General features: G+C 74.3%; 101 protein-coding genes, 1 tRNA gene and 3 pseudogenes. 38 read left to right on the forward strand and 67 right to left on the reverse strand.

The annotated features are described in order from the left end of the window. The 5 genes from AB2L27_RS06170 to AB2L27_RS06190 form a co-directional block, all read left to right on the forward strand. Window positions 1–1,348 (forward strand): ABC transporter substrate-binding protein (locus AB2L27_RS06170; RefSeq protein WP_370440603.1); only part of this gene is annotated, 1,348 nt, incomplete at its 5' end. A 5-nt stretch (window positions 1,349–1,353) separates the two neighbouring features. After that, window positions 1,354–2,292, forward strand: coding sequence for a carbohydrate ABC transporter permease (locus tag AB2L27_RS06175; RefSeq protein WP_370440604.1), 939 nt, complete (start codon window positions 1,354–1,356; stop codon window positions 2,290–2,292). Then, window positions 2,289–3,194: a carbohydrate ABC transporter permease gene (locus AB2L27_RS06180; RefSeq protein WP_370440605.1), complete on the forward strand. Its 906-nt coding sequence runs from the start codon at window positions 2,289–2,291 to the stop codon at window positions 3,192–3,194. The genes AB2L27_RS06175 and AB2L27_RS06180 overlap by 4 nt, the downstream gene beginning before the upstream one ends. 50 nt (window positions 3,195–3,244) lie before the next feature. After that, window positions 3,245–5,410 carry a beta-galactosidase gene (locus tag AB2L27_RS06185; RefSeq protein ID WP_370440606.1) on the forward strand — a complete coding sequence of 722 codons (2,166 nt, stop codon included), beginning with the start codon at window positions 3,245–3,247 and terminating at the stop codon, window positions 5,408–5,410. Window positions 5,411–5,441: 31 nt separating this feature from the next. Then, entirely contained in the window at window positions 5,442–6,806 is a 1,365-nt protein-coding gene (locus AB2L27_RS06190) for a glycoside hydrolase family 15 (RefSeq protein WP_370440607.1), read from the forward strand. 6 nt (window positions 6,807–6,812) lie between these two features. Here AB2L27_RS06190 and AB2L27_RS06195 read toward each other — a convergent pair whose 3' ends face one another. From AB2L27_RS06195 to AB2L27_RS06210, 4 genes are all read right to left on the reverse strand, one after another. Beyond that, window positions 6,813–7,961 (reverse strand): acyltransferase family protein, encoded by a 1,149-nt coding sequence (locus AB2L27_RS06195; RefSeq protein WP_370440608.1) that lies wholly within the window; start codon window positions 7,959–7,961, stop codon window positions 6,813–6,815. A 91-nt stretch (window positions 7,962–8,052) separates the two neighbouring features. Beyond that, window positions 8,053–8,673 (reverse strand): GerMN domain-containing protein, encoded by a 621-nt coding sequence (locus tag AB2L27_RS06200; RefSeq protein ID WP_370440609.1) that lies wholly within the window; start codon window positions 8,671–8,673, stop codon window positions 8,053–8,055. Next, complete coding sequence (locus AB2L27_RS06205) at window positions 8,670–10,022, reverse strand: HAMP domain-containing sensor histidine kinase (protein WP_370440610.1); 1,353 nt, start codon at window positions 10,020–10,022, stop codon at window positions 8,670–8,672. The genes AB2L27_RS06200 and AB2L27_RS06205 overlap by 4 nt, the downstream gene beginning before the upstream one ends. Continuing rightward, window positions 10,019–10,753: a winged helix-turn-helix domain-containing protein gene (locus tag AB2L27_RS06210; RefSeq protein WP_370440611.1), complete on the reverse strand. Its 735-nt coding sequence runs from the start codon at window positions 10,751–10,753 to the stop codon at window positions 10,019–10,021. The genes AB2L27_RS06205 and AB2L27_RS06210 overlap by 4 nt, the downstream gene beginning before the upstream one ends. A gap of 188 nt (window positions 10,754–10,941) precedes the next feature. Here AB2L27_RS06210 and AB2L27_RS06215 point away from each other — a divergent pair, with 188 nt between their 5' ends. Both AB2L27_RS06215 and AB2L27_RS06220 read left to right on the forward strand, forming a co-directional pair. Continuing rightward, a complete protein-coding gene (locus tag AB2L27_RS06215) occupies window positions 10,942–11,295 on the forward strand; it encodes an STAS domain-containing protein (RefSeq protein ID WP_370440612.1) in 354 nt (117 codons plus the stop codon). 14 nt (window positions 11,296–11,309) lie between these two features. Then, window positions 11,310–11,537 (forward strand): hypothetical protein, encoded by a 228-nt coding sequence (locus AB2L27_RS06220; protein ID WP_370440613.1) that lies wholly within the window; start codon window positions 11,310–11,312, stop codon window positions 11,535–11,537. A 27-nt stretch (window positions 11,538–11,564) separates the two neighbouring features. Here the strand turns inward: AB2L27_RS06220 and AB2L27_RS06225 are convergent, their stop codons facing one another. Then, complete coding sequence (locus AB2L27_RS06225; RefSeq protein ID WP_370440614.1) at window positions 11,565–12,575, reverse strand: helix-turn-helix transcriptional regulator; 1,011 nt, start codon at window positions 12,573–12,575, stop codon at window positions 11,565–11,567. Between the two features lie 236 nt (window positions 12,576–12,811). Between AB2L27_RS06225 and AB2L27_RS06230 the strand changes: the two genes are divergently transcribed. The 4 genes from AB2L27_RS06230 to AB2L27_RS06245 are packed head-to-tail and all read left to right on the forward strand — an operon-like array spanning window position 12,812 to window position 18,108. Continuing rightward, the gene (locus tag AB2L27_RS06230) at window positions 12,812–13,816 is read left to right on the forward strand and encodes a sugar ABC transporter substrate-binding protein (RefSeq protein ID WP_370440615.1); all 1,005 of its coding nucleotides are present in this window, start codon (window positions 12,812–12,814) and stop codon (window positions 13,814–13,816) included. Between the two features lies 1 nt (window position 13,817). Then, window positions 13,818–15,320: a sugar ABC transporter ATP-binding protein gene (locus AB2L27_RS06235; RefSeq protein ID WP_370440616.1), complete on the forward strand. Its 1,503-nt coding sequence runs from the start codon at window positions 13,818–13,820 to the stop codon at window positions 15,318–15,320. Then, window positions 15,317–16,393, forward strand: coding sequence for an ABC transporter permease (locus AB2L27_RS06240; RefSeq protein WP_370440617.1), 1,077 nt, complete (start codon window positions 15,317–15,319; stop codon window positions 16,391–16,393). Before AB2L27_RS06235 ends, AB2L27_RS06240 begins: the two co-directional genes overlap by 4 nt. Beyond that, complete coding sequence (locus AB2L27_RS06245) at window positions 16,390–18,108, forward strand: amidohydrolase (protein ID WP_370440618.1); 1,719 nt, start codon at window positions 16,390–16,392, stop codon at window positions 18,106–18,108. The genes AB2L27_RS06240 and AB2L27_RS06245 overlap by 4 nt, the downstream gene beginning before the upstream one ends. Before the next feature lie 71 nt (window positions 18,109–18,179). On the opposite strand, the pseudogene AB2L27_RS06250 reads toward AB2L27_RS06245, so the two are convergent. Continuing rightward, a pseudogene (locus AB2L27_RS06250) lies at window positions 18,180–19,396 on the reverse strand (globin domain-containing protein). Between the two features lie 252 nt (window positions 19,397–19,648). Between AB2L27_RS06250 and adhP the strand changes: the two are divergent. Then, on the forward strand, window positions 19,649–20,683 hold the full coding sequence (gene adhP / locus AB2L27_RS06255; protein ID WP_370440619.1) for an alcohol dehydrogenase AdhP: 1,035 nt from the start codon (window positions 19,649–19,651) through the stop codon (window positions 20,681–20,683). Here adhP and AB2L27_RS06260 read toward each other — a convergent pair. The 12 genes from AB2L27_RS06260 to AB2L27_RS06315 all read right to left on the reverse strand — a co-directional run bounded on the left by AB2L27_RS06260 (window position 20,672) and on the right by AB2L27_RS06315 (window position 35,597). Next, on the reverse strand, window positions 20,672–22,477 hold the full coding sequence (locus tag AB2L27_RS06260; RefSeq protein ID WP_370440620.1) for a GAF domain-containing sensor histidine kinase: 1,806 nt from the start codon (window positions 22,475–22,477) through the stop codon (window positions 20,672–20,674). The two genes, adhP and AB2L27_RS06260, sit on opposite strands and share 12 nt — an antisense overlap. Window positions 22,478–22,571: 94 nt before the next feature. Continuing rightward, window positions 22,572–23,603 carry a cytochrome d ubiquinol oxidase subunit II gene (gene cydB, locus AB2L27_RS06265; RefSeq protein WP_370440621.1) on the reverse strand — a complete coding sequence of 344 codons (1,032 nt, stop codon included), beginning with the start codon at window positions 23,601–23,603 and terminating at the stop codon, window positions 22,572–22,574. 23 nt (window positions 23,604–23,626) lie between these two features. Beyond that, window positions 23,627–25,066 (reverse strand): cytochrome ubiquinol oxidase subunit I, encoded by a 1,440-nt coding sequence (locus AB2L27_RS06270; RefSeq protein WP_370440622.1) that lies wholly within the window; start codon window positions 25,064–25,066, stop codon window positions 23,627–23,629. Between the two features lie 92 nt (window positions 25,067–25,158). After that, window positions 25,159–27,546, reverse strand: coding sequence for a phosphoketolase family protein (locus AB2L27_RS06275; protein ID WP_370440792.1), 2,388 nt, complete (start codon window positions 27,544–27,546; stop codon window positions 25,159–25,161). Between the two features lie 157 nt (window positions 27,547–27,703). Further along, a complete protein-coding gene (locus AB2L27_RS06280; protein WP_370440623.1) occupies window positions 27,704–28,342 on the reverse strand; it encodes a response regulator in 639 nt (212 codons plus the stop codon). A 30-nt stretch (window positions 28,343–28,372) separates the two neighbouring features. Beyond that, complete coding sequence (locus tag AB2L27_RS06285; protein WP_370440624.1) at window positions 28,373–29,362, reverse strand: universal stress protein; 990 nt, start codon at window positions 29,360–29,362, stop codon at window positions 28,373–28,375. Window positions 29,363–29,480: 118 nt separating this feature from the next. Beyond that, entirely contained in the window at window positions 29,481–29,933 is a 453-nt protein-coding gene (locus AB2L27_RS06290; RefSeq protein WP_370440625.1) for a pyridoxamine 5'-phosphate oxidase family protein, read from the reverse strand. Beyond that, window positions 29,930–30,352, reverse strand: a complete 423-nt coding sequence (locus tag AB2L27_RS06295) for a pyridoxamine 5'-phosphate oxidase family protein (protein ID WP_370440626.1) — start codon at window positions 30,350–30,352, stop codon at window positions 29,930–29,932. The genes AB2L27_RS06290 and AB2L27_RS06295 overlap by 4 nt, the downstream gene beginning before the upstream one ends. A 128-nt stretch (window positions 30,353–30,480) precedes the next feature. Beyond that, the gene (locus AB2L27_RS06300) at window positions 30,481–32,361 is read right to left on the reverse strand and encodes an amidohydrolase (RefSeq protein ID WP_370440627.1); all 1,881 of its coding nucleotides are present in this window, start codon (window positions 32,359–32,361) and stop codon (window positions 30,481–30,483) included. Window positions 32,362–32,474: 113 nt separating this feature from the next. After that, on the reverse strand, window positions 32,475–32,984 hold the full coding sequence (locus AB2L27_RS06305; protein ID WP_370440628.1) for a hypothetical protein: 510 nt from the start codon (window positions 32,982–32,984) through the stop codon (window positions 32,475–32,477). 12 nt (window positions 32,985–32,996) lie between these two features. Then, the gene (locus tag AB2L27_RS06310; RefSeq protein ID WP_370440629.1) at window positions 32,997–34,901 is read right to left on the reverse strand and encodes a primary-amine oxidase; all 1,905 of its coding nucleotides are present in this window, start codon (window positions 34,899–34,901) and stop codon (window positions 32,997–32,999) included. 105 nt (window positions 34,902–35,006) lie between these two features. After that, on the reverse strand, window positions 35,007–35,597 hold the full coding sequence (locus AB2L27_RS06315) for a TetR/AcrR family transcriptional regulator (protein WP_370440630.1): 591 nt from the start codon (window positions 35,595–35,597) through the stop codon (window positions 35,007–35,009). Window positions 35,598–35,744: 147 nt separating this feature from the next. On the opposite strand from AB2L27_RS06315, the gene AB2L27_RS06320 reads away from it, so the two are divergent. Together AB2L27_RS06320 and AB2L27_RS06325 are read left to right on the forward strand one after the other, a co-directional pair. Continuing rightward, window positions 35,745–37,271: a catalase gene (locus AB2L27_RS06320; protein ID WP_370440793.1), complete on the forward strand. Its 1,527-nt coding sequence runs from the start codon at window positions 35,745–35,747 to the stop codon at window positions 37,269–37,271. Between the two features lie 379 nt (window positions 37,272–37,650). After that, window positions 37,651–38,808, forward strand: a complete 1,158-nt coding sequence (locus tag AB2L27_RS06325) for a serine hydrolase domain-containing protein (protein WP_370440631.1) — start codon at window positions 37,651–37,653, stop codon at window positions 38,806–38,808. Between the two features lie 102 nt (window positions 38,809–38,910). On the opposite strand, the pseudogene AB2L27_RS06330 reads toward AB2L27_RS06325, so the two are convergent. The 3 genes and pseudogenes from AB2L27_RS06330 to AB2L27_RS06340 form a co-directional block, all read right to left on the reverse strand. After that, a pseudogene (locus tag AB2L27_RS06330) lies at window positions 38,911–39,797 on the reverse strand (4-hydroxy-2-oxovalerate aldolase). Continuing rightward, window positions 39,794–40,757: pseudogene (locus tag AB2L27_RS06335) on the reverse strand (acetaldehyde dehydrogenase (acetylating)). Before AB2L27_RS06335 ends, AB2L27_RS06330 begins: the two co-directional pseudogenes overlap by 4 nt. After that, window positions 40,754–41,338, reverse strand: a complete 585-nt coding sequence (locus AB2L27_RS06340) for a 2-keto-4-pentenoate hydratase (RefSeq protein WP_370440632.1) — start codon at window positions 41,336–41,338, stop codon at window positions 40,754–40,756. The pseudogene AB2L27_RS06335 and the gene AB2L27_RS06340 overlap by 4 nt, the downstream one beginning before the upstream one ends. 30 nt (window positions 41,339–41,368) lie before the next feature. Between AB2L27_RS06340 and AB2L27_RS06345 the strand changes: the two genes are divergently transcribed. Further along, complete coding sequence (locus tag AB2L27_RS06345) at window positions 41,369–41,740, forward strand: hypothetical protein (protein WP_370440633.1); 372 nt, start codon at window positions 41,369–41,371, stop codon at window positions 41,738–41,740. A gap of 24 nt (window positions 41,741–41,764) precedes the next feature. On the opposite strand, the gene AB2L27_RS06350 is transcribed toward AB2L27_RS06345, so the two are convergent. The 8 genes from AB2L27_RS06350 to AB2L27_RS06385 form a co-directional block, all read right to left on the reverse strand. Beyond that, the gene (locus AB2L27_RS06350) at window positions 41,765–43,165 is read right to left on the reverse strand and encodes a sulfatase family protein (RefSeq protein WP_370440794.1); all 1,401 of its coding nucleotides are present in this window, start codon (window positions 43,163–43,165) and stop codon (window positions 41,765–41,767) included. 82 nt (window positions 43,166–43,247) lie between these two features. Next, window positions 43,248–43,907 (reverse strand): PadR family transcriptional regulator, encoded by a 660-nt coding sequence (locus AB2L27_RS06355; protein WP_370440634.1) that lies wholly within the window; start codon window positions 43,905–43,907, stop codon window positions 43,248–43,250. A 50-nt stretch (window positions 43,908–43,957) separates the two neighbouring features. Then, complete coding sequence (locus AB2L27_RS06360) at window positions 43,958–45,331, reverse strand: sulfatase family protein (protein ID WP_370440635.1); 1,374 nt, start codon at window positions 45,329–45,331, stop codon at window positions 43,958–43,960. A 4-nt stretch (window positions 45,332–45,335) separates the two neighbouring features. Continuing rightward, on the reverse strand, window positions 45,336–46,877 hold the full coding sequence (locus AB2L27_RS06365) for a sulfatase family protein (RefSeq protein ID WP_370440636.1): 1,542 nt from the start codon (window positions 46,875–46,877) through the stop codon (window positions 45,336–45,338). A 26-nt stretch (window positions 46,878–46,903) separates the two neighbouring features. Continuing rightward, window positions 46,904–47,746: an ATP-binding cassette domain-containing protein gene (locus AB2L27_RS06370; RefSeq protein WP_370440637.1), complete on the reverse strand. Its 843-nt coding sequence runs from the start codon at window positions 47,744–47,746 to the stop codon at window positions 46,904–46,906. Then, entirely contained in the window at window positions 47,746–49,620 is a 1,875-nt protein-coding gene (locus tag AB2L27_RS06375; protein WP_370440638.1) for a dipeptide/oligopeptide/nickel ABC transporter permease/ATP-binding protein, read from the reverse strand. Before AB2L27_RS06375 ends, AB2L27_RS06370 begins: the two co-directional genes overlap by 1 nt. Next, a complete protein-coding gene (locus tag AB2L27_RS06380) occupies window positions 49,617–50,561 on the reverse strand; it encodes an ABC transporter permease (protein ID WP_370440639.1) in 945 nt (314 codons plus the stop codon). Before AB2L27_RS06380 ends, AB2L27_RS06375 begins: the two co-directional genes overlap by 4 nt. A 44-nt stretch (window positions 50,562–50,605) precedes the next feature. Then, the gene (locus AB2L27_RS06385) at window positions 50,606–52,111 is read right to left on the reverse strand and encodes an ABC transporter substrate-binding protein (protein WP_370440640.1); all 1,506 of its coding nucleotides are present in this window, start codon (window positions 52,109–52,111) and stop codon (window positions 50,606–50,608) included. 204 nt (window positions 52,112–52,315) lie between these two features. Between AB2L27_RS06385 and AB2L27_RS06390 the strand changes: the two genes are divergently transcribed. Then, on the forward strand, window positions 52,316–54,025 hold the full coding sequence (locus tag AB2L27_RS06390; protein WP_370440641.1) for a sulfatase family protein: 1,710 nt from the start codon (window positions 52,316–52,318) through the stop codon (window positions 54,023–54,025). Here the strand turns inward: AB2L27_RS06390 and AB2L27_RS06395 are convergent. The 3 genes from AB2L27_RS06395 to AB2L27_RS06405 form a co-directional block, all read right to left on the reverse strand. Continuing rightward, a complete protein-coding gene (locus tag AB2L27_RS06395; RefSeq protein ID WP_370440642.1) occupies window positions 53,992–55,680 on the reverse strand; it encodes a sulfatase family protein in 1,689 nt (562 codons plus the stop codon). The genes AB2L27_RS06390 and AB2L27_RS06395 overlap by 34 nt on opposite strands. Beyond that, window positions 55,677–57,455, reverse strand: a complete 1,779-nt coding sequence (locus AB2L27_RS06400) for a sulfatase (RefSeq protein ID WP_370440643.1) — start codon at window positions 57,453–57,455, stop codon at window positions 55,677–55,679. Before AB2L27_RS06400 ends, AB2L27_RS06395 begins: the two co-directional genes overlap by 4 nt. A gap of 62 nt (window positions 57,456–57,517) precedes the next feature. Beyond that, window positions 57,518–58,123, reverse strand: a complete 606-nt coding sequence (locus AB2L27_RS06405; protein ID WP_370440644.1) for a PadR family transcriptional regulator — start codon at window positions 58,121–58,123, stop codon at window positions 57,518–57,520. Window positions 58,124–58,317: 194 nt separating this feature from the next. Here AB2L27_RS06405 and AB2L27_RS06410 point away from each other — a divergent pair, with 194 nt between their 5' ends. The 3 genes from AB2L27_RS06410 to AB2L27_RS06420 are packed head-to-tail and all read left to right on the forward strand — an operon-like array spanning window position 58,318 to window position 60,064. Beyond that, on the forward strand, window positions 58,318–59,325 hold the full coding sequence (locus AB2L27_RS06410) for a formylglycine-generating enzyme family protein (protein WP_370440645.1): 1,008 nt from the start codon (window positions 58,318–58,320) through the stop codon (window positions 59,323–59,325). Next, on the forward strand, window positions 59,322–59,699 hold the full coding sequence (locus AB2L27_RS06415; protein ID WP_370440646.1) for a YidH family protein: 378 nt from the start codon (window positions 59,322–59,324) through the stop codon (window positions 59,697–59,699). The genes AB2L27_RS06410 and AB2L27_RS06415 overlap by 4 nt, the downstream gene beginning before the upstream one ends. Next, window positions 59,696–60,064: a DUF202 domain-containing protein gene (locus tag AB2L27_RS06420; protein WP_370440647.1), complete on the forward strand. Its 369-nt coding sequence runs from the start codon at window positions 59,696–59,698 to the stop codon at window positions 60,062–60,064. Before AB2L27_RS06415 ends, AB2L27_RS06420 begins: the two co-directional genes overlap by 4 nt. 249 nt (window positions 60,065–60,313) lie before the next feature. Here AB2L27_RS06420 and AB2L27_RS06425 read toward each other — a convergent pair whose 3' ends face one another. The 3 genes from AB2L27_RS06425 to AB2L27_RS06435 all read right to left on the reverse strand — a co-directional run bounded on the left by AB2L27_RS06425 (window position 60,314) and on the right by AB2L27_RS06435 (window position 61,992). Continuing rightward, a complete protein-coding gene (locus AB2L27_RS06425) occupies window positions 60,314–60,874 on the reverse strand; it encodes a PIN domain-containing protein (RefSeq protein WP_370440795.1) in 561 nt (186 codons plus the stop codon). Further along, window positions 60,871–61,326: an excisionase family DNA-binding protein gene (locus AB2L27_RS06430; RefSeq protein WP_370440796.1), complete on the reverse strand. Its 456-nt coding sequence runs from the start codon at window positions 61,324–61,326 to the stop codon at window positions 60,871–60,873. The genes AB2L27_RS06425 and AB2L27_RS06430 overlap by 4 nt, the downstream gene beginning before the upstream one ends. Window positions 61,327–61,919: 593 nt before the next feature. Further along, window positions 61,920–61,992: transfer RNA gene (locus AB2L27_RS06435), tRNA-Lys, on the reverse strand. 70 nt (window positions 61,993–62,062) lie between these two features. Between AB2L27_RS06435 and AB2L27_RS06440 the strand changes: the two genes are divergently transcribed. Together AB2L27_RS06440 and AB2L27_RS06445 are read left to right on the forward strand one after the other, a co-directional pair. After that, entirely contained in the window at window positions 62,063–62,806 is a 744-nt protein-coding gene (locus AB2L27_RS06440) for a class I SAM-dependent methyltransferase (protein ID WP_370440648.1), read from the forward strand. Between the two features lie 16 nt (window positions 62,807–62,822). Further along, window positions 62,823–63,461, forward strand: a complete 639-nt coding sequence (locus AB2L27_RS06445) for a trimeric intracellular cation channel family protein (RefSeq protein WP_370440649.1) — start codon at window positions 62,823–62,825, stop codon at window positions 63,459–63,461. Window positions 63,462–63,476: 15 nt separating this feature from the next. Here the strand turns inward: AB2L27_RS06445 and AB2L27_RS06450 are convergent, their stop codons facing one another. Next, a complete protein-coding gene (locus tag AB2L27_RS06450) occupies window positions 63,477–64,199 on the reverse strand; it encodes an ANTAR domain-containing protein (RefSeq protein WP_370440650.1) in 723 nt (240 codons plus the stop codon). Window positions 64,200–64,353: 154 nt separating this feature from the next. Between AB2L27_RS06450 and AB2L27_RS06455 the strand changes: the two genes are divergently transcribed. Continuing rightward, entirely contained in the window at window positions 64,354–65,457 is a 1,104-nt protein-coding gene (locus AB2L27_RS06455) for an NAD(P)/FAD-dependent oxidoreductase (protein WP_370440651.1), read from the forward strand. 13 nt (window positions 65,458–65,470) lie between these two features. Here the strand turns inward: AB2L27_RS06455 and AB2L27_RS06460 are convergent, their stop codons facing one another. The 5 genes from AB2L27_RS06460 to nrdH are packed head-to-tail and all read right to left on the reverse strand — an operon-like array spanning window position 65,471 to window position 70,380. After that, window positions 65,471–66,487: an ABC transporter substrate-binding protein gene (locus AB2L27_RS06460; protein WP_370440652.1), complete on the reverse strand. Its 1,017-nt coding sequence runs from the start codon at window positions 66,485–66,487 to the stop codon at window positions 65,471–65,473. A gap of 43 nt (window positions 66,488–66,530) precedes the next feature. Continuing rightward, the gene (gene nrdF / locus AB2L27_RS06465; protein ID WP_370440653.1) at window positions 66,531–67,502 is read right to left on the reverse strand and encodes a class 1b ribonucleoside-diphosphate reductase subunit beta; all 972 of its coding nucleotides are present in this window, start codon (window positions 67,500–67,502) and stop codon (window positions 66,531–66,533) included. Window positions 67,503–67,534: 32 nt separating this feature from the next. After that, on the reverse strand, window positions 67,535–69,694 hold the full coding sequence (nrdE, locus tag AB2L27_RS06470; RefSeq protein ID WP_370440654.1) for a class 1b ribonucleoside-diphosphate reductase subunit alpha: 2,160 nt from the start codon (window positions 69,692–69,694) through the stop codon (window positions 67,535–67,537). Continuing rightward, window positions 69,691–70,089: a class Ib ribonucleoside-diphosphate reductase assembly flavoprotein NrdI gene (gene nrdI, locus AB2L27_RS06475; protein WP_370440655.1), complete on the reverse strand. Its 399-nt coding sequence runs from the start codon at window positions 70,087–70,089 to the stop codon at window positions 69,691–69,693. The genes nrdE and nrdI overlap by 4 nt, the downstream gene beginning before the upstream one ends. A gap of 51 nt (window positions 70,090–70,140) precedes the next feature. Continuing rightward, on the reverse strand, window positions 70,141–70,380 hold the full coding sequence (gene nrdH, locus AB2L27_RS06480; RefSeq protein WP_370440656.1) for a glutaredoxin-like protein NrdH: 240 nt from the start codon (window positions 70,378–70,380) through the stop codon (window positions 70,141–70,143). 698 nt (window positions 70,381–71,078) lie between these two features. Between nrdH and AB2L27_RS06485 the strand changes: the two genes are divergently transcribed. Beyond that, on the forward strand, window positions 71,079–74,498 hold the full coding sequence (locus AB2L27_RS06485) for a pyruvate carboxylase (protein WP_370440657.1): 3,420 nt from the start codon (window positions 71,079–71,081) through the stop codon (window positions 74,496–74,498). A gap of 33 nt (window positions 74,499–74,531) precedes the next feature. Here the strand turns inward: AB2L27_RS06485 and AB2L27_RS06490 are convergent, their stop codons facing one another. Genes AB2L27_RS06490 through AB2L27_RS06500 form a run of 3 tightly spaced genes read right to left on the reverse strand, consistent with a single transcriptional unit; the run spans window position 74,532 to window position 76,383 of the window. Continuing rightward, a complete protein-coding gene (locus AB2L27_RS06490) occupies window positions 74,532–74,954 on the reverse strand; it encodes a Dabb family protein (RefSeq protein ID WP_370440658.1) in 423 nt (140 codons plus the stop codon). 36 nt (window positions 74,955–74,990) lie between these two features. Further along, entirely contained in the window at window positions 74,991–75,995 is a 1,005-nt protein-coding gene (locus AB2L27_RS06495; RefSeq protein WP_370440659.1) for a LacI family DNA-binding transcriptional regulator, read from the reverse strand. 34 nt (window positions 75,996–76,029) lie between these two features. Next, window positions 76,030–76,383: an L-rhamnose mutarotase gene (locus tag AB2L27_RS06500; RefSeq protein WP_370440660.1), complete on the reverse strand. Its 354-nt coding sequence runs from the start codon at window positions 76,381–76,383 to the stop codon at window positions 76,030–76,032. Window positions 76,384–76,500: 117 nt separating this feature from the next. Between AB2L27_RS06500 and AB2L27_RS06505 the strand changes: the two genes are divergently transcribed. Both AB2L27_RS06505 and AB2L27_RS06510 read left to right on the forward strand, forming a co-directional pair. Beyond that, the gene (locus AB2L27_RS06505; RefSeq protein ID WP_370440661.1) at window positions 76,501–77,427 is read left to right on the forward strand and encodes an exopolyphosphatase; all 927 of its coding nucleotides are present in this window, start codon (window positions 76,501–76,503) and stop codon (window positions 77,425–77,427) included. A gap of 63 nt (window positions 77,428–77,490) precedes the next feature. Next, window positions 77,491–78,300 (forward strand): IclR family transcriptional regulator, encoded by an 810-nt coding sequence (locus AB2L27_RS06510; protein ID WP_370440662.1) that lies wholly within the window; start codon window positions 77,491–77,493, stop codon window positions 78,298–78,300. Between the two features lie 20 nt (window positions 78,301–78,320). Here AB2L27_RS06510 and AB2L27_RS06515 read toward each other — a convergent pair whose 3' ends face one another. From AB2L27_RS06515 to AB2L27_RS06530, 4 genes are all read right to left on the reverse strand, one after another. Next, window positions 78,321–79,271: a zinc metalloprotease gene (locus AB2L27_RS06515; RefSeq protein ID WP_370440663.1), complete on the reverse strand. Its 951-nt coding sequence runs from the start codon at window positions 79,269–79,271 to the stop codon at window positions 78,321–78,323. Window positions 79,272–79,336: 65 nt separating this feature from the next. Continuing rightward, complete coding sequence (locus AB2L27_RS06520) at window positions 79,337–80,509, reverse strand: MFS transporter (RefSeq protein ID WP_370440664.1); 1,173 nt, start codon at window positions 80,507–80,509, stop codon at window positions 79,337–79,339. A gap of 18 nt (window positions 80,510–80,527) precedes the next feature. Next, window positions 80,528–81,058, reverse strand: coding sequence for a hypothetical protein (locus AB2L27_RS06525; RefSeq protein ID WP_370440665.1), 531 nt, complete (start codon window positions 81,056–81,058; stop codon window positions 80,528–80,530). Between the two features lie 120 nt (window positions 81,059–81,178). Further along, the gene (locus AB2L27_RS06530; protein ID WP_370440666.1) at window positions 81,179–81,931 is read right to left on the reverse strand and encodes an SDR family NAD(P)-dependent oxidoreductase; all 753 of its coding nucleotides are present in this window, start codon (window positions 81,929–81,931) and stop codon (window positions 81,179–81,181) included. Window positions 81,932–82,006: 75 nt separating this feature from the next. On the opposite strand from AB2L27_RS06530, the gene AB2L27_RS06535 reads away from it, so the two are divergent. From AB2L27_RS06535 to AB2L27_RS06555, 5 genes are all read left to right on the forward strand, one after another. Beyond that, window positions 82,007–82,714 (forward strand): SDR family oxidoreductase, encoded by a 708-nt coding sequence (locus AB2L27_RS06535; protein WP_370440667.1) that lies wholly within the window; start codon window positions 82,007–82,009, stop codon window positions 82,712–82,714. After that, window positions 82,711–83,355, forward strand: coding sequence for a FadR/GntR family transcriptional regulator (locus tag AB2L27_RS06540; protein ID WP_370440668.1), 645 nt, complete (start codon window positions 82,711–82,713; stop codon window positions 83,353–83,355). Before AB2L27_RS06535 ends, AB2L27_RS06540 begins: the two co-directional genes overlap by 4 nt. Before the next feature lie 45 nt (window positions 83,356–83,400). Then, window positions 83,401–83,790 (forward strand): RidA family protein, encoded by a 390-nt coding sequence (locus tag AB2L27_RS06545; RefSeq protein ID WP_370440669.1) that lies wholly within the window; start codon window positions 83,401–83,403, stop codon window positions 83,788–83,790. Between the two features lie 215 nt (window positions 83,791–84,005). Beyond that, on the forward strand, window positions 84,006–84,161 hold the full coding sequence (locus AB2L27_RS06550) for a hypothetical protein (protein ID WP_370440670.1): 156 nt from the start codon (window positions 84,006–84,008) through the stop codon (window positions 84,159–84,161). Then, window positions 84,158–86,200, forward strand: coding sequence for a SpoIIE family protein phosphatase (locus AB2L27_RS06555; protein ID WP_370440671.1), 2,043 nt, complete (start codon window positions 84,158–84,160; stop codon window positions 86,198–86,200). Before AB2L27_RS06550 ends, AB2L27_RS06555 begins: the two co-directional genes overlap by 4 nt. 33 nt (window positions 86,201–86,233) lie before the next feature. On the opposite strand, the gene AB2L27_RS06560 is transcribed toward AB2L27_RS06555, so the two are convergent. Continuing rightward, on the reverse strand, window positions 86,234–86,959 hold the full coding sequence (locus tag AB2L27_RS06560; protein ID WP_370440672.1) for a GAF and ANTAR domain-containing protein: 726 nt from the start codon (window positions 86,957–86,959) through the stop codon (window positions 86,234–86,236). 620 nt (window positions 86,960–87,579) lie between these two features. Between AB2L27_RS06560 and AB2L27_RS06565 the strand changes: the two genes are divergently transcribed. The 3 genes from AB2L27_RS06565 to AB2L27_RS06575 all read left to right on the forward strand — a co-directional run bounded on the left by AB2L27_RS06565 (window position 87,580) and on the right by AB2L27_RS06575 (window position 89,549). Further along, complete coding sequence (locus tag AB2L27_RS06565) at window positions 87,580–87,702, forward strand: hypothetical protein (protein ID WP_370440673.1); 123 nt, start codon at window positions 87,580–87,582, stop codon at window positions 87,700–87,702. Window positions 87,703–87,782: 80 nt separating this feature from the next. Beyond that, window positions 87,783–88,946, forward strand: a complete 1,164-nt coding sequence (gene chrA, locus AB2L27_RS06570; protein ID WP_370440797.1) for a chromate efflux transporter — start codon at window positions 87,783–87,785, stop codon at window positions 88,944–88,946. Window positions 88,947–89,048: 102 nt separating this feature from the next. After that, window positions 89,049–89,549 (forward strand): nucleoside deaminase, encoded by a 501-nt coding sequence (locus AB2L27_RS06575; protein ID WP_370440674.1) that lies wholly within the window; start codon window positions 89,049–89,051, stop codon window positions 89,547–89,549. A gap of 16 nt (window positions 89,550–89,565) precedes the next feature. Here the strand turns inward: AB2L27_RS06575 and AB2L27_RS06580 are convergent, their stop codons facing one another. Then, window positions 89,566–90,780 carry an MFS transporter gene (locus tag AB2L27_RS06580; protein WP_370440675.1) on the reverse strand — a complete coding sequence of 405 codons (1,215 nt, stop codon included), beginning with the start codon at window positions 90,778–90,780 and terminating at the stop codon, window positions 89,566–89,568. 89 nt (window positions 90,781–90,869) lie between these two features. On the opposite strand from AB2L27_RS06580, the gene AB2L27_RS06585 reads away from it, so the two are divergent. Together AB2L27_RS06585 and AB2L27_RS06590 are read left to right on the forward strand one after the other, a co-directional pair. After that, window positions 90,870–91,403, forward strand: coding sequence for a sugar O-acetyltransferase (locus AB2L27_RS06585; protein WP_370440798.1), 534 nt, complete (start codon window positions 90,870–90,872; stop codon window positions 91,401–91,403). Then, entirely contained in the window at window positions 91,400–91,960 is a 561-nt protein-coding gene (locus AB2L27_RS06590) for a TetR/AcrR family transcriptional regulator (protein ID WP_370440676.1), read from the forward strand. The genes AB2L27_RS06585 and AB2L27_RS06590 overlap by 4 nt, the downstream gene beginning before the upstream one ends. A 227-nt stretch (window positions 91,961–92,187) precedes the next feature. Here AB2L27_RS06590 and AB2L27_RS06595 read toward each other — a convergent pair whose 3' ends face one another. Continuing rightward, the gene (locus tag AB2L27_RS06595; protein WP_370440799.1) at window positions 92,188–93,534 is read right to left on the reverse strand and encodes an MFS transporter; all 1,347 of its coding nucleotides are present in this window, start codon (window positions 93,532–93,534) and stop codon (window positions 92,188–92,190) included. Window positions 93,535–93,668: 134 nt separating this feature from the next. Further along, a complete protein-coding gene (locus AB2L27_RS06600) occupies window positions 93,669–94,526 on the reverse strand; it encodes a helix-turn-helix transcriptional regulator (RefSeq protein WP_370440677.1) in 858 nt (285 codons plus the stop codon). Between the two features lie 101 nt (window positions 94,527–94,627). Between AB2L27_RS06600 and AB2L27_RS06605 the strand changes: the two genes are divergently transcribed. Beyond that, on the forward strand, window positions 94,628–95,344 hold the full coding sequence (locus AB2L27_RS06605) for an SDR family NAD(P)-dependent oxidoreductase (protein WP_370440678.1): 717 nt from the start codon (window positions 94,628–94,630) through the stop codon (window positions 95,342–95,344). Here AB2L27_RS06605 and AB2L27_RS06610 read toward each other — a convergent pair. The 11 genes from AB2L27_RS06610 to AB2L27_RS06660 all read right to left on the reverse strand — a co-directional run bounded on the left by AB2L27_RS06610 (window position 95,322) and on the right by AB2L27_RS06660 (window position 108,916). Next, window positions 95,322–96,185: a hypothetical protein gene (locus tag AB2L27_RS06610; RefSeq protein ID WP_370440679.1), complete on the reverse strand. Its 864-nt coding sequence runs from the start codon at window positions 96,183–96,185 to the stop codon at window positions 95,322–95,324. The two genes, AB2L27_RS06605 and AB2L27_RS06610, sit on opposite strands and share 23 nt — an antisense overlap. Window positions 96,186–96,271: 86 nt before the next feature. Beyond that, window positions 96,272–97,162 carry an ABC transporter permease gene (locus AB2L27_RS06615; RefSeq protein ID WP_370440680.1) on the reverse strand — a complete coding sequence of 297 codons (891 nt, stop codon included), beginning with the start codon at window positions 97,160–97,162 and terminating at the stop codon, window positions 96,272–96,274. Next, window positions 97,159–98,043, reverse strand: coding sequence for an ABC transporter permease (locus AB2L27_RS06620; protein ID WP_370440681.1), 885 nt, complete (start codon window positions 98,041–98,043; stop codon window positions 97,159–97,161). The genes AB2L27_RS06615 and AB2L27_RS06620 overlap by 4 nt, the downstream gene beginning before the upstream one ends. Continuing rightward, window positions 98,040–99,215 carry a polyamine ABC transporter substrate-binding protein gene (locus tag AB2L27_RS06625; RefSeq protein WP_370440682.1) on the reverse strand — a complete coding sequence of 392 codons (1,176 nt, stop codon included), beginning with the start codon at window positions 99,213–99,215 and terminating at the stop codon, window positions 98,040–98,042. Before AB2L27_RS06625 ends, AB2L27_RS06620 begins: the two co-directional genes overlap by 4 nt. Further along, window positions 99,212–100,357 carry an ABC transporter ATP-binding protein gene (locus AB2L27_RS06630; RefSeq protein ID WP_370440683.1) on the reverse strand — a complete coding sequence of 382 codons (1,146 nt, stop codon included), beginning with the start codon at window positions 100,355–100,357 and terminating at the stop codon, window positions 99,212–99,214. Before AB2L27_RS06630 ends, AB2L27_RS06625 begins: the two co-directional genes overlap by 4 nt. Continuing rightward, the gene (locus AB2L27_RS06635; protein WP_370440684.1) at window positions 100,354–102,039 is read right to left on the reverse strand and encodes an amidohydrolase; all 1,686 of its coding nucleotides are present in this window, start codon (window positions 102,037–102,039) and stop codon (window positions 100,354–100,356) included. Before AB2L27_RS06635 ends, AB2L27_RS06630 begins: the two co-directional genes overlap by 4 nt. 81 nt (window positions 102,040–102,120) lie before the next feature. Next, window positions 102,121–103,476 (reverse strand): NAD(P)/FAD-dependent oxidoreductase, encoded by a 1,356-nt coding sequence (locus AB2L27_RS06640; RefSeq protein ID WP_370440685.1) that lies wholly within the window; start codon window positions 103,474–103,476, stop codon window positions 102,121–102,123. Then, a complete protein-coding gene (locus AB2L27_RS06645; RefSeq protein ID WP_370440686.1) occupies window positions 103,473–104,867 on the reverse strand; it encodes an aspartate aminotransferase family protein in 1,395 nt (464 codons plus the stop codon). The genes AB2L27_RS06640 and AB2L27_RS06645 overlap by 4 nt, the downstream gene beginning before the upstream one ends. 74 nt (window positions 104,868–104,941) lie before the next feature. Further along, window positions 104,942–105,409, reverse strand: a complete 468-nt coding sequence (locus AB2L27_RS06650) for an Lrp/AsnC family transcriptional regulator (protein WP_370440687.1) — start codon at window positions 105,407–105,409, stop codon at window positions 104,942–104,944. A gap of 118 nt (window positions 105,410–105,527) precedes the next feature. Continuing rightward, entirely contained in the window at window positions 105,528–106,964 is a 1,437-nt protein-coding gene (locus AB2L27_RS06655) for a gamma-aminobutyraldehyde dehydrogenase (RefSeq protein WP_370440688.1), read from the reverse strand. Next, window positions 106,964–108,916 (reverse strand): primary-amine oxidase, encoded by a 1,953-nt coding sequence (locus AB2L27_RS06660; RefSeq protein WP_370440689.1) that lies wholly within the window; start codon window positions 108,914–108,916, stop codon window positions 106,964–106,966. Before AB2L27_RS06660 ends, AB2L27_RS06655 begins: the two co-directional genes overlap by 1 nt. Window positions 108,917–109,107: 191 nt before the next feature. On the opposite strand from AB2L27_RS06660, the gene AB2L27_RS06665 reads away from it, so the two are divergent. Continuing rightward, window positions 109,108–110,652, forward strand: a complete 1,545-nt coding sequence (locus AB2L27_RS06665) for an APC family permease (protein WP_370440690.1) — start codon at window positions 109,108–109,110, stop codon at window positions 110,650–110,652. Window positions 110,653–110,757: 105 nt separating this feature from the next. Here the strand turns inward: AB2L27_RS06665 and nagA are convergent, their stop codons facing one another. Next, complete coding sequence (gene nagA, locus AB2L27_RS06670; protein ID WP_370440691.1) at window positions 110,758–111,879, reverse strand: N-acetylglucosamine-6-phosphate deacetylase; 1,122 nt, start codon at window positions 111,877–111,879, stop codon at window positions 110,758–110,760. Continuing rightward, entirely contained in the window at window positions 111,876–112,916 is a 1,041-nt protein-coding gene (locus AB2L27_RS06675) for an SIS domain-containing protein (protein WP_370440692.1), read from the reverse strand. Before AB2L27_RS06675 ends, nagA begins: the two co-directional genes overlap by 4 nt. A 95-nt stretch (window positions 112,917–113,011) precedes the next feature. Here AB2L27_RS06675 and AB2L27_RS06680 point away from each other — a divergent pair, with 95 nt between their 5' ends. Continuing rightward, window positions 113,012–113,905, forward strand: a complete 894-nt coding sequence (locus tag AB2L27_RS06680) for a MurR/RpiR family transcriptional regulator (protein WP_370440693.1) — start codon at window positions 113,012–113,014, stop codon at window positions 113,903–113,905. A gap of 33 nt (window positions 113,906–113,938) precedes the next feature. Here the strand turns inward: AB2L27_RS06680 and AB2L27_RS06685 are convergent, their stop codons facing one another. Next, a complete protein-coding gene (locus tag AB2L27_RS06685; RefSeq protein WP_370440694.1) occupies window positions 113,939–114,967 on the reverse strand; it encodes a zinc-dependent alcohol dehydrogenase family protein in 1,029 nt (342 codons plus the stop codon). 66 nt (window positions 114,968–115,033) lie between these two features. Then, complete coding sequence (locus AB2L27_RS06690) at window positions 115,034–115,183, reverse strand: GNAT family N-acetyltransferase (RefSeq protein WP_370440695.1); 150 nt, start codon at window positions 115,181–115,183, stop codon at window positions 115,034–115,036. Between the last annotated feature and the right edge of the window lie 160 nt (window positions 115,184–115,343).

Raw genomic sequence — 115,343 nt, forward strand, 5'->3', positions numbered from 1 at the left:
CCACTCCCCCCGCCCGCCCTCCGTGCCCTCCCGTGGATCCCTCTCACGACGGTCCCTGCTGAGCGCCGCCGGCGGTGCCGGCGCCGTGGCCCTGCTGTCCGCGTGCGGTTCCGGCCCCGCCGCGCCCGTCACCTCCGGGGCGGTGGACCTGGCGCTGTGGACCCACGACCAGGGCTACCAGGACTTCTTCGCGGACGGTGTCCCCGTCGCGGACGCGGCCACCGACTTCACCTACGACCTGACCGTCACCCGCGCCGGGGCCCAGGACCTGGTCACCAAGCTGCTGGCCCAGGCCGTCGCCGGCAGGGGAACCCCCGACGTGATGGGTTTCGAGATCGGCAACTTCGCCCGCATGATGCGCGGCGACCTCGCCGAACGGCTGCTGGTGGACTGGGACGAACGGGTCGCCGACCTCGGCGACGACCTCATCCCCGCCCGCCGCGCGCCGTACACCATCGACGGCAAGCTGTACGCCCTGGACTCCGACACCCCCATGTCCGTCTACTACCACCGTCAGGACCTCTTCGAGCAGTACGGCCTGCCCACCGACTTCGAGACCTGGGACGACCTCGCCGAGATCGGCACCCGGCTCGCCGCCGACGAGGGCGTGGCGCTGGGCGCGGTGGCCACCGGCAGCGACCTGGGCCAGGTCGTGCAGGTGTTCACGATGCTGCTGCTGCAGCGCGGGGGCGCCCTGTTCGACGCCGACCAGAACCTCGCCCTGGACTCCCCCGAAGCGGTGCAGACGCTGCAGTTCGTCGTCGACGGACTCCGAGCGGGCTTCATCACCGAGGTCTCGGACTTCTACGGCGCGAGCATGCAGGCGGCGCTGAAGTCCGGCCAGGTCGCCGGGCTGTGGATGGCCAGCTGGTACTCCGCCTTCGGCCTCAAACCCAACGTGCCCGAACAGGCCGGTGCGTGGCGGCTGCGCCCGATGCCGCGCTGGGGCCAGGAGGGCTACGCCACCGCAGTGGCCGGTGGCACCGGTTTCACCGCCCTCGTCGACAAGGCCGCCACCCAGGCCGCCGGCGACTTCCTCGCCGCCACCTGGATCACCCCGGAGGGGCAGATCCGCCGCTTCCGGGAGCTGACCTACCTGCCCACGCTGCGCTCGGTGTTCGACTCCCCCGAACTCGAGGTCGCCGACGAGTTCTTCGGTGGCCAGCAGGTCATCGAGGTCTACCGCGAACTCGTCGACGACATCCCCGACTACTACCAGAGCGCCGACCAGTCCATCCTCAACGACGTCCTCTCCGGGTACCTGGTGCAGGCCTACCGCGGGGACCTCACCCCCGCCCAGGCCATCGCCGGCGCGGCCGAGGACTTCCGCAACCAGGCCGAGAGGTGAACCCCGTGAGCACCGGAACCCTCCCCGCGGCGACCGCACGCCCCCCGCGGCGCGGCCGGGGGACGGCGCGGGCCGCGAACGCGCCCACCCGCGCGCCGTACGCCTTCATCGCCCCCTTCTACGTCCTCTACCTGCTCTTCATGGTCGTCCCGATCCTGGCCTCGCTGTACCTGAGCCTGACCGAGTGGGTCGGCCTGGGCACCCCGTCCTGGGTGGGGCTGCGCAACTACGGCAGCCTGCTCACCGACTCCAGCTTCCACAAGGCCCTGGTCAACACCGGCGTCTACGTGCTGGTCGCCGTGTTCGTCATCGTCCCGATCTCCCTGCTGCTGGCCACCGCGCTGAACGCCCGCGGGCTCCGGGCGCGCGACACGTTCCGGGTCGTCTACTTCGTCCCGATGGTCGTCTCCCCCATCGTCGTCGCCCTGATCTTCTCCCTCGTCTTCGACCAGCAGTTCGGCCTGGCCAACGCCGGTCTGCAGGCGGTCTTCGGCGCCGGCGGCATCGACTGGCTCGGGGACCCCTGGCTGGCGAAGCTGTCCATCGCCCTGGTCACCGTGTGGCGCTGGTCGGGCTACCTGACGATCTTCTTCCTCGCCGGGTTGCAGAACGTCCCCAAGGACCTCTACGAGGCCGCGGCGCTGGACGGTGCGGGGTGGTGGCGCTCCTTCACCGCGGTCACCCTGCCCGCGCTGCGACCGGTGACCGCCTTCGTCGTCGTCACCTCCTTCATCTCCGCCGCGCAGATCTTCGACGAACCGTTCCTGCTGACGCGCGGTGGACCGAACGACCAGACCATCTCCGTGGCGCTGTTCATCTACCGCGCCGCCTTCGAACGCCAGCAGTTCGGCTACGCCGCCGCCGCCGGTGTCGTCCTGTTCGTCGTCGTCTTCGCCATCAGCCAGGGCTTCAACCGGCTGCTGGGCATCGGGAGGTCCTCATGAGCACGCCGGTCGTCGACCGCCCCCGCGAGGACCCCGGCCAGGGGCCCGGCACCTCGGGCCGCCTGCGCCCCGACCGCGGCCACGGGCGGGGTTCCCGCGCCCTGCTCTACCTCACCCTGACCGTGCTGGCGCTGGTCTTCCTCGCCCCGCTGCTGTGGGCGCTGTCGGGTTCCTTCAAACCGCGCGGGGACATCTTCGCCACCCCGCCGCGCCTGCTGCCGACGAGCCCCACCCTGGAGAACTACCGCACGCTGCTGACCGAGCAGCCGTTCTGGACGTGGTTCGCGATCAGCACCGCGGTGGCCCTGATCGCCACCGTCGTCTCCGTCTTCGTCTGCGCCATGGCCGGTTTCGGCTTCGCCAAGTACCGCTTCGCGGGCAAGAGGGTGCTGTTCGCGCTGATGTTCTCCTCCCTGTCCATCCCCTTCGCCGTGATCCTCGTCCCGCTCTTCGTGCTGCTGGTCAAGGCCGGTCTGGGCAACCCGTGGTTCGCGCTCATCGTGCCCTGGGTGGCACCGGCGTTCGGGATCTTCATGATGCAGCAGTTCATCGTCCAGTCCGTGCCCGACGACATCCTCGAAGCCGCCCGCATCGACGGCTGCAGCGAGGCGCGGACCTTCTTCACCATCGTCCTGCCGCTGCTGCGCCCCTCCCTGGGGGCGCTGGCGGTGTGGACGTTCCTGCAGAGCTACAACAGCTTCCTCTGGCCGCTGGTCATCATCTCCGACACCAGCCGCGCGACCGTCCCCCTCGGCCTGCAGACCCTCTTCCAGTCCGAGAACCGCGCCTACGACCTCGTCCTGGCCGGTTCCGTGCTGGCGACCGTGCCGACGATCCTGGTCTTCCTGCTGCTGCGTCGCCAGCTGCTGGAAGGTCTCGCCGCCGGCGCGGTTAAGGGCTGAGGACGTCTCCCGACGCACCCGATCCGTTCGATCCACCACGAAGGGCCCCGATGTACACCTCCCCCTCCCGCGTCCTGTTCGGCGCGGCCTACTACCACGAGTACCAGCCCCGCTACCGGGACGGGCTGGAACCCTCCGCGCAGTTGAGCGCGGACCTCGACCTCATGGTCGAGGCGGGTTTCACCGTCATCCGCGTGGGCGAGTCGGTGTGGTCGACGTGGGAACCGCAGGAGGGCGTCTTCGACCTGGACTGGTTGGCCCCGGTCCTCGACGGCGCCCACGAACGCGGGATCGCCGTCGTCCTGGGCACCCCCACCTACGCGGTGCCGCCGTGGCTGGCGCGGCTCTACCCCGAGATCACCGGGGAGACCGGCACCGGGCAGCGACTGGGCTGGGGGGCGCGCCAGGAGGTCGACTTCACCCACCCCGCGTTCCGCTTCCACGCCGAGCGCGTCATCCGCCGGATCGTGGCCCGGTACGCCGACCACCCCGCGGTGATCGGGTTCCAGGTCGACAACGAACCGGGTCTGCACCTGTTCCACAACCACGGCGTCTTCCAGCGCTTCGTGGACTCCCTGCGCCGCACCTACGGCGACGTGGAGACCCTGAACCGCGAGTGGGGCCTGGTGTACTGGTCGCACCGGCTCTCGGACTGGGCGGACCTGTGGCGCCCGGACGGCAACGTCCAGCCGCAGTACTCCCTGGCCTGGCGCCGCTTCCAGGCCGAGCAGACGACGCAGTTCATCGGCTGGCAGGCCGACATCGTGCGCGAGTACGCCCGCGGTGCGCAGGAGGGACGCCCGGGACAGTTCGTGACCACCTGCATCTCCTACGACCGTCCCACCGTCGACGACGAGGCCGTCTCCCGGCGCCTGGACGTCACCGCCGGGAACCCCTACTACACGATGCAGGACGGCCTGGCCCTGCCCAGCGCCGAGGACGAACCGCAGGGCTGGACGACCAACGGGTTGTGGGCGATGTACCAGTCCGCGGACCGCATGCGCTCCTCCCGGCAGTCCAACTTCCTCGTGACCGAGACCAACGCCCAGGCCATCGGCATGCCCTGGGTCAACCAGCCCGCCTACGACGGGCAGTGGAAGCAGGTCGCCTGGGCGCTGGTCGCCCGCGGGGCGGACATGGTCGAGTACTGGCACTTCCACACCCTGCCCTTCGGCGCGGAGACCTACTGGGGCGGTGTGCTGCCCCACAACGGCCGACCCGGTCGCGTGTTCGCCGAGATCTCCGACCTCGGCGCGCAGTTCGCGGCCGCCGGGGACCTCGTCACGGGCCTGGCGCCCCACCACGACGTCACGCACCTGTACTCCCAGGACTCCAAGTGGTCGATGTGGGAGGCCCCGCCGCTGGCCACCGCCGAGGGCGGGCCGGACCACCGCGCCTACCAGCACATCAGCGAACCCTTCTACCGCGGCGCGTTCGACGCCGGCGCCCAGCAGCGCCTGCTGCACACCGCCCAGCTGCCGGTGCACGCCGACGAGCGCGAACTCGCCGCGTTCGTCGCGGACAACCCCGTCCTGGTCGCCGCCGGGTTCTACGTCACCGACGACGACGCGCTGACCTTCCTGCACCGCTACGCCACCGCCGGGGGCCACCTCGTCCTGGGTCCGCGCACCGCCTACGCCGACACGGAGAACCGCGCCCGCCCCGACCTGCAGCCCGCCCTGCTCGCCGAGGCCGCCGGGGTCCACTACGACGAGTTCTCCAACCTCACCGGCCGTCTGCCGGTGAGCAGCGACGTCCTCGACCTGCCGGCCGGAGCGTCCGCGACCCGGTGGGCCGACGGTCTGCAGCCGGGTGCGAGCGCCGGCACCGAGGTGCTCCTGAGCTACGAGGACCGCCACTACGGCCGCTGGCCGGCGATCACCACCCGCCGCACCGGGTCCGGGCGCGTCACCGTCGTCGGCACCGTCCCCGACCCCGCGCTCGCGCAGGCCCTGTTCACCTGGGCCCTGCCGCAGCGGGACGGCACCTGGCGCGGGCAGGGCCCGGCCGTGACGGCCACCTCCGCCACCGCCCGCGACGGCTCGACCGTCCGCTTCCTGCACAACTGGTCCTTCGACCCGGCCGAGGTCACCCTGCCCGCCACCGTCGTGGACGTGGTCGGCGGGGACGAACTGGCCGCGGGCAGCGTCCTCACCCTGGGCGCCTGGGACGTGCGGGTCCTCCGCCAGCGCGGCGGGGACGCCGGGGAGGGGTGACCCCGCACCGCACCTCGGGGAGACTGGACCCGTGCGGTCCCAGCTCTCCGACGACGCCACCCCCGGGGTGGTGAGCCGGCCGGGTGCGGGCGAGGACGCCGGCCGGCCCCGCCCCTGCCGCCGCCGGGCCCTCCTGGCCGGCGCCGCGGCGGGGGTGCTCGCCGGCGGCGCGGGGGCCGCGGCGCTGTGGTGGCCCCGGCCGGGGGGCGAGGCCCGGCCGGGCCTGCTGGGCTGGCCCGGGGACCCCGACCGGGCCGCCGCCGTCCCGCGGGAGCAGGCCTGGGTCGCCGCCGGTCGCGTCCCCGGGGCCGGTGGTGCCCACGAGCCGATGGCGCGTCAGGCCCTCGTGGACCTGAACCGGCTGGTGCGGCACAACGGTTCCGGCGAGCTGCCCGTGACCTTCCTCGCCGGCCCGGCCGGGGCGTGGGCCTACTCCTGGCCCCGGGACGGGGCGTTCGCCGCCGCGGCCTTCGCCCGCACCGGTCACCGGCCCGAGGCCGTGTCCGTCCTGGCCTGGATGCGGGCGGTGCAGGACCTCGGCGACGACGGCGGGTTCGAGGCCCGCTACGACGCCCGGGGTCAGGCCCCGGACTCCCGCCACGCCCAGGCCGACGGCGCCGGGTGGGCGGCCTGGGCGATGGCCGAGGTGCTCACCGGGCCCGGCAGCGGTTTCCGGCGGCCCGCGGACCTGGACGACCCGCGGCTGAGCCCGACGGCCCCGCTGTCCCCGCTGCTGCGGCGCACCAGCGCCTACCTGCTGCGGGTGACCGGGAACGGGACCCGGCTGCCGGCGCCGTCCTCGGACTACTGGGAGCGCCGGGAGCGCCGGCTCACCCTGGGCACTGCCGCGGTGATCCTGCTGGGGTTGCGGCACGCCGCGCTGGTCTACGCGCACCTGGGCATGGGCGCCGCCGCGCGGGGGCTGGACCGGGCCGCGCGGCGGCAGGCGGACCTGGTCCACGAGGCGTTCGCCCCCAGCGGCTACCAGCGGTACGCCGAGTCCGACGGGGACGGGGACGGCACCGGCCCGTGCGCCTCGACGTGCTTCCTGCTGCCGCCGTTCACCGCGACCGCCGACCCCGGGGTCCTGGCCGCCTGGCAGCGGTACCAGCGCGAGGCGGCCCGCCCCGCCGGCGGTGTGGCCCCGGGGGTCGGGTGGAAGGACGACGGCATCTCCTGGACCCCGGAGGTGTCGCTGGTCGCGTTCAGCGCCGCCGCCGCCGGCCGCGACGGGCAGGCCCGGCGGTGGCTGGACTGGCTGGACGCGCACCGCACCCGGGAGGGCAGCATCCCCGAGAAGGTGCTGGCCGACGGGGCCCCGGCGGGACCGGCGCCGCTGGGGTGGAGCGCCGCGAACGTCCTGCTGACCCTGGAGCGGCTCGGCACCGCGCTCTGAGCCGGTTCACCCCGCCCGGCTCCGCATCGGCCCCCGGTGGCCCGCGCCGGAGGGGCCGGGACCGCCCGTCCGGGTGAACCGGGCCAGCAGCCACGCCCGGAACGGGCGCTGCAGGGGGCGTTCGACGAGACGGTGCAGGCCCCAGGCCAGGGCCAGGCAGCCGGCGACCGTCACGGCCAGGGTCCCCCAGCGGCCGGCGCGGGGGGCCAGGACCTCGATGAGGGCCCACCCGACGTACTCGTGGGTCAGGTACAGCGGGTACGTCAACGTCCCGGCGGCGGTCAGCCACCGCCGGTCCAGGTCCCGCACCCGCGGCACCAGCACGGTGACGGCGACCAGCCCCACGCACCCGGTCACCACCGCGGCCAGGACGGCGACGCTGACGTGCGTGCGGCTGACCAGGTCGGCCACCGCGGGGGCCTGGGCGAGGGCGGCCAGGACGGCGGCCTGGGCGGTGTTCAGCACCAGCAGCAGCCAGCGCCGGACGGTGTGCCCGTCGCGGTGCAGGACGTGCAGCACGATCCCGGCCGCGAACAGCGGGGCGTACCCGAGCAGCGTGACCACGCCCGCGGCGGGCGGGACGGCCAGCACGAGGGCGGTGCCCAGCAGCGGCACCCACGTCGCCGCGGCCAGCAGCCGCCGGCGGGTCCAGCCCAGCAGCAGCAGGACGACGACGAGCAGGTAGAACTGCAGCTCCACCCACAGCGTCCAGTACACGCCGTCGACCCGGGGCACCCCGAACAGGTCCTGGACCATCGTCAGGTTCACGGCGACCTGCGCCGGGGTGCGGTCGCCGAACCCCGGCCAGAGCCAGCGCAGGGTGGCGGTGAGCAGCACCGCGGCCCAGTAGGCCGGGTAGAGCCGGCTGACGCGGGAGGCGACGAAGGCCCCGACGCCGCGGCCGGCGGCCGAGGCGGTGACGACGACGCCGCTGACGACGAAGAACAGGTGCACGCCGGCGTAGCCGTAGGCGGTGAGGGCCGACAGGTGCGGGAAGACTGTCCCGGTCAGCGCGCCCCAGCGGGTGTGGTCGCGGGCGGTGAAGTGGAAGGCGAGCACGGCCAGCGCGGCCAGCAGGCGCAGCGCGTCCAGCGCCCGCAGCCGGCCACCGGGGCGGCTCGCGGGGTCGGCGGGGCGGGGGCCGGGCACGGTCACGAGCCCCGAGCATGGGGCCTGCCCCGCCCCGGCGCGTGCGGAACCGGTGGGGGGCCAGCGCGGGGTCAGCAGAGGATCGGTGCGGGGACCGTCACGGCGCCTGCCCGGGTGGAGCCAGCAGGGAGGCGTAGTCCGCCGCGGTCAGGACCCGCTCGGTGAGGGCGCCGCCGGGCAGGGGCACCTCCCGGTCGACGCCGTCGCGCTGCAGCCGCACGCCCTCCAGCCCTGGGACGGAGGTCAGGCTGAGGACCACCTGCCCCACGGCCAGCGGCAACCGGTCGGCGCTCTGGTCCTCGGACAGCCCGCCCACCTCGACGGTGACCACGCCGTCGGCGAGCGCCCCGGCGCCGAGCCGGACGTCGGCCCCGAGCGCGCTCTGCAGGCCCGCCGCGCGGTCGTCGTCGCTCGGTCCGGCCCGCAGCCGGCTCAGCACGGCCCGCACGGCCTCCTGCGCGGTGGCGGGTTCGGCGGCGAGCGGGCGTCCGGTCAGGTGCAGGTCGGCGTCGAGCAGGAACACCCGCACGGGCCCGGGTGCCGCGCTCGTCGGGGTCTGCGGGGAGGGCGCGGTGGGGGACGGGGCCGGTGAGGACAGGGCGTGCGGGACGCGGGTGGGGTCCACGGTCCGCACGGTGCCGTCGGAGGGCACCCCGCAGGCGGCGACCACCCCCACGACGGCGGCGGCGACGGGGATCAGGGCTCGGGCGGGCCTCACGAGCGGTCCTGCGCGAGCGGCAGGCGCAGCACGAAGCGCGCCCCGCCGGCCGGGGAGGCCGTGCACCACACCGCCCCGCCGTGCGCCCGGGCCGTCTCGGCCACCAGGCTCAACCCCAGTCCGGCCCCGGGCAGCGCGCCGCGGGAACCGGCGCGGGCGAACCGCTCGAAGACGCGGTCGCGGTCGGCCACGCCCACCCCGGGGCCCTCGTCGTCCACGACGAGCAGGGCGTCACCGGCCTGCACCTGCACGCTGACGCCGCTCGGGCCGCCGGCGTACCGGTCGGCGTTGTCGAGGAGGTTGACCACCGCGCGGCTGACCTGCTGCTTGTCGACGACGACGGGGACGGCAGCGGCGGGGCGGGCCAGCAGGTCCCCCGCCGAGCGGTCCCGCAGGACCTGCGCGGCCAGGTCGGTCAGGTCGACCGGGGTGCGTTCGCGGTGCCCGGCACCCGACTCCAGGCTGGCGAGCTCGAGCAGGTCGTCGAGGGTGCGGGCGAAGCGGTCCAGTTCCCGGCCCACGAGGTCCAGCGCCTGCCGGGAGCGTTCCGGCAGCTCCTCGCGGCGACGGCGCAGCAGGTCCACCCCCGTCACGAGGGTGGTCAGGGGCGAGCGCAGCTCGTGGCTGACGTCGGCGGAGAAGCGGGCCTCGCGCTCGATCTGCTCCTCCAGCGCGTCGACCATGCTGTTGAACGAGCCCACGATCGTGGCCAGGTCGGGGTCCACCGTCGTCGGCAGCCGGGTGCCGACCTCACCGCCGGCGATGACGGCGGCGGTGCGGGCGACCCGGTGCAACGGGGCCACGGCCCGGCGCGAGGTCCACAGGCCCAGACCGGCCCCGCCGAGGCCCGTGAGCAGCGCGCACCCGCACAGGGCGGTGCGCAGGGCGGTCAGCGTCCGCTCCAGCTCCGCCACGCTGGACAGCTCGTAGAAGTCGGCGCCCACGGCGGGCAGCGGCAGTCCGACGGCCAGCACCGGCTCCCCCGCCACGACGGTCCACGACACCCCCGTCGAGCCCTCCCGCACCCCCCGGGTCAGGGCGGGCGGGAGGTCGTCGAAGGAGACGTCCAGGGTCGTGGAGAACCGCTGCCCGGCCCGGTCGAGGAGGATCTGGGCGCCCGCCGGGGCCGCCACCGCCCCCAGCACGTCGCTCACCGCGACCCCGGAGGTCCCGAGCCCGTCGCGCACGAAGGAGGCGTCGGCGAACGCCTGCCGGGTCGCGGACTCCTCGCGCTGGCCCAGGAGGTAGCTGCGGGCGGTCGTGTACGTCGCGACCGCGCCCGTCACCGCGAGCGCCGCGGCCCCCGCGGCGAACATGAGGGTCACCCGGGCGCGCAGGCCCAGGTTCACCGCGGGTCCAGCCGGTACCCCAGGCCCCGCACGGTCGCGACGAGCCGGGGCGCGGAGGGGTCCCGCTCCACCTTGGTGCGCAGCCGGCGGACGTGGACGTCGACGATGCGCTCGTCGCCGAAGAACCCGCGGTCCCACACGCGGTCCAGGAGCGCGGCGCGGCTGAGGACCCGGCCGGGCGCCTCGGCGAGCTCGCGCAGCAGCCGGAACTCCGTGACCGTGAGGTGCACGAGCTCCTCGCCGCGGCGGACCTGGCCACCGGCCGCGTCCAGGACCAGGCGCGGGGCCCCGTCGTGGCCGGCGTCGAGGACGACGGTCCCCTCCCCCCGCTCCGGCTGCGGCGCGGGACCGGCGTGGCGGCGGCGCAGGGCCCGCAACCGGGCGGCGAGCTCGTCGAGGTCGAACGGTTTCGTCACGTAGTCGTCGGCCCCCGCCTCCAGGGCGGCGATGACGTCGCTCTTGTCCCGGCGCGCGGAGACGACGATGACGGGTGCCCCGCTGACGGGGCGGACCCGGCGGATGAAGGAGAACCCGTCGATCCCGCCGAGCATGAGGTCGACGACCATGACGTCGGGCTGGGCCCCGAGGCTGGAGCCGACCAGGCCCAGGGCCTCCTCGGCGCTGGCCGCGCCGCTGACGAGGTACCCCTCGTCCTCCATCGCCAGCGTGAGGGACGCACGGATCCCGTCGTCGTCGTCGAGCACGAGCAGGTGGGGCCTCACCCGGGCCATGCTGCCAGTCCCCGGCCGCGGTCGTGACGCTTCGTCACACGATCGCAAAGGAGCTGCACCGACAACCGCAACACAGCCCCGGCAGCGTGGTGCCCACGCCCCGTCGTGATGGAGCGACGGGGCGGCCACCGTCGCGGGGCAGCCGCAGGTGTCGTCGCAGGAGCAGTCGCAGGGGTGGGGGAGGACGCGTGGACAGGACGTCGCCGGTGCGGCTGGAGGGGAGCCCTGTCCTGGTGCTGGACCCCCACGACCTGCGGGGCGGCCTGGGCGTCCTGCGCTGGCGGCTGGGCCGCCTGCTGGACGGCCCGATGACGGTCCTCGTCGTCGACGTCAGCGGGCTGACGACCCTGTCCTCGGCCACGGTCGCGGCCCTGCTGCGGGCCCGGCGGTTGTGCCGGGCCCGCGGGGGGCACCTGGTCCTGCGCAACCCGCGACGGTCCGTGACGGCGGTCCTGCGCCGCTCCGGTCTCGAGGACCTGTTCGAGACCACCTTCGACGAGGTGCCCGAGCACCGCGCCGCACCCCAGCCCCAGGCCAGTTGACCCGAGGAGCCCCCGTGACCACCACCGTGACCGCCACCGTGACCGCCCCGCCGCTCGTCTCGTCGTTCGCCGCCGAGATCGCCGTGCAGACCGAGCTGTCCCGCCGCCAGCTCGCCGACGGGATCGCCCGCGGCGACGAGGCGGCGGTGGAGTCGGCCCACGTGCGGCTGGCCGAGCTGGCGGACCTGCACCTGCACCACTCCCCCGACGAACCCGGGGCGGCCGTCCCCGACGGGCGCTGAGCCGGGCCCGCGGGTCGGCCCCGCGGGTCAGACCCGGTGCAGCAGCAGGCGCACGTCCTCGGGCGTGGCGTCGGGGGCCAGGTGCAGGACCCCCTCGCGGTGGGCCCAGGAGGCCGCGTGCACGCGCGAGGCGCTGCCGGTCTTCCACCGCACCGAGTCGACGTGCGTGTGCACCGTGCGGACCGAGATCCCCAGGCGCTCGGCGATCTGGGCGTTGGCCATCCCGGCCGCCACGCACGTCAGCACGTCCAGCTCGCGGCGCGAGAGCCCGCACGGGACCTCCCCCGGTTCCAGCCGCACGAGCAGCCGGTCGGAGTGCTGCCCGGGCCCGGGCCCGGCCACCACGCGGTACCAGGTGCCCCCTTCCTCCCACCACGCGTCCAGCCGCCGGCCCGGGGTCGACCGCACCGTCCGCAGCGCCCGGGCCAGCCGGGGGTCGCGCGCGACGGCCGGGCACTGCGACCCCGGCAGCGGGTGCAGGCCCCGCGCGTCCAGGACCGCGCTGACGCCCCGGGGCCGCGACGCGCCGGTGGCGTCGCGCACCCGCGTGACCACCGCGTTGAGGGCCGGGGCCAGGGCCCCGGCGCGGGCCTGCTCGGCCGGGCCGAAGCGGGCGGTGCGCGCGGAGAAGTGCACGAACCCGGCGGTGGCGCCGTCGGGGTCGACCAGGTGCACCGACATGCCGTCGACGAAACCCTGCGGGGCCAGGTGCTGCCGGTAGAAAGTGCCCTCCAGGAAGCTGCTGCCCACGTCCTGGGACAGCGTCGGCGGTGGCCAGCTCGCGCACAGGTACCCCAGGTCGGGGGTGCGCATCCAGTCCTGGGCGACGGCGTCGCCCCAGCCGTGCCCGAAACCCCGGCTGGCCAGCGTCGAGGTGGGGGCCCGGGCGGGTTCCCCGGCCCCGACGAGCTGCAGCGCGGAGGCGTCGCTGGGGATGAGGGTCTCCAGCAGCCCGAGCACGTCGGCCCCGACGTCGGTCTGCGCGCTGCCGGCGAGCGTCCCCAGGCCGGCTGCGGCCCGCAGCAAGTCCGCGTCCACCGTGCACCTCCGCTCCACCCCGTTCGACTCCCTGCGGAGACGGTAAGCCGCCGGACGTCAGCTCTCAAGCACTTCAGCGCGGCGACCACCGGACGATGGAACCTTCGCGGTGGGTACTTGTACGGATCCTGACGGACGGGACAACCTGGTTCCGTGTCCGGTCACCGGCGCCTCACCGACGAGGCCCGCGCGCCGCACGTCCAGCGCACTCCCCGACGAAACGCCAGGAGCCAGCCATGGTCAGTCGCAGAACCCTCCTCCTCGGCGCAGGTCTGTCCGTCGTGGGTGCCACGACCGCCTGCGGCACGACCACCGAGCAGCCGGGGGCCGGCGGCACCGCGTCCGGTTCGGCCGGGCCCCGGCCGGTCAAGAAGATCCTGTTCGACTACCCGTTCACCTCGCTGCCGATCTACGCGGCCCTCACGCCGATCATGGTCGACTACGCCAAGTCGAAGTCCGTCGAGCTGGAACTGACGAACGACAACAACGACCTGTCCCAGCAGATCACCAACCTGACGACGTACCTGAACTCCGACGTCGACGCGGTCGTCTCGTTCCCGGCCGACCCGGCGAGCCTGGAGGTCATGGCCAAGCAGTACAAGGCCGCCGGGAAGTACTGGGTCACCTACGGCGGTGACCTGCCCACCCAGGACGCCACGCTGCAGTTCTCCTTCGAGGACTCCGGCCGCCAGCTCGCCCAGCACGCCGGGGCGTGGATCGACGACACCCTGGGCGGTCAGGCCAAGGTCCTCATCATCGAGGACCAGACCATCCAGATCGGCCGCGAGCGCACCAAGGGCCTCGTGGAGGGGCTCGCGGAGGCGGCGCCGGGGGCGCAGATCGTGGTCCAGCAGCAGGGCGTCTCGCCCTCGGAGGCCCTCAGCGTCACCTCGGCCGCCCTGTCCCAGCACCCCGACATCGCCGTCGTCCTGACCGCCGTCGGGGACGCGGCCCAGGGCGCCTTCCAGGCCCTGGTGACCGCCGGGCGCTCCGAGACCGACCCGAAGACCTACGTCGGCGGGCTGGACGCGAACCTCTTCGCGCTGCAGAAGATGAAGGCGGGCACGTTCTTCCGGGCCACGGTCACCGTCGACGGCATCGCCATCGCGCACGCCGTGGTCGACATCCCGCTGGCCCTGGGCCAGGGGAAGGAAGACGCCAGCATCGACCTGCCGGTCTCGCTCATCACGATGAACGACCCGGCCGCCGTCGACGCCCAGATCAAGATCTTCGGCGGCTGACGTGGGTCTCGTCCTGCAGGGGCTGACCAAGCGGTACGGCGCCACCCTCGCCCTCGACGGCGTGGACCTGACGATCCCCTCGGGTTCGGTGCACGGGTTGCTGGGGCACAACGGCGCCGGCAAGTCCACGCTCATCAAGTGCCTGGGCGGGGCCACCTCCCCGACGGCGGGGACGATGGAGCTCGACGGGCAGCCCCTCGTGGACCTCACCCCCCGCCGCGCCATCGCCTCGGGGGTGGCGGTCATCTACCAGCACCTGTCCCTCGTCGGGAACCTGTCGGTGGCCGACAACCTGTTCCTGGGGCAGGAGGTGCGCTCGGGCGGGGTACTGGTCCACGCCCGCCACCAGCGGGAGGCGGCCGCGGCGACCCTCGCCGAGCTGGGGTCCTCGATCTCCCCGCGCACCCTGGTGCGGGACCTGCCGATCGGTCAGCGCCAGCTCGTGGAGGTCGCCAAGGCGCTGCAGCGCAACGCCCGTCTGCTCGTTCTCGACGAGCCGACCGCCTCGCTGGCGGGGGACGAGGCGGCTCGGCTCGTCGAGCTCGTCGAACGGCTGCGCGAACGCGGGCTGGCGATCCTGTACGTGACGCACCTGCTCGCCGAGGTCACCCGGCTCGCCGACCGCGTCAGCACGCTGCGCGACGGCAAGCAGGTCTTCGAGTCCGACATGGCCGGGCTGACGACCGCCGACCTCGCCGCGTCCGTCAGCGGCCGGTCGGCGGGCCGCCCGCCCGCGCCGCCGGCCCCGCCGGCGGACCCGCCCGTCGTGCTGCGCACCCGCAGGCTGCAGGGCCGGGGCATGGGACCGGTCGACCTGGACCTGCGGGCCGGGGAGGTCGTGGCCCTGTTCGGCCTCGTCGGGTCCGGCCGCACCCGCATCCTGGAGACGCTGTACCGGGGCGGCACCCAGGAGACCGAGGTCGACGGGACGCCCGTCGCCGTCGGCAGCCCGGCGAAGTCGCTGCGGGCCGGCATCTGCCTGGTCCCCGGCGACCGCCGGACGCAGGGGTTGTTCGGCCGCCTCTCGGCCCTGGACAACAGCGTCTTCGGCGTCCTGGCCTCCCTGGGCCGCGGGCCGGTGCGCTCGCGGGCGGCCGAACGACGGGCCTTCACCGACGTCGCCCGGCACGTGGCCCTGCGCCCCCTGGTCCCGGAACTGCCCGCCGAGAACTTCTCCGGCGGCAACCAGCAGAAGGTCCTCATCAGCCGTTCGCTGCAGCAGGGCGACCGGCTGCGGGTGCTGCTGCTCGACGAACCCACCCAGGGCGTCGACGTGGGCGCCCGGGCGGAGATCTACGACGTCGTGCACCGTCTCGCCGCGCGCGGTGCCGCCGTGCTGTTCGCGACGAACGAGGCCGACGAGGTGCTCGCGCTCGCCCACCGGTGCCTCGTCGTCCGCGACGGCCGCATCGTGGAGGAGCTCGACGTGGCCGACCTGCAACCCCGCGACCTCGTCGTCCGCCTGCACGACGCCCCCGCCCACCAGGAGAGGAACTCCGCATGAGCGCCACCTCGACCCCCGACGCCACCTCCGGGGCCCAGCGCTCCGGCCGTGCGCCGGCGCCGGTGCAGTCCGTCCCGCTCGGCGCCCGGATCCGCTCCGGCCTGACCCACAACCCGTTGCTGGTGCTGCTGGTCGTCATGGTCGCGGCCCTGCAGGTCACCACGGGCACGGCCCTGAACTGGGGCAACCTGCGCGGGGTCCTGCTGGACGCCGCCGTCATCGCGATCGTCGCGGTCCCGGGCGCGATGCTCGTGATCTGCGGCTACATCGACCTCAGCGTCGGGTCCACCCTGGCCCTGGGCGGGGTGGTCGCCGGCAAGGTCATGGCCAACGGCCAGGGCAACCCGGCCGTCGCGGTGGTGCTGGCCGTCGCCGTCGGGGCGTTCGTGGGGCTGGTCAACGGGCTCCTCAGCACGTACTTCGGGTTGTCCTCGTTCATCGTCACCCTCGGGTCGCTGACGGCCGTGCGCGGTGTCGCGCAACTGCTCAGCCCCCTGCCCGTGAACACCTTCGGCGACACGTTCGGGTTCCTCGGGATCGGCACGATCGCCGGGGTGCCCCTCGCGGTGTGGCTGGCCCTGGCGGCGCTGCTCATCGCCGGTGCGGTCCTGACGATGACCCCCGTCGGGCGGCACGTGTACGCGATCGGCGTGAACCGCGAGGCCGCGTTCCTGTCCGGGGTGCGCGTGCAGCAGGTCCCGCTCGTGGTCTTCGTCCTCAGCGGTGCCGCGGCCGCGTTCGCCGGCGTCGTCACCGTCGCGCGGCTGAACAGCGCCCCCGCCGGCCAGCTCGGCCTGGGGTTCGAGCTGCAGGTCCTGACCGCCGTCCTGCTCGGCGGGGTCGCCCTCACCGGCGGTGAGGGCGGCATGTTCGGGGTCACCCTCGGCGTGCTGTTCCTGGGGATGCTGCGCAACGGGTTGACCCTCCTGGGGGTCACGACGTTCTGGCAGAGCGTCGCCAGCGGTGTGGCCCTCGTCGCCGCCATCGCCATCGCCAAGGGGACCCACTCCGTCCGGCAGCGGCTCGAGGCCCGAGCCGCGCCGACCCCCAAGAGTTCCGGAGGGAACGCATGACCGAGTCCACGACCGCCCCCGACGTCCTGTTCCACGGTGGACGCCTGTGGACGCAGGACCCCGACCGCCCGTGGGCGCAGGCGCTCGCCGTGACCGGTGGCCGCATCAGCGCCGTGGGCCAGGACGCCGACCTGCGTCCCACGGCCGGTCCGCGGACCCGGGTCGTCGACCTGGGGGGCCGCTTCGTCGTCCCCGGCCTGGTCGACGGCCACATCCACCTCAACCTCGGCGGCTCCCAGGCCCGCTGGGAGATGCCCGTCTCCCCCGACGCCGACCTGGAGGCCGTGCTGGAGACGGTGCGCGCGTGGGCCCGGGACCTCCCGCAGGACGCGTGGGTCATCGGCGGCATCGTCAACAGCGCCGTCCTGGAGGCCGCCGACGCCGACGCCGCCGTGGTGGCCCGGCTCGACGAGGCCGCCGGCGGGCGGCCCGTGCTGCTGCGGGACGTCTCGATGCACAACCGCTGGGTCAACTCCGCCGCGCTGGAGGCGATGGGGGTGCGGCAGGACAGCGCCGACCCCGACGGCGGGCACTTCGGCCGCACCCCCGACGGGTCCCTCAGCGGGGTGCTGGAGGAGATGGCCTCGGCCCTGGCCGAGGACGCGTTCGCGCAGGCCGTCCCGGACCCGGCCGCCCGGACCCTCGGCTCGATCGAGGAGGCGGTCCGCGTCGTGAACTCCTTCGGGATCACGAGCGTGCAGGACGCCGCGACGACCCCCGCCCCCGTGGAGGCCCTGCGCACCCTGGAGGACGAGGGCCGGCTGACCCTGCGGATCGTGACGTCCGCCCCGGTCCGGCCGTTCCTGGAGGCCAGCGTCGTCGGTGACGAGCTCGTCGCCGAACTGCGCCGGCACCGCAGCGAGCTCGTGCGGCCCGACTTCGTCAAGGTCGTGCTGGACGGGGTCCCCATGACCCGCACGACGGCCCTGCTGGCCCCGTACCGCTGCCACCACCACGGCGACGAACCGGAGTACGGCGAGCTGTACTGGGAGCAGGAGGACCTGGTCGAGCAGGTCGCGCACTGCTACGACCTGGGGGTCGGCGCGAAGTTCCACGCCACCGGCGACGCCTCGGTGCGGGCCGTGCTGGACGCGGTCGAGACCGTGCGCCGCGAGCGCGGCCCGGGCCCGCTGTTCCAGATCGCGCACGCGGAGTACGTCGACCCCGTCGACCTGCCCCGGTTCGCGGCGCTGGACGTCGTCGCGGACGCCTCGCCGTACATCTGGTACCCCGGGGTCGTGCAGGACGCGGTCGCCGGTCAGATCAGCGAGGAGCTGTACGACGCCAGCTGGCCGGTGCGCGACCTCGTGGAGTCCGGCGCCGTCGTCGCTGCGGGGTCGGACTGGCCGTGCGTCCTGCCCACGCCCGACCCGTGGACTGGGTTGCAGACCCTCGTGACGCGCCGGAACATCGACCCCGCCGTGCCGGGGGCGCTGAACCCGGGGCAGGCCGTCGACGTCGCCACCGCGCTGACGGCGTTCACCTCCGCCCCGGCCGACGCCGCGGGCCTAGGTGGGGAGGCGGGCCGGTTGCGCCCGGGCCTGTCCGCGGACTTCGCCGTGCTCGACCGGAACCTGTTCGAGGTCCCGGTCGAGGAGATCCACCGGACGGTCGTGCTGCAGACGTGGTTCCGCGGCGACCTCGCCTACGAGGCCGTCACCCCCGACGCCGCCGGGACGGGCGGCGCGGACCGGGTCCGGCAGGACGTCGGCTGAGGCGTCCCCTCCCCGATCCGGGCCCACCACCTGCGCAGGTGGTGGGCCCGGTTCGCGTGCGCCCGGGGACCTCAGGCCGGCGGCCGGCGGGCCCACAGGTCCGGGCCGAAGACCTCGTAGCGGATGTCCTCCGCCGGCACCCCCCGGGCCAGCAGGCCGGCGCGGACGTGGCGCATGAACGGCAGCGGCCCGCAGGTGAAGACCTGCACCCCCGCCGGCAGCGGCACCTCGTCGAGGTCCCTGAACCCCGGCCGCGACACCGGGTCGGCGGGGTCGACCTGCTCGTACCAGGTCCAGGCGGTGAAGTCGTCCAGTTCCCGCCCGGCGCGCAGCACCGTCTCGCGCAGCCCGTGGTCACCGGCCGTGCGGTCGGCGTGGGCGACGACGACCGGCCGCCGGGGCTGGGTGCGCGCCACGTGCTCCACGACGGGCAGCCTCCACGACGGGCAGCACAGTGGTGATCCCGCCCCCGCGCTGACCAGCAGCAGGGGTGCCTCGTCGTCGTCCAGCACGAAGTCCCCCGCCGGGGCGCTCAGCTCCAGCAGGTCCCCGGCTGGACGTGCTCGTGCAGGAACGTGGAGACCCGCCCGTCGGGGGCGCCGCCCACGCCGCGCACGCGCCGGACCGTGATCTGCAGCCGCGTCCCCTGCCGGGTGGAGGAGACCGTGTCCTGGCGCGGCTGGCGGGACCCGTCGGGCAGGTCGACGACCACCGAGACGTCCTGCCCGGGCGGGACGTGCGGCACCGCGCCCCCGTCGGCCGGTTCCAGGAGCAGGGAGACGACGTCGGCGGTCTCCTGCACCCGCCGCGCCACGCGGTAGGGGCGCAGCGGCTGGGCGGGGTCGACCCCGGCCGCGGCGTACAGCCGCGCCTCCTCGGCCACGAGCTGGGTGGCGAACAGCCAGTACACCTCGTCCCAGGCGGCGGCGACCTGCGGGGTCACGGCCTCCCCGAGGACCTCGGCGACGGCGGCCATCAGGTGCCGGCCGACGATCGTGTACTGCTCGGGCCGGGTGCCCAGGGAGACGTGCTTGTGGGCGATGCGCCGCAGCACGTGCTCGAAGGACGGTGCGGTCGGGTCGATCAGGTGCACCGCGTGGGCGACCACCGAGGCCGCCAGCGCGCGGGGCTGCTCCCCGGTGGCCTGGTTGGCCTGGTTGAACGTCCGCAGCAGGTCGGGGTGCTCGGCGAACATCCGCGGGTAGAAGCGGGCCGTGACCTCCTCGGCGTGCTGGGCCACCACCGCGGCCGTGGCCTCGACCACGGCGGCCGAGGACGGGGACAGCAGGGTGGTGGGCGCGGACGGGGACGGGTGGGCACGGGCTCGCCTCCGGGGAGCTGCGGGGGGCGGCACGTCGGGCGCGCCGCTCGGGGGTCCGGTCACGGTAGGGGCCGTCCCGGGCCGGTGGGAGGGGACTTTCGTCCCCCCACCGCACGGGACGTTCTGCCCTGCCCCGCAGCCGGACCGGTCGGCAGCCTGCGGGTGGGCCCTCCCGGGTCCCGCACCGGTCCGGTTCCCACACCACAGGAGGTCGCGGCCATGCAGGCAGCGGTCGTCACGTCGTTCACCGCCCCGCTGGAGGTCGTCCAGCGCGAGGTCCCCACCCCCGCCGAGGGTCAGGTCCTGGTCCGCATCGAGGCCTCGGGCCTGTGCCACACCGACCTCCACGCCGCGCGCGGCGACTGGCCGGTCCGGCCCGTGCCCCCGTTCGTCCCGGGTCACGAGGGCGTCGGCGTCGTGACCGCGCTCGGCGCGGGCGTCACCGCCCGGGCCGTCGGGGACCGGGTGGCCATCCCCTGGCTGGGCCACGCCTGCGGGGAGTGCCGGTACTGCGTGGACGGCCGGGAGACGTTGTGCGAGCTGCAGCGCAACAGCGGGTACGGCGTCGACGGCGCCTTCGCCGAGCACGCCGTCGCCGACGCGCGGTTCGTCGTGCCCGTGCCCGACGGGATCGACCCCCTCGACGCCGCCCCGCTGACCTGCGCGGGCGTGACGACCTACAAGGCGCTGAAGGTCGCCGGCATCGTGCCCACCGAGAAGGTGGCCGTCTTCGGCATCGGTGGCCTGGGGCACCTCGCCGTGCAGTACGCCCGCATCCTGGGCGGGACGGTCATCGCCGTCGACGTCGAGGGCTCGAAGCTGGAACTGGCCCGCGACCTCGGCGCCGCGCACACCGTGAACGCCGCCGACGTCGACCCCGTCGAGGCCGTCCGGGAGCTGGGCGGGGCCGACGTGGCGGTCGTGCTGGCCGCCTCCCCCCGCGTGTTCGAGCAGGCGTTCTCCTCGCTCAACCGGGGCGGGCGGCTCATCTGCGTGGCGCTGCCCGCCGAGGAGCGCATGACCCTGTCGATCTTCGAGACGGTCCTGAAGGGGATCAGCGTCATCGGGTCGATCGTCGGGACCCGCCGGGACCTGGCCGAGGTGTTCGCGCTGCACGCCGAGGGGCGCACCCGGGTCATCGCCGAACCGCGGGCCCTGGAGCAGGTCAACGAGGCGATGGCGGAGGTCCTGTCGGGGAAGGTGCCGGCCCGTCTGGTGTTCGAGTTCCCGGCGGCCGGCGCCTCAGCCCGGTAGGGGGACCACCCACTCCACGCTCGTGCCCCGCCCGTCCCGGACCGGGGAGACGACGGTGCAGCGGCCCCCCAGCTCCTCGGCCCGGACCCGCAGGTTCCGCAGGCCGCTGCGCCGGGTGGTGGGGCCGGTCCCCACCCCGTCGTCGGTGACGGTCACCGACAACTCACCCCCGCCGACGGCGGAGTGGACCTGCACGGAACCGGCCCGGGCGTGCCGGGCGCAGTTCGTGAGCATCTCGCGCACCGCGGCCTGCAGGTGCGCGGCGAACCCGTCGGGGACCCGCACGGCGGCGGGCCCGTCGTGGGTGAGGTCCAGCGGCACGCCCAGCACGTCCTGGAACTCCACGACCAGCGAGCGCAGCACCGCGCCCGCGTCGGTGTCCTCGGCCGGGTTCTCCAGCCGGAAGATCGTCCCCCGGATGGAGCGGATCGTCTCGTCACCGGCGTCGATCAGGTCGCGCAACGCCTCCGCGGTCGCCGGTTCCCGGGTCCGCGAGGCCAGTGCGGACATCCGCAGCCCCCCGGCGAACAACTGCTGGATCACCTGGTCGTGCAGGTCGCGGGCGATGCGGTCCCGGTCGTCGAGCATGCTCATCCGGCGCCGGTCGGCCTGGGCCCGGCCCAGTTCGACCGCCAGGCCCACGTGGGTGGCGAAGTCGGCGGCCATCGCGAGGTCCTGCGCGTCGAAGCTGCGCCCCCCGCGCCCGCGCAGCAGGCACACGGCGCTGGGGCCGGCCCCGGCCGAGGCCACCGGCACGACCAGCGCGGGCCCCTCGGGGACCCCCGCGGCCGTGGTGTCCACCCCCGCCGCGGCGGCGTCGGCGAAGACGGCCCCCTCGCCCCGGGCCAGCGCCGCACCGGCCGCCGACCCCGCCGGCACCCACCGCGTCCCGCGCAGCGCCGTGCCCGCCGTGCCCGCGGTGACCACCACGCGCAGGTCACCGGGCGCGCCAGACCCCTCGAACCCCTCGAACCCGTCGCGCTCGTCGGCCCGCACCACGACCGCCAGGTCCGCCCCCGCCGCGTGGACGGCGCGGGCGGCGACCGCCTGCAGCGGGGCGACCTCCTCCCCCACCAGGTCGCGGATGATGTCGGCCGAGGCGGTCAGCCACTGCTGCCGGCGCTCGGCGACGTCGAACAGCCGGGCGTTGTCGACGGCGACACCCGCCGCCGAGGCCAGGGCGACCAGCAGTTCCTCGTCCTCGGCGGTGAAGTCCAGGCGCTGGTCCCCGTCGGTCTTCTCGCTGAGGTAGAGGTTGCCGAAGACGTGCTCGCGCACCCGGACGGGAACGCCCAGGAACGAGCGCATCGGGGGGTGCCCCGGCGGCAGGCCCTGGGCGGCGGGGTGCGCGGACAGGTCGGGCAGCCGCAGCGGCTGCGGGTGGCGGATCAGCTCGCCCAGCAGCCCGGCGCCGCGCGGCAGCGGGCCCATCCCCCGGGCGGTCTCCTCGTCGATCCCGACGACGACGAACTCGCTCAGCCCACCCCCGGGCCCCACCACGCCCAGGGCGCCGTAGCGCGCCCCGAGCAGGTCGCAGGCGGCCTGGGTGATGCGCCGCAGCAGCGTGGGCAGGTCCAGGTCGGAGCTGATCGCGCTGGTCGCGGCCAGCAGGCCCCGCAACCGCCCCTGGGTGGACAGGACGTCCTGCGCGCGGTCGATGAGCTGTTCCAGCAGGTCGTCCAGCTCCAGGCGGCCCACCTGGGGAAAGGTCACCGCCGGCTGCGCACCGGCCTCGGCCCCGCCCTCCGGCGGGGCCTGGGGGGTCCGCGGCTGCTGCGGGTTCTGCGGGGTCATGCTGTCCTCCGGGACCGGGCGCCCCTGGCGGGGCCTCGTCGGGCGGCCGGCAGCATACCGGCGGTCGGCGCAGGACCGGTCGGCGCAGGACCGGTCAGCCCCGCCCGGCGGTGCGGGCGGGCAACCCGGCCGGGGCGGGGATGTGGTGCACACCGGTGCGGCGGCGGAAGACCCAGTACGTCCAGCCCTGGTAGAGCAGGACCAGCGGGGTGAGGAACGCCGCCACCCAGGTCATCACCACCAGCGTGTAGTGGCTGGAACTGGCGTTGTCCACCGTCAGGCTGGACGCGGCGTCGGTGCTGGAGGGCATCACCGCCGGGAACAGGCTGCCGAACACCAGGACGACGACGGCGACGATCGCGAGGGCCGTCGCGGCGAACGCCCGGCCCTCGCGGCGCCGGCGCCCGGCCAGGACGGCACCGGCCAGGCCCGCGGCGGCCACGGCCACCGCCGCCCACGTCCACGGCGCCCCGTACCGGACCTGGGTGACGACCGCCCACGAACCGGCCACGACCAGCGCCAGCGGGGTGAGCACGTGCCCGGCCCGGGCGGCGCGCGCGCGCACCTCCCCCAGCGTCCGCAGCGCCAGGAAGGTGGCCCCGTGAGCCAGGAAGACGGTCAGCAGGGCCAGCCCCCCGAGCAGGGCGTACGGGTTCAGCAGGGTCAGCAGGGTTCCGGTGAACCGGTGGCCGGCGTCCATCGGCACCCCCCGGACGAGGTTGGCGAAGGCGACCCCCCACACCAGCGGGGGCACCCAGGAACCGACGGCGATGCACCGGTCCCAGCGCGCCCGCCACACCGGGTCGTCCACCTTGCCGCGGAACTCGAAGGCCACGGCCCGCAGGATGAGCGCGACCAGCACGACGAGCAGGGCGAGGTAGAACCCGGAGAACATCGAGGCGTACCACTCGGGGAACGCCGCGAACGTCGCGCCCCCGGCGACGAGCAGCCACACCTCGTTGCCGTCCCACACCGGCCCGATCGTGGCCAGCAGGGTGCGGCGTTCGGTGTCGTCGCGCGACAACGGGGCCAGCAGCATCCCGACGCCGAAGTCGAAACCCTCCAGGACCAGGTAACCCGTCCACAGGAGGGCGATGAGGACGAACCAGACGGTGGTGAGTTCCACGAGACGATCTCCGGGTCCGGGGGTCAGTACGCGAAGGTGAGGGGCGCGTCGTCGTCGGCGGCCGGGCCGATGGCGTCGGGGTCGACGTCCGGCAGCGGCTGCGCGGCGTAGCGGCGCACGAGGGAGAACCACACGACGGCCAGCACGCCGTACACCAGCGTGAACACCGTCAGCGAGGTCAGGACCGTCGCCGTCCCGACCGGGGACACCCCGTCCCGGGTCAGCATCCGGACGGCGTCCAGGCCGGTCGGGTTGGGGGCCACGGCCCACGGCTGGCGGCCCATCTCGGTGAAGATCCAGCCGAAGGCGTTGGCCAGGAACGGCGTGGGGACCGCCAGCAGCGCCAGGCGGGTCCCCCGCCGCGACAGCGGGAGGCGGCCGGCGCGGGTGGTCCACAACCCGACGACGGCCAGCAGCGCGCTGAACACCCCGAAGCCGATCATCAGCCGGAACGACCAGTAGGTGACGGGCAGGACCGGGACGTAGTCGCCCTCGCCGTAGCGTTCGCCGTACCGCCGCTGCAGGTCGTTCACCCCCTCCAGGTGGCCCGAGAAGGAGTTCGTGGCCAGGAACGCGGTCACGCCGGGGACGGTCACCTGCCGCACGTCGCAGGAGTTCCCCACGTCCCCGACGGCGAACAGGCTGAACCCCGCCCCGTCCTCGCTCTCGCACAGGGCCTCGGCCGCGGCCATCTTCATCGGCTGCTGCTCGAACATCAACCGCGCCTGCGCGTCGCCGGAGACCGCGACCCCCGCACCGGAGACGAGCAGCACGACCATGGCGACGCGGGCGGCGGCCCGGAAGGCCAGCGCGTCGTCCTCCCGCCCCTGCCGCCGCGACCGCGCCGCCGACCACAGCCCGAGCGCGGCGACCCCCGTCGAGGCCAGGACCAGCGCCCCGGTGATGACGTGCGGGAAGGCCGCCAGCGTCGTGGAGTTCGTCAGCAGGGCCCCGATGTCGGTGAGCTGGGCGCGGTTCCACGTCGGGTCGTAGGTGACCCCGACGGGGTGCTGCATGAAGGAGTTGGCCGCCAGGATGAAGTACGCCGAGGCCCACGTGCCCAGGGCCACCACCCAGATGCAGGCCAGGTGCACCAGCCGGGGCAGGCGGTCCCAGCCGAAGACCCACAACCCCAGGAACGTCGACTCCACGAAGAACGCCGCCATCCCCTCGATGGCCAGCGGGGCCCCGAAGACGTCCCCGACGAAGCGGGAGTACTCGCTCCAGTTCATCCCGAACTGGAACTCCTGGACGATGCCGGTCACCAGACCGACGGTGAAGGTGATGAGGAACAGCTTGCCGAAGTGCTTGGCCAGCCGCAGCCACTTCTCGTCACCGGTGCGGTACCAGGCGGTCTGGAACCCCGCGACCAGCGGGACCAGCCCCATCGTCAGCGGGACGAAGAAGAAGTGGTAGACGGTGAGGGTCCCGAACTGCAGCCGGGCGAAGGTGAGGGCGTCCACGGCCCCACCGTGCCCGCCGCGGGCGCGCGCGCCCAGGGTCGAAGGTCCCGCGGACGGGCGCGCACCGTCCGCGGGACCCGGGGGTCAGCCGGTCAGCCCGTCACCTGCGCACCCGTCTGCCGCGGGGCCGGCGTCCAGTCCCGCACCTCGGGCAGGTCCTGCAGGTGCTCCACGACGTACGCCCGGTGCCGTTCCAGCTGGGCCAGGCACCAGCGGCGCAGGTCCTGGGCCCCCACCGGCAGCCGGGAGGCGTTCTCCAGCGCGTCCAGGACGAGGTGGTAGCGCGAGACGCGGTTGCGCACGACCATGTCGAACGGCGTCGTCGTGGTGCCCTCCTCGATGAACCCGCGGACGTGGAACCGGTCGGCGCGGGGGCGGCCGTGGACGAGCTGGTGGACCGCCCCGGGGAAGCCGTGGAAGGCGAACACGACGTCGACGGAGTCGGTGAACAGTTCCCGGAAGGAGAACTCGTCCAGCCCGTGCGGGTGGTCCGCGGGCCGGTGCAGACGCATGAGGTCCACGACGTTCACCACGCGGGTCCGCAACTGCGGCAACCGGTCCCGCAGCAGCTCCGCGGCCGCCACCGTCTCCATCGTCACCACGTCCCCGGCGCAGGCCAGCACGACGTCCGGGTCGGCGCTGCCGTCGTCGGTGCCGGCCCACGGCCAGCAGCTCGCCCCGCGGGCCACGTGCTCGCGGGCCGCCCCGGTCGAGAGGTACTGCAGCTGCGGCTGCTTGTCGATGACGACGAGGTTGATCCGCGACCGGGTCCGCAGGCAGTGGTCGGCGACCTCGAGCAGGCAGTTCGCGTCCGGCGGCAGGTACACGCGCGCGACCCCCGCGCGCTGGGTCAGGGCGGTCTGGATGAGCCCGGGCCCCTGGTGGCTGAACCCGTTGTGGTCGTTGCGCCAGGCCGTCGAGGTCAGCAGCACGTTCAGGCTGGGGACCGGCGCCCGCCACGGCAGGTTCTCGGCCTCCTCCAGCCACTTGCCGTGCTGGACGGTCTGGGAGGCGCTGACCATCGCGAACGCCTCGTAGGTGGCGAACACCCCGTGCCGGCCGGTCAGGGTGTACCCCTCCAGCCAGCCGTGGCAGTTGTGCTCGGACAGGACCTCGACCACCCGGCCGGACGGCGACAGCGCGACGTCCCCGGCCGCGGTGGCCTCCATCCAGGTGCGGTCGCTGGCCTCGAACACCGCACCGAGCCGGTTGCTGTTCGTCTCGTCGGGGCAGAACAGCCGGAAGGTGGTCGGGTTCGCCCGGTAGACGTCGCGCAGGTACTCCCCCAGCCTCCGCGTCGACTCGGCCCGGGTGGCGCCCGGCTGCCCGACCTCCACGGCGTACCCGGCCGTGGGCGGCAGCACGAGGTCGCGGGTGAGCAGACCCCCGTTGGCGTGGGGGGTGGCCGAGATCCGCAGCGGGCCCTCGGGGTCGTTGGACCGCACGAGCGCGGTGGGGCGGCCCTGCTCGTCGAACAGTTCCCCGGGGCGGTAGGAGCGCATCCACTCCTCCAGCAGCCGCAGGTGGGCGGGGTCCTGCGCCACCCCCGACAGGGGCACCTGGTGGGCCCGCCAGGTGCCCTCGACCTGCACCCCGTCGACGACACCGGGCCCGGTCCAGCCCTTCGGGGAGCGCAGCACCACGACGGGCCACCCGGGGACCCCCTCGGGGGCCTGCCCGCTGCGGGCCCGGTGCTGGATGGCGCGGATGCGCTCGTGGGCCTCGGCCAGGACGGCGGCGAACCGGTGGTGCATCCCGGGCAGGTCGTGCCCGCCGACCTCCAGCACGTGGTACCCGTGCCCCTCCAGCAGGGACCGCACCCGCGCGGGGTCCTTGCGGGCCAGGACGGTCGGGCCGGAGATCTTCCACCCGTTGAGGTCCAGCACCGGCAGCACCGCCCCGTCGCGGGCGGGGTTGAGGAAGGAGATCCCCTTCCAGGCCCCCTCCAGCGGCGCGGTCTCGGCCTCCCCGTCCCCCACGACGGCCACGGCCAGCAGGTCGGGGTTGTCCATGACGGCCCCGAAGGCGTGGACCAGGACGTAGCCGAGTTCCCCGCCCTCGTGGATCGAGCCGGGGGTGGTGACCGAGGCGTGGGAGGGGATGCCGCCCGGGGAGGAGAACTGCCGGAACAACCGGCGCATCCCCTCCTCGTCCCGGGTGACCGCCGGGAAGCAGTCCCCGTAGGTGTCCTCCAGCCAGCTCGCGGCCACCAGGGCCGGGCCGCCGTGGCCGGGCCCGGCCAGGTAGAGGGTCTGCTGCCCGGTGTGCCGGACGAGGCGGGACAGGTGGGCGTACACGAACGACAGCCCGGTGCTGGTGCCCCAGTGGCCCAGCAACCGGGGTTTGACGTCGGTGGCCCGCAACGGCCTGCGCAGCAGGGGGTTGTCCCGCAGGTAGATCTGCCCGATGGTCAGGTAGTTCGCGGCGCGCCACCAGGCGTCCACCGACGCCAGGTCGTCGTCGTCGAGCGTCCCGGGCAGGGTCGGGGCGGTCGGTGCGGTCGGGGTGGTCGGTGCGGGGCTCACGGGTGGCCTTCCGGTCGCGGGAGTGTCACGTCGTGCAGGATCGCCGCCGCCGCCCCCGCCGGCCCAGGGCCCTACGTCCCGGGACCGGTCGTCCCCACCCGCGCGGCCGCCCTCACCCGCGCGAGGGGGCGGTGGTGAACAGCGCGGCCTGCGTCCGGCTGCGCAGCCCCAGCTTGGCCAGGACGTTGGAGACGTAGTTCTTCACGGTCTTCTCGGCCAGGTGCAGCTCGCGCCCGATCTGGCGGTTGGTGCGGCCCTCGCTCAGCAGCTTGAGCACCCGCCGTTCCTGCGGCGTGAGCCCGGCCAGCCGCGGGTCGGCGGCCAGCGGGTCCTCCAGGCGCCGGCGCACGGCCTCCACCGCCGCCGGGTCCAGCAGGCTGCCGCCGCCGTGGACGGTGCGCACCGACCCGACCAGGTCGGTGGTGCCGATCTCCTTGAGCAGGTACCCGCCGGCCCCGGCCAGCACGGCCGCCAGCAGCGCCTCGTCGTCGTCGTAGGAGGTGAGGATCAGGGTGCGCGTGCCCGGGGAGACCAGGCGGGCCTGGCGGCACACCTCGACCCCGGAACCGTCGGGCAGCCGCCCGTCCAGGATCGCCACGTCGGGGCGGGTCAGGGTGATCCCCTCCACCGCCTCGGCGACGGTCCCCGCCTCCCCCACGACCCGCAGCCCGGGGTCGGCCTCCAGGACGGCGCGCAGCCCGGCCCGGACCACGGCGTGGTCGTCGAGCAGGAACACCTCGATGGCGGTCACGGCGGCTCCTCTCCGGTCGGTCCGTCCAGCCTAGGCGCGAGCGCCGGACCGGTCGCCGCCCCGGTGCTCCGCGGCCCGCCCGGCGTCGGGCACCACGACCACCGGGCAGGTCGCCCGGTGCAGGACGTCGTGGCTGGTCGACCCGAGCAGGGCGCTGACGAAGGCCCCGTGCCCCCGGGCCCCGACCACGAGCAGCTCCGCGTCCTCGGCGGCGGCCAGCAGCACGTCACCGGGGTCGGTGTCCTCCACGCCCCGCCCCTGCACCCGCAGACCGGGGTGCTCGCGCCGCAGCCGGTCCAGGACGTCCTGGACCCGCCGGTCCACGTCCTCCCCGGCCGCCCGGCGGGCGTCCTCGAACGCCCCGGGGTCGAACCCGGTGGCGCGGTCGGCGGGGGCCCGCCACACCGTCAGCACCAGCAGGTCGCCGTCCGTGGCGGTCGCCCGGTCCGCGGCCCACCGCAGCGCCGCCTCCGCCTGCGCCGAGCCGTCCCAGCCCACGACGACGCCGCGCGCCCCCGCGGCGGGCTCCTCGCGCACGACCACCGCCGGGCAGGGCGTGCGGGAGGCGATGAAGAGGCTGGTCGACCCGAGCACGAAGCCGCCCAGGAGGCCTGAGTGCCCCCGGCCGCGACGGCGAGCGCCGGTGACCACGAGCTGGGCGCCGGCGGCGGCCGTGAGCAGGGCCTTGCGGGGGCTCTCGTGCGAGACGTGGGTCCGGACCCGCACCGGCGACGTCTGCCGGGCGACCTCGGCCGCCGCCTCCACGGTCCGGCGGGCCACGGCCTCGAGCTCCTCCAGGACGAGCGGGGCGTACCCACCGGTCCACACGTCGCCGTACACCGGCTGGGGTGCGGCGTGCACGACGTGCAGCCAGGTGCCCCGGCGGGCCGCCTCCGTCGCGGCCCAGGTCAGGGCGGCCCGGGACTCCTCGACCCCGTCGATCCCGACCACGACGGGGCCGGGACCGCCGTCCTGCGCCTCCCCCACCGCGTCCACGGCTGCGTCTGCGTCTGCACTCACGTCTGCGTCCACGTCGTCCTCCTGGGTCCCTCGGTCCGGACCGCGACCGCCGGTCCCCCCCGGCGGTCGCGGTCCCACCACCCTGTCGGCCGGGCCTGCGGCGCGGCAGGGACCTTGGTCACCCGTCCGGGGTGCGGTGGCCGCTCAGCAGCGCGAGGTCGAGGGCGAAGAACGTCTCGCGCACCCCCGGCGCCCAGGTCCGCAGGGCCTCGCGGACCTCCGGCGGCGGGTCGTCCAGCCTCCGGCAGCGGCCCGTGACGGTGACGCTCCACCCCGTCTCCACCCCCGCCTCCACCCCGGGCTCGGTCCCGGGCTCGGTCCCGGGCGCGGGAGGGGGGCGGTGGTCGACGTTGAACGCGACGACCGCGTCGGTGACCGACCGGGCCAGCGCGGTGTCGGCCGCGGTGCGGAAGTACAGGCGGGAGGCGTGGACGACGAAGTTCATCGTCGCCACGGCCGGCAGGGCGGCCTGCGTGAACACGACCCGGCCGACGCCCCCGGTGCCGATGAGCCGCCGGCAGCGGTCGGCGTTCAGCCGCCCGGGGTCCGGCGGGCCCGGGGCCGGGCTCACGCCGGCCACCCCGGGGCCGGCGCGGGAGCGGTGGTTCCGGCCCGGCCCAGCTCACGGCCGGTGAGGTGGTCCATCTCCACCGCCAGCAGCCGGCCGGCCGGTCCACGGGCCAGGCCGTGCGCCCGGACCGGGGCGTGCGCGGGGTCGACGGTGTGGCAGGCCCCCACCACGGTGACGCTCCAGCCCGAGCGTTCCCCCCGGTCGACGCGGTCGACGTGGTAGGCCAGGACGGCGCCGTCGACGTGCTGGTGCAGGGGCCCCCGCTCGGTCACGGGGAACCACAACCGGTCACCGGAGACGACGTAGAGCGTCGGCAGGACCGCGGGCAGGGCGTCCTGGGTGAACACGACCCTGCCCGCCCCGGACGTCCCCAGCAGCCGGCGGCAGTCCGCGGGCTCCAGGGCCTTGACGGTGTGCATCCCCCGACGATCGACCGGCCGGGGCGGCCCGCGGCAGGGTCGTTGGTCCCGTCCCCCGACCACCGGGGGCGCCGGGGGACGCCCGGGTCACCGGCCGCGGGCCCGGTGGGGCCGGGGCCGGTGACCGCTCAGCACGCCGCGCAGACCCCACCGGGGTGCGGGTGCCGCTGCCAGGACAGGACCGGCCCGCGGTGGTGCGCGGGGTCGGTGGCGTCGTGGACGACGGCCCCGCCCACGACGACGAGGTCGATGCCCACCTGGGGGAGCTGGTCGAGGGGGAACGCCGGGCCCCCCTCGTCGTCCAGGAGGCGTTCGGCCAGGACGCAGACGTCGCCGGCGAACCCCGGGGCCAGCCGCCCCTTCCACTGCTCGGCGTGGTCCTGCCAGGCTCCCGCCGTCGTGAACGCCGCGAGCGCCTGCAGCAGCCCCACGCGCTGCTCGGGGCCGCTGACCTGCCCGGAGGCCCCTTCGCGCAGCACCGCCGAGACGACACCGGCCCGCCAGTCGAAGGAGACGTTGGGCGAGTCCGAGGACGCCGCGGTGGGCACCCCGGCGGACAGGGCCGCGGCGAACGGGGCCTGGTAGGCCGCGCGCTCGGGCCCGACGACGGCCGGCTGGCCGTCGGCGATGAGGGCGCGGATGGCGGGGTTGAGGTTGACCCCGATGCCGTGCTCGGCCATGACCGCCAGGGTCGGCGGCGAGGTGAAGTCGCCGTGGATGACGTAGTGGCGGGCCCGGTTCGTCCGGCTGCCGGCGTCACCGGGGGCCTCCAGGGCGGCGGTGAACGCGGCGACGACGGCGTCGATCGCGGCGTCCCCGGTGGCGTGCACCCCGATCTGGTACCCCGTCTCGTGCACGACGCGGACCATCTCGGCGAGCTGGGCCACCCTGGCGGCCTCGTCCGCGCCCGTCGTGACGAGGCTGCCCCGGCCCCCGCCGACGTACTCCTCGTGCATCCACGCGGTCCGGCTGGCGATGGGCACCCCGTCGGCCCGCAGCTTCACCCCCCGGACGGCGAAGCTGCGGGGGTCCACGTCCCGGGCGGGCACGTTGCCCTGCAGGACGTCGTGCACGCCGGCGACGTCGACCGGGTAGGTGTCGTCGGGGCGGCTGAGCAGGGCGGTGACGCGCAGCGGGAGGGTCCCGGCCCGGGACAGCTCCTCGTACAGCTCCCGGGCGACCGCGCTGATCCCGGGTTCGGTGACGCTGGTGATGCCCAGGGCCACGACGGCGGCCGCGGCGTCCTCGATGGCCTGGCGCTGCTCGTCCCGGGTGAAGGGCGGCACGTGGGCGTTGACCAGGGCCATCGCCGTCTCGCGCAGGACGCCGGTGGGCCGGCCCGAGGGGTCCAGGACGACCTCCCCGCCCGGCGGGACCGGGGTCGAGGCGTCCACCCCGGCCTGGGCCAGGGCCGCGGAGTTCACCCAGAGCTGGTGGTTGGACCAGTCGAGCAGGACCACGGGGTTGTCCGAGGAGACCGCGTCCAGGTCGGCCGCGGTGGGCGCGCGCCCGAGCAGGTCCTCGTTCCAGCCCTTGCCGCGGATCCACCCGCCGGCGGGTGCGGCCGCGACCGCGGTGGCCACGGCGGCCACGGCGGCCTCCACGGTGCCCCCGGCACCGGCCCCGACGTCGATCGTGCGCGGGGGCATGGCCAGCCCGGTGCGCAGCAGGTGCAGGTGGGAGTCGTTGATGCCGGGCAGGGCCGTGCGGCCGGCGAGGTCGACGACCCGGGTGCAGTGGCCGGTGAAGGGGGCCACGCTCTCGTCGTCGCCGACGTGGACGACGACGCCGTCGCGCACCGCCAGGGCGGTCGCCGTCTCGGGTCCGGCACCGTCGAGGGTGAGGACCTGACCGCCGCGCAGCACCAGGTCGGCGGGCCGCCGGTGCGGTGGTGCCGCCTCGGCCGGCGCGGCGGTGCCGGCCACCACGGCCGTGGCCGCGGCGGCACCCAGGAGCACCCCGCGCCGCGGGAGGACGGGGGTCGTGCGGGATTCGGTCGACTCGGCCACGGGATCTCCTTCGACGACGGGCCTCGGAAGCCCGGAGTCCAGCACCGGGGGCAGCACCCAGCATCCGTAGTCGTACGGATGCGGAACGCCACGCCCCGTGGCAGGGGCGGGGCTCAGAGCACGGTCGTCACGAGGGCCGTCGTGAACATGCTGGCGGCCATCGCCCTCCCGCAGACCCGCCCCGCCCCGCGGTCGCGGCGCAGCACCGCCGCCACCAGCCACCCGCCCGCGACGAGGACGGCCAGGACCCCGGTGAGCCCGGTGGTCGCGTGCAGGTGGGCCCCGCCGACGAGCGGGGCGGGGCCGCCGTCCTGGCCGCTCGCGTGGCCGGCGGCCGGCAGCAGCCACAGCAGGGCGGCCGTGGCCAGCAGGTCCAGGGGGACCGGGCTCGGCACCCCGCTGCGGCGGGCGGCCGCCGCGCTCGCCCAGGCCACGGCCCAGCTCGCCAGGGTCAGGACCGGGACGACGGTGAAGGGGACCGCGACCCCGCACCCGTGCAGGAGGCACACCACCATCGCCGCCCCCATGACCACCGCCGCGGTGCGCGCGGTGCGGACCCCGGCCAGCGCGGCGGCCAGCCCGACGAGCCCGGCCACCACGTGCACCGCGGTGAGCGGGGTCACGACGTCACCGCCTCACGGGGCCCGGTGGCAGTGCGCCCCCGCCGACGGGGGCACGTCCAGCGTGGGGTTGCGGTCGAAGAACCCCATGGGCTTGAGCCGGAAACCGGTGTGATCGACCGGCATGATCGGCCAGTCCTCCGGGCGGGGGACGTGGGTGAGCCCGAAGGTGTGCCAGACGACGAGGTCGGTGCCCTCCAGGTCGCGGTCCTGCTCCACGTAGGAGGGCAGGCCGGCCCCGCCGTGGTGCTGGTTGACGAAGTCGCCCGCGGAGTAGCGCTGGGCCGGGTCGAACTGCGTCACCCACAGGTGGTCGGTCGCGAACCCGGCGCGGCGCTGGATGGAGGAGTCGTCGGCGGCCAGCAGGGTCGGCTGCCCCTCGGGGAACAGCGCGTAGGCGACCGGCCGCCCGAGGGCGTTGCGCCGTCCCGGGTTCGAGACGTGCCAGACGCGGGCCTTGGCCGGGTCGGCCTGACGGCGCGCGGCCAGCTCGGTGCGCAGCGGGGTGACCGAGGTGGTGAACGCGTTGCCCCGCGGGTTGTCCGGGCCCACCGGGACGCGCTGGACGTCGATCTCCTCCACGGAGTTCTCGAACCCGTCGACGGCCATGTCCAGGCGGGCGCTGAACAGGTGCTGGTGGTACGGAGCGCCCAGGCCGGGGGCGATCTCGGAGGCGTAGGGGTACCCCTCGCCCGGGTGGGCCGACGTGAACACCACACCGGTCGCCTTGGCCTCGAACTCGATGGTGCCGTCGAGGTAGAGGTACCAGTAGAAGCCGTAGTCGTAGTTGCCGATGGTCGTGAAGAACGACACGACGAGACGGCGCTGACGGCGGACGGTGCTGCTGCCCGCCCACAGGTCGGTGTGCTTGAAGAGGATGCCGTAGTCCTCCTCGTGGATGCAGATCGCGTTCGGCAGGACCCGCGGGTTGCCCTGCTCGTCGGCGATGGTGGCGTCCAGGTAGGTGATCTCGCCGACGCAGTCGCACCCCAGTTCCAGGGCGTTGGCGTAGCGGCCGACGAGGTACTCCCCGGTGTCGAAGTAGTTCTGCCAGGAGCGGACCGGGGAGGGGTCGGCGTAGGGCACGACCATCTCCGCGATCGAGGCGCGGTGGACGATCGGCCGGTCCCGGTCCTGGTCGCGGTCGAAGAAGGAGATCTGGTGCAGCACCAGCCCCTCGCGGGCGTCGAAGCCGACGCGCACGGAGAAGTTCTCCCAGCGCAGCAGGTCGCCCTCGAGGGTGAAGCTGGGGCCTTCGGGCTGGGTGATCGAGATGGGTTTCTGCGTGGTGCGGTACTCACCCCGCACGGCCGGGTCGTCGTAGTTGCCCGACCCCTGCGGGACCGGGACGGCGCCGAGGTCGAGGACCTGGGTGACCTCGTGGGAGATGACGTCCACGTACCCGACGAGCCCGTCGACCGGGTGCGCCCAGGCGAGGTCGCCGGGGTGCTCCTGGACGAAGGCCAGTCCGCGCAGGATGCGCCGGCCGACCTCCTCGGGGTACTCGTACACGCCGGCCGACAGGGGCGCGACGCGGACGGTGGCGACGTCGAGGTCGCGGGCGGCGAGCGCGGCCAGCCACCGCTCGTCGGTGGCCAGCAACCGCTCGACGAGCTCGAACTCCTCGTCCAGGACGGGCAGCTGGCCGTCGACGGCGGCGTCGAGGTCGACGGTGCGCAGGACCGACCTCGCGGTGAGGTCGACCAGGACGTCCTTGGCCGCGACGGCCCGCACGTCGTGCAGCAGGGCCCGTGCGCGACGTGGGGGGCGTCCGGCGGACAGCTCCGCCTTCGTGGGCTCCTCGAGCCCGACGTAGGTGAAGCGCGTGGAGTCCTGGACGAGACCGGCCCCGTCCAGCACCTCGCGGACGGCGGTGATCTCGTCGGCGGTCAACGAGGACAGCGGGTGGCCCGTGCTCATGGAACTCCTCCGTTGGTCTCCATCGGGAGACGCAAAGCCTAGGACACGACCGGCCGTCCTGGGAAGACCTCGACGGGGGATCGGGCGGTCGCCGCGTCAGCCGGGTCAGCGGGTGAGCTGGGTGAGCTGGGCGTCCAGCGCCGCGCGCTGCTGGTCCACGCTGAGCAGGGGCCGGTCGGCCACCACGAAGGTCTGCGCCCCCATGAGGAAGGCCAGGAGCTGCCCCGCGGCGACGTCGACGTCGACCGTCCCGGCGATCTCCCCCTCCTCCCGCGCCTCCCCCAGCCACCGCGCGACCTCCCCGCGCCACTCGTGCAGGGTCGCGGCGTTGACGCGGGCGAAGCGGTCGTCGGCCACGGTGCGCCCCCAGAACGAGACCGCGATGCGCGCCTCCAGCACCCGCGTCTCGTCCAGCGGCAGGACCTCCAGGCAGAAGGCCCGCAGCGCCGCCAGCCCGCGCCGGTCCCCGACCGCCGCCCGCACCCGCTCGTTCGTCTGGGAGTACACGTACTCGAAGGAGGCCTGCAGGAGGTCGTCCTTGCTCGCGAAGTACCGGTTCAGGGCCCCGTTGGCGTACCCGGCCTCGGCGGCGACGACCCGCATGGTCACCGAGTCCAGGCCGTGGCGGGCCACGAGGCGCCACGTGACGTGGATGATCTCGCGCCGGCGCGCGGCGTGGTCGACGAGGCGGGGCATGACGTGGGGACGCTAGCAGCGGGACGGGCCGGGACGGGCCGGGAGCCCCCGGGGCCCGGGGGCTTCCCTGGGAGTCGGCTGCACGCCGCGCGCTCCCGGTGGCGCGGCGCCGGGGACGAGCCGATCCTCGAAGGCGTGACCGAGCAGATGGAAACCACCGCGGCGAGCGCGCCCACGACGAACGACGCCGGCATCCCCGTCGCCAGCGACGAGCACTCCCTGACCCAGGGTCCCGGGGGCGGGATCCTGCTGCACGACGCCTACCTCATCGAGAAGATGGCCCAGTTCAACCGCGAGCGCGTGCCCGAGCGCGTCGTGCACGCCAAGGGCGGCGGGGCCTTCGGGGAGTTCCGCGTCACGGGGGACGTCTCGGCCCACACCCGGGCCGCGCTGTTCCAGCCGGGTACCACGACCCCCGTCCTGGCCCGGTTCTCCACCGTGGCCGGTGAGTCCGGCACGCCCGACACCTGGCGCGACCCCCGCGGCTTCTCCCTGAAGTTCTACACGACCGAGGGCAACTACGACCTCGTCGGGAACAACACCCCGGTGTTCTTCGTCAAGGACCCGATGAAGTTCCAGGACTTCATCCGCTCGCAGAAGCGGCGCGCCGACAACCACCTGCGCGACCACGACATGCAGTGGGACTTCTGGACCCTCTCGCCGGAGTCCGCGCACCAGGTGACGTGGCTGATGGGCGACCGGGGCATCCCGCGCACGTGGCGTCACATGAACGGCTACGGGTCGCACACCTTCCAGTGGATCAACGCCGAGGGGAAGCGCACCTGGGTGAAGTACACGTTCAAGACCGACCAGGGCAACGAGTTCTTCACCCAGGACGAGGCCGACCAGATGGCCTCGATCGACACCGACTACCACATCCGCGACCTGAGCGAGCACATCCGCGACGGGGAGTTCCCCTCGTGGACCCTGTACGTGCAGCTCATGCCCGACGAGGACGCCGCCGACTACCGCTTCAACCCCTTCGACGTCACGAAGGTGTGGCCGCACAGCGACTACCCGCTGCACGAGGTCGGCAAGCTCACCCTGAACCGCAACCCGCAGAACTACTTCGCCGAGATCGAGCAGGCGGCCTTCGAGCCGTCGAACATGGTCCCCGGCATCGGGGTGAGCCCGGACAAGATGCTGCTGGGCCGCATGTTCAGCTACGCCGACGCGCACCGCTACCGCATCGGGGCGAACTACGCCCAGCTCCCGGTCAACCAGGCGCAGTCCCCGGTGAACAGCTACGCCAAGGACGGCGCGATGCGCTACAGCAACCCCGGCGACCCGGTCTACGCGCCGAACTCCTACGGCGGCCCGGTCGCCGACGCCGAGCGGGCCGGGCACACCGGCCGCTGGGACGGTGGCGGCGAACCCGTCCGCGCCGCCTACGTCCAGCACCCGCAGGACGACGACTGGGGGCAGGCCGGGTCCCTGGTGCGCGATGTGATGGACGACGCGGCCCGCGAGCGCTTCGTGGACAACGTCGTGGGGCACCTGCTGAACGGGGTCAGCGACCAGGTCCTCACCCGCGCGTTCGCCTACTGGGACGCCGTGGACGCCGGGATCGGCCGGCGCATCCGCGAGGGCGTGTCCGCCAAGCAGGACCTGGTGGACCCCAAGGCGGAGAACCAGGGGAACCCCGCGCGCAGCGGGGCGCAGCACAAGGCCTGACCCACCGGTCGGTCGTTCCCCGGGCGGGAGTCCGTCGTGGACCGCGACGGACCCCCACCCGGGGAGCAGCCGCTCCCCCGCCCGCCGGGCACGATGGACGGGGCCGTCGGCGGTGACCCGGTCCTCCATCAGGGAACCTGACGAACCGGTGGGGCCCGGAGTCTTGTGCGGACACGCCTCCGCGTGCTGAACTCGTCCGGGTCCCCGGGTCCGGGAACCGTCCCCCGCAGTCGTCCGCAGTCGTCCGCAGTCGTCGCCGGCCGTCGGTCGACGCGCCGTTCCGCGGTGCGGGTGGCGGCGGGGCCGCTGAGCGTCGCCGAGGCTCCGGGCCACCTCCCGACCCCGCCGGTCCCACCCCGTCGACCAGATCGGAAGTCCTGTGTCCCCGCAGCACCCCGGTGTCCTCGCCGACCTCGCCCTGTTCAGCGGCGCCCCGCAGATCGACCACTTCGGCCGGATGGCCGAGCTCGTCACCACCCGGGCCGTGGCACCCTCCTCCCACCCCCGCCCCTGGCCGGAGGGGGAACGGGTGGACCTGCCCGGCACCTTCTCCTTCGCCGGGGACGAGCACGACGTGCAGGAGTTCCTCGACGAGACCGAGACGTCCGCCGTCCTCGTCCTGCACGAGGGCCGCGTCGTCCACGAGCGGTACTTCCGCACCGGCGGGCCGGACGTCCCGTGGTTGTCGATGTCGGTGGCGAAGAGCTTCGTGGGCACCCTCGTCGGCATCGCCGTCGCCGAGGGCGCAATCCGCGACGTCGAGGACCCGATCAGCGACTACGTCCCCGTCGACCCCGGCTCCGCCTACGACGGTGTGCCGATCCGCAGCGTCCTGCAGATGTCCTCGGGTGCGGTGTGGAACGAGGACTACAGCGACCCCGAGGCCGACGCGCTGCGCCTGGCCCGGGCCACGTCCGGGCAGGAGGGGAACCTGGACACGGTCGTCGCCACGCTGGGACGGGAGCGGGAACCCGACACCCTGTGCCGCTACAACTCTTGCGACACGCAGGCCCTCGCCTCCCTGCTGCGGCACGCCACCGGCCGGCACCTCGCCGACTACCTGCAGGAGAAGCTCTGCGAACCCCTGGGGTTCCAGCACGAGGGGGCGTGGGTCGTCGACCCGAGCGGCATCGAGATGGGTTTCGCCGGCCTGAACCTCGTCGCCCGCGACTACGCCCGCCTCGGTGAGCTGTACCGCAACGACGGGGCCGTCGACGGGGTGCAGGTCGTCCCGGCGGAGTGGGTCCGCGCCGCCACCACCTCGTCGCTGCCGCACCTGGAGGCGGGCAGGGTCGTCGTGGGGGGCGGGACCACGCCCGAGGGGTACGGCTACCAGTGGTGGCTGCCGGCGGGCGAGCGCGAGGAGTGGATGGCCGCGGGCGTCTACAACCAGTACGTCTACGTCGACCCGGCGAACGCGGTCACCGTGGTGAAGCTGTCCGCGAACCGCAAGTTCGGCACGGCGGACGACGAGAGCGCCCACCACGAGGCGCAGTCGCTGGAACTGCTGCGGGCGATCGCGCGCAGCTTCGACTGAGGTCCACCCCTCCTCGCGCAGCCGCCGCGACGAGGCGGGACCCGGGCCGCGGGCCCCGGCGGGAACGTTCCCGCCGGGGCCCGCGCACGTCGCCGGACGGTCTCAGCCGGCCCGTCCCTGGGCCAGGTCGAGGGCGATGTCGACCAGCAGGTCCTCCTGCCCGCCCACCAGACCGCGCCGGCCCACCTCCACCAGCACGTCGCGGGCGTCGAGGCCGAACCCGGCCGCCGCACGCTCGGCGTGGCGCAGGAAGCTGGAGCACACCCCGGCGAAACCGAGCGTGAGCGTCTCCCGGTCCACCTGCACGGGCCGGTCGGGCAACGGCCGGACGAGGTCGTCGGCCGCGTCCTGGAGGGCGAAGAGGTCGGCCGGGTGCTCCAGGCCCGCGAGCGAGGCGGCGGCGACGAACGGTTCGACGGGGGTGTTCCCCGCCCCCGCCCCCAGGCCCGCGAGCGAGGCGTCCACCCGGATCGCCCCGGCCTCGACGGCCACGAGGGAGTTCGCCACGGCCAGCGGGAGGTTCTGGTGGGCGTGGATCCCGATCTGCGTGCCCGGGTCCAGCTCGTCGCGGTAGGCCCGGACCCGGCGGCGCACGTCGTCCATGCCCAGCTCGCGCGCCGCGGCGATGTGCTGGGCCGCCACGTCGGCCTCCGTGCAGTGCGTGGCGACCCGCACCGCCCTGGCCCCGGCCGAGAAGGCGTCGCGCAGGTCGCGCACGGTGCCGATGCCGGGCAGCACCAGCGTCGTCAGCCGGGCCCGCTGCACCACCTCGGCGGCGGCCTGGATCCACTCCAGGCCCCGGCGCTGCCGGCCCCGTAGGTGAGGCTGGCCCCGGCCAGGCCGTCCCCGTGGGCCACCTCGATGCCGTCGACCCCGGCGGCGTCGAGGGCGGCGGCGACGCGGCGCAACCGCTGCGGGTCGATGCGGTGCCGCAGGGCGTGCATCCCGTCCCGCAGGGTCACGTCCTGCAGGAAGTAGTCCGCGCTCACCCGGCCACCCCCACGGTGCGCGCGGCGAACCGCTCGGCGACCCGCAGCGCGGCCGAGGTCATGATGTCGAGGTTGCCGGCGTAGGCGGGCAGGTACTGCCCGGCCCCCTCCACCTCCAGGTAGACCCGGACGCAGGTCAGCCGCTGGTCCCCGGCGTCGGGGACGAGCGTCCCGACGTCCTCGCCGGGGTCGAGGTCGTCGAACTGGACGGGCTGCTTCAGGCGGTAGCCGGGCACGTACTCGGCGACCTCGCGCACCACGTCCCCGGACGGCGGTCGCGACGGAGGCCCGGCCGGCCTCGTCCGGGGTGGGGATCAGGCACAGCACGGTGTCCCGCATGACCAGGGGCGGTTCGGCGGGGTTGAGCACGATGATCGCCTTGCCCCGTTCGGCCCCACCCACCTGCTCGATCGCGCGGGCGGTGGTCTCGGTGAACTCGTCGATGTTCGCCCGGGTGCCGGGCCCGGCGGACCGGGAGGCGATGGAGGCGACGATCTCGGCGTAGCGGACCCTGGTGAGGGCCGCGACGGCCGCCACGACCGGGATGGTCGCCTGCCCGCCGCAGGTGACCATGTTCACGTCCGGCGCGTCGAGGTTGACCACGGGCACGACGTACGGGCCGAGGGCGGCGGGCGTCAGGTCCACGAGCTGCTTGCCGTACGGCTCCAGCGCCCGGGCGTTGTCGCGGTGGGCCGAGGCCGAGGTGGCGTCGAACACGATCCGGACGTCGTCGAAGCACTCGTGCGCGATGAGCCCGGCGACGCCGTCGGAGGTGGTCGCGATGCCCAGCCGCCGGGCCCGGGCCAGCCCGTCGGAGTCGGGGTCGACCCCCACGAGGAGGGCCGTCTCCAGGGACGTCGACAGGCGCAGCACCTTGAACAGCAGGTCGGTCCCGATGTTGCCGGACCCGATGATCGCGACCCGGGTGCGGCGGGGGTCCTCCCCGGCCGGGCCGCTCACGCCGCTCCCCCGCCGGCGAACGTGACCTCGACGTCGCCGACGCCGGTGACGACGGCGCGGAACACGTCCCCCGCACGGGCCGCGACGACCGGGCCGAGCGCGCCGGACAGGACGACCTCGCCGGCCCGCAGCGGGTCGCCCAGGTCGATCGCGGTGCCGGCCAGCCACGCCAGCGCGGCCAGAGGGCTGCCGAGGCAGTCGCTGCCCCGGCCCGTGGAGACCTCCGCACCGTCGCGGGTCATGGTCATCCGCACCGCAGTCAGGTCCAGGTCGTCCAGGGGCCTGGCCGGTCCGAGGACCGCGGCCCCGAAGGAGGCGTTGTCGGCGACGGTGTCCACGAAGGTGATGTCCCAGTCCTCGATGCGGCTGTCGACGATCTCCAGCGCGGGCAGCACCGCCCGCACGTGCGCCGCCACCGACCCGGCGTCCACCGCCGTGGTGACGTCCCGGTCCAGGACGAACGCGACCTCGGCCTCCACCCGGGGCTGCAGGAACCCGCCGAGGGGCAGGCGCGCGCCGCTGGGGTGGCCGCTGTCGGAGAAGAGGGTCCCGTAGTCGGGGCGGTCGACCTCCTGTGGCACGGCCTGCCCGCGCAGCTGCCGAACACGCGGGTGGTCCTGGCCCACGCGGGCGGGGCGCTGCCGATGCTCGCCGGGCGGCTGCTGACGCTGTGCGAGGCGGACTGGGTGCCCCACGACGGCGTGGACGAGGAGTCCGTGCGCCGGGGGCTGCGGGCCTTCTACTACGACACGGCCATCTCCGGGACCGCCCAGGCGATGGGGCCCCTCACGGGGGTCACCGACACCGACCACATCGTCTACGGCTCCGACTTCGGCGCGCCGTGCGCCAGTGCCGGGGTCCTCGAACGCACCATCGAGGACCTCTTCGGGACCGGTGCGGTCCCGGGGTCGGTGCCCCCGAGCGTGCGCGGGAACGGGGCCCGGGTCTTCCCCCGGGTGCTGGCCCGGCTCGGCCGGGGCTGATCCCGCCCGGCCCGCGGGGGCGCCTCAGCGGACGTCGGCCGTCCACGCCGCCGTCGTCATGGCGCTGTCGGCCCGCCAGCGCGCGATGGCGCCCAGCAGGTCCGTGCGCCGCTGCCGGTGTCCGGGGTCGTCCCAGAGGTTCTGCAGCTCCCCCGGGTCGGCCTCGAGGTCGAACAGTTGACCCTCGTCGGGGTCGAGGTACTCCACCAGCTTGAACCGGTCCCGGCGGACCATGGTCATCAGCGCCGTCCCGGACAGGATCCGGTCGCGCGCGTGCTCGGAGAAGACGTGCTCGCGCCCGGCGTACGGTTCCCCGCGCAGGGCCGGGACGAGCGAGCGCGCCTCCATCCAGCCGGGGACCGGCAGACCGGCCAGTTCCAGCAGCGTCGGGGCGAGGTCGAAGTGGGAGGTGAGCCCGTCGAGCACCTGGCCCGGGGCGACGCGACCGGGGCCCCACACGAGGCACGGCACGTGGACGCTGCCCTCGTACATCGACCACTTCTGGCTCAGCCCGTGGTCGCCCAGGGCGTCGCCGTGGTCGGAGGTGAACACGATCACCGTGTCCTCCAGCACGCCGCGCGCCTCCAGCGCCGCCCGCAGGGCCCCGACCTGCTCGTCGATCATCGTGACGTTGGCCAGGTAGTGCCGCCGCTGCCGGCGGGCCTGCTCGTCGGTGGGGTCGGGCAGGTGCACGACGGCGTCGTGGTCGACGTCGAGGTGCTGGCGGCGCAGGTCGCGCAGCGCGCTGGGCAGGGTCGCCACGTCGTGCGCGGTCCGCGAGGGCATCGGGACGTCCCGGTCGCGGTAGGCGTCCAGGGCCTGCGGGGTGGGGTCGTACGGCGGGTGCGGGCCGGGGAACCCCACCTGCAGGAAGAACGGGCCGGTGCCCCGCCACCGCTGCAGCCACATCGCGGCCAGGTCGCCGACGAAGGTGTCGGCGTGCAGGTCCGCCGGCGGTTCCCACTCGAACGCGCCGAGCCGGTCGGCGTAGTCCTCGCGCTCGGCGTAGGTGACGCGGCTGGGTTTGCGCACCCCGCGCGCCCACAGCGCCTTGTCCCAGGTGTCGAGGTAGAACGGCAGCCGCGGGGTGTCGCGGTCCTTGTTCTCCACGACGTGCCGTTCGTGGAAACCCACCGACGCCTCGTAGGGGTAGGTGTGCATCTTGCCGACGTTGACGCAGTGGTACCCGGCGTCGGCGAAGCGCTCCACCCACGAGTGGTGCCAGGGTTCGTCGTTGCGCAGCACCCCGGTGGTGTGCGGGAACAGGCCGGAGAACAGGCTGGCCCGGCTGGGCGCGCACGAGGGCGAGGTGACGTAGCAGTTCGTGAACGCCGTGCCCTCGCGCACCAGCCGGTCCAGGTGCGGGGTGTCGACGTGGTCGTGGCCGAGCGCAGCGATGGTGTCGAACCGCTGCTGGTCGGTCATGACGAGCACGACGTTGGGCCCGGGCGGGGCGTCGCCGGCCCGGGTCGGGCCGGGCAACCGGCTGGCGCTCACGGGGTCCTCCTCAGGTGGTGGTGCGGGGTGCGGGGACGTCGCCGTGGACGTCGCCGTGGACGTTCCGGGCCGGGTCCCCGGTCTCGATCCCGGTCCCGGTCCCGGTCTCCAGTTCGGCCTCCAGCTCGGCGACCGTCAGTTCCAGCCAGGCGATGTAGGCCGCCGTGGAGGCGTACCCGCGGGCGTGGGACAGGAACTGGATCCTGCGCACCCAGGCCGGGTCCAGCTCCGGGATGGGGTCCAGCTCACCGGCCGAGGCGCCGGTCTCCCCCTCGACCTGCTTCTGCTGCCGCCGGTACTGCAGTTCCCGGCGCGCCACGTCCAGGGCGATGTCGCGGCCGAACTGCCCGGCGTGGGCGAACTTGACGACGAAGTCGGGGTCCATCGGCCGCGGCGAGGGCTCGTGCGGGGCCCGGGCCCAGCGCAGGAGCTCCTCGCGGCCGGCCACGGTCAGCCGGTACACCTTGGCGTCGGGGGCGTTGTCCCGCTCGCTGGTCTCCCACTCCAGGTACCCGGCCTCCTCCAGCTTGGTCAGCGACCGGTAGATCGAGGTCATCGAGGCCCGGATCCCGACGAACTGCCCGCCGTGGACCACGGCGCCGCGCAGGTCGTAGCCGGAGGAGGGCCGGCGGGCGAGCATGCTCAGCAGGTACCAGTCGAGGGTGTTCACGGTGCGTCGTCCTCCGGGGCGGTCCAGGGCGTCGCGCGACGCCTCGAGCGTCAACTCTGCACCCCCGCCCGGTCCCGGACCTCGGCCAGGTGCCGGGCGAACGCCTCCGCCAGCGGGTCCCCCTGCTCCCGCAGGAGGTCCAGCAACCGCTCGCGCATCCCCTCCAGCTCCTGCCGCGCGGCGGGGACGTCCACCAGGTCGTGCACGCTGTCGGGGTCGGTGCGCCGGTCGAACAGCTCCTCGGGACTGCGCCGCAGGTAGGTGCGGACCCGTTCGGCCACCGCCGGGTCGGTCGCGGCGGCCTCCTGCATCGCCGTCCACGTCCGCCCCCACATGCTCTCGGCGCGGTAGTCCAGGTCCTGGCTCGTCCAGGGGTTCCACACGTAGCTGTGCGTGGCCGTGTGCAGGGCGCGCATCTCGTAGCGGGTGCCGGCGGAGGTGGCGTGGAACGAGGTCGTGATCTGCGGGCGCAGGGCGGAGCGGTCCCCGCCGGTGACCAGCGGCAGCAGGTCGACGCCGTCCAGCCCCTCCGGCGCGTCGGCCCCCACGGCCGCGCACAGGGTGGGCACCAGGTCCAGCGTGCTGACGAAACCTCCCCCGACCCGGGGCTGGGCCCGGGGCCGGGTGGGGTCCAGGACGACCAGCGGCGTCCGGGTGGACTGGTGGTAGCAGTTCGCCTTGGCGAACGGCAGGGGCATGCCGTGGTCGGAGGTGAACACGACGATCGTGTCCTGCGCCTGCCCGCTCGCCCCCAGCTCGGCCAGCAGGGCCCCCACCACGTCGTCCAGCCGCCGCACGGAGGAGTGGTACTCGGCGATCTCCCGGCGCACCTCGGGCAGGTCCGGCAGGTGGCCGGGGACGTCCACCTCGGCGGGGGTGAACGTGCGCGAGGGGGCGGGGAACTCCTCCCGGACCGCCTCGGGGTAGAACTCCCGCTCCTCGTCGCTGCCGGCGAAGGGGCGGTGCGGGTCGTGGGCGTTGGCCAGCAGGAACCACGGCCGACCGGCGCTGCGCGCCCAGAACTCCCCCGCGGCCGCCGCGTACGCCGCCGCGTCCCGGCCGTCGGCGAGGTCGCGGCGACCGCGCACGTAGTCCCAGCCGAAGCGGGTCTCGGGCTGGACGTGCTCGACCTTGCCGAGGATCCCGCAGGAGAACCCCAGCGGCCGCAGGGCGTCGGTCAGGACCGGCACCCCGTCGGCGATGGGCTCGAAACCCCGCGACCCGTTGCGGTGCGGGAGCAGGCCGGTCAGCATGGCCGACCGGCTCGGCTGGCACACCGCGACCGCGACGTGGGCCTCCTCGAAGACGACGCCGCGGGCGGCGAGGTCGTCCAGGTGGGGGGTGAGTCCCGCGACCCCGCCCAGGGACCCGGTGGAGTCGGCCGCGAGGTCGTCGCAGGTGATGAGCAGGACGTTGGGACTCACCGGGTCACCCCTTCGCCGGCGCCTGGTCGGGCACGCGCAGCGCGTTCAGCGGGGCCTGGGCGTGCCAGGAAACGGGGACGGCGCCGTTGTCCACCCGCAGGCGTTCGGCGAGGTCGTCGGCGGCCTCGGTGCGCCCGGTGCGCCGCAGGTAGGCCTCGAACTCCACCGGGTTGCTGTACAGGGTCGGTCCCTGCTGCAGGGAGATCTGCATCGGGTCCGGCAGCGCGCCCGGGGTCCCGGCGTAGCGGTGCCACCACTCCAGCAGCCGGGAGCGCATCTGCGCCAGCAGGTCCGGGTCCTTCTCGGCCAGGTTCTGCGTGCAGTGCGGGTCGTCGCGCAGGTCCCACACGGACTCCCACTCGGCCATGAACGACCCCGGGTGGTAGGTGCGGGTGTACATGTGGGTCGCCGTCCGCACCGAGCGCTGGAAGGTGTGCGCCCCCTGGCCCAGCACGAGGTAGTCGCGGCCCTCCTGCTCCTGCCCGCGCAGCAGCGGCGCGAAGGACTCCCCCTGCCACTTGGCCGGGACCTCCTCGACGCCGAGCAGGTCCAGGACCGTCGGGGCGAAGTCGATGTTGTAGAGCAGGTCCGCGTGGTGGCGCACCGCGGCGTCCTCGGTCACCCCGGGCCAGAACACGACCATGGGGATGTGGTTGACGGCCTCGCTGGCCAGGCCGTGCTCGGCGTAGGAACCCTGCTCCCCGAAGGACTCGCCGTGGTCGGCGGAGACGACGATGGCGACCTCCTCGGAGATCCCCATCTCCTCCAGGGCCGCGAGCAGCCGGCCGAAGTGGTGGTCCCAGTACATGACGGCGCCGTCGTAGCCGTTGATGAGGTGCTCGAAGTCGGCGCGGTTCGCCACCTGGTCGGGCATGTTGTGCGGCACCCGCGAGGACCGGGGGGCTCCGGCGTAGTGCAGGTCCAGCGCCGAGCGGGGACCGTAGACCTGCGCGTGCTCGGCGATCGTCGCCTCGTCCGGCCAGGCCGGGGCCGGTCCGCTGGCGGCGGCCTTCTCGGTCCACTCCGCCGGGTGCAGGTAGTCGGTGTGCGGGTCCCAGTAGGTGACGTGCAGGTACCAGTCCTCGGTGTCGCGGTGGCGGGCGATCCACTCGATCGCGGTGTCGGTGACCGCGTCGGCCGGTTCGTCGCCGATGTCCGGGGTCGTCTGGAGGGTCTCCAGGAAACCGGCGTTGAAGTGGTACGCGCGGTGCCGTTCGGCGAAGGAGGACAGGCTGGCCGTCCGGTAACCCCGGGCGACGAGGGCCTGCGGCAGGCTGGGCCGGCCGGCCTCGGGGCGGTGCCCGTGGTCCAGGCGGAACCGGGCGGAGTCCCCGGCGTGCCCGACGACGCCGTTGGTGATGCCGAACTGGCCGGAGTACAGGGCGGTGCGCGAGGGCAGGCACGGGGAGTCGGAGCAGAAGTAGTTGTCGAACCGCACCGAGCGCTCGGCCAGGCGGTCCAGGTTCGGCGTGGTCGGCCGCTGGTAGCCGTAGCACCCGGTGTGGTCCGGGCGCAGGCTGTCGACGTCGACGTAGATGATCTTCACGGTGCTTCTCCCGGCGGGTGGGTCGGTCAGGCGGACTGGGCCAGGGCGCGGCGTTCCTCGCGCCGCAGCCGTTGCGCGGCGGGGTCGGGGACGGGGGCCGACATGAGCAGCTTGCGGGTGTACGGGTGGCGCGGGTCGGCCGTGACCTGCTCGGCCCGGCCGTGCTCCACGACGTCCCCCCGGTACAGGACCATGACGTTGTGGCTCACGTGCCGCACCACCCCGAGGTCGTGGGAGACGAACAGGTACGCGACACCGGTGTTCTCCTGGATCTCGGTGAACAGCTCCAGCACCCGGGCCTGGGTCGTGAGGTCGAGCGCGGAGACGGGTTCGTCGCACACGATGAGCCGCGGCCCGAGCGCGATGGCGCGGGCGATGGCGATGCGCTGGCGCTGACCGCCGGAGAACTCCCGGGGCAGGCGGTGGGCCGCGTCGGCGGGCAGGTGGACCCGGTCCAGCAGGGCCCCGACCCGGCGGCGCGCCTCCTGCGCGTCCGTCCCGGCCGCGGTCAGGGGTTCGGTGAGGATCGACTCGATGGTCATCGAGGGGTTCAGCGAGGTGTAGGGGTCCTGGAAGACGACCTGCACGTCCTGCGACAGCCGGCGCCGCTCGGCGCGGCCGGCGCGGGTGATGTCCCTGCCGTCGAAGCGGACGGTGCCGGCGCTGACCGGCACCAGCCCCAGGACGGCCCGCCCGATCGTCGTCTTGCCCGAGCCGGACTCCCCCACCAGCCCCAGGGTCTCCCCGGGGCGGATGACGAACGAGACGTCCCGGAGCACCCGGTTGGGCTTGGCCCGGAACCCCCGTCCGGGGAAGTCGACGCACAGCCGCTCGACCTCCAGCAGCGGTTCGTTGCGCACCACGTCCATCAGCGGGCCTCCGCACCATCGGCCGCGGGCACCCGCAGCACGTCGTCGTCGAACGGGTAGGGACGGGCCGGGCCGTCCTCGACCATGGAGTCGAGCAGGGTCCGGGTGTAGGGGTGCCGCGGCCGGGCGAACAGGTCCTCCACCGCGCCGGTCTCCACGATGCGCCCGTGCTGCATGACCGCGACGCGGTCGCAGATGTCGGCGACCACCCCGAAGTTGTGGGTGACCAGGACGATGCCCATCCCGAACTCGGCCTGCAGGTCGCGCAGCAGGTCCAGCACCTCGGCCTGCACCGTCACGTCGAGCGCCGTGGTGGGCTCGTCGGCGATGAGCAGCTTGGGCTTGCACGAGATCGCCCCGGCGATGAGGACGCGCTGGGCCATGCCGCCGGAGATCTCGTGGGCGTAGGAGTCGAACGTCCGGGCCGGGTCGGGGATGCCCACCCGGGCCAGCAGGGCCAGCGCGCGCTCCTTGGCCTCGCGCCGGCTGATCCCCAGGTGCAGCCGCATGGGCGTCGTCAGCTGGTAGCCGATCTTGAAGGCCGGGTCCAGGTTGCTGAGGGGTTCCTGCGGGATGTACGCCAGGTCGGTGCCGCGCAGCGCCCCGTGCTGGCCGGGGGTCAACCCGGTGAGGTCGGTCCCCCGGAAGTCGATGCTGCCGGCGCTGACCCGGCCCCCCTCGGGCAGCAGGCCCAGGACGGCGAAGGCGGTCTGCGTCTTGCCCGACCCCGATTCCCCGACCAGGCCGAGGACCTCACCGGAGTCGACGTGCAGGTCCACCCCGTGCACGACGGTCTTGTCGCCGCCGTCGCCCTGGGCGTAGGCGACCTGCAGGCCGCGCACCGTCAGCAGGTCCCCGGTCGCGGTGTCCAGCGCGGAACCCTCCTCCGCCTGCTCCGGCAGCACGACCGTGGCCGGGCCCGCCGCCGCGGCCGCGGCGCGCGCCCGGCGCCGGGAGGGCCCGGTCGCGGTGCCGCGGTCCTCCAGCGCGTCGCGCAGGGCGTTGGACAGCAGCATGAGGGAGGCGCAGACGAGGCCGACGAGCAGCGCCGGCCACAGCACCAGCAGCGGGGCGATCGACAGCTTGCGGAAACCCTCGCTGATCATCGCGCCCCAGGACGGGACGGACTTGTCGCCCACCCCGAGGAACTGCAGACCGGCCTGCACGGCGATGGCGATGCCGGCGACGCGGGCGCACTGGATGATGATCGGGGCCCGGACCACGGTCAGGACGTGCCGGCCGACGATGCGGGCGTCGGACAGGCCCGAGACGCGGGCGGCGTCGACGTACAGCTCCCCGCGCACCGCCTGCACGGCCCCGCGGACGATCCGGAAGAAGCCGGGGGTGAGCATGACCCCGAACACGGTCATGGCGATCCACGTCGAGGGCCCGGCGACGGCCCGCACGGCGAGCAGGACGACGATGGCGGGCAGCGCCTGGAGCATGCTGGTCACCCAGCTGGCCCCGGTGTCGAACCGGCCGGCGTGGTATCCGGCCAGCAGTCCGCTGGAGACCCCCAGAACGGCCGAGACGGCCGTGGCCAGGAGCGCACCGAGGAGGTTGACCTGCCCGCCCCAGACGAGGCGGCTCAGGACGTCGCGGCCGCTGGAGTCGGTGCCCAGCAGGTGCTCCGCGCCGGGGGACTGCAACGTGCCGAACAGGTCGATGGCGTCGGGGTCGGCCAGCGGCAGCACCGGGGCCAGCGCGACGACGACGGCGACCACGGCCAGGACGACGGCGGCGACGACGCCCAGCGGGTTGGCCGTGAACCGGCGCAGCGCACCGGAGCTGGGCCGGCGCAGGCGGCCGGGGTCCGGGGCGGTCGGCGTGGCCGAGGACCCGGGCACCAGGACGGGGTTCTGCGGGGTGCTCATGCGAGCCTCGCCTTCGGGTTGAGCCATGCGACGACCAGGTCGACGACCAGGTTGACGAGCACGACGATCGTGACGGCGGCGACGATGACCCCCATGACCAGCGGGAGGTCGCCCCGGGAGGTGTTGGTGACGGCCAGCGTCCCCAGCCCCGGCAGCGCGAAGACCTGCTCGACGACCACGGACCCGCCGAGCAGACCCACGAACTGCAGGCCGAGCATCGTGAACCCCGTGGTGGAGGAGTTGCGCAGCACGCTGGTCAGGACGATGCGGCGCTGGGACAGGCCGCGGCTGCGCAGGGTGCGCACGTAGTCCTGGCGCAGGACGCCGATGGCGGCGCTGCGGACCTGCTGGGCGACACCGGCGACGGCACCGATGCTCAGGGCCGTGACGGGCAGCACGAGGGTGGCCGCCCAGGCGTACAGCGACCGTTCCGGGGAGACGTAGCCCACGGCGGGGAACAGCGCGAGCTGCACCCCGAGCAGGGTCGCCAGGAACACCCCGACCAGGAAGTTCGGGACGGCGTCGGCCAGGGTCGACAGGACCTGGAACGTGCGGTCGAGCCAGCCGCGGCGCACCGCGCACAGCAGGCCGATGGTGAACGCCACCACGCCGCTGACGACGATGACGGGCAGCAGCACGCTCAGGGACACCGGCAGGGCGTCGGCCACGGCCTCGGTGACGCCCTGGGAGGTGAACCAGGACCGGCCCAGGTCGCCCTGCAGGGCCCCCAGGAGCCAGTTCCAGTACTGCACCAGGACGGGCTGGTCCAGGCCGAGGTCGGCGTTGAGCTGGGTGATCTGCTCGGGGGTCGCCGCGTCCCCGAGGACGTTGCGGGCGGTGTCGCCGCCGGCGGCGAGGGTGAGCAGCACGAAGGCGAAGAAGGTGATGGCGAACAGGAGCACCACGGCCGAGACCAGGCGGCGCAGCACGTAGGGGATCATGGGCTTCCCATCATCGTCGAGGGGTCGTCGTGGGTGGGTGCGGGTCAGTCGGCGGGCGCGAAGTTGTAGACGGCCGGGACCGCCTGCCGCGACTGCGGGGAGACGTCGACGCTGCGCGCGTGCAGGTAGAAGGTGTTCGGCCGGTAGAACGGGGCGAACCAGACGTTCTCCACCAGGAAGGTGTTCAGCTCCTCCGCCGCCCCGACGTCGCCCCGCTGGTAGCGGTCGATGCGGTCGGCCACCACGGGGTCGCCCACCTTGAACGGGTTCCAGGAGGCCTTCTCGGCGATGAAGTTGGCCATCTGCCGCCAGGTGCCCTGCATGGCGAGGGAGAAGTAGGCGACCGACGCCTCGGCCTTCTGCAGGTTGGGGATGAGTTCCTGCGAAGCCCACTCCTGGCGCCGGGCCCGGACCCCGACGCTGCTCCAGTTCGCGATGACCGAGTCGATGATGGCGGGGTCGTACCCGCTGGAGACCGGGAAGTCCACCTCCAGGTCGGTGTACCCCGCGTCGGCGAGCAGGCCACGGGCCTCGTCGGGGTCGTAGGGGAACGCGTCGTCGTACTCGGGCAGGTAGCCGTCGTCGCCGGGGCGGAAGATCTGACCCGTCACCTCGCCCCGGCCCAGCAGGACCCCCTCCAGGATCCCCTTCCGGTTCACCGCGACCGACAGGGCCCGGCGGACCCGGACGTCGGCCAGCGCGGGGTTCAGGGTGCCCAGCCGGTCGAACATGATGAGGCCCTCGAAGTTGACCTGCGACTGCTCCAGGACCAGGCCGGCGCTCTCGCCCTCGACGGCATCGGAGGCGTTGCTGATGAACCCCCCGGCGAGCTGGCCGGCCTTGAGGGCGTTCAGCCGGGCGCGGTTGTCGGTCATGATGTCCATGACGATGCCGTCGTAGGGCATCTGCCCGCCCCACCAGTCCGGGTTGCGGGTGAAGGTGTACCGGACCCCGGTGGTCGAGCGCGCCGCGTCCAGGACGTACGGCCCGGAGCCGACGGGGGTCATCGCGAGGGTCGGCGAGCCCAGCACCTGCGGACTGGCGATGAAACCCCCGGCCGATCCCAGCGTCTCCAGGAACCCCGGGTCGGGGGCCGACAGCACGATGACGGCGGTGTCGGGGGCCGGGGTCTCCACCCCGGTCACCGCGCGCATGACCGAGGCGTAGGGACCGTTGCCGGCCAGGAACGCCTCGACGTTCTGCTTGAGCACCTGCGAGTCGAAGGTGGCCCCGTCGGTGAACACCACGTCGGTGCGCAGGGTCAGCGTCAGCCGCGTCCTGGCCTCGTCGTACTCCCAGGCGGTGGCCAGGTTCGGCCCGACGGTCCCGTCGGCGTCGATCCGCAGGACCGGGTCGTACACGGCCTGGAAGAAGGGCAGGAAGTGCCCGAGCTGGGCCTGGGCGGGGTCGAAGCTGCGGGGCGGCTGGGCCATCGAGAGCCGCAGCTGACCGTCGTCGGCCACCGCCTTCCCGACGGCGTCGGCGCATCCGGCGGCGGCCAGAGCCGCGCCGAGGGCCCCCAGCTGCAACACCAGGCGTCTGGTCGTCATGGTTCGTCGTCCTTCACGTCGTCGTGGGGATCGGTCGTCCGGAGCCAGTCGGCGTCTATGTCCGTCTGGTGATACCGACGATGGTGCATCTCGCGCCTCAGTGCCGTCAAGCAGGGAACCTGAAGGATTTTGAACCGTCGCACCTATAGCCGCTCGGGATTAGTGACCCTGGCGCGGGCCGAGCCGGCGGGCTACGGTGCGCAGGTGACCGGAGCCGCTCGCACCCGCCCGAACGTCCTGTGGATCTCGACCCACGACATCAGTCCCCACCTCGGCTGCTACGCCGGCGTCTGGCCCGACGCGGAGTCGGCCACCACCCCCCACCTGGACCGGCTGGCCGCCGAGGGCGTCCGCTGGGACCGGGCGTTCGCCTCGGTGCCGGTGTGCGGCCCGTCCCGGTCGGCGATCACCACCGGCTGCTTCCCGACCGCGATCGGCACGATGCACATGCGCACCAAGGCGGTCCCGCCGCCGCAGGTGCGCCTGCTGCCCGAGCTGTTCCGCGAAGCCGGGTACTGGACCACCAGCACCGGTTTCACCGACTTCCAGGTGAACACCCCGCCGACGACGTTCGACGTCTTCGGCGACGACGCGCACTGGCGCAGCCGCCCCGACGGCCGCCCGTTCTTCGCCGCCTTCCACGGCCTGACGACGCACGAGTCGAGCCTGTACCTCGACGACGAGGCGTTCGCGGCCAGGACCCCGCACGTCCGCCCGGACCAGCGCCGCGACCCCGCCGCCGTCGTCCTGCCGCCCTACTACCCCGACACGCCGGTCTTCCGGCGGACCTGGGCCCGCTACCACGAGCTGATCACCGAGATGGACCACGAGATCGGGGTCCTGCTGGGGCAGCTGGAGGAGGACGGGCTGGCCGAGGACACCGTGGTGGTGTTCTGGAGCGACCACGGGGTCGGGATGCCCCGGGCCAAGCGCTACCCCTACGAGGCGGGCCTGCGCGAGCCGCTGCTGGTCCGCTGGCCCGGCGTCCTGCCCGCCGGCTCGGTGCGCACCGAACTCGTGCACCTCCTGGACCTCTACCCGACCGTGCTGCAGGCGGCCGGGTTGCCGGTGCCCGACCACGTGCACGGCAGGGCGCTGTTCGGGCCCGAGGGGACCTTCGACGACGCGCCCCGGCCCTACGTGTTCGGTTCCCGGGACCGGATGGACGAGCAGGAGGACACCAGCCGGACCGTGCGCGACGAACGGTTCCGCTACATCCGCAACTACCACCCCGACCGGTCCTGGATGCAGCACCAGAACTACGCCGACCACACCCCCACCTGGGCCGAGCTGCGCCGCCTCGTGGCCGACGAGGGTCGCCAGCTCGCGCAGGGGCTGGTCCCCGACGTCCTCACCGACGCGCAGCGGTCGTTCACCGCCCCCTCCAAACCCGCCGAGGAGCTGTACGACGTCGAGGCGGACCCGCACGAGACGCGGAACCTGGCCGCCGACCCGGCCCACGCCGACGACCTGGCCCGGTTGTCCGCCGCGCTGGAGGAGTGGCAGACCACGTTCGGCGACCTGGGGCTGCGACCGGAGCGCGAGCTGGCCGAGCACTGGCGGCCCGGCGGGCGCTGGGAACGCACCGCCACCCCCGCCGTCGAGCGGGCCGACGACGGCTCCCTGACGCTGACGTGCGCCACGCCGGGGGCGGTCGTGGGCTGGTCGCCCGCCGGGGACCCGGCCTCCCCGGCCGCGGCCGCGGCCGGGGGCGGGCTGCTGGCCGACCCGGGCCGGGCCACGCAGATCCTGGGCAACCCCGAACCCGACGGCCGGACCTGGCAGCTGGCCACCGGCCCGGCCTGGCCGCCCGCCGGTGACCTAATGGTCCGGGCCTGGCGGCTGGGGTTCCTGCCCAGCGAGGAGGTCGTCGTCCCCGCTCACGCGACCTCGACCTCGACCTCGACCTCCTGAGAGTCGAGGAACCCCAGCCGGCAGGCCTTCAGCCACACCCGCCGGCCCGCCCCGGGCGCGGTCGCCGGGCACAGCAGGGACCACCGTCGGCCGTCCCGGGGCGGGGCCCCGATCGCGTCGGGGGGTGAGCCCATCCGGTCCGCGGCGGTCGCGGGGCGCTCGGGAGCCGCGACGGGCGGGTCGGCCGTCCACACGACCCGCGCCCCGGGGGTGGGCGAGACCGTGGCGAGGACGTCCGCGGCGGGTCCGGGGGGTTCGGGTGGTTCGGTCACCGACCACCGCCCGCCGGGCCGCCACCGTTCGAGGAGTTCCTCCTCCGGCAGGGCACCGAGGTCCCCGACGTCGGCGAGCCACCCGTCCACCGCGGCCCGGAACCGGGCCACGGTGGTCTCGTGCCCGGGGTCGGCGGCCAGGTTGCGCTGCTCGTACGGGTCCTCCTGGAGGTCGTACAGCTCCTCCGGCGCGGGTTTGGCCGCCCCCACGAGCAGCCGCTGCACCGGGGTGAGCAGGCTGCGCCGGGCACCGGTGGCCAGTTGCCCGGCCTCCCGGGAGGCCAGGAGCCGCATCTCGCGCCAGGTGGCGAGGTGGTCGGGGTAGTCGGTGTGCTGCATCGGGGACCGGTCGGGGTGGTGGTGCCGGGTGTAGCGGTACCGGCCGTCGCGGGCGCTGCGGGAACGGTCCTCCGCCTCGCCCTGCCGGTCCCGGGCGGAGAACACGTACTCGTGGGGTTCGGCGACCAGCGTCCCCTCCGCGGTGATCAGGGAGGTCCCCTGCACGTGGTCGGGGACCGCGACCCCGCAGGCCTGCAGCAGCGTCGGGGCGAGGTCCATGAGGTGCACGGGGGCGGAGTGGACGGTCCCGGCCTCCAGCACGCCGGGCCAGCGCACGATGAGCGGTTCGTGCAGCCCGGAGTCGTTCAGCCACCGCTTGCCGCGCGGCATGCCCAGCCCGTGGTCGCTCCAGAACACCACCACGGTGTCCTGCGCCAGCCCGTCCTCCTCGAGCTGGTCCAGCAGCCCCCCCACCCAGTGGTCCATCTGCGTGATGAGGTCGTTGTAGCGGGCCCAGGAGCGCCGGAAGACCGCCGTGTCGGGGTAGTAGGGCGGCAACGGGGCCAGCGCCGGGTCGTGCCGCCACCGCTCAGGCACGTCGGCGGTCCGCGCGGCGAAGGCGTCGTCGTCGAGGTAGATCTGCGACTCGTGGGTGGTCAGGGAGTGGAACGCGGCGAAGAACGGCGTGTCCGCGGTGGGCCGGTCGCGCCAGTGCGCGGTGTCGCTGCACTCGTCGAAGGTGCTGACCGGCGTCGGCACCTGGAAGTCGGTGAAGGAGTTGTTCGTCGTGTGGTAGCCCGCCTCGCGCAGGTGCTCGGGGAACAACCGGACCTGCGGTGGCGGGACGGCCTTGGTGCGCATGTGCATCGTCCCGATCGACACCGGGTGGCAGCCGGTCATGATCGAGGACCGGGACGGGGCGCAGATCGGCGCCGCCGCGAACGCCTTGTCGAAGCGCACCCCCTCGGCCGCGAGCCGGTCCAGGTTCGGCGTGCGCGCGTACTCCGCGCCCGGGTACACCCCGGCGTAGCACCCCAGGTGCGGGTTGATGTCGTGCGTGGAGATGAACAGGACGTTCGGGCGCTCGCCCACGGCTCGGGTCACTGCGTCCTCCGGCCGGTGTCGGCGAGGTCGTCGGCCACGGCGCGCAGCTGCTGCGCGGTCAGGACCGCGGTCCGGGCCATCGACAGGAGGCTGGCACCGGCGGGCACGGCCACGAGTTCGGTCTGCACCAGGGACGGGACGTGGCGCTCCAGCACCGCGCGCAGCGCGGGGTCGGTGACGAGCTGGGCCAGGGGGGTTTCGAGCAGGTCACCGCCGGGGAGCTCGGCCAGGGCCGGCAGCGGTTCGAGGACGGCCGCGGCGCGGTCGGCCTGGGCCCGCACGAGCAGGTGCTCGGTCCCGGGGTCCCCCTCGACGGGCAGCCCCAGCCGCTGGAACTGGCTGGCCGGGGCCTGGGACTCGCGCATCACCCGGCACAGCAGCTCGGCCATCCGCAGTTCCACGGCGTCGTCGGCGATCGGCCGCACCTGACCGGGGTCCTCCTGCAGGTCGAACAGGAGCGTCCCGTGGTGCCAGGGGTTCATCCACCCGGACGTGCCCTGCACGCGCATCGTCCGCAGCCCCTTGGTGAAGCCGAACGGCTCGGCCGGCTCCCAGGCACCGAGGTCGTCCAGGCTGAACCGGCTGCGCATGTGCGTCGGCATGAGGGTGTACTGCTCGATCGGCGCGTTCGTCGCCTCGACCGCCCCGCGCATGTACACGTGGCGGCCGTCGGTGACGTTGACGTGCCCGCCGTGGACGCCGAACAGGGCGCCCTCGTGCAGGTCCGCCGAACCCCCGGCGGCCAGGACGGGGGCCAGGTCCCGCCCCTGCATGTCCGGCGTCGGGTCGAGACCGAAGAACCCCAGCAGCGTGGGGGCGATGTCGATGGTCTGCACGAGCGCGGAGCTGCGCGTGCCGGCCTGCCCGCCGCGGGTGTCCCAGACGGACGCCGGCAGGTGGACGAGTTCGTTGAACCACGGCTGCACGCTCTTGGCCCACCACCCGTGCTCCCCCAGGAGGAACCCGTGGTCGGTGTTCACCACGAGCATCGTGTCCTCCCACAGGCCGTGGGCGTCCATCGCGTCCAGGACCCGCCCCAGGGACCGGTCGCACATCGAGACCAGCGCCGCGTACTCGGCGCGGGCGTGCTCGACCTGGCCGGCCGGCTCGGCGACCTTCTGGTAGCCGGGCCAGTCGAACGGCGGCCCGTCGTACTCGTGGGGGTACAGGTCCTTGTACCGCTGGTGGGTGAAGAACGGTTCGTGCGGGTCGAACAGCTCGATCTGCACCATCCAGTCCTGCGCCGCCGCGTTCGTGTCGACGAAGTGCAGGCCGGCGTCGACCGTCAGCGTCTGGGAGTGCTCGGCCTCGGTCGGCACGTACGTCCGGTTCACCTGGTCCTGCCGCAGCATCCGGCCGTGGGCAGCCCGTCCCGCGTGCCCGGGGGCCACGACGCCCTTCCAGGGGTCACCCTCCTGCCCGCGGAAGAACTCCCACGTGGTGAACCGGGTGTGGTAGGTGGCACCCCCGTCCTCCCAGTAGTGCGGGTGGTCCGAGGCCAGGTGCGTGTGCACCCCCGCCTCCCCCAGCATCTGGGGCACGGAGTCGTCGAAGGGTTCCAGCGGCCCCCAGGACCGGTGCAGGAAGTTGTACCGGCCGGTGTGCATCTCCCGGCGGGCCGGCATGCACGGCATCGAGCCGGCGTAGAAGTTCTCCAGCGTCACGGTCCTCTCCGCCAGCCGGGCGAAGTTGGGCGCGTGCACGGGTGTGTCGGTGCGGTACGGCGGCAGCACGTGCCGGTTCAGGCTGTCGAACATCAGGACGATGGCGCGCACGGTTCTCCCCGTTCTGCCGGCCCCTCAGGGGCCGCACGTCGTCGGGCGGGTGGGTTTCGGGGTCAGGGCTGCCGGGCCGCGACGGGGCCCGCCTCCCGGTCGGTGAAGGTCCAATCGCCGTCGAGCAGGCGCCGGCGCAGGTCCTCGCACGCGGCGAGGTGGGCGTCCACGGCCGCCGCGCCGCGGCGGTGCGACCACTCCCCCACCCCGGCGGCCAGCACGGCGTCGTGCTCGAGCGTGGTCTCCACGACCGTGCTGCGGTCGCGGAACCGGTACCTCGCCACCTGGTCGCGGCGGGCGCGCAGTTCGGTCTCGACGAGGGAGAGGACCTCCCCCGGTTCCAGGAAACCGGCGAAGCTCAGCCGGGCCAGGAACTCGGGGTCCTCGAACCGCGAGGGCGGGTGGTACTCGCCCTTGAGCCGGTCGAGGAAGATCGTGGCGCCCTCGTCGGTGACGCGGTACGTCTTGGCGTCCTTGGCGCCGACGCGGGTCTCGACGTCGTGGGTGACCCAGCCGCGCTCCTCCATGGTGGCCAGCGAGCGGTAGACCTGGCTCATCTGGGTGTTGGAGCGCAGGAACCGGCCGGTGGTGTCGAGGTACTTCTTCAGGTCGTACCCGGTGCTCGGGTGCCGCAGGAGCACGCCGAGGAGGATGTCTTCGAGCTTCATCGCCACACCTTCCGCCCCCGTCGCGGGGCCGCCGGTGCCGCCGCTGCTGTGCGTCGGTCGGAGTGCAGCGACTATGACACTAGTGGAGTACCGTGTCAACGACTCACGTACCGTTCCCCCCGGCAGGTGCGGTGGGTGCGGCCGGTGCGGTGGCCGCGACGACCTGCGACGGTGGAGGGACGGGGAAGGACGCCATGAACCACGGACACGGGTGCTGCGCCCCGCCAGCCCCCTCAGCCCCCTCGACCCCGCCGGCGAGGACCGCCGCGACGGAGGTCGACCTCGCCGGGGTCACGGCCGCCGCACGACCGGCGGGTCCCCCGGACACCGCCGTCGAGCTGCCCGGCGGCACGTTCCGGATGGGCACCGACGACGAGGAGGGCTACCCCGGCGACGGCGAGGGCCCCGTCCGCGACGTCACCGTCGGCCCGTTCGCCGTCGACACCGTCACCGTCTCCAACGCCCGCTACGCCGAGTTCGTCGCGGCGACCGGCTACGTCACCGAGACCGAGCGGATCGGCTGGTCCTACGTCTTCGCCGCGTTCCTGCCGGCCGCCGTCCGCAAGGTCAGCCCCCGCCCCGAGGTCACCCCGTGGTGGGCCGCGGTGACCGGGGCCACCTGGGACCACCCCGAGGGCCCCGGCAGCGACACCACCGGCCGCGAGGACCACCCCGTCGTGCACGTCTCCTGGGCCGACGCGGTCGCCTACGCCACCTGGGCCGGTGGGCGGCTGCCCACCGAGGCCGAGTGGGAGTACGCCGCCCGCGGCGGCCTGGACCAGGCCCGCTTCCCCTGGGGCGACGAGCTCACCCCCGGCGGGCAGCACCGCTGCAACGTGTGGCAGGGGGTGTTCCCCGTCAAGAACACCGCCGAGGACGGCTGGAAGGGGACCGCCCCCGTCGACGCCTACGCCCCGAACGGTTTCGGCCTGCACAACGTCGCGGGCAACGTGTGGGAGTGGTGCGCGGACTGGTTCTCCGCCACCCACCACCTCACCCGGGTCAGCCCCGCCGACCGCACCGACCCGAAGGGGCCCGAGCGGGGCGATTCCCGCGTCATGCGCGGCGGGTCGTACCTGTGCCACGCCTCCTACTGCAACCGCTACCGGGTCGCGGCCCGCACCGCCAACACCCCCGACAGCGCCGGCGGGAACAACGGTTTCCGCGTCGTGTGGGACCTGCCCGCCGAGGTGGGACGATGAGTCCGGTGACCCCCCAGCGCGAGCGTTTCCCCTCCTCGGTCTACCGGCACGGCACCGAGCCCGACCCCCGGTTCTCCCTGGCCAACGAGCGCACCTTCCTCGCCTGGATCCGCACCTCGCTGGCCCTGCTGGCCGCCGGGGTCGCCCTGGAGGGCCTGAGCCTGCCGCTGCAGCCGCAGCTGCGGCTGGCCGCCTCGCTGGTCCTCGTCGCGCTCGGGCTGCTCGCCCCCCTGCAGGCCTGGCGCGGGTGGGCCCGCGACGAACGGGCCATGCGCCGCGGTGAACCGCTGGCCTCCCCTGCCCTGGCGGGACCGCTGAGCGTGGGCACCCTGCTGGCCGGGGTCCTCGTGCTGCTCGGGCTGCTGCTGCGGTGAGCACCGACCGGACGGAACCGGCACCGCGCCGGATCTACGACGTCGGCCTGCAACCCGAGCGCACCGCCCTGGCCTGGCGCCGCACCGCGCTGTCGATGATGGTCGCCTCGCTGGGCGCGGCCCGCGTCCTGCCCAGCCAGCTCGGCGGCGGAGCCGTCGTCCTCGGCCTGATCGGGATCGTCTGGGCGGTCCTCGTCCACCACCTCGCCGGCCGCCGCGCCCGCCGCAGCACCGCCCGCCTGCTGACCGCCGGCGACCTGGCCCACCCGCACAGCGCCGGCGTCCTGCTGGCCGGCACCGCCGCCGCGACCGCCCTGCTCGGTCTGGGCGGGCTGGCGCTGGTGCTGCACCGCATCCTGGAGTGACCGGGTCACGCCGGCCCGGAACCGGCCGGTGGAGAGGCTCTGGACAACCAGAAGAGCCTCGGACCTGTTGCGGGAGCAGGTGGGCCCCCGGTCCACCGAAGTGCAGCGAGCTGGGAGGACCTCGCCCCCCGACGTCCGTCGCTGCAGACCCGTTCGTCGCGTTCGGCGTCTGCTGACCTCTCACGCCTGGGCCAGGAAACGCCCTGGCCCTTTCGTGGTGGGCGGAGCCGTTGTCGTTCGGGTGCGCTCTCACGGACTCCTGAGCAGTGCTGCCGAGACGACGAGCCCCGAGTTCTCCATCTGGTCGAGCACGTCCTCGACGGTCTGCGCAGGATTCTTGCGGGAGTCGGCGATACGAGTGATCTCGCCGTACACGATCTTCTTGTCCAGGTAGATCTGGTCGGCGATGAAGTCATCGGGTGACTTCGCTTCGACGTCCCACTCGGCGAGCTCGTCGGCAGGGAAATCCTTGAGGTTGTGCGTGACGATCACCTGGGCGCCGGACTTGATGGCTACTGCCAGAACGTGTAGGTCGTCAGGATCCGGGAGCTCCAAGCCGTCGATGAGCCTCTCGAACGTGCTTACTCGGCTGTCGCGAACGGCCTTGTTCATCCGGTCCCGCAGCACGTCCCACTTCTGCGGGTCGACGTCCGGCAGATCCGCCGCGAGGTTGCGGAACACCTCATCGAGGATCGTGTCCGACCACTTCGCCTGCACCAGCCCGCGCTGCGCGATCCGGATGAGCAGATCGCGCAGCGTGTTCGGGCACAGGACGCACGCGTCGTAGACGACGACGAAGGCCGAGGTCAGACCAGTCCGAGTTCCTGGGAGAGGGCCGACAACTCGTCAGCGGCCTCACGGCGCTTGAGGTCGTCTTGCCGCTTGTACTCCAGCAGCGAGCTGGCCTTGATCCGACGGTGCTTGCCCACCTTGGTGTACTCGATCTGCTCGTGGTCGAGCAGCTTGATCAAGTACGGCCGGGAGACGTTGAGCACGTCGGCAGCCTGCTGGGTGGTCAGCTGCGCGTGATTCGGGACGACCGAGACCGCGTCGCCGGACGACATGTACGTCAGGATGCGCGCCAGGAGCTCCACGGCACTGCGGGGCACCAAGAGGTGCTCCCCTTCCGCGTCATCGCTGACCAGCTCGATGACGGCCGGAGTGGACGGATGACTGCTCAGGTACTTCCTCACTGCCTCCAGCGCCTGCTGCGCCACTTCAGCGTCGTCGTGACTGGCCCGGCCGGCCGCATCCACTGTCATGATCAGCCCCCCTCCCACCTATGGACCACCATCATGTGCAGCAAACGCAACAAACGCAACATCCTTCGGCGCGTCGTGTGTGCGGGTGAGCGTCACCCCCATCGCCCCAGGTCAGAGACGTGAAAGCCACAGCTCCACCCCCGTGCCGGCCCACCACACGAGCCGCCACGCCACGGCGGTGAAGGTGCGGGCCCCGCGCCGGACGGGAGACCCGGGCTCGTCGTCGTCCGCCCCGCTCGCACCACCTGCCGGTCGATGGCGTTGAGGGCGACGTCCAGGAGACTCCCCCGACGCTCCGGGCCAGCTCGAGCACGATCCGCTCCAGCTTGACAGCCTGTGGTGGCGCCGGGACCGCTCAGGCGGACCTGCGCAGCCGAACGCGGCGTTCGGCGGACGTGAGGCCGGTGCGCATCCTGCTCCCGATGACGCCGAGGATCAGCGCGCACCGCGCCGGCGCACCAGGAGGAACGGCCACGACGCCCCCAGAGTCGATGGCGCATCGACATCGAGGGGTGAAAGATTGGGTAGCCAGGGCATCGTGAACGGACTGGCTCGAAACCGGCATGGAACGCGAGAACCGTTGCGGTACCAGGTGGGCCCCCAGGGGATCGAACCCTGAACCCGCGGATTAAAAGTCCGCTGCTCTGCCGATTGAGCTAGAGGCCCGGACCCGGAGGTCCGGCCCCATCATCGCAGACCCGTGCGCACCCCTGCCCCGAGGCGCCACGATGGCGTCGTGGACGACCACGAGCGCACGCGGGAGGCGTGGGGGCGGGCCGGGGAGAAGTACGTGCGCGAGCACGCGGACTTCCTCGCCGAGGCCCGCACCGCCACCCTCTTCCCCCGCGAGCTGGACCTCCTCGGCCCCCTCCTGTCCCGGGGCCCGGAGGTGCTGCACCCCATGAGCGGCAACGGGGTCGACGACCACGCCCTCGTCCGGGCGGGGGCGCGGCGCGTCACCGGGGTGGACTACGACGAGCGGGCGGTGGCCTCGGCGCAGGAGCGGGCCGACGCGCTGGGGGCGCCGATCCGCTACCTGCGGGCGGACGTCCCGCCCTTCCCCGGGCCGGACACCGCCGTGGACCTCGTCTACACCGGCAAGGGCGCGGTGGTCTGGGTCGCGGACCTCGACGCGTGGGCGGCGGAGACGGCGCGGGTGCTGCGCCCGGGCGGGCACCTGTTCGTCCACGAGGCGCACCCGATGGTCCCGCTGTACGAGCTGGGCGCGGACCGCACCGGGGTGCGGGCGGACCGCAGCTACTTCGCCGCCTCCCACGTCAACGACACCTTCCCGGCGCACGGCGCCGTGGAACGGCAGCACACGCTGGGGCGGGTCGTCACCGCGGTGGCGGCGGCCGGGCTGGCGGTCGTGGAGCTGCGGGAGCACCCCGAACCGTTCTGGCGCCCGGGCGGGGCGGAGGCCGCCGCGTGGGACGGGCGGCTGCCGAACTCCTACAGCCTGCTGGCCCGGCGACCCTGACGGCATCATCGGGCGGGTGACCGCTCAGGGATTCCTGCTCCTCCTCGAACTCGTCGGGGTCTTCGCCTTCGCCCTCGACGGGGCGCTGACGGCGATGCGGGCCACCCACCTGGACCTGTTCGGGGTCGTGGCGCTCGGCATCGTCACGGCCGTGGGCGGGGGGATCATGCGCGACGTCCTGCTCGGTGAGCTGCCACCGGCGACGTTCCGCGTCTGGTACTACCTGGCGACCGCGACGGCCGGTGCGCTCCTCGCGTTCTGGGGGCACCGGCTGCTGTCCCGCATGTCCCGGCCGATCTTCGTGTTCGACACCGTCGGGTTGTCGCTGTTCGCCGTGACCGGCGCGCAGCTCGCGGTGGACGCGGGCGCCGACGCCGGGCAGGCGATCCTGCTGGGCGGGCTGACGGCCGTGGGCGGCGGGACACTGCGGGACGTGCTGGTGCGCAAGGTGCCGGGCATCCTGACCGGCGGGCTGTACGCGGTCCCCGCCCTGCTCGGCGCCGTCGTCGCCGTCGTCGGCCCGGTGCTGGGGGTCTCCCCGGGCCTGGCCGCCTTCGCCGGCGGGGTCGTGTGCGCGGCGACCCGCACCGGTGGGGCGCTGCGGGGGTGGCGGGCCCCGCACGCCACCCTGGCCTCCCCCGAGGACCTGGACTGACCGGCCGCGCCCGCCTCAGCCCTCGACGCGGGCGGGCTGCACCAGGTCGTCGACGACCTCCCGGGCGACGTCGCGCAACCGGCGCCGCTCGGTCCGGGCCTGCGCCCGCAACCGGCGGAAGGCGTCGTCGGGGTGCACGCGGAACCGTTGCGCCAGAGCGCCCTTGGCCTGCTCCAGGACGATGCGGCTGTCCAGCGCCTCCTGCAGCTGGGCCTGGACCCGCGCGCCCGCGGCGACGTGCTCGAGCTGGGTGATCCCGACGGCCCCGAACGAGGCCATGGCCCGGGCGACGTCGGACTCCACGGGCGAGTAGGCCCCCTCGTGGTCGCGGAAGAGGTTCAGCGCGCCGATGGTCCGCCCCCTGCTGTCGACGGGGACCGTGTGCACGGCGACGATGCCCAACTCGGCGGCGCGCGCGGCGAACTGCGGCCAGCGGGCCGCGAGGTCGGCGGCCGTGGCGACGGACACGACGCTGCCGGTGCGGTAGGCGTCGAGGCAGGGCCCCTGCTCGAGCTGCAGCTGCAGCAGTTCCACCTCGCGCGTCTGGCACGGGGTGGCGGCCAGGAGCTGCAGCTCGCGCCGGGAGTCCTCCACGAGGAACCCGACCGCGGAGGCGGACAGCAGCTCGGCGCAGTGCCGCACCAGCCGGTGGGCGAGGTCCAGCGGCTCACCGTGCTCGGCCAGCACGGCGGCGATGTCGTTGACGGCGGCAGCCACCGCCTCGGCGCGCACGTCCACGCCTGAGCCCTCCTGAGGCCGGCTCTGCGCCGGCGGTCGTCACCCGTCCACTCCGATGACACGCCCTGGGCTGCACGTGCGGGACCATCATGGCCGACACCCCCGCCGGTCCGCTGCGCGGGTCACCGGCCCGTGGCGGCTAGCGTGCTCCGGTGTGAGGACCTCCCCCGTCCGCTCCGCCGTCGTCCTCGGCGGCGGGATCCTCGGCGTGTCCACCGCCGTCCACCTCCAGCGCGCCGGCGTCCGCACGGCCCTGGTCACCCGCGGCGAGCTCGCCGACGGCGCCTCGGGCCGTTCGCTGTCGTGGCTGAACTCCGCCGGGGCGTTCTCGACCGGGTACCACCGGCTGCGCACGGTAGCCGTCGACCGGTACCGGACGATGTTCGCGCAGGACCCCGGCCGGCCGTGGCTGCGCTTCGACGGCGGGGTGTGGTGGTCGGGGTCCGAGGCGGACGCGACGCAGCGGCACGAGGCGCAGGTCGCCGTCGGCTACGACAGCGCCCTGCTGCCCCCGGAGACGGTGCACGAACGGTTCCCGGGGGTCACCGCCCCGCGGACCGCGGTGTCGAACCCCGGCGAGGGCTGGGTCTGCCTGCCGCACCTGGTGGAGTACCTGGCCGGGGAGTTCACGGCCGCGGGTGGGCTGCTGCGCACCGGAGCGGGCGAGGGCGAGGTCGTCGTGGAGGACGGCCGGGCCCGCGGGGTGCGCACCCCGGACGGGCAGACCGTCCGCGCGGACGCCGTCGTCGTGGCGTGCGGGGCACGGACCCCGCACGTGCTGAAGGGCCTGGGGGTGGACCTGCCGGACGCCTCCCCGCTCAGCGGCCTGGTCGAGACCGACCCGGTCGACTCCCCCGTCCGCGTCGTCCTCAACACCCCGCGCGCGGCGCTGCGCCGCACACCGTCCGGTGGTTTCGCCGTCGACCACGACTGGTACGTGGACGACGTGCGCGAGCACGCCGACGGATCGGGCGACCTGCCGGAGAGCGTCGTGGCCGACCTGCTCGCCGAGGCGGGCGCGGTGCTGGACGGCACACCGCTGCGGGCGCGGACGGTGCGCGCGGGCCGCAAACCCGTCCCCGTCGACGGCGAACCCGTGCTCGGGGCCCTGTCCGCCGCCCCCGGCTGCCTCGTGGCCTTCACCCACTCCGGCGCGACGCTGGGACTGCTCGTCGGGGAACTGCTGACCCACGAGGTGACGACGGGGCGCCCGCACCCGCTGGCCGCACCGTTCGGACCGGCACGGTTCGGTTGCTGAGGTCCCGGGAGGCTCAGAGGTCGGCCGGCACCGTCGCGGGGTCGCCGTCGGTGGCGGTCGCCAGGGCGGGGACGGCCTGCTCCAGCGCGAAGGGCAGGGACAGCGGGCTGGAGAAGCCCAGCGCCCCGGCGAAGTCGGACCCGAACGTCGGGACGTAGACGGTGCGGTTGCCGGTGACCACGTCCAGGCCCGCGGCCGCCGGGTTCGCCGCGAACTCGGCCCGGCTCTGGCCCAGGACGACGAGGACGTCGGTGTCGAGCTGGACGACCTGTTCCTCGCTGACGCTGCCCGACAGCGGGTTGGCGCCGAAACCGAGCTGGAGGAAGAAGTTCCCGCGCGGGTCGGTGGCGTCGAGGGCGTAGTAGCCCTGGTTGTACAGGACGACGCTGATGGTCTTGCCCTCGAAGGACGGGTTCGCCTCGCGCGCGGCGGTGAACCGCTGCTCGACCTCCTCGGTGAGCGAGGTCGCCTCGGCCTCCTTGCCCAGGGCCGTGCCGATGGCGGCCAGCTCCTCCTGCCACGTCGCCGCGGCCTGGGAGTCCACGGGCTGCCCGGCGGGGACGGTGTCACCGATCGTGGGGGCGATCTGCGTGAGCTTGTCGTAGTCGGTCTGCTGCAGGTAGGCGTAGGCCCCGACGATCAGGTCGGGCCGCAGCACCGCGATCTGCTCGAAGTTCAGCTCCGCCTGCCCCACCGAGGGGATCCCCCCGGCCGGCAGCAGGTCGACCGCCCACGGCCGCTGCGTCGCGTCGTAGGCGCCGAGCGGGGTGCGGCTGCCGACGGGGGTGACGCCGAGGGCGAGGACGAAGTCCTCCTCGTTGTACCCGACGGTCACGACCCGGGTGGGGGCGGAGTCGACGGTCGTGCTGCCGAGCTTGTGCTCGACGGTGACGGGGAAGGTCCCGTCCCCGGCAGGCGCCGACGGGGCGGCGGACCCGGCGGGGGCCGGGTCCTCGCCCCCGCCGCAGGCGGCCAGGGTGGTCAGGACGCCGGAGGCGGCGAGGGCGGTGAGGACGGATCGACGGTGCACGGGGACAGGTTAGCCTCACCTGCCCCCGCACCGGGGACCACCGTCAGAAGTCCCAGTCCTCGTCCTCGGTGGCGACGGCCTTGCCGATGACGTAGCTGGACCCCGACCCGGAGAAGAAGTCGTGGTTCTCGTCCGCGTTGGGCGACAGCGCCGACAGGATCGAGGGGTCGACCTTCGTCATGTCGGAGGGGAACATGCCCTCGTAGCCCAGGTTCATCAGCGCCTTGTTGGCGTTGTAGTGCAAGAAGGCCTTGACGTCCTCGGTCAGCCCGACCCCGTCGTAGAGGTCGGCCGAGTACTTGCACTCGTTGTCGTACAGCTCGAACAGGAGCTCGAACGTGTAGTCCTTGATCTCGTCGCGCTTGGCCTGGTCCACGAGGTCGAGACCGCGCTGGAACTTGTAGCCGATGTAGTACCCGTGCACGGCCTCGTCGCGGATGATCAACCGGATGAGGTCGGCGGTGTTGGTCAGCTGCGCCCGCGAGGAGAAGTGCATCGGCAGGAAGAAGCCGGAGTAGAAGAGGAAGGACTCCAGCAACGTGGAGGCGACCTTCCGCTTCAGCGGGTCCTCACCGTGGTAGTACTCCAGCACGATGGACGCCTTGCGCTGCAGCGCCTCGTTCTGCTCCGACCAGCCGAAGGCCTCGTCGATCTCGCGCGTGGTGGCCAGCGTGGAGAAGATCGAGGAGTAGCTGCGGGCGTGCACCGACTCCATGAACGCGATGTTCGTGTAGACGGCCTCCTCGTGCGGGGTCAGCGCGTCGGGGATGAGCGAGACCGCGCCGACGGTGCCCTGGATGGTGTCCAGCAGCGTCAGACCGGTGAAGACGCGCATGGTCAGCGTGCGCTCCTCCGGGCTGAGGTTCTGCCACGACTGCACGTCGTTGGACAGCGGGACCTTCTCCGGCAGCCAGAAGTTGCTGGTGAGCCGGTTCCAGATCTCCAGGTCCTTCTCGTCCTGCAGCCGGTTCCAGTTGATCGCGTTCACGCGGTCGATGAGCTTCAACTTCTCCACGGTTCCCTCTTCTCCGTCCCGTCCGCCGCTGCTCAGAGCATGCAGCTGACGCAGCCCTCGACCTCGGTGCCCTCGAGGGCCATCTGCCGGATCCGGATGTAGTAGATCGTCTTGATGCCCTTGCGCCACGCGTAGATCTGCGCGCGGTTGATGTCGCGCGTCGTGGCGGTGTCCTTGAAGAACAGGGTCAGCGACATGCCCTGGTCGACGTGCCGCGTCGCCGCGGCGTAGACGTCGATGATCTTCTCCGGGCCGATCTCGTACGCGTCCTGGTAGTACTCCAGGTTCTCGTTCGTCATGAACGGCGCCGGGTAGTAGACGCGGCCGAGCTTGCCCTCCTTGCGGATCTCGATCTTGGAGGCGATCGGGTGGATCGAGGAGGTCGAGTTGTTGATGTAGCTGATCGACCCCGTCGGCGGCACGGCCTGCAGGTTCTGGTTGAAGATCCCGTGCTCCACGACCGAGGCCTTCAGCGCGGCCCAGTCCTCGCGGGTCGGCAGCGTGATCCCGGCCTGGGCGAACAGCTCGGCCACCCGCGGCGTCGTCGGGAGGAAGTCCTCGGTGACGTAGTCCTCGAAGAACGTCCCGTCGGCGTACTTGGAGTCGGCGAAGCCCTCGAACGTCTCCCCGCGCTCGATCGCGATCGCGTTGCTCGCCTGCAGGGCGTGGAACAGGACGGCGGCGAAGTAGACGTTGGTGAAGTCGAGGCTCTCCGGGCTGCCGTAGTGCACCCGCTCGCGGGCCAGGTAGCCGTGCAGGTTCATCTGCCCCAGGCCGATCGCGTGCGACCGGGAGTTCCCGTGCGCCACCGAGGGGACGGACTGGATGTCGCTGGCCACCGACACCGCCGTCAGGGCGCGGATGGCGGTCTCGACGCTCTGCCCGAGGTTCCCGCCGTCCATCGCCAGGGCGATGTTGAGCGAGCCGAGGTTGCAGGAGATGTCCTTGCCGACCTCGGCGTACGTGAGGTCCTCGGCCAGGTGGCTCGGGGTGTTGACCTGCAGGATCTCCGAGCACAGGTTGGACATGTTGATGCGCCCGGCGATCGGGTTGGCCCGGTTCACCGTGTCCTCGAACACGATGTAGGGGTAGCCGGACTCGAACTGCAGCTCGGCGAGGGTCTGGAAGAACTCGCGCGCCGAGATCTGGGTCTTGCGGATGCGGTCGTCGGCCACCATCTCGCGGTAGTGCTCCGAGACCGGCACGTCGCCGAACGGCTTGCCGTACACGCGCTCCACGTCGTACGGGGAGAACAGGTGCATCGGCTCGTTGTTCTTGGCGAGCTCGAAGGTGATGTCGGGCACGACGACGCCCAGGCTCAGCGTCTTGATGCGGATCTTCTCGTCCGCGTTCTCCCGCTTGGTGTCCAGGAAGCGCAGGATGTCCGGGTGGTGCGCCGACAGGTACACCGCCCCGGCGCCCTGGCGGGCCCCGAGCTGGTTGGCGTAGGAGAAGGAGTCCTCCAGCAGCTTCATCACGGGGATGACGCCGGAGGACTGGTTCTGGATCTTCTTGATCGGCGCGCCGTACTCGCGGATGTTGCTCAGCAGCAGCGCGACGCCACCCCCGCGCTTGGACAGCTGCAGGGCCGAGTTGATGCCGCGGCCGATGGACTCCATGTCGTCCTCGATGCGCAGCAGGAAGCAGGAGACGAGCTCACCGCGCGAGCCCTTGCCGGCGTTGAGGAAGGTCGGGGTGGCCGGCTGGAACCGGCCCGCGATGACCTCGTCGACGATGGCCGTGGCCAGCGCCTCGTCCCCCACGGCGAGGGTGAGGGCCGTCATGACGGCGCGGTCCTCGAAGTTCTCCAGGTACTGCTTGCCGTCGAAGCTCTTCAGCGCGTAGCTCGTGTAGAACTTGAAGGCCCCGAGGAACGTCGCGAAGCGGAACTTCGCCGCGTGGGCGCGGTCGGTCAGCGTGCGGACGAACTCGGGCGAGTACTGGTCGAGCACGTGCTGCTCGTAGTACCCCTCCTGCACCATGTGCTCCAGCCGGGCCTCGAGGCTGTCGAAGCGGCGCGTGCGCGGGATGACGTGCTGCAGGAAGTACTGCCGGGCCGCCTCGACGTCGGCCCCGAACTGGATCCTGCCCTCCTCGTCCCAGAGGTTGAGCATCGCGTTGAGCGTGTGGTAGCTCGGCGAGCCCTGGGCCGGCACGGTCGCCAGGCCGGGGGTGTCGGAGGTGAGGGTCACAGCGAGTCCAATCCGTCGCGGACGCGGCGCACGTCGTCAGGCGTCCCGAAGAGTTCGAAGCGGTACAGGTGGGGCACGCGGCACTTGGCGGCGACGATGTCGCCGGCCAGCGCGTAGTGCTCGCCGAAGTTGGTGTTGCCGGCCCCGACGACGCCGCGCACGAGCGCGCGGTTGGCCGGGTCGTTGAGGAAGCGGATGACCTGCTTGGGGACCGCGCCCGCCCCGTTGCCGCCGCCGTACGTCGGGACGATGAGGACGTACGGCTCGGTCACGGCCAGGGGCTCGTCCCGCGCGTGGAGCGGGATCCGCAGCGCCGGGCGCTCCAGCGCCAGCTTGTCCACGAAGCGGTGGGTGTTGCCGGAGACGCTCGAGAAGTAGACGACGCCGGGACTCACGAGAACTCCCTGGTTGCTCCTGGCGGAACGGTCAGACGTGGAACAGGTGGGTCAGACGGAGACGGCGGCCCGGGCCAGCGCGTCGACGCGGTCGGGGCGGAAGCCCGACCAGTGCTCCTCGCCGGCGACGACGACGGGGGCCTGCACGTAGCCGAGCGAGCGGACCAGCGCGAGGGCGTCGGCGTCGACGGTCACGTCGACGACGTCGTAGGCCAGGCCCTTGCGGTCCAGCGCGCGGTAGGTGGCCTTGCACTGCACGCAGGACGGCGTGCTGTAGACAGTGATGTTCATCGGGTCGTCCCTTCCCTCGGGTCTGCCTGTGGTGCCGGTGTCGCGTCGGGGAGAACGAGCTTCCCTGTCCTGACGTCCGTCCTGCTCTCGTGCTCTGAACACTACCCCTAGGGGCCCGTGTGGAAAACCGGCACAACATGGTGTGTCACAGCGATGTAGTTCCCGGCCCGGCGCGCGAGCGGGTGCCCGGCACCGGCCACAGGCCCCTGACCTGCGACGACACCGGCCCGGCACCTGCACGAGTGACACCCGCAGTCAGTAGGCGAACACGCAGCGTGTCTGGCGTGTCGTGCCGCGTCGGCGTGTCCTCCACAGCCGGTCCCCCGCTCTCCCCACCCCGTCCACACCCTCTTCCACAACACCTGGGGGTCCCCGGGTCATCCCCGCACCACATGTCGCGTCGCGTCGCGTCCGCGACCGGTCCCGCCGGCGGCCCACCCCGTCTCCGGGGCCGCCACGGAAGGAGCGGCCGATCGTGGGCCGCAGTGCAGCTCGACGCGACTTCGCGTCCTCCGCCGTGCGCACGGGGCGGAACGGGGCGGATCAGTGCGCCGCCCGGTGAAGATGCGCCGTTCTTCACCCCCCGATCCCTTGTCGAGACCCCGGGCCTCCGCCAAGGTGGGCGGTGGGCACCGACGCCCGCCCCCGCGCAGCGCGGGCGGGATCGGCGACGACGGCGACGACGGGAGATCCTCGGCATGTTCAGCAAGGTCCTGGTGGCCAACCGCGGCGAGATCGCAGTCCGGGCCTTCCGGGCGGCCTACGAGCTGGGGGCGCGGACCGTCGCGGTCTTCGCCCACGAGGACCGCGCCTCGGTCCACCGGCTCAAGGCCGACGAGTCCTACCTCATCGGCGAGCGCGGGCACCCCGTGCGCGCCTACCTCGACGTCGAGGAGATCGTCCGCGTCGCCCGGGCCTCGGGGGCCGACGCCGTCTACCCCGGGTACGGCTTCCTGTCCGAGAACCCCGACCTGGCCCGGGCCTGCGCGCAGCACGGCATCACGTTCGTCGGGCCGCCGGCCGGCGTGCTGGAGATGGCCGGCAACAAGGTGACCGCCGTCGCGGCCGCCCGCTCCGCCGGCATCGCCACCAACCCCTCCTCGGCGCCCTCCTCGGACCCCGGCGAGCTCATCGCCGCCGCCGACGCCATCGGCTTCCCCGTCTTCGTCAAGGCGGTCGCCGGCGGCGGGGGCCGGGGCATGCGCCTGGTCGAGACGCCCGCGGCCCTGCCCGAGGCCCTGGCCGCGGCCATGCGCGAGGCGGACGGCGCCTTCGGCGACCCGACGGTCTTCCTCGAACGCGCGGTGCTGCGGCCCCGCCACATCGAGGTGCAGGTGCTGGCCGACGCGACCGGCGAGGTCGTGCACCTGTTCGAGCGCGACTGCTCGCTGCAGCGCCGCCACCAGAAGGTCATCGAGCTGGCCCCGGCCCCGGACCTGGACGAGGCGATCCGGCAGCGGCTGCACGCCGACGCCGTGGCCTTCGCCCGGAAGATCGGCTACGTCAACGCCGGCACCGTGGAGTTCCTCGTCGCGACCGCGGGCGAGCGGGCCGGGGAGCACGCGTTCATCGAGATGAACCCGCGCATCCAGGTCGAGCACACGGTGACCGAGGAGATCACCGACGTCGACCTCGTGCAGTCCCAGCTGCGGATCGCCGCCGGGGAGACGCTGGCCGACCTGGGGCTGTCCCAGGACACGCTGCAGGTGCGCGGGGCCGCGCTGCAGTGCCGCATCACGACCGAGGACCCCGCCAACGGGTTCCGCCCCGACACCGGCCGCATCTCCGCCTACCGCTCCGCCGGGGGTGCCGGGGTCCGCCTCGACGAGGGCAACGCCGTCGCCGGGGGCGAGGTCAGCGCCCACTTCGACTCGATGCTCGTCAAGCTGTCCTGCCGCGGCCGCGACTTCGCGACCGCCGCCGCCCGGGCCCGCCGGGCGCTGGCGGAGTTCCGCATCCGCGGGGTGACGACGAACATCTCCTTCCTGCAGGCCGTGCTGGAGGACCCCGACTTCCTCGCCGGGCGCGTCGACACCGGGTTCATCGCCGACCGGACCCAGCTCGCCGTGGCCCGGACCCCGAACGACCGCGGGACCCGGCTGCTGACCTACCTGGCGGACGTGACCGTCAACCAGCCGCACGGCCCGGCGCCCACGGCCGTCGAACGCGGCCTGTCCCCCGTCGCCAAGCTGCCCCGCACCGCGGGCACCGGTGCCCCGCCGGAGGGGTCCAAGCAGCTCCTGGACCGCCTGGGCGCCGAGGGGTTCGCCGCCTGGCTGCGCGCCGAGCAGCGCGTCCACGTCACCGACACCACGTTCCGCGACGCCCACCAGTCGCTGCTGGCGACCCGCGTGCGGTCCCGGGACCTGCTGGCCGTCGCCCCGGTCGTGGCCCGGACCCTGCCGGACCTGCTGTCCCTGGAGTGCTGGGGCGGGGCGACCTACGACGTCGCGCTGCGCTTCCTGGGGGAGGACCCCTGGCACCGGCTGGCCGCGCTGCGCGAGGCCGTGCCGAACATCGCGCTGCAGATGCTGCTGCGCGGGCGCAACACCGTGGGCTACACCCCCTACCCCACCGAGGTCACCGACGCCTTCGTCGCCGAGGCCGCGGCCACGGGCGTGGACGTGTTCCGCATCTTCGACGCCCTCAACGACGTGGCCCAGGTCGAACCCGCCGTCAAGGCCGTGCGCCAGACCGCGGCCGTCGCCGAGGTCGCGCTCTGCTACACGGGCGACCTCGCCGACCCCGGGGAGGACCTCTACACGCTGGACTACTACCTGCGCCTGGCCGAGCAGTTCGTCCGGGCCGGCGCGCACGTCCTGGCCGTGAAGGACATGGCCGGCCTGCTGCGGCCGGCCGCGGCCACCCGCCTCGTCGGCGCCCTGCGGGCGGAGTTCGACCTGCCGGTGCACCTGCACACCCACGACACCGCCGGCGGGCAGCTGGCGACCCTCACGGCGGCCGTCGCGGCCGGGGTCGACGCCGTCGACGTCGCCAACGCCGCGCTGTCGGGCACGACGAGCCAGCCGTCCATGTCGGCGCTGGTCGCCGCCACCGCGCACACCGAGCGCGAGACGCCGCTGGACCTGAAGGCGGCGACGGACCTGGAACCGTACTTCGAGGCCGTCCGCCGGGTGTACGCACCGTTCGAGTCCGGTCTGCCCGGTCCCACCGGCCGCGTCTACGACCACGAGATCCCCGGCGGGCAGCTGTCCAACCTGCGCCAGCAGGCCATCGCCCTGGGGCTGGGCGAGCGGTTCGAGCAGATCGAGGCGACCTACGCCGCCGCGGACCGGATCCTGGGCCGGCTCGTCAAGGTGACCCCCAGTTCCAAGGTCGTCGGGGACCTGGCGCTGCAGCTCGTCGCGCAGGGCGTGGACACCCCGGAGGCGTTCGCGAAGTTCGCCGACGACCCCGCCGCCTTCGACCTGCCCGACTCGGTCATCGGTTTCCTGGCCGGTGACCTCGGAACTCCCCCCGGGGGCTGGCCCGAACCGTTCCGGTCCAAGGCCCTGGCCGGGCGCACCGTCAAACCCGCCACGGCCGCGCTGGCCGAGGAGGACGCCGCCGCGCTGGGCACCCCGGGCCGGGACCGGCAGAAGACGCTGAACCGCCTGCTGTTCCCCGGGCCGACGAAGGAGTACGAGACGCACCGGGCCACGTTCGGCGACACGTCCGTCCTGGACACCCTCGACGCGCTCTACGGCCTGCGCCACGGCGTCGAGCACGTCGTGCACCTGGAACCGGGCGTGGACCTCATCGCCGGGCTCGAAGCCGTCTCCGACGTCGACGACCACGGGATGCGCACCGTCCTGGCCACCCTCAACGGCCAGTTGCGGCCCATCCAGGTGCGGGACCGGTCGGTGGCGGTGGACGTCAAGGCCGCCGAGAAGGCCGACCCCACGAACCCGACCCACGTCGCGGCGCCCTACGCCGGCACCGTGACCCTGCAGGTCGCCGCCGGTGACGCCGTCGAGGCGGGCCAGGTGGTCGCCACCATCGAGGCGATGAAGATGGAGGCCGCCATCACCGCGCCCCGCGCCGGCACCGTCACCCGCCTCGCGCTCGACGGGGTGCAGAACGTCGACGGCGGGGACCTGGTGCTGCTCGTGTCCTGACCGCGCGGACGGACGAGGGCCCGGCGGGGAGCCTCAGACCACGACGTCGAACACCAGCACCCCGCCGTCGGCGATCAGGGGCCCGGCGAACTCCTTGAACCGGGCGTGCTCGGGGTCCTGGAACGCCGGGTCCTCGACGACGGGGGCGCCGACGTAGTAGTTCCGGTCGCCCTCGGAGGCGAAGGTCACGACGATCCCGTGCTCGAACTCCCCGCCGGCGCCCTCACCGCTGGTCTGCGGGCCGGCCTCGACCGAGACGACGTAGGGCCGGCCGTCGGGTCGCCGGCTCGCGGCGAGGGCCCGGAACCGGTGCAGCACCTCCTCCTTCTGCGCGGCCGTCACCTCCAGCCGGTAGCGGAACAGGACGACGTGCCGGACCAGGCCGGGCCGGAAGTCGCGGGCGGTGAACTCCTCGGCACCGACCTCGGCCAGCAGCGCGGACAGGGGGGTGGACATGCGGGCATGCTGCCAGCCCCCCGCGGCGGGCGCCGGTCAGGCCGGGGGCCGGCGACCCGTCGAGCGGCGCACGACGAGTTCGGGTTCGAAGACGACCTGCCGGGCCGGGCGCCCCTCGACCTGGGCGAGCAGCAGTTCCACCGCCGTGCGCCCCAGCAGTTCCCGCGGCTGGCGCACCGACGTCAGCGGGACGGTCGCGGTCGCGGCGAACCCGATGTCGTCGTAGCCGACCACGGCCAGCTCGTCCGGGACACCGACCCCCCGGCGCACGCACTCGTTGAGCACCCCCAGGGCCAGCAGGTCGTTGGCGCAGAACACCGCGGTGGGCCGGTCCCGCGCCGGGCCGGCGAGGATCCCGGCGGCGGCCTGGGACCCCGCCCGCACCGACAGCCCCGTCGCGTCGACGGTGAGCACCGACCCGGCGGCGCCCACGGCCTCGCGCAGCCCGCGCAGCCGGTCCTGCACCTGGCGCAGCGGCGCCGGGCCCCCCACGTACGCGATCGTCCGGTGGCCCGCCCCGAGCAGGTGCTCCCCGGCCAGCCGGCCCCCGAGGACGTCGTCCACGGCGACGGAGGCCTGCCCGGTGGCGCCGGCCGCGCCCCGGTCCACGAGCACGACGGGGGTGCCGTGCTCGCGGACCTCCGCGAGCGCCGGGCTGGGCGCGTCGTGCACGGGCGTCAGCAGGACGCCGAGGACGCGCTGCTGGTCCAGGCGCCGCAGGTGCCGGGCCTCCCGGTCGGCGGAGTTGGCGCTGTTGCACATGACGACCAGGGCGTCGTGCCGTTCGGCGAGGTCCTCGGCCCCGGCGATGACGTCGGTGAAGAAGGGGTTGGCGACGTCGAGGACGACGACCGCGATGGTGCGGCTCACCCCGGCCCGCAACTGCCGCGCCGACTCGTTGCGCACGAAGCCGAGCTCGGCGATGGCCTCCTGCACGCGCGTCCGCAGCGCCTCCGAGACCACCTCGGGCCGGTTGAGCACGTTGCTCACCGTGCCCAGCGACACCCCCGCCCGCTGGGCGACCTCCTTGACCGTGGCCATGGGATCGACTGTCCCAGACCGCCGCCGGTCCCCCTCACGCCAGGTGGAAGTACTCCACGAGGCGCTCGCGCGGGCGGTCGCCCCCGGTGCCGGCGGGCGCGGGCAGGAAGTAGCGCGACATCGTCGCCTCCCACCGGGCCGAGACCTCCTCGGCGTCCATGGCCGCCGTCGCCGCGGCGAAGTCCTCGCTCTCGCAGTACCCGACGACCAGGCCGTCGCGGGCGCGCAGGAAGAGCGAGTAGTTGCGCCAGCCCGAGCGGCCCAGCGCCGCGAGCACCTCCGGCCACACGTCCTCGTGGACCCGCAGGTACTCCTGCACCAGCTCCGGGCGCAGGTGCAGCAGGAAGCAGGCCCGTTCCACCCGCACCTCCTCGGCACGCTCTGACACGATTCACCACCTCCGGGCCGAGTCTGCGGACCCCGCCCCCACCCGTCAAGGCGCTCCCCGGGGCCGACCTCGTCCCGAACGGTCAAGGACGGGCCCCGGCCGGCCGATGAGCCAGGGGTGAGCGACACCTACCGTCTCGTGACCCGCAGCGACTTCGACGGGCTCGTGTGCGCCGTCCTGCTGCGCCAGCTCGACCTCGTCGACGAGATCACCTTCGTGCACCCCAAGGACGTGCAGGACGGCGTCGTGGAGGTGACGGGCCGGGACATCCTGACGAACCTGCCCTACGACCCGCGGGCGCACCTCGTCTTCGACCACCACCACTCCGAGACGCTGCGCAACGCCGGCGCCACCAACCACGTCATCGACGCCGACGCCCCGTCCGCGGCCCGCGTCGTGTACGACCACTTCGGTGGTGCCGACCGCTTCCCGAAGATCTCCGACGAGCTCATGCGCGCCGTCGACCAGGCCGACTCCGCCCGGTACGACGTCGCGGAGATCCTGGAACCGACCGGCTGGACGCTGCTGAACTTCCTCATGGACTCGCGCACCGGCCTGGGCCGCTTCCGCGACTTCCGCATCTCGAACTACCAGCTGATGATGCAGCTCATCGACAGCTGCATCGACTACCAGGACGTCGAGGAGATCCTCGCCCTGCCCGACGTGGCCGAGCGCGTGGAGCTGTTCCACTCCCAGGCCGAGCTCTTCAAGGCCCAGCTCGAACGCGTCACCACGCTGCACGGCGACGTCGCCGTCCTGGACCTGCGCGAGGAGGAGACGATCCACGCGGGGAACCGGTTCTTCGTCTACGCCCTGTACCCGCAGGCGCGGGTCTCGATGCACGTCATGTGGGGTCGGGCCAAGCAGAACACCGTGTTCGCCATCGGCAAGTCGATCGTGGACCGCACCTCCCCCGTCGACGTCGGCGGCGTCTGCCTGGAGCACGGCGGCGGCGGGCACCTCGCCGCGGGGACCTGCCAGGTGCCGCACGAGGACTCCGAGCGCGTCCTGGGCGAGCTCGTCGGCAAGCTGCGGACGCGCTGACCCCGGCGCGGAACGGCGTCTCGCGCAGCGGGTCCACCTAGACTCCGTCCCCGGAGGTGGGGCGTGGGCGAGCACGGGGAGACGACGCCGGACGGTGACGGCGGGCGGGGGCCCGTCAAGTCGGCCGAACGCACCGTCCGCATCCTGCAGGCGCTCGCGCAGCCGCCGTACGTCCTGTCGGTCGCGCAGCTTCAGGAACGCACCGGCTACCCGCGCTCCAGCCTGCACGCGCTGCTGCGCACGCTCGTGGACCTGCGCTGGGTCGAACCGCCCTCGGGTGCCTCGGGGGGTTACGGCATCGGGTCGCAGGCGCTGCTGACCGGGACGGCCTACCTCGACCGGGACCCCGCGCTGCCGCGGGCGCTGGCCGCCGTCGAGGCCGTCCGGGACGAGACGCGCTGCACCACGCACGTCGCGCGCCTGGAACCGGGCGGCGACGTCGTGTACCTGGCCACCCGCGAGGCGCCGGACGCCCACCGCACCCACTCCCGCGTGGGGCGGTTCCTGCCCGCGCACGCGACCGCGCTGGGCAAGGCGCTGCTGGCCGAACGCTCCGCCGCCGAGCTCGACGCCCTCCTGCCCGGGGACGCCCTGCCCGCGCTGACCCCGGACACCGTCGCGGACCGCGCCGCCCTCGACGCCGAGCTCGCGGAGGTCCGCCGCCGCGGCTGGGCCCTGGAACGCGGGCAGAACTCCCCGGGCACCGTCTGCGTCGGCGTGCCGGTGGAGTACCGGATCCCGGCGACGGACGCGCTGAGCTGCAGCCTGCCCGCCGCACTGGCCACCGACGCCGAGGTGGAGCGCGTGGCCGCCGTCCTCGTGCGCACCGCGGCCCGCCTCGCCCGTGAGCTGCGGGCGGCGGGGGTGCGCTGACCCCGCGGCCCGGCGGGGGTTCAGGTCCCCAGGCAGGGTCCCGTCCCCAGGGCCGCCAGTCCGGTGAGATCGCCTGCGGCGTAGTCGGTCAGGCCGGTCATCGACGGGTTCATGAGCTGACCGGGGTCCTCGACGTGGGCCAGGCCGACGAGGTGGGCCAACTCGTGCAGCCAGACCGCCTCCACGAGCGCGGCCTCGCCCGGGTGGGAGGGGTCGAGCGCGGCGCCGTCGACGGTGAGCCCGACCGTGCCGGAGACGTGCACCTGCCGGCCGGCGGGGGTGGTGACCGTGATCGGCCCGCCGCGGCCGAGGACGTGGGACTCACCTCCGGCGGCGGGGTCCTCGGCGTGCTCGGCGGGCAGGTTCCAGCGCACGAGGACGGGCGCCCAGGAGGAGCGGAGCCAGCCGTCCTGCACGGGTGAGGTCCGTTCGGTGTCGTCGGTCTCGCCGTCGTCGACGAACCGCAGACCGCTCGCGCGGCTGACGCGGTCCACGGCCGCGTCGAGGACGGGCCGCCCGCCGGCGGGCATCCCCTCGGGGTTGACGACGAAGTGGACGGGGCGGCACGGGTCCCACCGGACGGGCTGCCCCGCGGCGTCGGTGGCGAGGGGTTCCCAGCGGTCGCTGCCGACCGCGACCGGGGCCGGAAGCCCCAGCGGGGCGTCCTGGCCGTCGCGGGCGACGGGGAACGCGGCGGTGGTGCCCGGTCCCGGTCCGGCGGTGGACGTCACGTCCCCCAGGGCGCCGGACCCGACGGCGACGACGAGGGCGAGGGCCGCGCCGGCGCCCACCAGGATCGGCCACCGGCGACGGCGCCCCCGGGCGGTGGGGGCGGCGCGCCAGCCGGTGTCGGCGACGGTGCGGCCGGTCGCCTCGTCGAGGACCCACTGGGGCACCCGTCCGGTCGGCGAGCGCGGGACGTCGGGCAGGTCGTCGAGCTCGCGCGGGCGGGGCGGGTCGATCGGCGGCACCCGACCAGCCTCGCCCACCGGAGCCGCCCGGCGCGGCGTTCGCGGCCCCGGGTACCTCGGACGGGTCAGCGGCGGGGCACGAACCGGAACACCCCGGCTGCGGCGGCCACCGCCAGCACCGCGACCCCGCCGGTGGCCACGACCAGTCCCCCGGCCCCGGCGAGCGCCCCCACGAGCAGCGGCCCGGAGGCCACCCCCGTGTCCGTCACCAGCCGCCAGGCGCCGAGGAAGACGGCCCGGCCACCGGGCGGGGCGTGGTCGGCGCCGAGGGTCATGACGAGCCCGGCGCCCATGCCGTTGCCGACGCCCAGGACGACGCCGACGAGGGCGACCGTCCACGCCGCCCCGGTGAAGGGCAGGAGCACGTGCCCGAGGGCGAGCACGAGCATCGACGGCACCCCGACGGCCACCCGGCCGAGGCGGTCCATGACCGAGCCGGCCGGGTAGAACAGCAGCATGTCGACCGCTCCGGAGACCCCGGCGACCAGGCTCGTGGTGGTCGCGTCGAGGCCGAGGTGGTCGCACCACAGCGGCAGCACCGTCTGCCGGGACTGGCGCACGGCCTGGACGGCGAGCGCCGCGACGCCGAGGGTGGCCAGCACCCGGGCGTGGGTGCGGAACACCTCGCGCAGGGTGGGTGCGGGGCCGTGGTGGGCCTCGTCGAGCTGGGGGTCGGGCAGGGCCAGGACGACGACCGCGGCGGCCAGCACGGCGAGGACCGCGACGGCGTAGGACCCGCGCACCCCACCGGCGGCGCTGCCCGCGGCGCCGAGGAAGGGCCCGGCGAACGTGCCGATGCGCCCGACCCCGCCGAGGGTGGACAGCGCCCGGGCCCGCAGGTGCGGCGGTGCGGCGGCGGTGAGGAAGGACTGCCGGGCCAGCCCCCACACGGCGGCGGCCAGGCCGAGGGCCAGGACGCAGACCGCGAGGAGGGGTTCGGAGGGGGCGAGGGCCGCGCCGGTGAGGGCGAGCCCGGAGACGAGCGCGGCGGCGAGCATCGCGACCCGTTCCCCGGCGCGGGTGACGAGGGCCCCGGCGGGCAGGGCGCCGGCGACCTGCCCGACGCCGAGGAGGGCGACGACGACGGCGGAGACGGCGACGGTGGCGCCGAGGTCGCGGGCGGTGAGGGGCAGGACGGGCAGGACCGCGCCCTGGCTGGTGCTGAACAGCGCCGCGGGGGCGTACACCGCGGCCAGGGGACGCCACCCGCCGAAGACCGGTCCGGGAGGGGTGGGCACCGCAGCACCTTCGCAGGGTCAGCGGGCGAGGGCGAACCCGGTGGTGCGGGCGCTGCGGGCGCGCAGGGCGATCCCGGCCGAGCGGGCCAGGAGCATCCCCAGGACGGAGAAGACGACGGCGTTGCCGATGACCGCGGCGATGTCGTCCCCGGCGACGCCGTGCAGGAACAGCCAGGTGCCCCACTGCTGACCGAACCAGTGCTGCGCTCCGTAGCCGACGACGAAGCGCAGGACGCAGGCGCCGGTCCAGAAGGCGAGGTAGCCGGCGCCGATGCGGGTGACGACCTCGCCGGTGGCCTCGTCGCGGCCGACGCGGGCCAGGGCGACCGCGCCCAGGCCCAGCAGCAGCCCGGCGAGCGCGCCGGCCGCCTCGACGGCCAGGCCGAGGCCGTGCGTCACGACGTGGGAGGCGAACCACAGCGCGATCGGCCCGCCGATGAGCAGGGGCCGCAGCACGCGGCCGCGGGCGACGCGGCGCACGCCGAGGTCGGCCAGCACGGTGGTGAGGATCATCGCGGCGTTGACGACGAGGGCGGTGGTGAGGGACATCGGGGCTCCTTGCCGGGGGGTGCTGGTGCGGACACCAGGACCCTCCCGCCGGCGGGCACCCCCGGGCATCGACCGCTGGGCCGGTCCCGGGTGGAACCCGCGGGTGGAGGTCTCCACCCGCTACCGGTGGGCGCGGGCCGGGATCTGGGTGGCGAGCTTGCCGCCGGAGACGTCGAGGAGGGTGCCGGTGATGTAGGAGGCCGCGTCGCTGGCGAGGAACACGAGCAGGTCGGCGACGTCGTCGGCGCTCTCCCACCGGCGCAGGGACAGGGTGTCGAGCAGTTCGTCCGCGGCGGCCGGGGGGAGGTCGGCGAACCCGTTCATGGCAGTGGGGACCATGCCCGGGGCGTAGGCGTTGACGGTGATGTCGTGGGGCCCGAGTTCGGAGGCCAGGACGCGCGTGAACTGCACGACGGCGGCCTTGGACGCGGCGTAGGCGGCGCTGCCGACGCTCGGGACGATCGCGGCGAAGGACGCGGCGTTGAGGATGCGGCCGCGGTGGCGGGGTTTCATGACCTCGGCGACGGCCCGGCTGACGAGGAACACCCCGCCGACGTTGACGTCCAGGCAGCGGCGGAACCGCTCCCACGTCAGGTCCGCGACCCGGCCCTCGACGTTGACGCCGGCGTTGTTCACGAGGACGTCGATCGTTCCGTGGCGTTCGACGACGGCGTCGACGGCGGCCTGCACGGACACCGGGTCGGTGACGTCGCACGTGATCCGGGCGATCTGCTCGGGCAGGTCGTCCTCGAAGGCGAGGTCGAGGGCCGCGACGTGGGCGCCCTCGGCCGTGAACCGGCGGGCCAGGGTGCGGCCGATGCCGCGGCCGGCGCCGGTGACCACGACGACGCGGTCGGACAGGTCGAGGTGCACGGGGTCGTCCTCTCGTCGGTGAGCCGATCCATTGAGCATACTGTTCGTGTGGACGGACGAGCGGAGGAGACGGGCGTGGGACGAGTCCTGTGGATCACGGGTGCGGGGTCGGGCATGGGGCGGGCCGTGGCGCGCTCGGCCGTGGCGGCCGGCTGGACGGTCGCCCTCAGCGGCCGGCGCGCGGACGCGCTGCACGAGAGCGCGGTCGCCGCGGGCGGGACGTGCCTGGAACTCCCCCTGGACGTGCGCGACGGGGACGCCGTCCGCGCCGCGCGGGACCGGATCGTCGCCGAGTTCGGCCGCATCGACGGGCTCGTGCTGGCCGCGGGCCGGAACACGCCGCAGCGGAACTGGGACGACCAGGACATCGCCACGTTCCACGACGTGGTCGCCGTGAACCTCGGCGCCGTCGTCACCGTGCTGGACGCGACGCTGCCGGACCTGCGCGCCAGTTCCGGGGTTGCCGTCGTCGTCTCCTCGTACGCCGGCTGGTCGTTCCACCCCAGCGCCGGGGTCGCCTACTCCGCCAGCAAGACCGCGCTCGGCTCGGTCGTCCGCACCCTGAACGCGACCGAGGCCGGTCACGGTGTCCGCGCCTGCCACCTGTGCCCCGGCGACGTGGCGACTGACTTCCTCGACCAGCGCCCCTCCGTCCCCGACGCGGCCGCGCGGGAACGGATGCTGACCCCCGACGACATCGCGCGGACGGTGCAGTTCGTCCTCGACTCCCCCGCCCACGTCCGCATCGACGAACTGGTGCTCTCCCCCATCGTCCAGCGGTGAGCAGTCCCGCGTTCGGCCGGGTCCTGGACCACGTCGGCGCGGCCGTCGTCGCCGGTGACCTGCCCGCCGGGACGCGGACGTCGGTGGAGGCCCTCGTGGAGCAGACCCTCGCCTCGCGCAGCATCGTGCGCGAGGCCACCCGCGTCCTCGTCGCGCTCGGGCTGCTGACGGCCGGGCCCCGGGTCGGGCTCGTCGTGCAACCGGCCGAGCGCTGGAACCTGCTGGACCCGCACGTCGTGCGCTGGCGGCTGGCCGGGCCGGACCGGGCGGCGCAGGTGCGGGAACTGACCGAACTCCGGGCGGCCGTGGAACCCGTCGCGGCGCGGGCCGCGGCGCGGCGCGCGGACACCGCGACGCGGAACCGGCTGCGGGACCTGGCCGCCGCGTTCACCGACGCCCCCGGGGAGTTCGCCCGCTGGGACGCGGCCCTGCACGAGGAACTCCTGCGCGCCGGCGGGAACCCGATGGTCCGCACGCTCGGCGCGGTGGTCGCGCTCGCCGTCCGCGACCGCGCCGACGTCCCCCCGCGGCGGCTCGACGTGCGGTTGCACGCCGACCTGGCGCAGGCGGTGGCCGACGGGGACGAGGGCCGGGCCGGTGACCTGGTCGCGCGGATCGTCCGGCGCACGTCGGGACCGTGAACCGGCGACCCGACGCCGGCCCGGCTCGTGCGGCACAGTGCTGTCGTGAGCACTCGTCGACTGATCTCCAGCGGTGGCCCCTGGGAGGCCGCCGTCGGCTACTCCCGCGCTGTCCGCGCCGGTGACCACGTGAGCGTGGCCGGCACGACCGCCGCCACCCCCGACGGCCCGGCGGGCGGTGACGACCTCGCCGAGCAGACGCGCGTCTGCCTGACGCGCATCCGCGCCGCCCTGCTCGAAGCCGGTGCGACCCTCGAGGACGTCGTGCGCACGCGGATGTTCGTCACCGACATCTCCCGGTGGGAGGAGGTGGGGCGCGTGCACGGCGAGTTCTTCGGCCACGTCCGCCCGGCCGCCACGATGGTCGAGGTGAGCGCGCTCATCGACCCCGGACTGCTCGTCGAGATCGAGGCGGACGCGGTCGTCGTCCGCTGAACCCCCCGGCCGGCCCGCGGGCCCGCCGTCGCCGACGTGCTCCACTCCAGGGCCGGGGCGGAGGCCCGGACCCGCGCGACCGTCCACCGGGGAGCCGGCCCAGACGGTCGGGCGACGGCCTGAGGAGCGGAGGCGTGCGGGGCTGACTAACCTCAGGACCTCGATCGGGTGGGTGTCGAGACACGGCTCCGCCGATGACGACGGTGAGGCACTCGGTGACGGAGCACGACGTGGACGACGCCTCGACGGCGGTCCTGGCCGGACTGGACCGGGCCGGTGGGACGAGGACCCGCGCCGTGCCCCCCGCAGGCGCGCACGGTGCGGCCGGTGGTGGGCGCGGCAGGACCGGCACGGGCCGGGAGGGCGCGTGAGCGGCGCGGTGCACGAGCCGGAACTGCCCGTCGACGAGGGGGTCGGCAGCGACCGTCTGCGCTCGGCGGCGATGCACCAGGTGCCCTGGTACGTCTTCGTCATGTCCGGTCCCCAGCACCGGGTCGTGGCCGCCAACCGGGCGATCCTGAACGTCCTCGGCGGGTTCAACCCGGTGGGCCTGACCGTGACCGAGGTCCTCGGGGGCAGCGAGAGCCAGGGCATCGTGGAGATGTACGACCGCGCCTACGACGGCGAGCAGGCCCAGTTCCACCGGATGCGCTTCGCCGTCGCCGCACCCAACGGCCACCGGGAGGAGATCGTCATCGACTTCGAGGTGAGCCCGTTCCGCGACGCGGGCGGGAGCACCGTCGGGATCATCGCCGTCGGACGGAACGTCATCGACCTCGTGCGCCGGGAGGAGGCCGAAGCCGCCGCCGCGGCGGAGCTGACCCGCCGCTACCGGCGGGCCACCGACGTGATCGAGGAGGTCCAGCGTGCGCTGCTGCCGGCCCGGTTGCCGGTGCTGCCGCGGGTGCAGGTCGCGGCGAGCTACGTCGTCGGGGGCGCCGAGCAGGCCGCCGGTGGGGACTGGTTCGACGTGCTGGCCCGACCCGACGGGACGGTGGCCGCGGTCGTCGGCGACGTCGTCGGGCACGGGGTGGCGGCATCGGCGGTGATGGCCCAGCTGCGGGCGGTCGCGCTGGAGCGCCTGGACGCCGGTGCGGACCCGGCGCAGACGGTCGCCGCACTGGACCGCTTCACGCGGGTGGTCCCCGCAGCGCGGTCGGCAACGGTGTGCGTCCTCGTCCTGGCACCGGGTCGGGGAGAGGGGCAGGACCGACCCGCGGTGACGTACTGCCTGGCCGGTCACCCCCCGCCCCTGGTCCTGGACCCCGGCGGCGGCAGCCGCTACCTGGACCCCAGCGGCACCCCGCCGCTGGGCAGCAGGGGGGACGGGGGCGTCGAGCGCGACGTCCAGCGGGCCGCGTTGGGTGCCGGGGAGCTGGTGCTGCTGTACACCGACGGCATCATTGAGCGTCCCGGGGTGCCGGGGACGGTCGGGACGGTGGAGCTGGCGCGAACGGCGGCCGCGGCGGCGGCCGATGAGCTGATCCCGGCGTTCACGCTGGCCTCGGCGGTGGACCGGGTGAGCGCGCAGACGCTGGAGCGGTTGACCCGCGAGACCGGCTCGCTCGACGACGTCACCCTGCTGGCCCTGCAGCCGGTGACACCCTCACCGGACCTGCACGTGCACACCCGCCTGACGCGGGCGGGGATCCCCGCGGTCCGGGCCCAGCTGCGTCGCTGGCTGGGGCCGGACCGCACGGCGAGCCTGGCCGTCGACCAGCTCGACGAGGTCGTCGGCGAGTTGCTGGAGAACGTCGTCGACCACGCCTACGGCATCGAAGGTCCCGAGGGTCCCGGGGACCTCGCGGGGCGCGTGCGCGTGGACGGGGAAGGCCCGGTCACCGTGCGCGCCCACCTGGACGACCTGGGCCTGCTCACGGTGAGCGTCGCCGATGAGGGCACGTGGGTGCCGCGGCCGGAACCGGTGGCCCACCGGGGCATGGGCCTGACCTTCGCCCAGGAGTTCGCCGAGCAGGTGCACGTCGACTCCTCCACGGCCGGCACCACGGTCACCGTCCTCTTCCGGCCGTGGACGTCCTCCCGGGGCGCGGCCCCGGTGGCCCCCCGTCAGGTGCCGGGGTTGTTCGACACCTACACCGAGCACCGAGAGGGGCGGGCGGTGATGACGGTGCGCGGGCCGGTGGACGCGGCGAACGTGGCCGAGCTGGACTCGGAGCTGGCGCTGAACGTGGTGCCGGGGGCCGCGCCGTTGCAGGTGGACCTGCAGCAGGTGAGCGTGCTGTCCAGCGCGGCCCTGCACACCTTGCGCCGGCGCCTGGAGCAGGGCGAGCGCGCCGGGGTGCGGGTCGACCTGCTGAGCAGCCCCGGGACGGTGGCCCAGCAGGTCCTCGCCCTGGCCGGGATGGACACCGGCAGGAGGGCCGCCACGGGCGGCGGCGACGCTCCCTGAGCGCCCGGGAGGATCAGCAGGACCGGTCGACCATCACTCCAGGTGCCCGGTGGCGGCGACGTCGGCGGCCACGTCGCGCAGTTTGCGGTTGGTGTCCTGGCTGTAGCGGGTCAGGACCGCGAACGCCTGCTCGGCGGTCAGCTTGTGCCGGGCCATGAGGATCCCCTTGGCCTGGCCGATCAGGTCACGGCTGTCCAACGCGGCGCGCACGTTGGCGACCTCCTGGGTGCCGGCGACCGCGATGGCGGCGTGGGAGGCCAGCAGCTGCCCGACGTCTTCAGCCTCCTCGTCGAACGCCCCGGGGTTCGGGGCCAGGAGGTTGAGGGCGCCGAGGTTGTCACCGGCGACGTACAGCCGCACGCACACGGCGGAGGCGACTCCCACGTCGGGGGCGCGGCGGGCCAGGGCCGGCCACCGGGTGTCCGCCGCCAGGTCGTCGACGCGGACGAGGGGCTCGGTGAACAGGGCGTCCAGGCACGGGCCCTCACCGAGTTCCTGCTGCAGGGCGTCGAAGGAGCCCGCGCCGGGACTGGTCGCGGCAACCGCGGAGACCACCTGCCGGCGCCGGACCTGGGTGATGGTGGCCTCCCGCGCGCCGGGGACCAGCGCGACGGCCGCGGTGACGATGCCGTCCAGGACGTCCTGGGGGTCCCGGTGCCGGTGCAGCTGCAGGGCCAGCTCCGCCAGCCGCCGGCTCAAGGAGCTGCCGGTGCCATCCGTGCGAGCCGCGTGGGGTGTCTGGACGCCGCTGTCGGTCATGCCGACGCCTCCCTCGGATCCGGGGCTCGTGCGCCGTGGTTCGACGCGTCGAGCCACCGTAGTGCCGGGAGCAGGCGAGCGGCAGGTGGCCGGTGGAGCAGGTCGGACCACGGTCGCTCAGACCACGGTCGGCGCGGACGATGCAGACGCCGTCACGGACGGTCGAGGTGGTGGCGACGTTCCTGCGGGCCTCGCAGAGGTCGATCCCCTGGGCGCCCGCTGTCGGACAGGCCCCACCGCGGTGGTGCTGCCGACGCGCGGACAGGAGCGTCCGGGAACCACGGCCCCGGTCGACGATCGCCCGTCAGCGTCCTCGACGCTGCACGAGCGCGACGTCCGTGACCGTGGAGTCGGCGTGGTGCGGGTGAGTCGTCGACGGCTCCCGCGCGCTGCGCGGTCACCCAGGAGCGGGACGACCGCGCGGTCACCGGTGCACTGCGGGGGTCGAGCCGCGCCGCGGGAACGTCCGTGTCGCAACCCGTCCGCCGCGAGGGGGGCGGGTGAGACGTGCCGCTCCGGCGGCGTCCGACCGCCGCGGGCCGAGGCGGCCCGGACCCGCTCCGACGGGTGACCCGCACCCCGGTGCCCCGGCACCGGACCCGCTGGAGAGGATCGGCGTCGTGACCCGCGTCCGACTCCTGCCCGTCCGCGTCGAGAACGGCGACGGTCCCCCGGTGACCGTCGACCTCGCGCGCGCCACCGGCGCCACCGAGGGCATCAGCCGGTGGGGGGCGGCGGCGTGACCGGACCGCTCGACAGCGCAGCGCCGCCCCCCCACCGCCCGGACCCCACCGCCGGGGCGCGAGCGAGTTCGGCGGGTGAGGTGTTCCGGGCGTTCCTCGTCCTGGGCCTGACCTCGTTCGGCGGGCCGGTCGCGCACCTGGGGTACTTCCGCGAGGCGTTCGTGGTGCGGCGGCGCTGGCTGAGCGAGAACGCCTACGCCGACCTGGTCGCGCTGTGCCAGTTCCTGCCGGGCCCGGCCTCCAGCCAGGTCGGCATGGCGCTGGGCCTGCGCCGCGCGGGGCCGCTGGGGATGCTGGCGGCCTGGACGGCGTTCACGCTGCCCTCGGCCGTGCTGCTGGTCGCCTTCGCCCTGGGCGTCGGCGTCGCCGGGGTCGACCCGGACGCGGGCTGGTTGCGCGGTCTGGTCGCGGCCGCGGTGGCGGTCGTGGCGCACGCCGTCCTCGGCATGGCGCGCACCCTGGCCCCGGACCGCCCCCGCGCCACCATCGCCGTCGCGGCCCTGGCGGTGGCCGTCCTCGTGCCCACCGCGCTCGGGCAGGTGACCGCGATCGTCGTGGGGGCCCTGGCCGGTCTGGTCTGGGTGCGCGGGGTGGCCGGCACCACCGCGGCCGAGGACGCCGTCACCCCCGCCCTGCGCCGGCGCACCGGCGCCGTGCTGCTGGGCCTGTTCGCGCTGCTGCTGGTGCTGCTGCCCGTCCTGACCGCCGTGACCGGCAGCGCCGCCGTGGGGCTGGTCGACAGCTCCTACCGGGCCGGTTCCCTCGTGTTCGGCGGCGGTCACGTGGTCCTGCCCCTGCTGGAGGCCGAGACCGTGCACCGCGGACTGGTCGGCCGCGACGACTTCCTCGCCGGGTACGGCGCCGCGCAGGCCGTCCCGGGTCCCCTGTTCACCTTCGCCGCCTACCTCGGCGCCGTGCGCACCGCCGCTCCGGGCGGGCTGGCCGGGGCCGGGCTGGCCCTCGTCTCGATCTTCGCGCCCTCGGCCCTGCTGGTCGCCGGCGGCCTGCCGTTCTGGGAACGGCTGCGCAGCTCCCCCCTGGCCCGGCGGGCCCTGGCCGGGACCGGGGCCGCCGTCGTCGGGCTGCTCTCCGCGGCCCTGTACGACCCCGTGTTCACCGACGGTGTCACCTCGACGGGAACCCTGGTGGTCGCCGTCGCCTCCTTCGTCGCGCTGACGGTGTGGAGGGCACCGGCCTGGGCCGTCGTCCTCGGAGCCAGTTGCGCCGGGCTGGTCCTGCTCTGACGGCGAGGACGCACGAGGGCCCAGGAGGGCCCAGGACGACGTGCGGCGCCCCCGGGGCGGACCTAGGGTCACCCCGACACCCGCTGCACCGGAGGAGTTCACGTGAGCCAGACCGCCGACGACGGCACGACCCGCGAGCACCTCGCCCGCGCCGTGGACCTGGCCACCGGCAACGTCCGCGACGGCGGGAAACCCTTCGGCTGCGTCGTCGTGGAACGGGCCACGGGCGAGGTGCTGGTCGAAGCCGTCAACCGCACCGTGCAGGACGGCGACGTCACCGCCCACGCCGAGATCACCGCGCTGCGGGAACTGGCCGGCCGGGGCCGCAAGGAGCTCACCGGGTGCGACGTGTTCGTGACGGCCTCACCGTGCCCGATGTGCCTGGGGGCCCTCTACTACGCCGCCCCCGACCGCGTCGTCTACGCCGCGACCCGCGAGCAGGAGGGTGAGCACTACGAGGACGGGGGCCGGTACTTCACCCTCGACAGCTTCTACGGCGAGTACGCGAAGGACGAGGCCGACCGCGCCCTGCCGATGAGCCAGGGGCCGCACCCGGACCCGCAGGAACCCTTCCGCCGGTACGAGGCGGAGCACCGCAGCTGACGCCCCACCGTCCGCCTCACCGTCGCGGGGCGACGGCTCCCGCCAGGGCGACCCCCGCACCGCAGAACACCAGCGGGAGGACGAGAGCCGCGGTCAGCCCCACCCCACCGGCCAGCCAGCCGATGACAGCGGGGCCGGCGAGCAGCCCGACGTACCCGGCGCTCACCACGCGGGAGATCGTCACCCCGGGGTTCGCCGCACCGAGGTTCCCGGCCGCGGTGAAGATCTGCGGGACGGTCCCGGACAACCCCAGCCCGAACACGACCCAGCCGACGAGGGTCACCCAGAAACCCACGGCGAGGACGGGACTGAGGACGACGACGAGCATCCCGGCGGCGGCCACGGCCGATCCCACCCGGACCACGCTCACCGCGCCGAAGCGGTGCGCGACGGGATCGGCCGTGAACCGGCCGACCGTCATCGCGACGGCGAACGCCGCGTAGGCCAGCGACGCCGCCGCGGCCGACTGATCGAGGTCCTCCACGGCCTGCAACGCGCTCCAGTCGTTCGCGGTGCCCTCGGCGAGCATGAGCAGGAACGCCGTGAGCGCCAGGGCGAGCAGGCGCCCCGTGCGACGGGGCCCCGCCGGCGTCCCGGCACGGTCTCCGGGGGTGGGGTCGGAGGCAGTGGGCCGGGCCGTCCGAGCCGGCACCGAGGGCAGGCTGACGACGGCGAGGACCGCCACCGCGAGCGCCCCGGCGACGAGGGTGGGCAGCAGGCCCAGCCCGGCGGACTGCAGCAGCGCGCCGAACCCGGCCCCCACGGCACCACCGACGGAGAAGAACGCGTGGAAGCTGGACATGATCGGCCGGCCCCACGCGCGTTCGACGACGACGGCCCGCTCGTTCATGGCGACGTCGACCGCGCCGATGCCCACCCCCAGGACGAACAGCGCGACCCCGAGGTGCCAGGGCGCGACGGCCAGCCCCGGCGCGAGCACCCCGAGGACGATCAGCGCGGACCCGACCGCGGCCACCGGCCGGCTGCCGATCCGGTCCACCAGCGGGCCGCTGGCCTGCATGGCGACGACCGACCCGGCCCCGAGGAGGAGCAGCAGACCCCCCAGCACGCCGTGGGAGATCCCCAGCCGTTCCTGGACGGCGGGGATGTTGACGACCCACGTCGCGAGACCGAGCCCCGCGAGGAGGAACAACCCGATGACGGCGGCGCGAGGACGGCGCAGCGCGGAACGGTCGGGTGCCGCGGTCACGGCGGTGGGGGAGGACGTCATGCGTACGATCGTACACACCATGCGGACGGTCGTACACTCCTCGTGTGACGGACCACTTCGCGGGCGACCCCCGCACGAACCGCGAACGCATGCTCGCCGGGGACCTCTACGTCGCCGACGACCCGGAGAACGCGCGCCGGGCCCAGCGGGCCGTCCGCCTCACCGAGGCGTACCACCGGGCGTCCGTGCAGGACCAGGTGGCCGCCCTCCCCCTCCTCGCCGAACTCCTGGGCTCGCTGGGCGAGGGGGCGTTCGTCAAACCCCCGCTGTTCGTCGACTACGGCGAGCACCTGCACATCGGCCCGCGGACGTTCGTGAACCACAACCTCGTCGCCCTCGACGTCGCCACGATCACCGTGGGCGCCGACTGCCAGATCGGCCCGAACGTGCAACTGCTCACCCCCACGCACCCGCTCGAACCCGGTCCGCGCCGGGACGAGCTGGAGGCGGCGAAACCCGTCACGATCGGCGACAACGTGTGGATCGGGGGCGGCGCGATCGTTCTCCCGGGGGTGACGATCGGGGAGGACAGCGTCGTCGGGGCCGGGTCCGTCGTCACGAAGGACGTGCCCCCGCGGGTGCTCGTCGTGGGAAACCCCGCCCGCGTGGTGCGCGAGCTGTGAGCGTCCAGCGGACCCGCCGCACCGACCCCCGGCGGCGCGAGCGCATCGTCGAGGCCGCTGTGGCGTGCATCGCCGAGCACGGCGTCGCCGGCACCTCCCACCGGCGGGTCGCGCAGTCCGCCGACGTCCCCCTGGGGTCGATGACGTACCACTTCGACGGGATGGACGAACTCCTCCGCGAGGCGTTCACCTCCTTCGCCCGGCGCATCTCGGCCACCTTCGCCGAACGCCTCGGCCCGGCAGCCGGCGCGGACGACCCCGACGGGGTGATCGACGCGCTCGTGGACCTGATCCACGTCGACCTGCAACGCTCGAGCGCCGAGCACGTGCTCACCTACGAGCTCTACACGCTCGCCGCCCGCCGGCCCGAGTTCCGCGAGATCACCCAGACCTGGATGCACGCCAGCCGCGAGGTGCTGGGCCGCGCGTTCGACCCCGTCACCGCGCGCCGCCTGGACGCCTACGTCGAGGGGGCGGCGCTGCACATCGCCCTCGACCCCGACCCCCAGCCGCGGGAGCAGACGCGCACCGCGCTGCGACTGCTCGCCGGACGCTGAGCGCGGTTCCGGTGCGGGCCGGGGTGCAGGAGCGCCCACGGCTGTTCCCGCGTCCGACCCGACCAGGACAGGACAGGACACCCACCGGTGTCACCGCGTGAGGTGAGCCGTGGGTGTCCCGGGGGCGTCGCCCCGGCGACGTCGGGAGGACACCCACGGGTGTTCCCACACCCGGTCCACCGTGGGTGCAGGCGTGAGTGCGGGCGTGGGACCGGTGCGGGCCCGCCTCAGACCGAGGCGGGATCGGCGGTCCTGGACCGCGCGAACGTCGCGGACAGCGCCCGGTACTGGGGGCTCGCGAGCGCGACGAGGGTGGCGAGGACGCCGAGGAAACCGGTGACGACGAACACGAGGGCGATCGCGCGGGCCTGCCCCGTCCCGAACCAGCCCCCGATCGCCGCCGCACCCGCGCCGTCCGTCATGAACGGCACGACGACGAACTGCGTGAGCGGCCCGACGAGGAACGCCGTCACCGGGGAGGCGGCCTGCTCGACGCTCTGCGCGAAACCGAACACCCGTCCCTGCCGCTCGTACGGCACGACCCGTTGCAGCACCGTCTGCTCGGCGGCCTCGGCGAAGGGCATGAGCAGCATGAACACCGCCATCGCGACCGTCAGCGTGAGGACGGAGGACACGAGCGGGAAGGCGAACGTCACCCCCCACGACGCGACGTTCACCAACAGCAGCACGCGCACGGGCCGGCTGCCCAGGCCCACGCGGGCGACGAGCAACCCGCCGACGATCATCAACGCGCTCAGCCCGCCCCACAGCAGCCCCCACACCTGCACGGACACCAGGGACAGCCCGTAGGCGTCCATGAGGGCCATGAACCCGCCGGCGATGAAGTTGTTGAAGCAGCTGAACGCGATGAGGGGGACGAGGCCGGGGACGGACCGCACGAGCCGCCACGTCCCGCGCAGGTCCACACCCCCGACCGCGGGAGCGTCCTCACCCGTGCTGAGCACCCGCGTCTCGGGCACCCGCACGGTCGCGAGGTGGACCACCGCGGCCACCAGCACCACGAGCGCGAGGACGAGCACCCACAGCATCCCGCCGACCGCGACGAGCACCCCGCTGATCACCGACGTCACGAGCATCGAGACCCCGCCGACGGTGCCGAGCAGACCGTTCGCGCGGTCGCGCCGGTCGGCCGGCACGAGCATCGTGACGAGGGTGGGCAGCGCGATGCCGCGCGGGTTCCCGGCGATGACCCCGCCCATGAGCAGCACGATGAACGCCCACAACTGCCAGGACGCGACGTCGGCGAACACCGCCGCCGGGGTCAGCAGGTACAGCACGAGGCACAGGCCGTAGACGAGGAACGACGCGATCGCCGAGCCCTGCATGACGGTCCGCTTGTGGTGGTCGTCGACGAGGCTGCCGAACCAGATCCCCGTCGCGGCCGTCGCCACGACGAAGATCCCGGCGATCATCCCGGTGGCGAACACCGACCTCGTCGCCAGGAAGACCCAGAACGTGAGGGCGAACCAGACGGTGTAGTTCAGGACGTTCACGACCCCGTGGTTGACGAGCAGGTGCACGAACGTCCGCTGGGTGCCGTGCCGCAGGTCCAGGCGGGGACCGGGACCGCTGGGGGCGTCGGAGGTGGACACGCGCTCTCCTGTCGTCGGGCTCGGACCCTGCGGGGACGCGGGGTCTGCAGCTCAGACCCGTCCGGGCGCCCGAACTCATCGCCGAGCGTGCCACGTCACGGTTCTCCGGCGACAGCCGTTTCCGGGGCGCCCCAGCTCGCCAGCAGCGGCAGCACCCGCGCCGTCGGTGAGTCGGCCTGCACGGTGTAGACGTCGAGCCGCTGGTCGGGGTCGAGCGGGGCCACGACCGACTCGATCCCGAACACCAGCGGTCCGGCCTCGGGGTGGTCCACGTGCTTGGTCACCGACGTGCGGAACGTGACGCCCCGGTCGGCCCACCACCGCGCGACGTCGGCGTCGGCGCGCCGCAGTTCCTCCACCAGGGCGCTCAGGCGCCGGTCGTCGGGACGGCGGCCCAGTTCGCAGCGCAGGGACCCGACGGCCGGGGCGGCGAAGTCGTCCCAGTTCGTGATGCGGGTGCGGGCGTGGGGGTCGAGGAACAGCCAGCGCGCGAAGGACGACCCGGGTTCCATCGCCGCCCCCAGCACCGCCGTCAGCAACCCGTTGCGCGCCAGGACCTCCGAACGCCGGCCCAGCAGCAGGGCGGGGACGTGCGCGAGCGTGTCGAGCAGCCGCAGCAACCCCGGGTCCGGGCGCTGCGGCACCTCGGGGCCGGCCCGGCGCCGCCGCGCCGTCGGGGCGGCCAGGTCGTGCAGGTGGGCCCGCTCCAGGTCGTCGAGCTGCAGGGCCCGGGCCAGGGCCTCGACGACGTCCTCGCCGACCGTGGGCTGGCGGCCCTGTTCCAGCCGGCTGTAGTGGTCCGGGCTGAGCCCGGCCAGCACGGCCAGTTCCTCCTCGCGCAGCCCCGGCACGCGCCGCGGTCCGGGGAAGGGCGTGATGCCCGCCCGGGCGGGCGTCAGGCGGTCGCGCCGGGACCGCAGGAAGGCCCCGAGGGCGGCACGGTCGGTGGGCACCCCCGCAGCCTGGGAGCGGGCCGCGGTCCGGACCTGGTCACGCCGTGACCAGGCACGAGGCGCCCTGGTGGTCGGCGCCGCGACGGCGTTCGGTGGTGCCCGTGACCACGCAGCAGACCGTCCTCGTCACCGGGTCCACCAGCGGGATCGGTGCCGCCACCGCCCGGACCCTCGCCGCCGGCGGCTGGACCGTCCTCGTCACCGGCCGCGACACCGCGCGCGGGGAGGCCGTCGTCGCCGACGTGCGGGCCCTGGGCGGCACCGCCCGCTTCCTCGCCTGCGACCTCACGGCCGCCCCCGACGTCCTGCGCCGCTTCGCCGCCGAGGCCGTCGAGGCCGCGGGCGGGCGCCTGGACGCCGTCGTGCACGACGCGGCGCTGTGCCCGGCCAACGACACCGCCACCCTCTCCGACGCCGACCTCGAGGCGACACTCGCCGTGAACGTCCGCGCCCCGCACGTCCTGACCGCCGCCCTGGCGCCGGCGATGGCCCACGTCGGGCACCCGTTCGTCGGCCTCTACTCCGCGACGAAGGCGGCGCAGATCCAGCTCGCCCGGTCCTGGGCCGCGGAGTTCGGGCCGCGCGGCGTCCGCGTCAACACCGTCTCCCCCGGCGTCACCCGCACCCCGGTCGGCGCCGCCGACGCCGCCGACGCCGACGTCGTCGCCGCCGTGACGCGGGGCACCCCGGCGGGCCGGCCCGGGACGCCGGAGGAGGTGGCGGACGCGGTGGCGTGGGTGCTGTCCGAGCGGGCCGGGTACGTGCACGGCGCGGAGATCGCCGTGGACGGGGGCATCACGTCGGTCGCGCGGGTGTGAGCTCGCGGGTGTCCCGGCGCGCGTCGACGGTGCGGTCCGCGACCCGCGCCGGGACGAGGACGACGGGGACGCGCAGGGTCCGCAGCGGCAGCGCCCCGACCGACCCGGCCGCGAGCACCACGAGGTCCCCCACCCCGGTCCGGTGCGGCAGCACGTCGGCGAGGGAGCCCTCGGCGACCTCGGCGCGCACGGGCCGGTGCGTCCCGGCCGACAGGCGGGCCCGGACGGCGTGGTGGGCGGCGACGGCCCGCAGGTGCGCGTGCCGGCGACCGGCCTCTCCCCCACCGGAGGAGGGGGCCCGCCAGGTGGTGAGCAGGTGCACGGGCAGGTCGCGGCCGCGACCCCGGGCCCAGTCGGTGACGGCCTCCTCGGTGGAGGTGACGACGACCAGCCGCCGCGGTGGGGTGAGCACCGCGCGCGGGCCCACGAGGACGACGGGGACCCCGGCCGCGGCCAGGACCGCGCCGAGGACCCCACCGGTCCCGGGGGGCAGGGCGGTGACGTCGCGCCCGCAGCCCAGGACGAGCTCGGCCGCCTCGGCGGCGGCGGACAGCAGGGCGGGCACGGGGTCGTCGAGCGTGAGGGTGACGTCGACGGGGGGTTCACGGCCGGGGACGCGCAGGAGTTCCTCGGCGAGCACCCCGTCGACCGTCCCGTCGACCGTCCCGTCGACCGTCCCGTCGACCGTCCCGTCGAGCGTGCCGTCGATCCCGGCCCGGCTCCTGCCCGGCCCGACGACGACGTGCAGGGGGCGCCCCGTCGTCGCGCAGGCCTGCACGGCCCACCGCAGGGCCCGCCGGGACGCCCCGGAACCGGAGAACCCCACCGTCGTCGCTCGCACGCCGCCTCCTCGCGGTCGGGATCCGGGCTCGTCGTCCGGCCCTCCGATGGTGCCCCCGGACGGTCACGATCACAACGGGTGGGTGCTCAGCCCCCCGCCATCGTGCGGGCGATGCCGGAGGCGGAGTCCCCCGAACGGCGCAGCACGAACGCGACGACGGCCAGGGACACGAGGGTCAGCAGCAGCAGGAGCGTGGAGACGGCGGCGATCTCCGGGCGCAGCCCCGCCCGCAGGGACGAGAACACGTAGACGGGCCACGGGGTCGCCCCCGGCAAGGCGACGAAGCTGGCGACGATGGTGTTGTCCAGGCTGAGGGTGAAGGCCATGAGCCCACCGGCCAGGACCCCCGGCGCCGCCAGCGGCAGCGTGACGTCGCGGAACCGGCCCCACGGGGTCGCGTAGAGGTCGGCCGCGGCCTCCTCCAGCCGGGTGTCGAGGCCGGCGACGCGGGCCCGCACGATGAAGGCCACCACGGCCGTGGACAGCACCGAGTGCGCGACGACGAGGCGGGCGAGGCCGTCGCCGAACAGCGGCAACCCGGCCTCGGTGTCCAGGGACACGAACCAGCCGAGCAGCGAGATCGCGTCCACGATCTCGGGGGTGACCAGGGTCAGGCCCAGCAGCAGGGTCAGGGCCGCCGCCCAGCGCCCCCCGACCCGCGCCAGGGCCAGGGCCGCCAGGGAGCCGATGACCGCCGACAGCAGCGCCGCCCCGGCCGCGGCCTGCAGGGAGGTCACCACCGCGGCGCGGATCACCGGCCGGGACAACCCGGCCGTGTAGGCCTGGAACCCCGCCCCGCCCCAGGAGGTGAGCAGCCGCCCGGAGTTGAAGGAGTACACGACGATCACGGCGATGGGCAGGAACAGGAACAGCAGGACCAGGACGCCCCACACGCCCAGCAGGACGTCGGACCGGCTCCGACCCCGGCGCCGGGCGCGGTGGGGCGGGACGACGGCGGGCGGGCGTTCGTCGATCACCGGACCACCTCCACGTGGCGGCGGGCGCGCCGCACCCGGCGCACGAGGAGCACCCCGAGGGCGGTGAGCAGCACCGTGCCCCCGGTGAGCAGGACGAGGACGACGGCCATCGCCGACCCCAGCGCCCAGTCCTGCGCCGTCTGGAACTGCCCGGCCACGAGCTGCCCGACCATGTTCCCCCTCGCCCCGCCGAGGACGGTGGCCGTGACGTAGTCGCCCATGAGCGGCACGAACACCAGCAGGCTGCCGGAGGCGATGCCGGGGAAGGCCAGCGGCAGGGTGACGTCGGTGAACGTCCGCCAGCGGCCGGCGCCGAGGTCGCGGCTGGCCTCGCGCAGCGCGTGGCTGGTGCGTTCCAGCGCGACGTACAGCGGCAGCAGCATGAGCGGCAGGTAGTTGTAGACCACCCCGAGCTGGACGGCGCCGCGGGTGTAGAGCACGTCGAACGGGTCCCCGCCCAGGGCCTGCCAGGCCGTGGAGAACGGACCCTGGGGCGACAGGGCGATCTGCCAGCCGAGCGTGCGGACGAGGAAGTTCGTCCAGAACGGCACCATGACGAGGGCGAGCACCAGCCCGCGCCGGCGGGGAGGGACCTTCACCGCGAGCCAGTAGGCGAACGGCAGCGCCACCACGAGGCAGATCAGCGTGCCCACCACGGCGATGCGCAGCGTGTTCCAGAACGTGCGCACGAACGTGCCCGACAGCGCCTGCCCGTACCGGTCCAGGGACAGGACGTCGTTGGCGTGCGTGCCGAACAGACCGGGCTTGTAGCCGAAGCTGTACCAGACGACGAGGGCCACGGGGGCGACGAAGAACCCGAGCAGGAACACCCAGGCCGGCAGGGCGAGCGCACCGTGGGGGGTCCGCAGCCTGCGGATCATCCGTTCCCCGCGGCGGCGCGGATCGCGGCCACGGCCTCGACCGTCGCCTGGTGCCCCTCGTTGAGGACGCTGACCGTCAGCCGGTCGACGATGCTCTCGTCGGGGAAGACCAGCTCGGCCCGGTCCAGCCCGGCCGCTTCCGCCGCGGCACCGATGCCCCGCACCGCCGTCGGGTACCCCAGGTAGAGCACCTCCCGGACGGAGTTCTCCTCCTGGAGCATGAAGTCGATGAAGGCGTACGCGGCGTCGGGGTGCTCGGCCCCGGCCGTGATGCACCAGTTGTCGATCCACAGGTTGGCCGTGGGCGTGGGGAAGACGAAGGTCCACTTGTCCGGGTCGTCCGAGGCGTCGATGCCCAGCCGCGCGTCACCGTTCCAGCACTGCATCAGCGCGAACGTCGACTGGGCGATGGCGCTGCTGCCGGGGTTGGACTCGAACCCCTTCAGGTGCGGTGCGAGGCCGGCGACCAGACCGTCGCGGGCCGCGGCGATCTGCGTCTCGTCCGTCGTGTTCGGGTCGACGCCGTTCGCGGCGAACCAGATGCACATCACCTCCCACGGGTCCTCCAGGATCGAGGTGTTCCCCGACGCCTCCCGCTGCGCGGCGTCGAGGAAGTCGGCCCAGGAGGTCAGCGGCCGGGTGATGACGGTGTTGTCGTAGACGAAACCCGTCGTGCCCCAGCTCTTCGGGATCGAGTGCTCGTTCCCGGGGTCCCAGCTGCGCCCGAGGTAGGCGGGGTCGAGGTTGCCGTAGTTCGTCAACCGCGAGTGGTCGATGGCCTGGATGAGGCCGTTCTGCGCCATCTGCGGCACGAACAACCCCGTCGGGACGACGATGTCGTACCCGCTGGCGCCGTTCGCGGCGACGAGCTTGGCGATCATCTCCTCGTTCGAGGCGTAGCTGTCGACCTGCAGCCGCGGGCCGCTCGCCTCGAACGCCGCGAGGTTGTCCGGGTCGTCGTAGTCGGCCCAGTTGTAGACGTTGAGGCTGTCCTCGATCGTGCCGTCGGGGGTCGCGCCGGATCCGCTCGCCCCGTCCGACCCCCCGCACGCGGTGAGCGCGGCGGTGGAGGCGAGGGCGGTCAGCACGCTGCGGCGCCGGGTGAGGGCCCGCTCGATGCGACCGACGCCGGCGCGCGGGACCAGGGCGGTGGGGTGGGTGTGGTCGGTCACGGGGCGCTCCCGGGGGTCTGGGTGGAGGGGAAGACGTGGACGTGCTCGGGGGCGAAACCGCACCAGACCTCGGCGCCGACCTCGCCGGTGCCCGGATCGGCGGCGACCCGCGGGGAACGGGCCAGCACCTCCAGGCCGGAGGAGGTCACGACGACGCGCTGGACCGTGTCGCCGAGGTGGGCGACACCGGCCAGGCGCCCGCGGACGCGGTTGGTCGCGCCGGCCGGTTCGGCCGCGGTGACCTGCACCGCCTCCGGACGCACGGCGGCCAGCACGGCCGAACCGTCCGGCAGGTCGGTGGCCCGGGTGGCGAGCGTGCCGTCGGGGCAGCGGACCACCCCGGGCTGCACGAGGTGGCCGGGCAGGAAGTTCTGCTTGCCGATGAACCCGGCGACGAAGGCGCTCGCGGGTTCGGCGTAGACGTCCTCGGGCACCCCGACCTGCTGGAGCCGGCCGTCGAGCACGACCGCGATCCGGTCGCTCATCGACAGGGCCTCCTCCTGGTCGTGGGTGACGAAGACGAAGGTCGTGCCCAGACCGGACTGCAGGAGTTTCAGCTCGACCTGCATCTCCTCGCGCAGCTTGCGGTCCAGGGCGGAGAGGGGTTCGTCCAGCAGCAGGACCTGCGGCTGGTTGACGAGGGCGCGGGCGAGCGCGACGCGCTGCTGCTGCCCGCCGGACAGGGCGTTCGGGGACCGCTGGGCGTGTTCACCCATCCGCACCATCTCCAGCGCCTCCCCCACCCGGCGCCGGATCTCCCGGGCCTCGACCCGCTTGCGCCGCAACCCCTTCTGCCGCAGACCGTAGGCCACGTTCTCGGCCACGGTCATGTGCGGGAACAGCGCGTAGGCCTGGAACACCGTGTTCACCGGACGCCGGTGCGGGGGCAGACCCAGGACGGAGGTGCCGTCGATGGCCAGGTCGCCGGCGTCGGGCTGCTCGAACCCGGCGAGCAGGCGCAGCAGGGTCGTCTTGCCGCAGCCGCTGGGCCCCAGGAGGGACAGGAACTCCCCCGACCGCACGTGCAGGTCGATCCCGTCGACGGCGGTCGAGGTGCCGAAGCGCTTGACGACACCGGTGATGTCGACCGACCCGCCCCCGGCGCCGGCCAGCGCGGAGGTGTCCGGGGCCAGGACGCTCACCGTCCCACCCCCGTCAGGGCGGCGGTGGCGTCGTGGACGGGGACGCCGGAGACGAAGGTCAGGTCGGTCCGCACCGCGTGCAGGTCGCGGGGGTCCAGGGAGAACGGGTCCGCGCTCGCGACGGTGAGGTCGGCGACGGCACCCGGGGCGATCGTGCCGGCGCCCTCGTGGCGGTTGATCCAGGCCGAACCGGCGGTGTAGGCGTGCAGCGCCTCGGTGAGGGTCAGCGCCTGCTCGGGGAAGAACGGCGGGGCGTCCTGCCCGGGCAGCGCACGGTTCACCGCGACGTGCACGGCCTGCCACGGGTCGGGGGTCGACACCGGCCAGTCCGACCCCATGACGAGGCGGGCCCCGTTCCGCAGCAACCCCCCGAAGGGGTACTGCCAGGAGTTCCGCTCCGGCCCCAGCAGGGGTGTGGTCAACGCGGTCATCTGCTCCTCCTCGCAGGCCCACAGCGCCTGGACGTTGGCGGTGACGTCGAGCGCGGCGAACCGGGGCACGTCGTCGGGGTGGACGACCTGCAGGTGCGCCAGGTGGTGCCGGCCGCCCCGGGAGGCGGGCGAGCGCCGGGCCAGGGCCAGGGCGTCGAGGGCGTCGCGCACGGCACGGTCGCCGATGACGTGGACGTGGACGTCGAAACCCGCCTCGTCCAGGGCGGGGACGGCGGCCAGCAGCAGATCCCGGTCCAGGTACGACAGGCCGCTGTCCCCCGAGCTGCACCCGCAGCCGTCGAGGTAGGGGGTGAGCATCGAGGCGGTGCGGTTCTCCGCGACGCCGTCGAGCATGATCTTGACGCTCGTCGTCGCGAACCGGTCCGTCCCGGCGGCGGCGACCCGGTCGCGGTGGGCGACGAACCCGGCCACCACGTCCTCGACCTCGTCGAGGCCCCGGCCGCGCGGCCACCACAGGGCCCCCACGACGCGGGCGGTGAGGGTCCCGGCGGCCGCGGCCCGCAGGTAGGTCGGCGTCGTGTCGGAGTGGCCCGCGTGGTTCCCGACGATGGCGTCCTGCCAGCCGGTGACGCCCGCGGAGTGCAGGTACCGCTGCCCCTCGGCGAGCCCGGCCGCGAGGTCGTCCTCGGTGACCGGGGGCAGCAGACGGCTGACGAGGTCCATGGCCCCTTCGTGCAGCGTGCCGGACGGGGCGCCGTCGGCGTCGCGCTCGATCCGCCCGTCGGCGGGGTCGGGGGTGCCGGCGTCGACGCCGGCCAGTTCCAGCGCCCGGCTGTTGGCCCACGCCCCGTGGTGGTCGCGGTTCAGCAGCAGGACCGGGCGGTCGGGGACGACCCGGTCGAGGTCCTCGCGCCGGGGGGTGCCGCCGGGGAAGTCGGTCATCGCCCAGCCCCCGCCGGAGATCCACCCACTCCCGGGGTGGGCCGCCGCGTGCGCCGCGACGCGCTCGAGCGCGGCCTGCGCACCCTGGACCTCGCTGAGGTCGCAGCCGAGGCGTTCCAGGCCGCCCATCACGGGGTGGACGTGGGCGTCGGTGAAACCGGGCAGCAGCAGCCGGCCGGCGAGGTCCACGGTGCGGGTGCGCGGGCCGGTCCGGGCACGGGCCTGCGCGTCGGTCCCGACGGCGACGATGCGCCCGCCGGTGACGGCCACCGCCGTGGCCGAGGGGTGCAGACCGGAGCCGGTGAAGACCCGTCCGGAGTGCAGGACGAGGTCCGCCGTACCGCTCATGGCACCGGAAGGTACAAGCAGTCCGCCCCCGCGACAGAATCGTCGGCGTGGTCGTGCTGCTCCCGGCCCGGCCGCGGCCGGTCAGTGCGCGGTGAGCCGGGCCAGGACGGTCGACAGGGGGGTCGGTCGGCCCAGGGCGTCCTCGGCCGCGTCGGCCGCCCGCGCCACCAGCAGGCCGGCGTTGACGCCGAGCCAGCGCAGCGGTTCCGGTTCCCAGCGCGGTGGGACGTGGCCGAACCACGGCAGTCGCAGCAGCTCGGAGTCGGTGCCGGTGATGCTGGCCGCCAGCGTGCGGCCCGCCAGGTTCGCGGTGCCGACCCCGTCCCCGACGTACCCGCCGGCGCTGCCGAGGCCGGTCGCCGGGTCGTGCCGGACGCAGGCGTGCCAGTCGCGGGCGATGCCCAGCGGTCCGCCCCAGGCGTGGGTGAACCGGGCCCCGGCGACGGCGGGGAACATGTCCCGCAGGGTGGCCCTGAGCGTGGCGAACACCCCCTCGTCCCCGTCGAACTCCGGCCGGATCGCCGACCCGAGGTGGTAGGGCGCTCCGCGGCCGCCGAAGGCGAGGCGGTCGTCGGCGGTGCGCTGGCCGTAGACGACGACGTGCCGGTGGTCGGAGAACGTCTCCCCACCGGACAGCCCCACCTGGTCCCAGGCGCGGGCGGGCAGGGGTTCGGTGGCGACCATGAGCGAGTAGACCGGGACGACCTCGCGCGTGCCCGTGGTCGCGGTCCACGCCTCGGTGGCGCGCACGACGTGCCGGGCCCGGACCGTGCCGCGGTCGGTGCGGACGCGGCCGGCCGCGACGTCCGTGGCCCGGGTGCCCTCCACGATCCGGCCCCCGCGCCGTTCCACCGCCGCGGCCAGACCGCGCGCCAGGCGCAGCGGGTGCAGGCGTGCGCAGTCGGGGGTGTACGTCGCCCCCAGGGCGCGGGTCATGCCGACGGTCCTGCGCGTCTGCTCGGCGTCCAGCAGCCGCAGCCGCTCCGGGGACCCCGCGCGCTCGTCGGCCGCGACCTCGGCGGCGGCGCGGGCCAGGTGCGGCGCGCTGCGCGCCACGACGACGGTGCCCCCGCGGCGGAAGTGGCAGTCGATGCCCTCGGCGCGCACCACCCGCTCGACCTCGTCGATCGTGGTGCGCATGGCCTGCCGCATCGCCCGGGCCGCGACGGGACCGTGCTCGGCGGCCAGGGCGCTCTCCCCCTGGGGCAGCAGGGCCGAGCACCAGCCGCCGTTGCGGCCGCTGGCCCCGAACCCGACCCGTTCGGCCTCCACGACCAGGACGGAGGCTGCCGGGTCGTGCTCGAGGACGTGGTAGGCGGTCCACAACCCGGTGTACCCGGCCCCGACGACGCAGACGTCGACCTCGGTGTCGCCGTCGAGGGGTTCGCGCACCGGGCCCGGCGGTGCGGTGTCCTCCCACAGGGAACGCACGCTCACAGCAACCGGCCCGCCTCGGTGAGCACGGACCGCAGGCGCTGCTCGATGTCGTCGAACTCCGGCGGGCCGATGACGAGCGGCGGCGCGAGCTGGACGACCGGATCGCCGCGGTCGTCGGCGCGGCAGTACAACCCGGCCTCCCACAGCGCCGGGGACAGGAAACCCCGCAGCAGGCGCTCGGACTCGGCCTCGTCGAACGTCTCCCGCGTGGCCTGGTCCTTCACCAGCTCGATGCCGTAGAAGAACCCGGCCCCGCGGACGTCACCGACGATCGGCAGGTCCAGGAGCCGTTCCAGCGCCGCGCGGAACAGCGGGGCGTTCTCGTGGACGTGCCGGACGAGACCCTCCCGCTCGAAGATGTCCAGGTTCGCCATCGCCACGGCCGCCGAGACGGGGTGGCCGCCGAACGTGTAGCCGTGGGCGAACACCTCACCCGGGCCGCGGAACGGTTCGAACAGTCGCTCCGAGGCGATGACCGCACCCAGCGGGGAGTACCCGCTGGTGAGGCCCTTGGCGCACGTGATGACGTCGGGGACGTAGCCGAAGTCGTCGCAGGCGAACAGCTCCCCGACGCGGCCGAAGGCGCAGATCGTCTCGTCGGAGACGAGCAGGACGTCGAGCTCGTCGCAGATCTCGCGCAACCGCTCGAAGTACCCGGGCGGCGGCGGGAAGCAACCGCCGGCGTTCTGGACGGGTTCGACGAAGACCGCGGCCACGGTGTCGGCGCCCTCGAACTCGATGGCCTCCCCCACCCGGTCCGCGGCCCAGCGGCCGAACGCCTCGGGAACCTCGCGCAGGTGCTCGGGGGCCCGGTAGGCGTTGGTGTTCGGGACGCGGAACGCACCGGGCACGAGGGGTTCGAAATCGGCCTTGACCCCAGGGATGCCGGTGATGGACAACGCGCCGTGCGTGGTGCCGTGGTAGGCGATGGACCGGCTGACGACCTTGTGCTTGCCGGGTCTGCCGACGCGCTTGTAGTACGCCTTGGCGAGCTTCCACGCCGTCTCGACGGCCTCGCTGCCGCTGGTGGTGAAGAAGACGCGGTCCAGGTCCCCCGGCGCCTCGTGGGCGAGGCGTTCGGCCAGGTCGATGGCGGCGGGGTGGGCGTAGGACCACAACGGGAAGAACCCCAGGGTGGCGGCCTGCTGGGCCGCGGCCTGCGCGAGTTCGGTGCGCCCGTGCCCGACCTGGACGGTGAACAGGCCGGCGAGCCCGTCGAGGTACTCCCGGCCGCGGGAGTCCCAGAGGCGGGCACCCTCGCCGCGGACGATGACGGGGACCTCCTCGCCGGCGTCGAAGGGGGCGTGCCGCGTGAAGTGCATCCACAGGTGGTCGCGGGCGGCCGCGGATCGGTCCGTGCCGCGCGGGGTCGTCGCGGGGTGGCTGGACATGCCCGGACACTAGACCGGCCGGTACAGTTATCACAAGGATTCCGTCGGCCGAAAACTCCAGGACCGCGGATCCGTCAGCGCGTACCCCAGTTGTACAGCTGTTTGCGCAGGCTCAGGTAGACGAAGGTCTCGGTGGCGACGACTCCGGGGACGGCGCGGATCTTGGCGTTGATGAGGTCGAGCAACCCGTCGTCGTCCTCGCAGACCGCCTCGACGATCACGTCGAAGGACCCGGCGGTGACGACGACGTAGTCGATCTCGGGGATCTCGGCCAGCCGGTCGGCCACGACCCGGGTGTCCCCCTCGGCGCGGATGCCGATCATGGCCTGGCGGGCGAAACCCACCTGCACGGGGTCGGTCACCGCGACGATCTGCACGACCCCGCTGTCCAGGAGGCGCTGCACCCGCTGGCGGACCGCGGCCTCGGACAACCCGACGGCCTTGCCGATCGCCGCGTAGGACATCCGGCCGTCCTCCTGCAGCACCTCGATGATCCGCTTGGAGACGTCGTCCAGGGCGAGGGCGGGCTGTCGGCTCGGCACGCACCGATGCTACGCGGGAACTCCTCCCCGCCCCGCCGCGTGCGCGACGGAACCCGGCGGGCGGCGCGCCCGGTCCGGGGTCCGTCGGCGGCCGGCCGGGTGGCCGGCCGCCGCGGGGTCAGGACTCCAGGTTCGCCATGACGTGCTTGACCCGGGTGTAGTCCTCGAACCCGTACATCGACAGGTCCTTGCCGTACCCGGACTGCTTGAACCCGCCGTGCGGCATCTCGGCCACCAGCGGGATGTGGGTGTTGATCCACACGCAGCCGAAGTCCAGGGCCGCCGACATGCGCATGGCCCGGCCGAAGTCCTTCGTCCACACGCTGGAGGCCAGGCCGTACTTCGTCCCGTTGGCCCAGCGCAGCGCCTCGTCCTCGTCGCCGAACCGCTGCACGGTGATGAGCGGGCCGAACACCTCGTTCTGGACGATCTCGTCGTCCTGGCGCAGCCCGGACACCACCGTCGGTTCGTAGTAGAAGCCGTCGGCCAGGGCACCGGTCCCACGCGCACCTCCCGCGCCGAGGACGGCGTGGTCGGGCAGCCGGTCGACGAAACCGGACACCTGCCGCAACTGGTTCGGGTTGTTCACCGGTCCCACGGCGGCGTCGGGGTCGTCGGGCAGCCCGATGCGGGTGGACCGGGCCTGCTCGGTCAGCGCCGCGACGAAGTCGTCGTGGACGCGGGGCGCGGCCAGCACACGGGTGGCGGCCGTGCAGTCCTGGCCGGCGTTGAAGTACCCGGCCCCGGCGATGGCCTCGGCGGCCGCCTCGACGTCGGCGTCGTCGAAGACCACGACGGGCGCCTTGCCGCCCAGTTCCAGGTGGACGCGCTTGAGGTCGTGGGAGGCGGCCTCGGCCACCTGCATGCCCGCGCGGATCGACCCGGTGATCGCGACCAGCCCCGGCGTCGGGTCCTGCACGAGGGCGCGCCCGGTGTCGCGGTCACCGCAGACGACGTTGAGGACCCCCGGGGGCAGCACCTCGTTCGCCACCTGCGCCAGCAGGACCGTCGAGGCGGGCGTGGTGTCGGACGGCTTGAGCACCACGGTGTTCCCGGCCGCCAGCGCCGGGCCGATCTTCCACACCGCCATCATCAGCGGGTAGTTCCACGGGGTCACCTGCCCGACGACCCCGATGGGTTCGCGGCGGACCCAGGAGGTGTGCCCGGCCAGGTACTCCCCCGCCGCCCGGCCCTCCAGGACGCGGGCGGCGCCGGCGAAGAAGCGGAGCTGGTCGACGGCCGGCGGCAGTTCCTCGCTGCGGGTGAGGGCGACGGGCTTGCCGGTGTTGCGCACCTCGGCGGCGACGAACTCCTCGGCCCGGGACTCGATCGCGTCGGCGAGGTCGAGCAGGAACTTCTGCCGCTCGGCCGGGGTCGTGCGCCCCCAGGACGTGAACGCCCCGGAGGCGGCCGCGTAGGCGGACCGGACGTCCTGCTCGGAGGACAGCGGGGCGGTCGCGTACGCGGTGCCGGTCGAGGGGTCGACGACCTCGGTGGTGCGACCGTCGGCCGCGGGGACGGACTGGCCGCCGACGACGTTGGACAGGGTCTGCATCAGTTGGTCTTCCCTCCGGTGGTGCTGGGCTGGTGCTCGGGCTGGTGCTCGCTCGGGTGGCAGTGGCCCGCGGGCGCGGGCGCGTCGAGGGCGGGGTTGCGGTCGAAGAACCCCGCGGGCTTGAGGCGGAACGCGACGGCGTCCTGGGGCATGACGGGCCAGTCCTCCACGCACGGGACGTGGTGGATGCCGAACACGTGCCACAGCACGACGTCGGTGTCCTCCAGCGGTTCGTCGTCGGCGGTCCAGCGGGTCATGCCCTCGTCCCCGGTGCTCTGGGTGGGGTGGTCCCCGGCCGGCCACAGCTCGTCGTCGTGGTGGCGGGTGACCCACACGTCGTGGCCGATGACGGGGGCGCGCAGGAACTGGGGGGCGTCGGGGGCGAACAGGTGCGGGATCGCGTCCGGCGTCGTGAGCTTGTACGCCGTCGGCGTGCCCACCGCGTTGGTGCGCCGGGTGCTGGCCACCGTCCACACCCGCTGCTTGTGCCAGTCCACGTCGCGGCCGGCCTCGCGCTCGGACCGGACGGGCGTGGAGGTCGTCGTGAGGGCCAGGCCGTGCGGGTTGTCCGGCCCGGTCGGGGCGACGTGGGTGTCGACCTCGTGGACGGTGGCGTGCTGGCCGTCGACGTCGAGGTCGAGGCGGGCCACGAGGAAGTGCTGGTGGATCGGCGCGTACGTCCGCTCGTCGACGAGGACCCCCGTGGCCGGGGTCGGCGCCCCCTCGGGCAGCGGGGTCGTCACCATGATCCCCGTCGCGCGGACCTCGCACTCGATCGTGCCGTCGAGGTAGAGCCGCCAGTAGACGAGGTACTCGTAGTTGGCGACGGTGGCGTGGAAGGAGATCACCATGCGTCGCGAGCGCCGCACCTGGGCACCGGCGCGCTCGTCGACGTGCTTCCACAGCACGGCGTCGTCCTCCTCGTGCAGGCAGATCGCCTGCGGCACCGTGTAGGGCTCGCCGCGGGAGTCGGTGAGGACGGCGTCGACGTAGCGGATCTCCCCGAGGCAGTCGCAGCCGAGTTCCAGGGAGGTCGTCATGAACCCCAGGCCCCACTCGCCGATGTCGTAGGCGGTGCGGCGGCGGTGGTCGAAGGAGGCGTCGCGGTAGGGCACGACCATCTCGGCGAAGGACAGCCGGTAGCCGATCTCGCGGCGTTCGGCCCCGTCGTCCCACGCGAGCTGGTGCAGGACCAGCCCCTCGCGGTGGGTGAACCCGAGACGGACCGACCAGTTCGCCCAGCGCAGTTCACCGTCCTGGCTCAGCGAGAACGACGGGCCGTCGGGCTGGGTGATGTCCAGGGGCCGCAGGTCGGTGCGGGCCGTGGTGCCGGTCAGGGCCGGGTCGTACTCCCCGCGCGTCGGCGCGTCCGGGGCGGCGGGTGCCTCCTCGACGTCGAGCAGTTCGTAGGTGTTCATGTCGAGGATGAACTTCAGCCCGCTGACGGGGTGGGCGTAGGGGCTGCCGCCGGGGGTCTCCCGGCGCCAGACGTCGACCCAGCCCAGGCGCCGGTCACGCCACTGCGGCGGCATGACGGCCGCGCCGAAGGTCCAGGTGTCCAGGAGCACGAGGTCGAGGTCGGTGATCCCGCGCGCGGCGAGCGCCTGCACGACCCGGGGTTCGCGCTTGAGGGCCTGCTCGGCCTCGTGGAACTCGTCGAGCGTGAAGTTCGGCGTCACGCCCGGCAGGTGCTCGAAGCGGTCCACCGCCCCGGCGAGGAGGTCGACGAGGACGTCGTAGGTGCGTCCGTCGGCGCGGTCCCAGACGATCGACCGGGCCCGCCGCGGGACGTCGTCCCCGGGCCGCCACGCCAGCACGTCGGCCTTGGGCGGTTCGGCCAGGACGACCCCGGCGAAGCGCATGGAGGGGGCCAGCCGGCCGCTCCCCCGCAGCACCTCGAGGTTGCGGCCGAACTCCTCGGCGCTCAGCGGGACCAGCGGGTGCGCCGGCACGGCAGTCCTCCTCCATCGGTGGGCTCCATCGGCTGATGGACGGCCAGTCTGACGGAGAGCTCGCCGGCCGACAAGTGAGAGGTGCGTTTTCCGTCGCGTCACCCGGCCTCCACGACGGATTCCGTGATCCCGTCACCTGACGCTGTTAGGGTCACCCGGTTCTGCACCCCCTCCCGACGTCAGGAGCCCCGATGGCACGTGCCGCTCACCCCCCGGACCCACCGCCGGCCGCCACCCCCGCGACCGGCAAGGGACTGCAGTCCGGGGCGCTCGGGCTGTGGGGCAACACGGTCATCGGCCTGGGCGCCACGGCCCCCGTCTACAGCCTCGCCGCCACCCTCGGGTACGTCGTCCTCGCCGTCCACGACAAGGCCCCGGCGATGTTCCTCGTCGCGTTCGTGCCGATGCTGCTGGTGGCGGTCGCCTACCGCGAGCTCAACCGCGCGGCGCCGGACTGCGGGACCACGTTCACCTGGGGCACGAAGGCGTTCGGGCCGTGGGTCGGCTGGATGGGCGGCTGGGGCGTGGCCGTCTCGGCCATCATCGTCCTGGCCAACGTCGCGGAGATCTCCGCCGTCTACACGCTGCGGTTCCTCGGCCTGGACGCCGCCGCGGAGAACCCCCTCCTGCGGGTCGGCCTGGGCCTGGTGTTCATCGTCGCCATGACGTGGGTCAGCTACCGCGGCATCACGATCTCCGAACGCCTCCAGAACGTCCTCATCGTCGTGCAGTTCGTCGTGCTCGGCGTCGTCTCCGTCGGGGCCCTGTACCTCGTCTACACCGGCGGGGCGGGGCCGCAGGCCGTCCGGCCCGCGTGGGACTGGTTCTCCCCCGTCGGGGTGAGCGGGTCGGCGCTCGCCGAGGCCGTCATCCTGTGCATCTTCATCTACTGGGGCTGGGACGCGTGCCTGGCCGTCACCGAGGAGACCCGCGACGCCGACCGCACCCCGGGCCGCGCCGCCCTGCTGGCGACCGTGATCCTCGTCGTGACGTACGTCCTCGTGGCCGTGGCGGTGCAGGCCTACGCCGGGTTCGGCACGACCGGCATCGGGCTGAACAACCCCGACAACGCCGACGACGTGCTGTCCACCCTCGGCGCCCCCGTCGGCGGGGCGGTGCTGTCGGGTCTGCTGCTGCTGACCGTCGCGATCTCGGCGGCGTCCTCGACGCAGACGACGATCCTGCCCACGGCCCGCGGCACCCTGTCGATGGCCGTCTACGGCGCGCTGCCGCGGCGCTTCGCGACGGTGCACCCGCGCTTCAAGACCCCCTCCTTCGGCACGCTCGTCATGGGCGCGGCGGCCGTGGCGTTCTACCTGGTGCTGAGCCTGGTGAGCCAGAACGCGCTGCAGGACTCGATCGCCTCCCTCGGGCTAGCGGTCGCGTTCTACTACGGCATCACCGCGTTCTCCTGCGTGTGGTTCTTCCGCCGGACGCTGACCCGCTCGGCGCGCGACCTGTTCCTGCGCGGGGTCTTCCCGGTGCTCGGCGGGGTGGCGATGCTGTGGGCCTTCGTCCAGAGCAGCGTCGACATGCTCTCCCCCGACTACGGGTTCACCGCGTTCGGGCCGCTGGGCGGGGTGTTCGTCATCGGCGTCGGGATGCTGGCCCTCGGGGTCCCGCTGATGCTGCTGTGCGCGGCGCGGCTGGGCGCGTTCTTCCACGGCCAGACGCTCGACGCCGACACCCCCGTCCTCGTCCCCGACACCGGCCAGCCGCCGGTCGGCGGGCTCTGAGGGGCCCCTCGGTTCCGTGTCGTTGTCCAGCGCTGCGCGCTGGCTCCAGCGAAGCGTCGGTAGGTTCGGCGTTTCGCGTCAACGACACTAACAGGAGGGCGCGCGTCAGGTGAGGACGCGCAGGAGGGCGAGGTCGGCGTCCAGGACGACGGCGCCGCCGCGGGCGCCGGGGTCGAGGTGGCCGACGTCGGTGCGGCCGAGCAGGCGGGCCGGCGTCGCGGTGACCGCGTCGAGCGCGTCCTCGAGGTCCAGCCCGGCCTCGGTGACGGCGAAGCGCAGGGCGCGGTCGAGGGTCAGGGTGCTGCCGGCGATGGACCCGCCCCCGGCGAGCCGGGCCACCCCGTCGACCACGTCGACGTTGAGGTCTCCCAACCGGTAGCGGCCGTCGGCCGACCCGGTGGCGGACATGGCGTCGGTGACGAGCGCGACCCGCCCGCGGCCGGCGCGGCGGGCGGCCAGGGCGACGACCAGCGGGTGCAGGTGCACGCCATCGGCGATGAGCTCGACGGTGACGCGGTCGTCGTCCAGGAGCGCGGGCACGGCGCCCGGTTCGCGGTGGTGCACCGGCGGCATCGCGTTGAACAGGTGCGTGGCCCACCGGGCCCCGGCGTCCACGGCGCGCCGGGTGGTGGCGGCGTCGGCGCCGGTGTGCCCGATGGAGGCGATCGCCCCGGCAGCCGTGATCTGCTGCACCGCAGCCAGTCCCCCGGGCAGCTCGGGGGCGATCGTCACCATCCGCACGAGGCCGGTGGACAGCAGCCGGTCGAGGTCGGCGGGGTCGGGGTCGCGCAGCAGGTCCGGGGCGTGCGCGCCGCGGTGGTCCGGGCTCAGCCAGGGCCCTTCGAGGTGGACGCCGGCGAGTTCACCGTCGACGACGAGGTCGGCGAGGGCGTCGAGGGTCGCGGCGAGCTCGTCGAGCGGGCTCGTCACCAGGCTCGCGACGAGCGTCGTCGTCCCGTGCGCCCGGTGGGTGGCCGCGACGGTGCGGGCCGCCGCGACGGCCTCGTCCCCGCGCCCGCCGAAGCTGGCCCCCCCGCCGCCGTGGCAGTGCACGTCGACGAACCCGGGGACGACGTGCGCGCCCTCGACGGTCTCCTCGGCGGCGGCGGGCCCGGTGGGCGCCGGACCCAACCCCACCTGCAGCACCTCCCGGCCCCGCAGCAGCACCCACCCGTCGGGCAGCACCCGGGTACCGGTGTGGACGGTGCCCCGCGCCAGGACGGTCATCGGGTCTCGGTGACCTTGCGCAGCCCGCGGGGCGCGTCCGGGTCCAGTCCGCGGGCCACGGCCATCTCCAGGGCCAGGCGCTGCAACGGGACGATCTGCACGACGGGCGCGAGGTCCTCGGGCATCCCGCTCGGCAGCCCCAGCCGGACGGTGGCGTCGGGGGCCAGGCCCTCGGGGGCGACGGCGCAGACGTCGGCCCCGCGGTCGCGCAGCGCGTCGAGGACGGGGGCCATCGCCTCGCCGCCGCGGCCCTGCGGGACGACGGCGATGACGGGCCGGTCGGCGTCGACCATGGCGAGCGGGCCGTGCATGAGGTCGGCGGCCGAGAACGCCTGGGCGGACAGGTAGGACGTCTCCATGAGTTTCAGCGCGGCCTCGCGCGCCGTCGGGTAGGAGTACCCGCGGGCGGTGAGGACGAGGCGGTCGACGAACCGGTAGCGCGCGGCGACGTCGGGGACGTCGGGGGCGGCCACGGCCTGCTCCAGGAACCCGGGCACGGCCGCCGCCGGGGTGAGGTCGCCACCGCGCCACGTCGTCACGAGCAGCCACAGGGTCAGGAGCTGGGCGGTGTAGCTCTTGGTCGCGGCGACGGCCAGTTCGGGGCCGGCGTGCACGTCGAGGTGGTGCTCGGCGGCCTGCGCGAGCGCGGAGTCGGGGTTGTTCGTCACCGCGAGGGTGGTGGCCCCGGCGCGGCGGGCGGCGGTGGTGGACTCGACGAGGTCGGGCGAGCCGCCGGACTGGCTGATGCTGATCCACAGCACGTCGCGCAGGTCCGGCGTGGCCCCGTAGACGGTGAGCGTGGAGGTGGACGTGAGCCCGCAGGGCAGGCCGAGACCGATCTCGATCAGGTACTTGGCGTAGAGCGCGGCGTGGTCGCTGGTCCCGCGCGCGGTGAGCAGGACGGCGCGGGGGGCCTCCTCCCGCAGGACGGCGGCGAGGCGGGCGATCTCACCGCCGGCGGCGGTGAGGACCCGGTCCGCGACGGCGGGCTGTTCGGCGATCTCGGAACGGACGAGGTGACCACGGGCGGGGCTCACGGGGGCTCCAGACGGGGTGACGGGGTTCCGTGAAGGAAGTCGACACGACGGTAGCGCCGGATGAAAGTTCTCACCAGACCTCCGGACGGAGCCCCGTGACCGCACCCGACCCCGCCGCGCTGCGCGCGCACCTGCTCGCCGCCGCCCCCACCGCGACGGCGTCGGTCGCCCGGGTGCTGGACGTCCTGCTGCAGGACCCGGTCGCGGCCGCCCACCTCACCGTCACCGACCTCGCCGCCCGCACCGGGACCAGCGAGGCGACCGTCGTGCGGACGGCCCGCTCCTTGGGGTTCGCCGGGTACCCGCAGCTCCGGCTGGCCCTCGCCGCGGCCGGCCCCGCCCCCGGCCCGGCGGCGCTGCTCACCGGCTCCCCCGAGGACGCCCCCGACCTCGCCGGGGTCGTCGCCAGCTTGGCCGCCCTGGAGAGCGAGGCCCTGCACGCCACCGCCCGCACCCTGGACCTGGCCGCGCTGGAGGCGGCCGCCGACGCCGTCCACGCCGCGCGGGCCGTGGACTGCTGGGGCCTCGGCGCCTCCGGGTTGCTGGCCGCCGACTTCGACCACAAGGCCGTCCGCGTCGGGCTGCTGACCCGGTTGCGGACGGAGGGGCACGCGGCCCTCGTGAGTTCGGAGACCCTCGGGCCGGACGACACCGCGCTCGTCGTCAGCCACTCCGGGCGCACCCCGGACGTCGTCGCCGCCGCCGGGCGCGCCCGGGACCGGGGGGCGGCGGTGGTCGCCGTGACGAGTTCGGCGGGTTCGCCGCTGGCGGGGACCGCCGACCACGTCCTGCTCGCCACCGGGCGCGAGACCGCCTACCGCGCAGGGGCGATGGCCAGCCGGGCCGCGGCGGCGCTCGTCCTGGACTGCCTCTACGTCGCCGTCGTCCAGCGCTTCGGCGACCGCGCCGCGGACGCGCTGCAGCGCACCTACCGCGCCGTGGAGGAACCCCGGTCGGCCGACGGCGGGCGTCCGCGCCGCCGCCGGTAGGCGGTGCTCAGCAGGACGCCGGCTCACGGACGTTCAGTCCTCCCAGACGATCCCGACCTTGCCGCCGACGCCGGAGTCGGCGACGGAGTAGGCCTGCGCCGCCTGATCGAGCCCGAAGCGGTGCGTCACGACCGTCTCGGGGTGCAACCCCCACCGCGCGAGGTTCTCCAGCAGTTCCCCCATCCGCACCGTCGAGGTCACCCACGACCCGTGGACGGTGAGCTGGCGGTGGATGAGCACCTCGCTGACGTCGACGGACAACTGCCCACCCTCACCGACCAGCGCGACCCGGCCCCAACGGCGGGTGTGCCGCAGCGCGGTGAGCTGGCCCCGGCCGCTGCCCGAGCAGTCGACCGCCGCCTCGGCGCCGTCGCCGAGGGCGGCGCGCAGTTCCTCGTCGGTGCCCGCCAGCGCCTCGTCGACCGCCCCGAGCTCGACGGCCAGTTCCCGGCGCTCAGGGCTGGGGTCGGTGCCGACGACGCGGGAGACGCCCATCGCCCCGGCCAGCAACCCGGCGGCGAGGCCGACCGGTCCCAGGCCGGTGACGAGCAACCGGTCCCGGCCGGAGACCGCGAGCCGGCACAGCGCCTCGTAGGCCGTCCCGAAACCGCAGGCGACGCAGGCCCCGTCGAGGAACGTCAGCGCGTCGGGCAGGACGAGCAGGTCGCGTTCCTCGGCCAGCAGCAGATCGGCGTGACCACCGTCGCGCTGCCAGCCGTAGGCCGCGCGTGAGGGTGCGCTGCAACTGATCTGGTACCCGCGGCGGCAGTCCTCGCACTGGCCGCACCCGCTGATGTGGTAGACGACGACGCGGTCACCGACGCCGATGCGGTCCACCCCGGGACCCACGGCGACGACGCGACCGGCGGGTTCGTGCCCACCCACGACGCCCTGGTAGGCCTCCGGCCCCTCCCCCAGGTGCTCGCGGTAGATGGCACGCAGGTCCGACCCGCAGATCGTCGAGGCGCGGACCGCGACGACGACCTGCCCGTGGCCGGGGGTGGGATCGGGAACCTCCCGCAGGTCGACCTCGCGGTTCCCGGGCAGAAACGCTGCGTGCACGGTGGGGGCTCCTCGTCGAACGGCCGGACGTCGGTGCCGAGCATGGCACGGGTCCCCCGGCAGGGTTCAGCGGACCGCGGCGAACAGCAGGCTGTCGCGGCGCTGCCCGCGGACGACGACGTGCGAGCGCAGCAATCCCTCGCACCGCATCCCGATCTTCTCCAGGACCCGCCGCGAGCCGGGGTTCTCCGGGCGGCGGGTCGCCTCCGTCGTCATGCCCTCCCGGCGGTCCCTGCGCAGGCCGCCGCAGGAGGAGTGCAACCGGCCGGGGCCCTCAGCGGTCGTTCAGGGCGAGGGCGGGGAAGGTCCCGGCCCGATCGGGAGGTCATCGTGGAGACGTCCAGCACCGGGCCCGGGCCCGGACCGGGAAGACCGT

The sequence above is a fragment of the Kineococcus halophytocola genome (assembly GCF_041276425.1).
GTDB classification, from domain to species: Bacteria; Actinomycetota; Actinomycetes; order Actinomycetales; family Kineococcaceae; genus Kineococcus; species Kineococcus halophytocola.

Excerpts from the sequence above, each read along its gene's own strand:
- AB2L27_RS06310 (WP_370440629.1), bottom strand. The coding sequence starts at position 34,901 with ATGAGCACGGGCCACCCGCTGTCCTCGTTGACCGCCGACGAGATCACC.
- nagA (WP_370440691.1), bottom strand. The coding sequence starts at position 111,879 with ATGACCGTCCTGGCGCGGGGCACCGTCCACACCGGTACCCGGGTGCTG.
- AB2L27_RS06315 (WP_370440630.1), bottom strand. The coding sequence starts at position 35,597 with ATGCCCCGCCTCGTCGACCACGCCGCGCGCCGGCGCGAGATCATCCAC.
- nrdH (WP_370440656.1), bottom strand. The coding sequence starts at position 70,380 with ATGAACATCACTGTCTACAGCACGCCGTCCTGCGTGCAGTGCAAGGCC.
- AB2L27_RS06405 (WP_370440644.1), bottom strand. The coding sequence starts at position 58,123 with ATGAAGCTCGAAGACATCCTCCTCGGCGTGCTCCTGCGGCACCCGAGC.
- AB2L27_RS06525 (WP_370440665.1), bottom strand. The coding sequence starts at position 81,058 with ATGTCCCTCACCACCGCCCTCGTCGTCAACGCCGCGATGATCCTCACC.
- AB2L27_RS06260 (WP_370440620.1), bottom strand. The coding sequence starts at position 22,477 with ATGACCCCGCAGAACCCGCAGCAGCCGCGGACCCCCCAGGCCCCGCCG.
- AB2L27_RS06560 (WP_370440672.1), bottom strand. The coding sequence starts at position 86,959 with ATGACCGACAGCGGCGTCCAGACACCCCACGCGGCTCGCACGGATGGC.
- AB2L27_RS06210 (WP_370440611.1), bottom strand. The coding sequence starts at position 10,753 with ATGGCCCGGGTGAGGCCCCACCTGCTCGTGCTCGACGACGACGACGGG.
- AB2L27_RS06415 (WP_370440646.1), top strand. The coding sequence starts at position 59,322 with ATGAGTCCGGTGACCCCCCAGCGCGAGCGTTTCCCCTCCTCGGTCTAC.
- AB2L27_RS06350 (WP_370440794.1), bottom strand. The coding sequence starts at position 43,165 with ATGACCGACCAGCAGCGGTTCGACACCATCGCTGCGCTCGGCCACGAC.
- AB2L27_RS06370 (WP_370440637.1), bottom strand. The coding sequence starts at position 47,746 with ATGGACGTGGTGCGCAACGAACCGCTGCTGGAGGTCGAGCGGCTGTGC.
- AB2L27_RS06645 (WP_370440686.1), bottom strand. The coding sequence starts at position 104,867 with ATGTCCAGCCACCCCGCGACGACCCCGCGCGGCACGGACCGATCCGCG.
- AB2L27_RS06180 (WP_370440605.1), top strand. The coding sequence starts at position 2,289 with ATGAGCACGCCGGTCGTCGACCGCCCCCGCGAGGACCCCGGCCAGGGG.
- AB2L27_RS06295 (WP_370440626.1), bottom strand. The coding sequence starts at position 30,352 with ATGCACACCGTCAAGGCCCTGGAGCCCGCGGACTGCCGCCGGCTGCTG.
- AB2L27_RS06240 (WP_370440617.1), top strand. The coding sequence starts at position 15,317 with ATGAGCGCCACCTCGACCCCCGACGCCACCTCCGGGGCCCAGCGCTCC.
- AB2L27_RS06580 (WP_370440675.1), bottom strand. The coding sequence starts at position 90,780 with ATGACGTCCTCCCCCACCGCCGTGACCGCGGCACCCGACCGTTCCGCG.
- AB2L27_RS06430 (WP_370440796.1), bottom strand. The coding sequence starts at position 61,326 with ATGACAGTGGATGCGGCCGGCCGGGCCAGTCACGACGACGCTGAAGTG.
- AB2L27_RS06495 (WP_370440659.1), bottom strand. The coding sequence starts at position 75,995 with ATGGCCACGGTCAAGGAGGTCGCCCAGCGGGCGGGGGTGTCGCTGGGC.
- AB2L27_RS06485 (WP_370440657.1), top strand. The coding sequence starts at position 71,079 with ATGTTCAGCAAGGTCCTGGTGGCCAACCGCGGCGAGATCGCAGTCCGG.
- AB2L27_RS06375 (WP_370440638.1), bottom strand. The coding sequence starts at position 49,620 with ATGAGCACCCCGCAGAACCCCGTCCTGGTGCCCGGGTCCTCGGCCACG.
- AB2L27_RS06245 (WP_370440618.1), top strand. The coding sequence starts at position 16,390 with ATGACCGAGTCCACGACCGCCCCCGACGTCCTGTTCCACGGTGGACGC.
- AB2L27_RS06620 (WP_370440681.1), bottom strand. The coding sequence starts at position 98,043 with ATGATCCGCAGGCTGCGGACCCCCCACGGTGCGCTCGCCCTGCCGGCC.
- AB2L27_RS06385 (WP_370440640.1), bottom strand. The coding sequence starts at position 52,111 with ATGACGACCAGACGCCTGGTGTTGCAGCTGGGGGCCCTCGGCGCGGCT.
- AB2L27_RS06490 (WP_370440658.1), bottom strand. The coding sequence starts at position 74,954 with ATGTCCACCCCCCTGTCCGCGCTGCTGGCCGAGGTCGGTGCCGAGGAG.
- AB2L27_RS06230 (WP_370440615.1), top strand. The coding sequence starts at position 12,812 with ATGGTCAGTCGCAGAACCCTCCTCCTCGGCGCAGGTCTGTCCGTCGTG.
- AB2L27_RS06655 (WP_370440688.1), bottom strand. The coding sequence starts at position 106,964 with ATGCAGACCCTGTCCAACGTCGTCGGCGGCCAGTCCGTCCCCGCGGCC.
- AB2L27_RS06635 (WP_370440684.1), bottom strand. The coding sequence starts at position 102,039 with ATGAGCGGTACGGCGGACCTCGTCCTGCACTCCGGACGGGTCTTCACC.
- AB2L27_RS06380 (WP_370440639.1), bottom strand. The coding sequence starts at position 50,561 with ATGATCCCCTACGTGCTGCGCCGCCTGGTCTCGGCCGTGGTGCTCCTG.
- AB2L27_RS06410 (WP_370440645.1), top strand. The coding sequence starts at position 58,318 with ATGAACCACGGACACGGGTGCTGCGCCCCGCCAGCCCCCTCAGCCCCC.
- adhP (WP_370440619.1), top strand. The coding sequence starts at position 19,649 with ATGCAGGCAGCGGTCGTCACGTCGTTCACCGCCCCGCTGGAGGTCGTC.
- AB2L27_RS06185 (WP_370440606.1), top strand. The coding sequence starts at position 3,245 with ATGTACACCTCCCCCTCCCGCGTCCTGTTCGGCGCGGCCTACTACCAC.
- AB2L27_RS06585 (WP_370440798.1), top strand. The coding sequence starts at position 90,870 with ATGCTCGCCGGGGACCTCTACGTCGCCGACGACCCGGAGAACGCGCGC.
- AB2L27_RS06320 (WP_370440793.1), top strand. The coding sequence starts at position 35,745 with ATGGAAACCACCGCGGCGAGCGCGCCCACGACGAACGACGCCGGCATC.
- AB2L27_RS06665 (WP_370440690.1), top strand. The coding sequence starts at position 109,108 with ATGGCACGTGCCGCTCACCCCCCGGACCCACCGCCGGCCGCCACCCCC.
- AB2L27_RS06690 (WP_370440695.1), bottom strand. The coding sequence starts at position 115,183 with ATGACGACGGAGGCGACCCGCCGCCCGGAGAACCCCGGCTCGCGGCGG.